Raw genomic sequence first — 115,343 nt, 5'->3', positions numbered from 1 at the left:
TGGCTGTTGGCGGCAATTTTAACCAACGAGGGTTGGATGCGATGAAAACCAAATTGCAGAAGTACCACGATAGTTACGTATCCCGCCGCCAGTCGGCGGTGGTGGCCACATCGCTTGATGCGTTGAAGTTTGAAGAGCGTGCTCGCGAACTGGAGGACGAAGGGAAGTATCGCCTTGCCGCTTTCCAGTGGTTGAAAGTTTTCGACGCTGCCACTGGCGACGTTGAGCGGGCGCGGATTGCCATGCGTCGTGAGCAGTGCATTACGCGGAGTAATACCCGCAGGAATATGGAGAACATCGGTGAAATGGCCGGTCGTTTCGTGGGGTAGAAAGTGAATAAATACAAACTGATTTACGCTGATCCACCATGGTCCTATGGGAACACCAGTAGCAATGGTGCTGCGGAAGATCATTACAACACGATGAAGCTGATCGATATCAAACGCTTACCTGTCTGGGATATTGCCGACGAAAATTCAGTTCTCGCAATGTGGTACACCGGAACGCATAACCAGGAGGCTATCGAACTGGCTGAGGCCTGGGGTTTTAATGTTCGTACGATGAAGGGTTTTACTTGGGTGAAATTGTTAGCGCTGGCAGAGCAGCATATTAACAAGGCTCTGGAATCAGGCGAAGTGCAGAACTTCTATGACTTACTGGATCTTCTAAACACACAAACCCGGATGAACGGAGGGAACTACACCAGGGCGAATACAGAGGATGTGCTGATAGCAGTGCGTGGAACGGGCCTTGAGAGACTATGCGCTGGTATCAAGCAGGTGGTTTATAGTCCTCTTGGTGAACACAGTGCTAAACCGTGGGAGGTCCGTCACCGACTTGAATTACTGTATGGCGATGTGCCACGCATTGAATTGTTCAGCCGCAGCGCGGCTCCAGGTTGGGATCATTGGGGAAATCAATGCCCATCGTCTGCCGTACAGTTATTACCAGGTTGTGCTGTAGATGCTGTAAAATCGGAGGCCGCATGAAGAATGAGGCAACAGCCGTAAAGGTTGATCAGAGCCGCAGTGAGTTTGAGGCTTGGTTTCATGCGAGATATGACCAGATATCAATGCCACCACAAGAACGCAGCATGCTTTTCACCAATCAATGGGCATCATGGCAAGCGTGTCGATCGGCATTGGCAAATCTTCCAGTAGTTGCGTACCTGGCCAACGGAGACGCGATAAGCGCCAATGATTTTGCAGATGGTGAAGAAGAAATGCACTTCGCAGCCAAGCAAGAAGGTTGGGAACCGCTAGTCCGCGCAGCTGGGATAACGGGCCTGTACCAGATTCTGTGTAAATGCCCGGGCCTGTACCAGATTCTGTGTAAATGCCCGTTTATCAGTACCCGGCCATTCGCTCCGGGTACTCAATCATAAAATGGTTTAAAGCCTGTCGCCAGTTTGCCAACGGCATTGTCCATTTCTCTGACGCTGACTCTATCGCAAGGCAAATGACTTTTAGCGCCGACTGGTCGTGTGGGAAGATCTTCCGTTTCTTTATCGATTTACGGATAACGCTGTTCAGCGATTCTATCGCATTTGTCGTATAAATAACCTTACGGATCTCTGCCGGATAACCAAAAAATGACGAGATATCGACCCAGTTACGCCGCCAGATTGCCGCCACGCTCGGGTATTTTTCTGACCAGCGGCTCTCAAAGCTATCCAGCTCACGCAGGGCATCCTCCTCTGTCGCTGAGCGGTAAATGAGTTTCAGGTCGGCACACAGCGCCTTCTGGTCTTTCCAACTGACGTATTTCAACGAGTTGCGCACCATGTGCACGATGCACAACTGGATCTTCGTTTGCGGATACACCGTATTGACCGCTTCCGGAAAGCCCTTAAGCCCATCCATACAGGCAATTAAAATATCATTCAGACCGCGATTTTTTAACTCAGTCAGTATCGACAACCACGTTCGTGCGCCTTCGGTATCGGCGATCCACAGCCCCAGGCATTCCTTTTGACCTTCCAGGTTAACGCCCAGTGCAATGTACACCGACTTATTGATAACTCGTTTATCCTGATGCACTTTGATAACAATACAGTCCAGATAAACAATAGGATAGAGATTATCCAGCGGCCTGCTACGCCAGGCCGTCACCCGGTCAATGACCGCGTCGGTGACTTTCGATATCAGCGTCGGCGACACATCGGCATCATAGAGTTTTTTAAAGGTGTCGGTGATTTCCCGCGTGGTCATTCCCTGCGCGTAGAAGGCTAAAATCTGGTCATCAAAGCCGGTAAGGCGGGTTTGCCCCTTCTGAACAATAACCGGCTCAAATTCGCCGTTGCGGTCGCGCGGCGTCTCGATGGGGAGTTCGCCGTATTGAGACGTGAGAGTTTTTGGTGAGAACCCGTTGCGGCTGTTGCCGCTACCGCGGCCTTCCGTCGCGCTTTTGGCATAACCGAGGTGATGTTCCATCTCGGCACCGAGCGCGGCTTCAACGGTCATTTTAACGAACTGATTGAGTACGTTATTGAGGTCAGCCTCAGTTTTAATATCTTTGGCCAACTCGGCGGCAATTTGTCGCAACTGAGCTTGCTGAGGGGTATCAGGAACACGAATTTTTTTAGCCATCGTCCATATCCTTTTTGATTTAACACGTTATCGGAGTATGGGCATTTACACAATTTTCAGTACAGGCTCGGGATAACCGTTAAATGAGGGCAAGATTATCGCCCTGTTTCATCCAACCACTTCTCATATCTAACCGGGGAAAATGGCACCAGGCTCGTTAACTCCCCGGTGATCCAACCATCTACCATATCGGACCACTGCTGCAACATGTACCGACGCTGTTGTGCATACTCCGCTTTGTTGTATACCGCTCTCACATCTTGTTGTGAATGTGCCAGACACTTCTCTATCCAGTCAGATGGATACCCTGATTCATGCAGTATGGTACTAGCCGTGCGCCGCATATCGTGCACAGAAAAATGCTCTAACGCATTGCCGCGCTCATTAGTCAGATCGATAGCCTTATCCATTGCGTTATTAAGCGCGCTATTTGATATAGATTTTTTCTGGCTATGCCTTCCAGGAAGAACGAATTCACTGGAGCCAGAACACATCCGCAAACTTTCAAAAAGTATTACCGCCTGATCGGATAGATAAACATTATGGGGGCGACGTGCCTTGGTTCGCTCAGCCGGTATTTCCCATAGCTGCTTATCAAGATTTATCTCTTTCCACTGTGCCAGGCGCAGCTCATCTTTTCTCGAAAGATTTAGCAGAGCCAACTTTATCGCCATCTTTATGGTGGGTAGAGTCGCTACATCATCCAGGGTTCTGAAAAACAGTTTTATCTCTTCGGGTCTTAGCGCCCTTTCACGGGGTTTGAATGTCGCAATTGAGGATGATTTGATATCACGTCCAGGGTTGTGAAAGTTATGGCCACGGTCGATTGCCCACCCATATACACCGCTGATGATGTCCCTGATCCTGACTGCTGTGGCTCTCCCTCCGCGCTCTTTGACTTTGTCGCACAGAGCACGAACAGTAACGACTGTTATCTCAGTCATTAATTTGTTCCCAAGAACCGGAAGAATATCGCCGGATATTATCCGTTCTTTCATCTCCCTGGTGCGTGGAGCAAACTGCGCTTCTTCCATGTATTTAGCGCAGAAGATACCAAAGGTATCCGCATCACGAATTTTATTCTTACTGTCGCGTTTTTGAGCAGCAGGTGATATACCTTGATTTAGTAGTCTTTTTGCCTCATTCAGAGCTTCGCGAGCAGCAGCCAGAGAAATACCGTCATACCCATATTTGCCTATTGTCAGTGTTTCGCGTCTACCATTAATGCGGTAATCATAACGGAAAGAGACATTGCCACTTGGAAGCACTGCGACATACAAGCCGTCACGGTCTGCGACCTTGTACAGTCTGGGTTGAGGTTTAAGATTTTTTAGTTTGGTATCAGTGAGCATGTATGCGCCATAGCAGTGGGTTACGGTATCAGTTGACCAGGTGACGGTATCAGACAGCGATTTGAGTATACCCCAAAGGTAATACCGTCGCGAATACCGTCACTGAATGGTTGATATAGTAAATAGATATGGTGAGATACAATAAGCAAGAGGTTGATTTAAAGCAGCATGTAGCAGCTCTATCAATAGGAGTGAATAGTTATGACAAACCTGTTGATAGTCATAAGCTAATGATCTACCAGAAAACCTGGGGAGAAGCATCATGTGGCAAGCCATTAGTCGTCTGTTAAGTGAACAACTCGGTGAAGCAGAAATAGAACAACGCGCAGAATTACCCGGCGGAGAAATTCATGCCGCCTGGCGAATTAACTATGCCGGCCATGAGATTTTTGTCAAAAGCGACGATCGAGAGATGTTGCCTATCTTCACTGCCGAAGCCGATCAACTGGAGTTACTTTCACGCAGCAATACCGTGCGAGTCCCGAAAGTCTGGGCGTTAGGTTCCGATCGCGATTACAGTTTCCTGTTACTCGAATACATGCCAGCGAAACCGCTTGATGCGCACAATGCCTTTTTGCTCGGGCAACAATTGGCGCGTTTGCATGCATGGAGCGATCAACCACAATTTGGCCTTGATTTTGATAATGATCTTTCTACCACCCCTCAACCAAATGCCTGGCAACGGCGTTGGTCAACATTCTTTGCGGAACAGCGCATTGGCTGGCAGCTTGAACTAGCTGCCGAGAAAGGGATTCAGTTTGGTGATATAGACCTTATTGTCGAATTTGTGCATCAGGCCCTTGCCTCTCACCAGCCGCAGCCTTCACTACTGCATGGGGATTTGTGGTCGGGAAATTGCGCGATGGGGCCAGATGGGCCGTTTATCTACGATCCAGCTTGTTACTGGGGGGATCGGGAATGCGACCTTGCGATGCTGCCATTGCACCCGAACCAGCCACCGCAAATCTACGACGGTTACCAGTCAGTCTCCCCACTTCCCCATGATTTCCTCTTACGCCAACCCATATACCAACTCTACACCCTGCTCAACCGGGCGATTCTATTTGGCGGCCAGCATTTAGTGGTCGCGCAAAAGGCACTGGACAGAGTTCTGGCGGCCTAAAGACTTCGCCACTCCCCTTTCAGGAGTGGCGTTTTTCTAGATGAATCCCAATAGAGAAAAGAAGAAGTAACCGATAACAATAATGATGATGGGTAAAATATAGAGCGGGAATATTTGCAGAAAAATGGTGTGCCGCGGCACCACGATTTTTGCGTCGATCTGCTCTTTGGTTAATCCATCCGGGCCTTTTGCCTGCTCCAGAATCAGTTGATCCTGCACACCTTCACGCAGGAACTTCGCCTGGCGGCTCATTCGAGCTCCTGATGCCTGCAACGCAAGGCCAATAAATATCAGCGCGTAAATCACCCAAAACAGCACATTTGCCTGCTGATGAAAGTCCGGTTGCGGCGAGTTGTACCAAAAGAAATTTAAAAAAGGCGTATTGAAACGCATCATTTCTATCATGACATGAGCAAAATCCAGCATCACCGCATTAATACCTGCCTGTTTCTCGCTATGTTCATACATAAACTTCAAAATTGAAATCAATGTCGAAATTACCGCCGGGATGAAAATTACCCAGCCAGCCACACGTTTGAGTACGGCAATGCGTCCAGCTTGTTGATACGTCATTCGTTCCCCTTGATTAAGACGCAACTTACACGCACAAAGTTTACCTCGTCCGGTGTGATTTCGCCTGAGCTTTACAGGCGATTTGTCACAAAGCGGTAGCATCATGCCGTAATTCCAGCTATTGATAAGAGATCTTATCTTTAATGCACAATGACAGGAGTCGATAAATGGCTGTTACTCGCCAGATTTTAGCTGCGATTTTTGATATGGACGGTTTATTGATTGATTCTGAACCGTTATGGGACCAGGCCGAACTGGATGTACTGGCAAGCATTGGCGTGGATATTTCTCGTCGAGCCGAACTACCCGACACACTTGGTTTGCGTATCGATCTGGTCGTGGAACTGTGGTTTGCCCAACAACCGTGGAATGGCCCAACGCGTGAAGAAGTGACGGACCGTATCATTACACGAGCCATTTCATTAGTTGAAGAGAAACGCCCAATACTGCCGGGTGTACGTGAAGCTGTGGCTTTGTGCAAAGCGCAAGGGCTGAAAGTAGGTTTAGCTTCTGCGTCACCTTTGCATATGCTCGAGCGCGTACTGGAAATGTTCGACCTTCGCGCTGAATTTGATGCAATTGCCTCAGCAGAGCACCTCCCTTACAGCAAACCCCATCCGCAGGTTTACCTGGATGCTGCAGCTAAACTGGGCGTTGACCCGCTATGCTGTGTCACACTTGAAGACTCAGTAAATGGGATGATTGCCACCAAAGCTGCGCGCATGCGTTCCATTGTGGTTCCTGCCGAGGAAAATCATGGCGACGAACGCTGGTGTCTGGCGAATGCCAAACTTCCATCACTTGTTGAATTACGCGCAGAACACCTGATTGGCTAACGTATTTTAGATGCGGGATTCCCCGCATCTTTCTCAAAACCATACCTGCGTCAAAATTATTAAAACATCATTTCATATTAATTTGAATTTCTACTCCCCCGTATCTACTCTTTATTCACACGCGCAATCGCGCTTTTCCGAATATCGGGGTAACTATGATTCTCAATGCTTTTAATCTGCAAGGCAAAGTCGCAATCGTCACAGGTTGTGATACCGGACTGGGCCAGGGAATGGCGATTGGCCTTGCCGAGGCTGGTTGTGACATCGTCAGCGTGAATCGAAAAACCCCGCACGAAACGGCGCAAAAAGTACAGGGTCTCGGTCGCCGCTTTTTCGCAATTCAGGCAGATTTAAGTCAACAAGGCGCCATTCCCGATATCATTTCTCAAGCCGTCGCCGCTATGGGAAAAATAGATATTCTGGTGAATAACGCCGGAACTATTCGCCGTGAAGATGCCCTGGAATTTAGCGAAAAAAACTGGGATGACGTGATGAATCTGAATAGTAAGTCAGTATTTTTTCTCTCGCAGGCAGTGGCAAAACAATTCATTAAGCAAGGCAACGGCGGCAAAATTATCAATATTGCGTCCATGCTTTCATTCCAGGGCGGTATCCGCGTCCCTTCCTATACCGCATCGAAAAGTGCCGTGCTCGGTATCACGCGGTTGCTGGCGAACGAATGGGCGCAACACAATATTAATGTGAATGCCATCGCACCGGGATATATGGCGACCAACAATACTCAGCAACTACGTGATGACGAAACGCGTAGTCAGGAAATTCTCGACCGCATCCCTGCTGGCCGATGGGGGCTTCCAGCCGATCTGCAAGGCCCAGTAGTTTTTCTCGCATCAAGTGCTTCCGATTACGTCAACGGATACACGATTGCAGTTGATGGAGGTTGGCTAGCCCGCTAATCACGCTGCCGTCGGGACAACCGACGGTAGCAAAATGTTACGCCGTCACCTCTTCCGTCTACTGTATAAAATCCCTATACTGTATGAATCGACAGTTTTCATCCAGGTAGTATCATGACGGCGGAAGGCCACCTTCTTTTTTCCATAGCCTGTGCAGTATTCGCTAAAAACGCCGAACTCACGCCTGTCCTTGCGCAAGGAGACTGGTGGCATATTGTGCCGTCTGCAATCCTGACCTGCCTGCTGCCTGATATTGACCATCCAAAGTCATTTCTTGGTCAGCGCTTACCATGGATTTCAAAACCTATCGCCCGAGCCTGCGGCCATCGCGGGTTTACACACAGTTTATTTGCCGTGTTCGCAAGCCTTGCGCTGTTTTATCTCAAAGTCCCTGAAACCTGGGTGATCCCCGCCGATGCCTTGCAGGGAATGGTCCTTGGTTATTTAAGCCATATTTTGGCGGATATGCTCACGCCTGCAGGTGTTCCACTGCTTTGGCCATGCCGCTGGCGCTTTCGTTTCCCGATAATCAGACCACAAAAAGGGAACCAACTTGAGCGAGCGTTGTGCATGGCACTGTTCGGCCTGGCTGTATGGATGCCGCAAAGTTTGCCCGATAACAGTGCAGTGCGTTGGTCATCTCAGGTGATAATTTCGATGCAAATGACCTTCAACAGCTTTTTAAGTAACCATCTGGAACAATAATTAGACGAAATAGCTCAAATTGGAATAATCAATTCCTTTTGAATATAAGTGTCCTTTCCTGGTTCTGATACGATTTACACAATAAAGGTGGCAACCAGTCCATCTGTTTACAATACATTCAGGAGATATGGGGATGAATTTTCCACTTGTAGCGAACGTTATCGTGTTCGTTATTTTACTGCTGTTGCTGGCGCAAACTCGCCACAAACAGTGGAGTCTGGCGAAAAAAGTACTGCTTGGTTTAGCGATTGGTGTGGTATTCGGTCTTGCGCTGCACACCATTTATGGCGAAGACAGCCCGGTTCTGAAGCAATCTATCCAGTGGTTTAACATTGTCGGTAACGGTTATGTTCAACTGTTGCAAATGATCGTTATGCCATTAGTCTTCGCGTCTATTTTAAGCGCGGTTGCACGCCTGCATAACGCATCTTCCTTGGGTAAAATCAGCTTCCTGACCATCGGGACGTTGCTGTTTACTACTTTGATTTCTGCGCTTGTCGGCGTACTGGTAACCAACCTATTTGGTCTTACTGCCGAAGGACTGGTTCAGGGTACGGCAGAAACAGCACGTCTGAGCACCATCGAAACCACCTATGTAGGCAAAGTGGCTGATCTGAACGTGCCTCAGCTGATTCTCTCGTTCGTACCGAAGAATCCGTTTGCTGACCTGACGGGTGCAAATCCAACTTCCATCATCAGTATCGTGATTTTCGCCGCATTTTTGGGTGTCGCCGCACTGAAATTGCTGAAAGACGATGCACCGAAAGGTGAACGCGTTCTGGTTGCGATTGATACGCTGCAAAGCTGGGTAATGAAGCTGGTGCGTCTGGTAATGCAACTGACTCCATACGGCGTGCTCGCACTGATGACCAAAGTGGTTGCTGGTTCTAACCTACAAGACATCATCAAGCTTGGTAGCTTCGTGGTTGCCTCTTACCTCGGCCTGGCCATCATGTTCGGCGTGCATGCGATACTGCTTGCCGTTAACGGCGTTAGCCCGCTGAAATACTTCCGCAAAGTTTGGCCGGTGCTGACGTTTGCCTTCACCAGCCGCTCCAGCGCTGCCAGTATTCCATTAAACGTTGAAGCGCAAACTCGTCGCCTGGGTGTACCAGAGTCTATCGCAAGCTTTGCGGCCTCATTTGGGGCAACTATTGGCCAGAACGGTTGTGCAGGCTTGTACCCAGCAATGCTTGCTGTGATGGTCGCTCCAACCGTTGGTATTAACCCACTGGACCCAATTTGGATTGCGACTTTGGTCGGGATTGTTACCGTAAGCTCCGCAGGCGTTGCTGGTGTGGGTGGCGGTGCAACCTTCGCCGCCCTGATTGTTCTGCCAGCCATGGGCTTGCCAGTCACACTGGTAGCACTGCTGATTTCTGTTGAACCACTTATCGATATGGGCCGTACCGCGCTGAACGTAAATGGTTCAATGACTGCTGGCACAATCACCAGCCAGTTGATGAAACAGACTGATAAAGAGTTATTAAATAGCGACGATGAAGCTCAATTGGCTCATCGCTAATCCATAACCATCAGTAGCAAAACTACCGAATAATCTGCGACAATATAACGGCTCCTGTAACAGGGAGCCGTTTTTTCATTGATAACAACTTAGAGCCCCCTTACAGGGTGCCATAATACAATCGCCATCTACGGATCCCTTCCCTCTATGAAACGACTCTGTATCCTGTTCTTCTTTTGCGTATCTACGGCCTGGGCCGAAATGCCCGATAACCCTTATCTAAAACACGCACAGGCCGGTGACAGCCGCGCCCAGTTTTATCTTGCCGATACCTTATTTAGTGCCGGCGAATATCAGCAGGCAGAAAATTGGGCGGCAAAATCAGCGGCTCAGGGTGATGCCGATGCACTGGCGTTACTGGCACAGCTAAAAATTCATGACCCCACCAATGCGGATTATCAGCAAGCTAAATCCTTAGCTGAGCAGGCTGTAGAGCGCGGTAGCCAGACAGGAAAAGTGACTCTGGCGCGTATTCTCGTTAATACTCAAGCGGGCAATCCTGATTACCCTGCCGCCATTAAGTTACTGGAAAGTGCCTCGCAAGATATAGAAAGTGACTCAGCAGTCGATGCACAAATGTTCCTGGGCTTGCTCTACGCTAATGGCGCCGGTGTTTCGCAAGATGACGAAAAAGCGACATTCTGGTTTAAGCGTAGCTCGGCGCTATCTCGCTCTGGTTATGCTGAGTACTGGGCTGGAATGCTGTTTTTAAACGGAGAGAAAGGTTTTATCGCCACCAATAAGCAAAGAGCGTTGCAGTGGTTGAACCTAAGCTGTACTGAAGGCAATGATACGGGTTGCGAAGTGTTTGAACAGATCAGTAACGGCGGGTAAATCCGCCGTCATCAAATCATCTCTCAGGAAATCTCATTTTCCTGTCTAATCTGCGTTGCCCAACGCTGTGCCGCCTCCGGTAACGTAAACGGAGGTGACTGGCTGAACGCATTTCCGACCAGCACAAAGGCCACATAGCGATTGCGCAGCATCCACACATCCTTAAATCCTTCTACACGCCATGCATGGGCTGGGGGAGCGGGTTCAACACGCGGTCGGTACGTCATGACAGGGCGATTATTTTGTTGGCGTAAAGGTTTCATAGGCAATGGAGTCAAAACTAAATTGATGAACAACTTCACTATGATAGCGGAGAACAGCCCTCCTCGTCTCGCGTTGAGATGACCTTGTTCTATAGTTAAAGATGTTTTTGACCCCACACGACCCGTTCGAACAGGGCTATCCCCAAAATAATTCGAGAAGGAGATGTGTTCAATGTCGACGAACGATAAACACCCTTTAACCCACAGTGCACCTGTGCATGACGCTAATGAATCAAAACCTGGTATGGATTCACTGGCTCCCGAAGATGGATCGCATCGCCCTTCCGCTGAACCCAGCCCCCCGGGTGCGCAACCCACCGCCGCTGGGAGCTATAAAAGTCCGGATACCTCCAACGAAAAACTGAAATCGCTCGATGTACATCGCAAAGATGGTGAAAATTTCCCTCTCACCACGAATCAGGGTGTGCGCATTGCCGATGACCAAAACTCACTGCGTGCCGGTACGCGTGGGCCTACGCTTCTGGAAGATTTTATCCTGCGGGAAAAAATCACCCATTTTGACCATGAGCGTATCCCCGAGCGTATCGTCCATGCCCGTGGTTCTGCGGCACATGGTTATTTCCAGCCTTACAAAAATATGGCGGAAGTGACCAAAGCAGACTTCCTCTCTGACCCCGACAAAATCACACCGGTGTACGTGCGTTTTTCTACCGTTCAAGGTGGTGCGGGCTCAGCCGATACCGTGCGAGATATCCGTGGATTTGCCACTAAGTTCTATACGGAAGAAGGCATTTTCGATTTAGTCGGCAATAATACCCCGGTCTTTTTCATTCAGGATGCGCATAAATTTCCGGATTTCGTTCACGCGGTAAAACCCGAACCACACTGGGCTATCCCGCAAGGTGGCAGCGCCCATGACACCTTCTGGGATTACGTGTCACTACAACCTGAAACGCTGCACAACGTTATCTGGGCAATGTCTGACCGTGGTCTCCCGCGCAGCTATCGCACCATGGAAGGTTTTGGTATTCATACTTTCCGCATGATAAATGCCGCGGGCAAAGCCACCTTCGTGCGTTTCCACTGGAAACCAACCGCCGGTAAAGCCTCGCTGGTTTGGGATGAATCGCAAAAACTTACGGGCCGAGATCCTGACTTCCACCGTCGCGATCTATGGGAATCTATTGAAGCAGGCGACTTCCCGGAATACGAATTGGGCCTGCAATTAATCCCTGAAGAAGATGAATTTAAATACGACTTCGACCTGCTCGACCCCACTAAATTGATTCCGGAAGAACTGGTTCCCGTTCATCTGGTAGGTAAAATGACGCTCAATCGTAACCCAGATAATTTCTTTGCTGAAAATGAACAAGCGGCATTCCATCCAGGGCACATCGTTCCAGGACTAGATTTCAGTAACGACCCGCTGTTGCAGGGGCGTTTATTCTCTTACACCGATACGCAAATTAGCCGTCTTGGTGGGCCAAACTTCCATGAGATCCCGATAAACCGTCCGGTCTGCCCGTATCACAACTTCCAGCGTGACGGCATGCATCGCATGGATATAGACAGCAACCCAGCCAATTATGAGCCAAATTCCATAAACGATAACTGGCCTCGCGAAACGCCTCCGGGGCCAAAACGCGGTGGTTTTGAAAGCTACCAGGCACGTGTTGAAGGCCATAAAATCCGTGAGCGTAGCCCATCGTTTGGCGAGTATTACTCTCAGCCTCGCCTGTTCTGGCAAAGCCAGACACCGGTCGAACAGCAACACATCATCAGTGCATTTAGCTTTGAACTATCCAAAGTAGCCAGGCCGTATATTCGCGAAAGAGTGCTGGATCATCTGACACATATTGATATTTCTCTCGCGCATCCGGTGGCAGAGAATCTTGGTATTGAACTGTCGGACGAGCAAATGCACGTTGCTCCGCCGAAAGATGTGAATGGCCTGAAGAAAGATCCCAGTCTGAGTCTGTATGCCGTACCGAGCGGTTCAGTGAAAGGGCGAGTCGTGGCGATTTTGCTCAGTGAAAAAGCCAATGCTGCGGATGTCTTAGCCGTGATGCAAGCACTCAAGGCTCAGGGGGTGCATAGCAAGCTGCTGTTTTCACGAATGGGTGAGGTTAACGCTGACGACGGTTCCCTGCTGCCCGTGGGAGCCACATTTGCAGGTTCGCCTTCGGTCAGTGTCGATGCCGTGATTGTGCCAGGAGGCGACCTCAACTCGATTCTGAATAATGGGGATGCGGCTTACTACTTACTGGAAGCTTATAAGCACTTGAAAGTAATTGGTCTTGTCGGTGACGCCCGTAAGTTTAAATCCAAACTAGGCATTGATAATCAAGGTGAAGATGGCGTCGTTGAAGGTGACACCGTCACAAGTGCATTTACCGATGATTTCCTTAAGCTATTAGCCGCGCACCGCGTCTGGTCGCGGCATAATAAAGTGGGGCACATTCCTGCGTAACCTTATGTAATAAATAAAAAAGCCGCCACGTAAGTGACGGCTTTTGTATTGAAGACAAATTTACTTCTGTTTAGTCTGCGGGTCGGTATCATATTCCGCACAAGACTGGTAACCCGAGTTTATAACATGCCCGGTATCATCAAGGGCAACGAAGTAAGTTTCGGTTTTACCGTCACGCTGGCCAAGAATATAAGTCTGGCAAGTACCACGCGCGTGAATCATTGTTACTTCGGAAGACGGTTTACCGGCAATCTGCTGAACCTGTTCACGGCTCATGCCTTTTTTAACATCTTTCACGACCGGAGTTGCAACCTGATCTTTGGTGCGGTCATAAGCGGTACAACCTGCAAGCATCGTCATAACCGCTGCAGCACTTAACATTCCCACTAATTTCTTGTTCATATTATATCCTCATTTTTCAGGGTATTGCTTATGCGTGTTTGTTAAGCCTGGAATATAAAAATGCATTTTTCAACTATTCAGACTAAATGAAGTCATTTTAGGATTATTAAACAAAACACCAAGTTAGCTCTAAAACGCTCTAAATCACACCAAATGGTTCCCCAGTCTCAGGTTGCGTCTTGTCGTTTTACCTACAAACGGGTAGTTTTAACAGATCTGACTTTTGCTGCCTGCACATGCAGGTACACCGTAACCGGAGGGTTAAATGGCTCTGCAACAAGAGATTATTCAGGCATTAGGGGTTAAACCACAGATCGACCCACAACACGAAATCCGTGTCAGCATCGATTTTCTGAAGTCGTATCTGAAAACGTATTCGTTTCTTAAGTCTCTGGTACTGGGTATCAGCGGCGGCCAGGACTCAACGCTTGCCGGCAAACTTTGCCAACTCGCCATCAGTGAATTGCGTGAAGAAATCGGGGACGAAAGCTATCAGTTTATCGCGGTACGCTTACCCTTTGGCGTGCAGGCCGATGAACAAGACTGCCAGGACGCAATTGCCTTTATCCAACCCGACCGCGTGCTGACGGTGAACATTAAAGGTGCAGTGCTTGCGAGTGAACAAGCGCTGCGTGAAGCAGGTATCGAGCTGAGCGATTTTATTCGCGGCAACGAAAAAGCCCGCGAACGCATGAAGGCACAGTACAGCATCGCGGGTATGACCCAAGGGGTGGTAGTGGGTACTGACCACGGCGCGGAAGCCGTAACAGGTTTCTTCACTAAATACGGCGATGGTGGCACCGATATCAACCCAATTTTCCGTCTGAATAAGCGCCAGGGAAAAGCGTTGCTAAAAGCCCTGGGTTGCCCGGAACATCTATATCAGAAAGCCCCAACCGCTGACCTCGAAGATGATCGCCCTTCTCTGCCAGATGAAGCCGCACTTGGCGTCACTTACGAGCAGATTGATGACTATCTGGAAGGTAAAAAACTGGATGAAGCCACCAGTAAAATTATCGAAGGCTGGTATCTGAAAACCGAACACAAACGTCGCATGCCGATAACAGTGTTTGATGATTTCTGGAAGAAGTAATATTCGCTCCGGCGGATGACAACAGCTCATCCGCCTCTCACCTGGAAACACATGGACAGCTCTGCAAAACGCGCTACGGCCTTCGGCCTGCTGGCGATCCTCCTCTGGAGCACTTCGGTTGGTTTATTACGCAGCATTAGCGAGCACTTTGGTCCCGTTGGCGGCGCTGCTCTAATTTATACCGTTAGCGCGGTGTGCTTGTGTCTGGCCCGTGGTTTGCCCAAAGTCCGCGAAATACCAACCCACTATTTATGGATTGGCGGCGCATTATTTGTCACTTATGAAATAAGTCTCGCGCTGGCTATTGGCCTTGCACACAGCCGCAGCCAGTCGCTTGAATTGGGGATGATTAACTATTTATGGCCCAGTCTGACTATTCTGATGGCCCTGTTTATCAATCAACAACGCAGTAATTTGTGGCTCTGGCCAGGGCTTGCTCTTTCTCTTGCTGGCATCGTTCAAGTGATGAAGGGGGATGGTGACTGGTCGCCGTTGCAGATGTGGCACAACATTCTTGATAACCCGCTGGCCTACGGATTAGCCTTTGCCGCCGCGTTAATTTGGGCGCTGTATTGCAATGTTACGCGCCGTTGGAGTGACGGAAAAAATGGCGTCTCGCTATTTTTCTGCGTCACCGCCATTGTGCTGTGGGTTAAATTCGCGTTCGTGGGCGAAGCCCCAATTCACTTTACATGGCCTTCGTCGTTGCAATTGCTGTTCATGGGCGTTTCCACGGCAGTAGCCTACTCAGCATGGAACCACGGCATTCAGCGCGGAAATATGACGTTGCTTGCCACAGCATCGTATTTTACTCCGGTGCTTTCCGCGTTAATCGCAAGTTTGTGGCTAGGGTTACATCCCGGTTGGGCATTCTGGCAGGGGGTAATCATGGTGGTCGGCGGGTCGCTGTTGTGTTGGTTAGCAACCCGCCGTTACGGCTAACGCGTTATTTCACCATCGGAAGTTTCAAATCATGCTGATGGGCGCATTCAACCGCGCTTTCATAACCCGCATCAGCATGGCGCATCACGCCCGTTGCTGGGTCATTCCACAACACACGCTCTAAGCGCACAGCGGCTTCTGGCGTACCGTCTGCAACAATCACCACGCCTGCATGTTGTGAGAAGCCCATCCCCACACCGCCGCCGTGATGCAGACTCACCCACGTCGCACCGCCAGCAGTATTTAGCAGTGCATTCAATAATGGCCAGTCGGAAACTGCATCTGAGCCATCTTTCATCGACTCTGTTTCACGGTTTGGTGAAGCCACTGAACCGCAATCAAGATGATCGCGACCAATTACAACCGGCGCTTTCAGCTCGCCATTGCGCACCATTTCGTTAAACGCCAGCCCGGCGAGATGTCGCTCACCCAGGCCGAGCCAGCAAATACGTGCTGGTAAGCCCTGGAATGCGATGCGTTCTTGTGCCATATCCAGCCAACGATGCAGGTTCCGGTTATCCGGGAATAATTCTTTGAGCTTCGCATCCGTTTTAGCAATATCTTCCGGGTCGCCAGAAAGGGCAACCCAGCGGAATGGTCCTTTGCCTTCACAAAATAGCGGGCGAATATACGCCGGAACAAAGCCCGGGAAATCAAAGGCATTTTTCACACCTTCATCAAATGCCACCTGGCGGATATTGTTGCCGTAATCCACCGTAGGCACGCCCATTTCCCAGAAGTCGAGCATCGCCTGAACGTGTACCGCCATTGAAGCACGAGCCGCTTTTTCTACCGCTTTAGGCTGTGAGATACGCTCATTTTGCCAGCGTTCTACCGTCCAACACTTCGGTAAATAACCGTTTATCGGATCATGTGCGGAGGTTTGGTCGGTTACGATATCAGGCTTAATACCACCTGTTTTCGCCCGTTTTACCAATTCTGGCAGCAATTCAGCCGCGTTACCCAACAGACCAACGGAAATAGCCTTTTTCTCTGCGTTTGCTTTCTCGATAATCGCCAACGCTTCATCAAGATTAGTCGCTTTATAATCCAGATAACGCGTGCGCAGACGGAAATCAATGCGCGACTCCTGGCACTCAATGGCTAATACCGAAGCGCCTGCCAATACGCCAGCCAGCGGCTGTGCACCGCCCATGCCACCCAAACCTGCGGTGAGGATCCACTTGCCACGCAGATCGCCACCGTAATGTTGACGCCCTGCTTCGGCAAAGGTTTCAAACGTACCCTGCACGATGCCTTGCGCACCGATGTAAATCCATGAACCTGCCGTCATTTGGCCGTACATCATCAGGCCGGCTTTATCTAACTCGTGGAAATGATCCCAATTAGCCCAGTGTGGAACGAGGTTGGAGTTGGCAATTAATACACGTGGTGCGTCGGCATGGGTGCGGAAAATACCGACCGGTTTACCCGATTGCACCAGCAGCGTTTCATCAGCTTTAAGGCTACGCAACGATGTAAGGATCTGCTCAAAACAATCCCAGTTACGCGCCGCTTTACCGATCCCTCCGTACACCACCAGATCCTCCGGGCGCTCTGCGACATCTGGATCGAGGTTGTTCTGGATCATGCGATATGCGGCTTCGATCAACCAGTTTTCGCAGTGCAATGTAGTGCCGTGTGGAGCGCGTACCGTGCGGGCTACCGCCTTTTTTACAGATTCAGTCATTGTGGTGGCTCCTGGCATCAGGCCGACGTAGAAGGAAAGAGTTGAGTGACAACATCAGGTAATTCACCGCTGGCACCCCACTGGCGCATACTTTCGATATCGGGAGCCAGTAGGCGGTCTTTATCAAGGAAAGCAACGCGTTGGCGCACACCGTTAAAGACCTGTTCCATCAACGGTGAGCTGCGCAGAGGGCGAGAAAACTCAATGCCTTGTGCGGCGGCCATCGCTTCAATACCCACTACCGCAGATGTGTTGAAACACATGTCACCCAAACGACGTGCGGCATAAGTTGCCATTGACACGTGATCTTCCTGGTTTGCCGAAGTTGGCAAACTGTCCACACTACCGGGATGTGCCAACGATTTGTTTTCGGATGCCAGCGCAGCAGCAGTCACCTGCGCAATCATAAAGCCGGAGTTAATACCGCCTTCTTTGACCAGGAATGGCGGTAAGCCGGAAAGCCCGGTATCCAGTAGTAATGCAAGGCGGCGCTCTGAAATCGCGCCAATTTCAGCTACCGCCAGTGCGATAATATCGGCGGCGAAGGCCACAGGTTCGGCATGGAAATTACCACCGGAAATTACTTCACCGGTTTCGCTAAATACCAGCGGATTATCAGATGCGGCATTGGCTTCAATTTGCAGCACACGAGCTGCGTGGCGCAGGTTATCCAGACACGCACCCATCACCTGCGGTACGCAGCGAATAGAATACGGGTCTTGTACGCGCCCACAATGCTGATGAGAATCGACAATTTCGCTATCTGCCAGCAACGCTCTGACTGCCGCCGCAACGTCAATTTGCCCGGTTTGCCCACGCGCTTCATGGATGCGCGCATCGAACGGTTTCACCGAGCCTTTAATCGCCTCAAGTGATAAAGCCCCCGCCACAAGGCCTGCACCAAATACTTTTTCGCCTTCAAACAAACCACGCAGCGCCAGTGCGGTAGAAACCTGCGTACCGTTTAGCAGTGCCAGGCCCTCTTTTGGCCCAAGTACTAACGGCTCAACACCCGCAATTTTTAGCCCTGCAATGGCAGGCAATTCTTCACCGTTAATTCGCACATTCCCTTCACCCAGCAGCATCAGTGAAAGATGTGCTAACGGTGCGAGGTCACCCGATGCGCCAACGGAACCTTTTTCAGGAATAACTGGCATCACACCAGCATTAAACAGGCGTAACAAACTGTCGATAACGTCCATACGCACACCAGAATGACCGCGTGCGAGGCTGATAATTTTGCTCGCCATAACCACACGCACTACGTCGTCAGGCAGGGGTTGTCCAAGACCCACGCTGTGCGAAAGCACCAGATTGCGCTGTAATTCAGCCAGATGGTCTTTAGCTATGGTGGTTTGCGCTAGTTTACCAAACCCAGTATTGATGCCGTAAACCACGTCGCCATGATTCACGATGGCTTCAACGGTTTGTTGTGACTTAACCACAGCATCAACGGCCTGTGGGTCAAGACTCAGAGTCACGGTTCCGTGATAAATTTCACGCAGTGTGGCGAGCGTTACGCGCCCCGGTGTAAGACAGCAAAGCTTTTTTTGCAGCGACATATTTACATCCTGATGGCATCAATTCATATGAACGTATAGAGTTGTATATACAACCTAACTAATAAACCCAAATGACCGCCAGTACGTCATAGGTAATTTTTATAAAATAGTGAGCGGGATCGCGCTTAACCCATAAAAATATTAAGGACAAATATGTCTGATTTAGAACCTCTGGAGCAGTTACGTTCAGCGATTAGCGATCTCCCCGCCCCTATTTATTTACGGGTCAAGCAGGGAATTATCAGCCAGATACGTAGCGGTAACTGGCTTGCCCACCAGCGCGTGCCTTCGGAAACAGAACTGGTGAATGCGTTGAATGTCAGCAGAATGACGATTAACCGTGCACTTCGGGAATTGACTGCAGAAGGCTGGCTGGTGCGCATGCAGGGTGTCGGTACATTTGTTGCGGAACAAAAAGGCCATACCGCAATGCTTGAAGTGGGAAGTATTGCGGAAGAGATAACTGCACGCGGCCACCATTATCGCAATCAAGTGGTGGCACTTGAGCAAGTTAAGGCAGATGCAACGCTTGCCCATGCCTTTTCGGTGAACGTTGGCGAGCCGCTGTTTTACTCGCAATTGGTTCATTACGATAACGATATGGCGGTGCAACTGGAAACACGCTATGTGAATCCGGCGCTGGTCGCTGACTACCTGCAACAAGATTTTAAACTGTTCACTCCGCACCATTACCTGAGCAAAATAGCTCCGCTAACCTCGGGTGAGCATATCGTTGAAGCTGTATTGGCTAATGAAACCCAGCAAGGGTTGCTTGAGGTGACCGCCAGCCAGCCCTGTTTGTTGATTCAGCGCCGCACCTGGCATCATTCGCAGGTTGTCACAGTCGCCCGGCTGTTATATCCGGGCTCGCGTTATCAGTTGGTGGGGAGTTTTACCGGTAAGTAATCAGAGGTAAGTGATTTCGCTAAACAGCAGCTTCCCTTCCGATTTCAGCAGGCGCAAGGTGTGACGACCCTCTTGCCACCATGCGCCTTGCTCTGGTGTCAGCAGTTTGTCACCCAATTGCCACTCGCCGCTTAACACATACACAATGCCACCTCTGGGAGCGAACGTCGTAAAGGTGCGGTCAGCAACACGCACTTTGGCACGGCAGCGGTCACGGTGCGTCATGATATTAAAATCCATCGACATACCCTGTTTCAGCTCTGCTTTAACCGTGTAATCTCCGGCAAACGCGAAAGGCTGAAAGTGTTTTAGGGTATGACGAAACGCCTTTCCGGCATCCAGAACGACTTCCCCCCCTGCAAGCAACGTGATGACACGGTCTACCTGGGGAAATGCTGAAAACTCGCCGCTACTGGCGATTGACGCGATGCTGGCACGCCAGTTGAAATCACGCGTCGCGGGCGGGAAACAGCAAATCTCGCGAGTTTCTCCGGCCCCGTTACGCCACAAGCTGACGGGCACTTTTCGTATATCAAAGAATTCCATCACCACTCCTGAAGAGTACGCATTACTTGCGCAAACTGTGCATTACTTTGTTCATCGAGCGGATGCTGCCTGTCAGATATCACCTGCTTTCCTGCAACCCACACGTCTCTAATTTGCTCGCTCTTGCCAGCGAATAACCAACGGTTAAGCACCGCATAATCTTCTACATGCGCCAGCCATGAATCACGCTCGAGCACCAGCCAGTCAGCACGTTGACCAGGGGCAATCATCCCCATTGCCACACCACAAGCTTGCGCTCCACCTACTGCTGCCTGGCGCCATAACACTTCACCAACCTGCGGGAGTTCGGGGAGCACAATACGATTACGGCGACGGTCACGCAGGCGCTGCGCATACTCAAGCCAACGTAATTCTTCCAGCGCATTGACCGAAACATGGCTGTCAGAACCGATTCCCCAGTGCCCGCCCTGGGCGATGAAATTAGTCGCTGGGAATATACCATCCCCCAAATTCGCTTCGGTCGTTGGGCACAAACCAGCCACCGCACGGCTTTCCACAATTTGAGTTAACTCTTCGGCGGACAAATGCGTGGCATGAACCAGGCACCAGCGGTCGTCCACCGCAAAACGGTTATACAACCATTCAACCGGGCGTTCACCGCTCCAGGCAAGGCAGTCATTCACTTCTTTTTCTTGCTCAGCAATGTGAATATGCACCGGTAAGCGGTAATCGCTCGCTTCCAGAACATCTTCCATTTGCTCCTGCGTTACCGCCCGCAGTGAGTGGAAACACAGGCCATGATTAATCAACGGATAGCGACGAAGTGCGTTGCCCAACGCTTGCTGTTGGCGCAGATAACGGTCGACATTCTGAATAAATCTTTTTTGCCCGGGCTGCGGTGGTTGCGCACCAAAACCTGCATGGCTGTAAAGCACCGGCAACAACGTTTGCCCTATTCCGCTGTTATCGGCAGCAAGCAGCAATTGCTGTAGCATCAAATCACCTGACGCATACGGTTTTCCGTTAACGTCATGATGTAGATAGTGAAACTCAGCAACCTGGGTGTAACCGCCCTTGAGCATATCAATGTATAACCGGGTGGCAATGGCGCCGACTTGTTCCGGCGACAATTTTTGCACCATGCGGTACATCGTGTCGCGCCACGTCCAGAAGCTGTCTTGCGGATCACCGGCGACTTCCGTCAGCCCCGCCATCACCCGCTGAAATGCATGCGAATGTAGATTGGAGATAGAAGGAATCACGGTTCCGGCAAGCAATGTCGCATTCTCCCCAGAAGCGCCAGCATCGACATGAGTGATAATGCCTTGTTCATTGACGGTAATACGCACGTTGTGCCCCCAACCTTGTGGGAGCATCACTGCTGGAGCAAAAAATGCTGGCATAGATTTGATTCCTTCTTTTGCGATGCCAATGATTTAGCGATTAATTGCGGCTAACGCAAACCAAATTTGAAACTTGTTTATCGCCGTCATAATTCAAGTGACTGAAGTTGCCGAAAAGCACTGGCTGCGCTAGCTTGTAGTCAATTGTCTATACAACCTGATGTGGAGAGTATCATGCCTTATCCTCGCAACATTGACAGCCTGTGGAGCGGTGCAACGCTTGTCACAATGAAAGATGGGCAATACCAACTGGTTGAAGATGGAGTCATAGCGGTACATCAGGGGAAAATAGTCTGGGTTGGCAAGCGCGAAGCGCTCCCCGACATTACCGCGCAAGCTCACCATCATTTTGAAGGCGGAATAATCACACCGGGATTTATCGATTGCCATACCCACCTGGTGTTTGGTGGCGATCGCAGCGCCGAATTTGAAATGCGTTTAAACGGTATGAGCTACGCAGAAATTGCAGCCCAGGGTGGTGGGATTATTTCCACCGTTCGCAGTACGCGTGAAGCTCATGAAGATGAACTGCTCAACTCTGCTCGCCAGCGGCTACATCACTTGATGAAAGAAGGCGTGACTACAGTCGAAATTAAGTCGGGTTATGGGCTGGATATCGACAACGAAATTAAAATGCTGCGCGTTATTCGCAGGCTCGGAGAAACACTGCCAGTAGAAGTTTATGCTACCTGCCTTGCGGCTCATGCTATTCCACCGGAGTTCAGCGGCAATGGCGACAAATGGGTTGAAGTGGTGTGCGAACAACTACTCCCACGTATTGCTACAGAAAAACTTGCCGATGCCGTCGATGCGTTTTGTGAGCATCTGGCTTTCAGCCTCGCTCAAACCGAAACAGTTTTTGCCGCCGCGCGTGCTTTAGGCCTGCCCGTTAAACTGCATGCCGAGCAACTTTCTTCGCTGGCGGGCAGCAGCCTTGCGGCACGGTATCAAGCGTTGTCAGCCGACCATCTTGAATATGCCACCGACGCCGACGCACAAGCGATGGCTGCTGCAAACACGGTTGCCGTTATGCTGCCGGGCGCATTCTATCTACTGCGCGAAAAGCAACAGCCGCCTGTGGCGGCGTTTCGCAAACACGGCGTGCCGATGGCCGTTGCAAGCGATGCAAACCCTGGAACCTCACCTGCTCTATCGCTACGTTTAATGTTAAATATGGCATGTACCCTGTTTGGTTTAACACCCGAAGAGGCACTAGCGGGTGTCACTCTGCACGCTGCGCAAGCACTGGGTATTCGCGCCAGTCATGGCAGCCTTGAATGTGGGAAAGTTGCAAACTTTGTGCACTGGCCTGTGGCACGTCCCGCAGAACTGGTCTATTGGTTAGGTGGGCAATTGCCCTGCACCGTTATTTATCAGGGAGAGAAACGTGACAGCACCCTTTAACTTCAGCCGTGGGAAACTGCCTTTGCTGGTTAGCATTCCGCACGCAGGCACAGCGCTGACACCAGAAGTTGAGTCAGCGTTAAGTGATGCCGCAAAACCACTGCCTGATACCGACTGGCATATCCCAAAATTATATGATTTTGTTCAGGCGTTGGGCGCAAGCGTGATTGTCGGCAACTATTCGCGCATGGTTATCGATTTAAACCGCCCGGCAGATGATAAACCGCTCTACACCACTGCGACCACCGGTCTGTATCCCGAAACGTTATTCGATGGTTCGGCGGTATTTGTGCCGGGTAAAGAACCCAGCGCTGAACAACGCAAATTCGCACTGAAAAATATCTGGCAGCCCTATCACCTGCAATTGCAAAGTGAACTCGAAAGAATGAAAGCGGAGCATGGTTACGCCCTGCTTTTTGATGCGCATTCCATTGCCAGTCATATTCCGCGGCTGTTCGATGGGAAACTACCCGATATTAATTTCGGCACTAACAGTGGCAAAAGCTGTGATGAGTTGATTGAAGAACATCTGGTGGCTTGCGTGGCATCGCAACAGCGATTTAGTTGGGTAGCGAATGGGCGTTTCAAAGGTGGCTACATCACCCGCGCTTACGGCCAACCTATGCAAGGTATTCACGCAGTGCAGTTAGAACTGGCGCAATGCAATTACATGGATGAGCAACCACCGTTTACCTGGCGTGCAGACCGCGCAGAACAGTTGCAACCGCTGCTCGAACAGATTATTCGTTCGATGCTGGCGAGCGCGCAGCAAATTGTTTAACCCTGAATGTAAAATTTGCCCTAAATAATTCGAGTTGCAGCCAACATCCTGCAGCTCGAAGAATATCAGACAAAAGAAAACCGCCGGTCCTGTCCACTGCAATATGCTTTGTGGACAGGACCGGCGGTCTTAAGTCATACGATCAGTTATTCCTGATCTGTAGGCATTTTACCTTCAAGTTGAGGGCGTTCTGTCAGACGCTTCTCAAAATTGGCATTAAATTGTTTTTTCTGTTCCGGCGTCAGAATGTTGTAGATCTTATTCTGCGTTTCCATATGAGCCATCATACGGGCTTTGTTTTGCTCGGCCATTTTATCTACTTGAGCCTGAGCTTTGGCTTTATCGAAGCTATCGCTAGCAATGATGCTGTGTGCCGCACGACGTTCTTCTACAGAAGGGCGCTCCATTTTACCGCGCTGTTCTTTCATGATGTCACGCACTTGCTGTTTCTGTGCGTCAGTCAAATTCAAGTTTTTAAACATCATGTCGTGAAGGCCGCCACGCATGCCTTTATGGTGCATCATCGGCGCATCGGTTTTTGCAGCAGTGGTCGTAGTGGTGTCAGCTGCATGAGCCAGGTTTGCCGCGCCCAGAGCCAGAGTTGAAGCAACAAAGAGAGCTGTTAATTTACGCATATCGTTTATTCCTATTCTGATTTCTATTACGACAGGGTCTGTCGCGTTGACGAGATTGAGTTTACGGAGCTTTGCGTCAATTAGTCAGAGCATCGGTAAAGCATTGAAAGGGTAAACAACAAATTTGCATCAATTATGGAGATAATAAGGATAAAGGCGGGAGGAATTGCAACAAAATATAACAAGAAGATGATTTTAAACGAATTATGTAGGAAGTGTATAATAGTTTGAATGCTGAAAAAAGCATCTTCTAAGATTTATCTGTATATTGCTGTCAGCCATTTGAATATTTATTGGCCCCAACTTCTGAGGCCAGAAAATAATTATATTTCACGCAGCATCAAGCCTGCTCGTAAACCCGTTGCCACATTGGGATTAGGAAATAAAACAAACTCGATATTTTCTTTCACCACATAACGCGTATCGCCATCTTCTGCCAGCAAGGTGCCTTTCGGGAATGCGGTAAAGTTTTGTGTTTGTGCCGACATGTGCAACACAAAGGCGTCACTGTGGCGCGTAATCTGCTGCGTAACTGTATAACGCAATGGCGGCCCTTCAGCATCCGGTGATTGTTCACCGCTCAGTAACGCCTGTAAAGCCTGCAATGTGACCGCAAACTGGCTGAGATCGTTTTCACCAAACGGCTGTGCTTTACCTAATTCCAGCGTGCAGCTCAACGCGTTGAAATGCTCACTAGTAAAGTGCGTAAAAGTACCTGCGGGGGATTGATGGAAGACCAACGCCTGTAAACCTGCACATCCTAACCACGACAGAAACGCCTCATCGTAAGGCAAAGAGCGTGCGGGTAAGACACCAAATCGCGGATGGTATGAACTGCGAATTGCAGTGTGCATATCAAGGTGCCAGCAAACTGTCTCTTCACATTGGGCCAAAAACAGTTCAAGTGCATTTTCAAGACGACCGGCTCGTTGGGTTTCAATGCTTTCCGGGAACTGTTGCCAGCGACCACCAAACATACGGTTCATATCACTGTGCTGGAAACGTTGGTTACTGCGTAATGCAGCCGGGTTCCCCAGCACGACCAGCACACGCCACTGCAACGCCAGCTCACCTGCCAGCAGGCTATCCACCAGCTGTGCGAGTATTTCCACGGGTGCAGTTTCATTACCGTGAACGCCAGCAGAGAGCACTAGCGTTTTTTTCACAGCCTGATGTGGAGTCAGTGTCAGAATCCCTTCATCCCACCATTGCCAATGAAGATGGGCATTGTTCTCCTCGCCCTGTATTGGCGCTTTGCCCGCCAGGGTTTGCGCCAGAAAATCCAACATTGTGCCTCCAGTTAGTGCTGAAACGGATAAACAGATCCTAAGTCTAGTATACGCGTCAGTTCATCGAGCGCCTCACGTCCTTCACGCAGCAACTGCGGATCGGCTAAATCCGCCTGTGTTAATTGGTCGCGATACCAGCGATCTACCCAATTATTGAGCGTAATAAACAGCGTGTCGTTCATCATTACCGCTGGGTTTAATGCTTTTTGTTCAGCCCCGTTTAATACCACACGCAGACGCAAACAAGCTGGGCCGCCGCCGTTTGCCATACTTTCACGCAGATCAAACACTTTCAGCTCAATGATTGGGTTATCCGCCGCCAGCACTTCATTGAGATAACGCCAGACACCAGCATGCTGACGGGATTCTTCCGGCAGTATTAACGTCATGCAGCCATCGTCACGGCTGAGCAGTTGGCTGTTAAACAAATAGGTTGCAACCGCATCCGCAACCGAAACTTTATCTGTTGGCACTTCAATGGCGGTAAAACCAGGCACTCTTTCACGCAACTGCTTATAGAGTGCTTGTTGATGTAAGAACGCCTGTTCGTGGCAGAACAGTACCTGGCGATTGGATACCGCAATCACATCGTTGTGGAAAACGCCCTGGTCGATAACCGCTGGGTTTTGTTGTGCAAAAACCTGCAAGTCAGGGTTAACCTGGTTAAGCCTTGCGACAGCCTGGCTTGCTTCTAATGTCTGACGCGCAGGATATCGCGCGGGCACCTGCCCGCTTTTAGCGTCTTCACGCCCGTAAATAAACAGCTGTGTTGATGGGTCGCCAAAAGCACCACCGAGGCGGTTATGGTTTGCCGCACCTTCATCACCAAACATGGCAACCTGCGGCAATGCACTATGAACAGAAAAATACTGCTCATTACGGAAGATAGCTCGCAACAGGTTTTCGGTGGTTGGCGCTTCGCTGGCACGGTGGAATTTGTTGTTCAGGTTCGCCACAGTAAAATGGACTTTGCCGTCCAGACTATCTGCCGACGGGCAAACTGTCGCGGCATTTGCCACCCACATAGAAGAAGCCGAACTCACAGCCGAAAGCAATTGTGGCGCCTGTTTTGCCACGCGTTCAATAATCTGCGCATCTGTTCCGTTAAACCCCAATTGACGCAGCAGCGGAATATTAGGCCTTTCTTGCGGCGGGATGACCCCTTGCGCAAAACCCGCATCTGCCAGGGCTTTCATCTTCAGCAAGCCTTGTTTAGCCGCAAGCTTAGGATTGGACACGCGGAACTGGTGTTTAGTTGAGGCTTCATTACCGAAAGAAAGCCCGGCGTAATGGTGGGTAAGGCCCACCAGACCATCGAAATTCACTTCACGCGCAGTCATAATTATTCCTTACTGCTGAAATCAAGCCCTGGGCTCAGGGTTGCAGGCAGCGGGAAGGTCGGACTTTCTAGCGTCGCCATCGGCCACGCACAATAATCTGCTGCATACCAGGCACTGGCACGATGGTTACCCGACGCACCCACGCCACCAAACGGTGCCGCACTGGAAGCCCCGGTTAACGGTTTATTCCAGTTCACAATCCCGGCACGCGCTTCCAGCAATAGTTGGTCAAACTGCTTACGATGCGGGGAAATCAGCCCGCTTGCCAGGCCATAGCGCGTATCATTCGCCATGCGGATAGCATCATCGAAATCGGTATAACGGTAGACCGTTAACAGTGGCCCAAAAACTTCTTCATCTGGCACATTTGCCACACCCGTTAATTCAACGATTCCCGGCGTCAGTAGCGATGTTCCTGCTTTTATCAGTTTAGGCTCCAGCAGTGCAATGCCTCCGCGAGCGATATGTTCCTGCCAGCCGGTCAACACACGTTCTGCAGCCTGCACCGAAATAAGCCCACCAATAAACGGCTGCGGCACCGCGTCCCACGCATCAGGCTTGATACGCCCCGCCACTTCCACCAGACGATTTAAAAACGCATCGCCCTGCACGCCTTTTTTAACCAACAAACGACGTGCACAGGTACAACGCTGCCCGGCGGTAACAAATGCTGACTGAATTACCAAGTGAACAGCGCCGTCGATATCTTCAGGGTCTTCAACGATCAGTGGGTTGTTGCCTCCCATTTCGAGGGCGAGAATTTTCTCCGGCTGCCCGGCAAACTGGCGATGAAGCTGGTAGCCGGTGTTTGCGCTGCCAGTGAACAATAAACCATCCAGCCCGGGTTGCTGTGCTAATGCCTGTCCGGTTTCACGGCCACCCTGAACCAGATTCAACACACCATCAGGAATGCCAGCCTGCTGCCACAGTTTCATGACTTGCTCGCCAATCAGAGGCGTCAGTTCACTGGGCTTGAATACCAGTGTATTACCCGCCAAAAGGCCTGGCACAATGTGCCCGTTTGGTAAATGCCCGGGGAAGTTGTATGGGCCAAATACCGCTAAGACGCCGTGTGGACGGTGGCGCAACGTAGCGGCACCGTCTGGCATCTCAGTGTGGGTTTCGCCTGTACGCGTGTGGTATGCCTTAATAGAGATGGCGATTTTGTTAACCATCGCCGTGATTTCAGTGGCGGCTTCCCAACGAGGTTTACCTGTCTCCTTGGAAATGGTGACGGTCAGAGACTCTTTATTAGCCTCAAGCAAGGTCGCGAATTTCTCAACGATGGCCTGGCGTTCAGCAAACGGGCGTTTTGCCCATGCCGGGAACGCCGCACGTGCTACCAGACAAGCTTGTTCAACTTGCTTTGCATCCGCAGCAACGCCTTCCCACAGCAAATCCCCGTTCACCGGATTATGCTTTTGCAGTGATTCGCCCTGACCGGCAATCCATTGTCCATTAATCCACTGAGTCATACTTTTTTCTCCTCGGGGCATAAACGCACCAGACGCACTTTATCGCCAGTGCTGCATTTCAGGGCATCAGCAGTGACAGCATCGATAATCAACCGGTCACCTTTAGGGTTCGCCTTAACCAACATGGCGCGGAAATTATTATATTTTTCATTAGCAACCAGGCATATCGGCAATTCTTCCGTTGCCGGCTGCCCGATGGCTACCTCAACGAGACGGCTTTTACGAATGGCGCGGACCCGGTCGATATCGCACTCAAGCGTTGGGCCACCATCAAAAATATCCACGTAATTGCGATAGCGGAAACCTTCGGCTTCAAGAACCGCCCGTGCAGGTGCGGTTTGCGGATGCACTTTACCAATCACTTCCCGCGCTTCTGGCGACAGGAAGTCGGTATAAATTGGGTGTTTTGGCATGAGTTCGGCAATAAACGCTTTCTGCCCAGTGCCACACAGGTAATCTGCACGGCTAAATTCCATGGAAAAGAAGCGGTTGCCAAGGCTTTCCCAGAACGGGGAATGGCCGTGTTCATCTATCACGCCGCGCATTTCAGCCACTACTTTTTCGTTAAAGCGATCGCGGAATGCTGCCATAAACAGGAAGCGTGATTTGGAAAGCAGGTAACCGTTGCCCTCTTTGCGCCAGTCAGCATCCAGGAACAACGTGCAAAGCTCGCTGCTGCCCGTGTGATCGTGGCTCAAGAACAGCGTCGGCAACGCGTTATAAATATTCAGCTCTTTGGAAGCGTGAACATGCGTGCCAACGTGGTAGTTGTACCAGGGGTCGTTTAATCCGACGGCCACTTCAATGGCGCAAATCCCCACTACCCGCTCAGATGCAGTATCTTCCAGCACAAAAACGTAACCCTGGTCACCTTCTGGCAGGCCGCCCTGCCAGGTATTAATTGAGCGTTCGATGCGTGCCGACAGCGTTTTTTCATCCGCAGGCAGCGAGGTCAACCCACCACCTGTTTTACCCGCCAATGCCAGCAGCCCGGATAAATCACCGCGCTCAACCGGACGGATAATCATCATGATTGCTCTCCCGCTAAGAAGCGTTCACAGGCGCGCTCAAAACGATCCAACCCTTTTTGCACTTCGGCTTCGCTGACAATTAGCGCTGGCGCAAAACGAATCACGTTCGCTCCGGCAATAAGCATCATCAAGCCCTCAAGTGCTGCAGCCTGTAGAATAAGTTTAGCTTTTCCGCTGTATTCTGGTTGCAATACACAGCCAATTAACAGCCCCAAACCGCGTACTTCGCTGAACAGTTGGTGCTTCTGATTAATCTTGTTTAAACGCTCAACAAACCAGGCGTGGCGCTGTTTAACACCTTCGAGCACTTCAGGTGTGTTGATAATTTCCATCACCCGGCCTGCCACTGCACCTGCCAGCGGGTTGCCGCCGTATGTCGTGCCGTGAGTACCCACCACCATCACTTTTGAGAATTTATCGGTCGTCAGCATCGCGCCAATCGGGAAGCCGCCGCCCAACGCTTTTGCGGTAGAAAGCACATCTGGCGTGATGCCGTAATGCATGTAGGCATACAACTCACCAGTACGGCCGACGCCGGTTTGCACTTCGTCAAAAATCAGCACCGCATTGTGGCGGTCGCACAACTCGCGCAAGCCTTGCAGGAACGTTGGATCAGCGGGAACAACACCGCCTTCTCCTTGTATCGGTTCAACAATCACCGCGCAGGTGTTTTCGTTAATTAGTTCGCTTGCCGATTGCAGGTCGTTATAAATTGCGTGGCTGATTTGCGGTGGCAAAGGTGCAAAATCTTGTGAGTAAGCCGGTTGCCCACCAGCTGAAACAGTAAACAACGTGCGGCCATGGAACGCATTTTTGAAAGCGACAATACCGCTTTTCTGCGGGCCAAAGTTATCGTGCGCGTATTTGCGTGCCAGTTTCAATGCAGCTTCGTTGGCTTCTGCCCCGGAGTTGCAAAAGAACACTTTGTCCGCAAATGTGGCGTCAATCAGCTGTTTTGCCAGGCGCAAAATCGGCTCGTTAGTGTAGCCATTGCCGGTGTGCCAGAATTTTGCAGCCTGCTCTTCGAGAGCCTTACGCAATTCAGGGTTGGCATGTCCGAGGGCGTTAACCGCTATCCCACCAGCAAAATCGATATAATCTTTGCCTTGCTGATCCCACAACGTCGACCCTTCACCACGTACCGGAATAAAAGAGGCTGGGGCATAAACGGGCATCATCCATTCGTCGAAATTTTGGCGGGTAATTGACTGCGACATAGCGACCTCTTCGGGTAAATAAAAAGTTATTTATATGTTAAATAATTGGGTGTTTGCGCTGTAAATGTAGATTGCACGGTTTATGCCAGCCAGCGATAAAAATGCATATCAGAGGGATGAGATTGGTAAATCAATAGGTTACAAATGAGCTTCATTCACATAAAGTGAATATTTAGTGCATAGTTTTACGGTGCCACCTGAATTGCCGCATAAAAACAAGAAAGATTATGCAGTAGTAAAATTTAATACTGGATTTGTGATCGATGATGGGGTTTGCACAACGTTTACGCCTCAACGTGGTGCAACCAGTGCTGTTTTGGTGCAGTTTTTGCTCTGCAACATTCATTGATGCTGTCTATGGCAGCGTATTCAGCACGCTGGCTTATTTTCTGCTAACATCCTGCAACATTGAACAGCAACCACGGCAGCGACTTATGAAATTCGTCTCTTTTAATATCAACGGCCTGCGCGCCCGTCCGCATCAACTTCAAGCGATTGTTGAACAGCATCAGCCTGATGTTATCGGCTTGCAGGAAACCAAAGTCCACGATGACATGTTCCCGCTCGAAGATGTCGCAAAGCTTGGCTACAACGTCTTTTATCATGGTCAGAAAGGCCATTACGGTGTGGCGCTATTAACCAAAGAGACGCCAATTTCGGTACGTCGTGGCTTCCCTGGCGACGATGAAGAAGCGCAACGCCGCATTATCATGGCAGAAATTCCCTCGCCACTGGGTAACCTGACGGTGATCAATGGTTACTTCCCCCAAGGTGAAAGCCGCGATCATCCAACCAAATTCCCGGCAAAAGCGAAGTTCTACCAGGATCTGCAAAACTACCTGGATAACGAACTGAACAAAGACAGCCCGGTGCTGATTATGGGTGATGTGAACATCAGCCCATCCGACCTGGATATCGGCATTGGTGAAGAGAACCGCAAGCGCTGGTTGCGCACCGGAAAATGCTCCTTCCTGCCGGAAGAACGTGAGTGGATGGACCGCCTGATTAACTGGGGCCTGGTTGACACTTTCCGCCACGCCAATCCGGAAGCACAAGACAAGTTCTCGTGGTTTGATTATCGTTCAAAAGGTTTTGACGATAACCGCGGGCTGCGTATCGATCTGCTGCTGGCAAGCCAACCGCTGGCTGAACGTTGCGTGGCAACCGGCATTGATTACGAAATTCGCAGCATGGAAAAACCATCGGACCATGCGCCCGTGTGGGCTGAATTTAAGCTCTAAGCTTTGCGCTAAGGACACACTATGAACACCACGAGTCGCAGAGGTTTCTTACCCAATGCGTAAGTTATTCTTTGCCGCTCTGGTCGTTATTTTTGTCCTGTTCATTATCTTCCTGCCGCCGGGCAGCCTGGCGGCACTGCAACATTATCAAGCGCAACTCTCCGCCTGGCACCATCAACATCCGCTGCAAACGGCGGTAGCGTTCTTTGTGATTTATGTAGTGGTCACGACACTTTCTATACCCGGTGCCACGCTGTTAACACTGTTAGCCGGGTCGCAACTCGGCCTGGTTCAGGGAACGGTGCTGGTTGCACTGGCGGCGACATGTGGCGCAACACTTGCGATGCTCATCAGCCGTTATTTACTGCGCGATTGGGTACAACAACGGTTTGCCGCACCCATGTCTGCCATTAATCACGGGATGGAAAAAGAAGGTTTGTACTATCTTTTTGCTTTGCGCCTGATGCCCATATTCCCGTTCTTTTTGGTCAATTTGCTGATGGGCCTGACGCCAGTTAAAACGCTGCGTTATTTTGCCGTTAGCCTTATCGGGATGCTGCCTGCAATTGTTGTCTACCTTAATGCAGGACGTGAATTGAGCAAGCTTCGCCAGCTTAGCGATATTCTCTCGCCCGGTATGATAGTGATGTTTATTTTGTTGGGGTTATTGCCGCTGGTTTCACGCCGTATTGTTACCCGGTTTCGCCCACATTAATTTTAAGGAATCCACTTTGCGCGGTTTCACTTACCGGGTTTATACCCTTCTCTTTTCGCTGTTACTGAGCACCTTTTCCTTCGCTAGCGCCCCTTCTGACTGGCAAACATTGCGTCAGCAAGCAAAAGGCCAGACTGTGTATTTCAACGCCTGGGGCGGTGATCCGGCAGTAAACAGCTACCTCGATTGGGTTACGGGCGAAATGAAACAGCACTACGGCATAACGGTAAAAATCGTACGCCTTGCTGATGCCGCCGATGCAGTAAAACGCATTCAGAGTGAAGCGACTGCCGGGCGTAAAGATAACGGTTCAGTCGATTTGCTGTGGGTAAACGGTGAGAATTTCCATACCCTGAAGCAGGCTGGATTACTCAAAGAAGGTTGGGCGTGGGATTTACCAAACTGGCGTTATGTAGATCAGAAAAAACCGGTACGCGAGGATTTCTCGCAACCCACCGACGGTGCCGAAGCTCCGTGGGGTGCAGCGCAGCTTATGTTAATCGGCAATGTACCGCCGAACGTCACTCTCCCGCGCAGCGCATCTGAACTGCTGGAATTTGCCAAAACGTACCCCGGAAAACTGAGCTATCCTCGCCCGCCGGATTTCACCGGCACTGCGTTTATTGAACAGCTTTTGATTGTATTGACGCACTCCCCGCAAGCATTACGTCTTCCACCTGACCCCGCAACGTTTAGCCAGGTAACTGCACCACTGTGGAGCTATCTGGATAAGCTGCATCCGCTTTTATGGCGCGAGGGTAAAACCTTCCCACCAACGCCTGCACGCATGGACCGAATGCTGGCTGACGGCGAGTTACTGCTTTCGGTGACCTTTAACCCCGCGCATGTCGATAATCTTATAGACCGCAAACAACTGCCGAAAAGTGCACAGGCATTTGGCTTTACGCAAGGCATGTTGGGTAACGTCCATTTTGTCACTATCCCTGCCAATACCAGCGCCCAGGCTGGTGCACAGGTGCTGGCCAATTTCCTGATGTCGCCTGAAGCGCAAATCCGCAAGGCCACTCCGGCAATTTGGGGCGACGCCACGGTTCTGGATAGCGAAACTCTACCAACACCTCTGAACGAACAACTTAATGCCCAAAAACCTGCCCACCAGCAAACAGTGCCATATCTGGCTGAGCCACATGCTGCCTGGGTTAATGCGCTGGAAAAAGAGTGGTTACAGCGTTACGGGGCAATGTGAGCTATCGAGTCTTACAACGCGGGTTAGCCTGGCTTGCGGTGGGGGGTGTTTTCGCCCCGCTGATACCGGGTTTAGTCATGATGCTCAAACCCGTACTGATGGCTGATGTCTGGCAGGCGCTGTGGGCTGATAACCAGTGGCCTGGCGCGCTGCGCGCAACGCTGAACTCAACCCTGATTAGCGTCGCCGGTTCACTTGCGCTATGTCTTGTTCTGCTTTGCGGTCTGTGGCCGGGTGTGCGCTGGCAGCGTTACACCTCACAATTACCACTGCTGTTGGCGTTACCACATGTCGCTTTTGCCAGCGGTTTCTTGTTCCTGTTTGCCGATAACGGCTGGCTGGCGCGACTGTGTGGCGTGTCATTTCATCTTGATGAAAATGGCACTGGGCTGGGTATTTTGCTGGCGATCAAAGAGAGCTGGTTTTTGCTGTGGATTGCCAACACCCAGCTTAATTGGCAGTCACTTTCCCAACAACTCACCGTCGCGCAAAGTCTGGGTTATGGCCCACTACAAAGCCGCGTGCGGGTGTTGCTTGCCCAGTTATTACCACGCCTGAAATGGGCATTGTTGGCTGTAGTCGCGTATAGCCTTTCGGTTGTGGATGTCGCCATTATTCTTGGCCCGGCAAACCCGCCTACGCTTGCGGTTCTGGCCTGGCAGTGGCTCAACGATGTAGAGCCGCAACAGGTCGCGATGGGAATGTTAACGTCGCTATTATTGGTCGTTATTCTGGGGGCGTTTATCGCACTGGGCTATGGATTATGGGTCATGTTGCACCAGGCTTTAGGGCAGTTTTCTGGCCGGCGTCATCAACTAAGCATCCAGCCGTTGGCATCTGTTTTGGGTTCTATAATGACAGTAATAGGCATTGCGGCGATTGTAATACTGCTGCTTTGGTCATTTTCCGACGGATGGTTTTACCCGACACTTTTGCCCGAGGCTTTCGCGTTTCAAGCCTGGCAAACAGCTGAACTTTCGCCATTAATCACCACATTGCTGCTGGCGTTGGCAAGCAGTCTTATTGGTTTGCTGGTGGTTATTCTATGGCTTGAAGGCGGCAATCCACGGTTTGATCTCTGGCTTGTGCTGCCGCTATTTTTGCCTGCTTTACCGCTGGTCGCCGGGCAATACCAAATGTTGCTGATACTTGAGCAAGATGGCTGCTGGTTAGGGGTTATCTGGAGCCACCTGTTGTGGGTAGTGCCTTATATGCTTCTGGTGGTGCGGCCTGCGTGGCAGCAATTTGATTCCCGCTTGACTATCACCGCTCGTACCCTTGGCTGGTCAGCCTGGAAAATTCTGTTTGGGGTTCAGTTACCGTTGCTTATTCGCCCGATACTTGCCGCAGTAGCCGTCGGTTTTTCGGTGAGCATCGCACAATATTTACCAACGCTGTACGCCGGTGCCGGGCGTTTTGCTACCGTTACCACAGAAACCTTGGCGCTCAGCAGTGGTGGCGACCCGCAGCAACAGGCGATTCAGGCATTATTGCAAATGCTCCTCCCGGCAATGATGTTTATCGCCACGCGCAGGGTTCACCGCCTGATAAGCCATTATCGACAAGGATTACGCTAATGCTGTGTGTTCAGGATTGCTCTATTTATAATGCTTCCCGCTCGCTGATTCAGAACATAAATTTCACGGTTTCTGCCGGTGAAGTACTGACGTTAATGGGGCCATCTGGCGCGGGTAAATCGACATTTTTAAGCTGGATGATCGGATCACTACCCGCAGAGTTTAGCGTGAAGGGCGAGCTATGGCTTAACCAACAACGCCGCGATACGTTGCCCACTGAGCGGCGTAAAATCGGCATTTTATTTCAAGATTCGCTGTTATTCGCCCATCTCAATGTCGGACAGAATCTGGCGATGGCTCTTCCCGCCGAGCTCAAAGGACGTGAACAACGGCGTCATTGCGTTGAAGAAGCGCTGGCGAACGCGCAGTTAGCCAACTTTTCGCGGCGCGACCCGGCCACTCTTTCGGGTGGTGAACGCGCACGTATCAGCGTGTTGCGGGCATTATTGGCAAAACCGGAAGCATTATTGCTTGATGAACCTTTCTCACGCCTCGATCAGACATTACGTGAGCAATTCCGCCAGTTTGTCTGGCAGCAAGTTGAACAACTAGCCATCCCAGTGGTGCTGGTGACTCACGATCCGCAAGATATTCCGACAAACGGGCGCGTGATTACGATTTGATTCGAATAATGCCGGGTATATGCGTTACCGCAAAGAATAGCCGCTGATATTTGGCAAGAATAGCGGCTCTTTTTCTCTCCTTTCTCAGGTTATAAGATGAAACGTGTTTCTCAACTAACCGCCACCTTGATGTTATCTGGGTTGGCGCACATGGCAATCGCTGCAGACCAGCCTTCTCAGATGACTTTTTCCAGCATTCAAGCGCAGCACGGCGTGGTTATTGATACACGTCCAAGTGCCTTTTATAACGGTTGGCCGCAAACCGTTCACGGTGTGGGTGGGCATGAACCTGCCGCACTCAATTTATCTGCCAGTTGGCTGGGTATGATGAATGACGAACAACTGAAACTGTGGGCACAGCAGCACAACATTGCCCCAGATAGCCTGATTGCGCTGTACGGTCAAAGTGATGAAACAAAAGCGGTGAAAGCACGCCTGGTGAAACTTGGCTATCCGCATATCGCAGTGTTGTCCGATGCTTTGCAACAACCTGCCCGCCTGCAAAAAATGGCGCATTTTGAACAGCTTGTTTACCCGCAATGGCTACATAACCTGATGCAGAATAAACCTGTCGTAGCAAAACCTGTGGGCGAAGTAAAAATCATCGAAGCCGCCTGGGGTGCGCCAAAACAGTATTTGCTGAGCCATATTCCAGGTGCTGATTACATCGACACCAATGACATCGAAAGCGAACCGCTGTGGAATAAAGTCTCTGATGACAAGCTTAAAGCGTTGTTGGCAAAACACGGTATTCGTCATGACACCACGGTGATTATGTACGGGCGTGATGTCTACGCTGCGGCGCGCGTCGCACAAATTCTGTTGTATGCGGGCGTGAAAGATGTGCGCATGCTGGATGGCGGCTGGCAGAGTTGGTCTGATGCAAAATTGCCTGTAGAGCGGGGTTTACCAAATGACGTTAAACCGGCTCCAGATTTTGGTGCAACCATTCCGGGGCAGCCACAGTTGATGCTCGACACCGAGCAAGCTCGTGGGCTGTTAGGTCGTAAAGATGCCTCTCTGGTCAGCATTCGTTCGTGGCCTGAGTTTATCGGCACCACCAGCGGCTATAACTACATTAAACCAAAAGGTGAGATTGCCGGTGCGCGTTGGGGACATGCAGGTTCTGATTCCACGCATATGGAAGACTTCCATAATCCAGACGGCACCATGCGTTCAGCTGATGACATTGCAGCGATGTGGAAAAGCTGGAACATTACCCCTGACCAGCATGTTGCGTTCTATTGCGGCACCGGCTGGCGCGCGTCTGAAACCTTCATGTATGCTCGCGCAATGGGCTGGCAGAATGTTGGCGTGTACGACGGTGGCTGGTATGAATGGAGCAGTAATCCGCAGAACTCAGTTGTGACGGGCGAGCGTAAACCGGACTAAACCTTTTGTCACTGGTGGATGTCGCTAACGCTAATCCACCCTACAACTTCTTGTTTTCGTAGGTCGGATTAGCGTTAGCGACATCCGACATTAAATGCGTTTTAACGTCTGATAACCACTCCATATCCGCGTAAAAGTCGTCATCCAACACAACGCACCAAACACCCATGCGAACCAGATAAACAAATGCGGAAACAGGCAGCTCAAGACAAATAGCGCGATGGTTTCCGTTCCTTCCGTTAATCCACCCAGATAGTAAAACGATTTGTGTGCATACCCGGGGTTATCAAGCTGATGTTTTTGCACGACAGCGGCAAAGGCAAGAAAACTGCTGCCTGTGCCGATAAACGCAAACAAAAGCCATCCGCCAGCCAGTGCGTTTTGCGCAGAGTCGGCAAGGATAAAACCAAACGGCACCAGGGCGTAAAACAAAAAATCCAGGGCGATATCCAGAAAACCACCAGCATCGGTCAAACCACGCCGCCGCGCCAGCGCACCGTCTAAACCATCGAACAGACGGTTTAGCGCAATAGCCACTAGCGCTGCGCCATACCATTGCAGCGCCAGAAACGGCAAAGCGAGCACACCGATAGCAAAACCTAACAATGTCAGCCCATCGGGTGTAATGCCGGGTTTATCCAGTGCACTTGCCACACGCTCAAGCGTTGGTTTAATGCGAGGATGAAGATAGCTATCAAACATTGGGCGGTTTCCCCGTTGTGCTGACACACAACCCTTGAGCCGGTATATCCAACGCGGCATTAAAACGTGCAGAGAGGTTCTGAAAAGCAATTAACGCGGTTAATTCGGTAATGGCTTTCTCATCAAAATGCGTTTTCAATTCTTCTTTCAGCGCGTCGCTAATTTGCGGTGGCGTTGCGGTCATCGCATCAGCATAGGCCAACGCGGTTTGTTCTTTAGCGGTGAACAATGTTTCCTCACTCCAGTTGGCAACCGCCAGTACTTTTTCCATCGAACCACTGCGTTCTGCCAGCCGCAAACTGTTGGCATCAATGCAGAATTCGCAACAACATTGCTGGGAGACACGCGTCATCACCAATGAACGCACCACCGCATCAATACCCGAGCGTCGCCGCTCAAGAAAACCGACAAACAAAGCAACCAGCCAGAATAAATAGGGAAAACGCCCCCACCAGCGTGTGGGGTTGAGCACCGCACCGAAATGCTTTTGTTGCATCGTCACAATGGGCCACAAACTGGCAGGCAATTTTTCAAGCGGTTTCACCCACGGGGAGCTCTTTTTAGTCATCATTCGGGAAGGTCTTCAGATAAGCATTGATGGCGGGTATTATGCCACGCCCACGAACGAAGTTTGGAAAGGTACGATGAAAAGCATTGATGTGGTTGCGGCCATTATTGAGCAACACGGTAAAATTTTGCTCGCACGTCGCCCTGAAAGCGGTGACCAGGCGGGTTTGTGGGAATTTCCTGGCGGCAAAGTTGACGGGAAAGAGTCGCAGCCTGCTGCACTTACGCGGGAGCTTGAAGAAGAATTAGCGATTAAAGCGGTGGTGGGGAATTATGTCGCCAGCCATCAGCGTGAAGTGTCCGGGCGGATTATTCATCTTCATGCCTGGCATGTGCCTGAGTTTACCGGTGAAATGACAGCGCTTTGCCACAGTGAACTGGTCTGGTGTTTACCTGCCGAGGCGTTTAATTACACGCTTGCCCCGGCAGATATTCCCTTACTTGAAGCGTTTATGTCTTTACGCGACGCCACACTAAAGGATTCGTGCTGAGGGTCTTCTCGTCACGCTGGCACTGTAGCAATACACCACCATCAGCTTTCACCACTGCTCCTTCAGAATAATTCTGATCCTGATAAATACAACACTGGCTACACGGCGCAGCGCGCTGCCCTTGAGAGCTAAACACTTCCGCCGGCACGTTGATATCGACCTGCGGATCAAGGCGTTGTGCCATCCCCGGCAGGCTGGTCATTATCAGTGCTGCGCCGACGACGAGCAGGTTTTTTAGTCGCATCATCACTTCCCTCTTTTTTCGCCCATTGCTTGCGTGGTTTTTTCTGATCGTCCGGGGCTTTAACCCCTTTGAAAGCGTGATGAACCGGCTTGGTACGCGCTTGATGAATCAATTCATACAGGGTTTGCACCAGCGGCTGCATAAAGTCCTGATAACGACACTGCTTTTCGCTGATTTGCGTCAGTGTCGATTCCCACTGTGCTGTCATATCCGGCCTTGCTGCCAGTTCTGGGAGCGAATGAATCAACGCACGACCTGCATCAGACGAATGAATATAGCGTCCTTTTTTCACCAGGAAAGTACGCTTAAATAACAGTTCTATGATCCCGGCCCGGGTTGCTTCAGTACCCAACCCGTCCGTTGCTCGCAGGATCTTTTTCAGATCTTTATCCTGCACAAAACGAGCAATCCCGGTCATTGCAGAGAGCAACGTCGCATCGGTGAAATGGCGTGGCGGCTGAGTTTGACGCTCAATCACTTCACCTTTTTCACACAACAGTTCGTCACCTTTAGCCACCACCGGCAACGGCGTGCCATCGTTCTCTTCGTCGCGTTCTTTACTTCCCAACAGCGTACGCCAGCCCGCCTCGGCCAGGAAACGCGCTTTGGCGTTAAACTTACCGCCAGCAATATCGAGATCGATGGTGCATTTACGGAACACCGCATCGGCACAGAACTGCATTAGGTATTGTCGGGCGACGAGGTTGTAAACTTTAGCTTCATTTTCAGAAAGCGAGATCTTAGAGCTACGCGCCGTAGGAATTATCGCATGGTGGGCATCAACTTTTTTATCATCCCAACAGCGGTTACGCAGATCGGTATTAACCGCAGGCTGCGGCAACAAGTCAGGCTGATGAATGCTGATTGCGTTCAGTACCGCGTGGCGACCAGCAAAATGTTCTTCCGGTAAGTAACGACAATCAGAGCGAGGATAAGTGATCAGCTTGTGTGTTTCATACAACTTCTGGCAGATATCCAGTACGTTCTGCGCACTTAAACCAAAGCGCCTTGCCGCTTCAATTTGCAAACTGGAAAGCGAGAATGGCAATGGAGCCACTTCTGATTCCCGTTTATCATTATATGCGGTGACGATTGCCGGTTGCCCGCCAATACGGTTCACCACATGCTCTGCCAGCGGGCGGTGCAATAAGCGCCCTTCTTCGTCCTGATAAGGCTCGCAAGATTCGCTTGGCTGCCAGGTCGCCACAAAGCGTTCATCCGCAGGCGTGACAATATGCGCTTTCACTTCAAAGAAATCTTTCGCAATGAAGTTCTCAATTTCTTCATCACGACGTACAACAAGACCCAGTACAGGCGTTTGCACACGCCCGACAGAAAGCACGCCCTGGTAACCCGCATTACGCCCAAGAATGGTGTAAGCGCGGGTCATGTTGATACCGTAAAGCCAGTCTGCACGGGCACGGGCAAGTGCTGAAACACACAGTGGGATGAATTCACTGTTCGCACGCAGACGGGTAATAGCACGTTCAACAGCTTGCGGGTTAAGATCGTTAATCAAACAGCGTTGCACTTGCTGGCGCTTTTCGGGTGCGAGTTCAAGATAGTCCAGCACTTCGTCTACCAGCAGTTGCCCTTCGCGATCCGGGTCACCTGCGTGAACCACTTCGTCAGCCTGCACGAGCAGTTTTTTGATGGCATTGAGCTGTTTGGTGACCGACGGGCGCGGCTGTAACTGCCATTTTTCCGGCACAATCGGTAAGTCGGCAAGATTCCAGCGCGCGTAACGGCCATCGTAAGCATCCGGCTGAGCCTGTTCCAGCAAGTGACCGATACACCAGGTCACAACTTGCCCATTACCACACTCAATAAACCCATCACCCCGACGATGGGGTTTGGGTAGCACATCAGCAATAGCGCGAGCGAGGCTGGGTTTTTCGGCAATAAACAGACGCATCAGATTAACGAATCTCAATCATCGGGCGACCGGCACGCGCTTCTTTTAGCTCGCCAATCGCCGTCAGTTTGATACCATTTTTTTCGGCAACAGCGGCAACAGCGGCTTCTGCATCGGCTTCAACGGCTAATAACAAGCCACCGGAAGTCTGTGGGTCACAGAGTAAATCACGCTGCGCCTGGGTCATTTCGCCCATAACCGAACCGTAGCTTGCGAAGTTACGCGCGGTTCCGCCTGGCACACAACCTTGCGCGATATAGTCTTCGACATCCGGCAGTTTAGGAACTTTATCGAACCAGACTTCAGCCTGAACCCCTGCGCCCTGGCACATTTCGCTAAGGTGCCCCAACAGGCCAAAACCGGTAACATCGGTCATCGAGGTAACACCTTCGATGTCGGCAAATTCCGCACCCGGTTTATTCAATTGGCACATGACTTCTGCCGCAAGGCCGTAGTGTTCAGGTTTTAGCAGCGATTTTTTCTCAGCAGTGGTCAACACGCCAATACCGAGCGGCTTGGTGAGGAACAGTTTGCAACCTGCGGTGGCCGAGCTGTTTTTCTTAACGCGATCAGTTGGCACAATGCCGGTCACTGCGAGCCCAAAAATAGGCTCTGGTGCGTCGATGGAATGACCACCAGCCAGGGAAATGCCCGCTTGCTGGCAAACGAATCGCCCGCCTTCAATCACTTTACGCGCGATTTCTGGGGCCAGCGTGTTAATAGGCCAACCGAGAATAGCGATAGCCATAATCGGTTTTCCGCCCATCGCGTAGATATCACTGATAGCGTTAGTGGCAGCAATACGCCCAAAGTCGAACGGATCGTCAACAATTGGCATAAAGAAATCGGTGGTGCTGATGACGCAAGTACCGTTGCCCAGATCGTAAACCGCCGCATCATCACTGGTCTCGTTCCCTACCAGCAAATTGGGATCAACAAATTTTGCCTGTTCAGAGTGCAGAATAGTTTGCAGGACTTTCGGGGAAATTTTGCAGCCGCAACCAGCTCCGTGGCTGTACTGGGTCAAACGAACGGTTTGCTCACTCATGGACTACTCCTGTCATTGGCAATCGCTCTATGGTAGCGCTCAAATGACAAGGAGGTAAGACCGCGTGTCTGAATTGCGCCGTTCTTGCTCACAATCCAGACAGCTTTTGCGTGTTTGCTTAGAATCTGCGCACAAACGGGGCGATGTCGGACACACTCACCGTGGTAGAGGCTTTCAGTTGTGGCGTTCCCAGATACAGGAAACCAACGACTTCGTCTTGTTCACGACAGTGAAGCGCTTCACGCACGGCTTCGCTTTCCGTCCAGATACCAGTACGCCAGATGCCGTTATAGCCCTGAGCGACCGCCGCCATCTGCATTGCCATTACCGCACAGCCAGCAGACACAACCTGTTCCCAGACCGGGACTTTATGATTGTCATCGCAATGAGCGACAACCGCGATAATTTGAGGAGCACGGAACGGCGCAGTGCGCGCTTTTTCGATACCCTTTTCGTCTTGCTCTTCAGCAATAGCGGCTTGTTCCATGACTTTACTGAAGCGTTCACGGCCTTCACCTTCAATCACAATAAAGCGCCACGGTTGCAGTGTTCCGTGATCAGGCGCGCGCATACCGGCACGAATAATATTTTCAAGCGCCTCACCTGTTGGGGCGGGTTCAGCCAGACGGGAAGCGCTGCGGCGGTTAAGAAGTAATTCAAGTGCATCCATTTGATAACCCCTGTAATGAATTTAATCGGCAAAATTAACACAGCAGGTGATTTTGTTACAGCGCAGGGCAGATTTCCTACTGACTTTTGCCCTGGGGATATTTAGGATAGCAGTCACTTTAGCTGCTATATAGTGAGATGCGGCAGCTTGTTGAACGTTACGGAGAGTACATGCGTACCATTGGGCGATTTGTTGCCGGTTTTTTTAAGTGGACCTGGCGTCTGCTTAACTTTATTCGAGAGTTTATTCTCAACCTCTTTTTAGTTCTTCTGGTACTGGTTGGTGTTGGGATCTGGATGCAGATCAACAGCGCACCAGCAGAACCTGCACGTGGCGCATTGTTGCTTGATATCACTGGTGTGGTAGTCGATAAGCCATCGGTGAGCAATAAATTGGGTGTGATTGGCCGTCAGTTGCTGGGTGCCAGTTCCGACCGATTGCAGGAAAACTCCCTGTTTGATGTGGTCGATACTATTCGCCAGGCCAAAGACGACCGCAATATCACCGGTATCGTGCTGGATTTAAAAGAGTTTGCCGGTGGTGATCAACCATCTATGCAATATATCGGCAAAGCGCTGCGTGAATTCCGCGATAGCGGCAAGCCAGTGTATGCGGTGGGTGATAGCTATAACCAAGGGCAATATTATCTGGCGAGTTTCGCCAATAAAATCTGGCTCTCTCCGCAAGGCATGGTGGATTTACACGGTTTCGCCACTAACTCGCTGTATTACAAAACGCTGCTCGATAAGCTGAAAGTGTCCACGCATATCTTCCGCGTGGGGACTTATAAGTCCGCCGTTGAACCATTTATTCGCGATGACATGTCTCCTGCGGCAAAAGAAGCGGACAGCCGCTGGATTGGTGAGCTGTGGCAAAACTATCTTGGGACTATTGCGGCTAACCGCCAGATAACCGCTCAACAAGTGTTCCCTGGTGCGCAAGGTCTGCTTGATAACTTGCAAAAACTCGGTGGTGACACCGCGAAATACGCACTGGATAACAAACTGGTTGATGAGCTCGCCAGCAGCGCAACCGTTGATAAAGCGATGATCAAACAGTTTGGCTGGAACAAAGAAAACAAAGATTTCAGCTACACCAGTATGTATGACTACGTAGTGAAAAAACCTGCCGACAAAGGTGATGCGATTGCGGTGATCCTCGTAAATGGCGCAATTATGGACGGCGAGGAAACTCCAGGCCAGGTTGGTGGTGATACCACTGCCATACAAATTCGTGAAGCACGCCTTGATCCTAAAGTGAAAGCGATTGTGCTGCGAGTTAACAGCCCAGGTGGCAGTGTTAGTGCATCAGAAGTTATCCGTGATGAACTGGCGGCTGCGAAAGCTGCGGGCAAGCCAATTGTGGTTTCCATGGGCGGTATGGCGGCATCGGGTGGTTACTGGGTTTCCACCCCGGCCGATTACATCGTCGCAAGCCCGAATACATTGACCGGTTCAATTGGTATTTTTGGCGTCATCAATACAGTTGAAAACACCCTGGATTCAATTGGTGTTCATACTGATGGCGTGGCAACTTCGCCATTAGCGGACGTTGCAGTGACAAAGTCATTACCACCTGAAGTTCAGCAGATGATGCAGCTGACCATTGAAAATGGTTATAAACGCTTTATCAATCTGGTTGCTGAGTCCCGCAAAAAAACGCCGGAAGAAATTGATACAATCGCACAGGGCCATGTCTGGACCGGCCAGGATGCGAAAGCCAATGGTTTGGTGGACAGCCTCGGTGACTTCGACGATGCCGTTGCCAAAGCAGCTGAATTGGCGAAGCTGAAAACCTGGCATCTGGATTTCTGGCAGGATGATCCAAGCTTCGTTGATATGGTATTCAATAGCGTGAGCGGCTCGGTACGCGCCATGTTGCCACAAGTGGTGCAGGCGTATTTGCCAGCACCACTTGCAGATGCCGCCCTTGCGGTAAAAGCGCAAAACGATAAGTTTGGCACCATGAATGACCCGCAAAACCGATATGCCTTCTGTCTGACATGCGGTGATGTGCGTTAAAACCATTTCAGCCCGGTATTTACCGGGCTGATTTTTTTGCCCCATCCATCTATACTGCGCCGCATAACGTCAACTCCCTGAGTTTACTCATGCAAAAGAAATCCATCTACGTTGCCTATACCGGCGGTACTATCGGTATGCAGCGCTCAGAACACGGTTACATTCCCGTATCCGGTCATCTACAACGCCAGTTGGCTTTGATGCCAGAATTCCATCGTCAGGAAATGCCTGATTTCACTATTCATGAGTATCAGCCATTGATGGACTCCTCTGATATGACGCCCGAGGATTGGCAGCACATCGCCGATGACATTAAGGCGCATTACGATGAGTACGACGGTTTTGTTATCCTTCATGGCACTGACACCATGGCATTCACTGCCTCGGCGCTGTCGTTCATGCTGGAAAACCTCAGCAAACCGGTTATCGTGACTGGCTCGCAGATTCCTCTGGCTGAACTGCGCTCTGATGGGCAAATTAATTTGCTGAACTCTTTGTATATCGCGGCCAATTTCCCGATTAACGAAGTCAGCTTGTTCTTCAACAATCGTTTATATCGCGGTAATCGCACCACTAAAGCACATGCCGATGGTTTCGATGCCTTCGCCTCACCGAATCTTGCCCCGTTACTCGAAGCCGGGATCCACATTCGTCGCCTGAACACGCCTGCTGCGCCGCACGGAGAAGGTGAATTGATCGTTCACCCAATTACTCCGCAGCCGATTGGCGTGGTGACGATTTACCCTGGAATTTCTGCTGATGTTGTCGGTAACTTTTTACGCCAGCCGGTAAAAGCATTGATCCTGCGTTCTTACGGCGTGGGTAATGCGCCGCAGCACGGCGCGTTTCTCAAGGAGTTACAAGAAGCCTGTTCACGCGGAATTGTGGTGATGAACCTCACTCAATGTATGTCCGGCAAAGTGAATATGGGCGGTTACGCAACCGGCAATGCGTTGGCACAAGCAGGCGTTGTTAGTGGCTATGATATGACGGTAGAAGCGACACTGACTAAGCTTCACTATTTGCTCAGCCAAAATCTGGACGTGCAGTCCATTCGCGAAGCGATGTCGCAAAACTTGCGCGGCGAACTCACCCCAGACGAGTAAGGAGAAACCATGAAGCGTGCTTTGTTAATGGTCGATATACAGAACGATTTTTGTGCTGGTGGTGCGCTTGCTGTGCCTGATGGTGATAGTACAGTTGATGTGGCGAATGCATTAATTCGCTACTTCAAAGCGCGTGATGAAGCTGTTGTTGCCACACAAGACTGGCATCCGGCAAACCACGGAAGCTTTGCCAGTGCGCAAAAAACGGAACCTTACACCCAGGGGAAACTCGACGGGCTGAGACAAACCTGGTGGCCGGATCACTGCGTACAACATAGCGAAGGTGCAAAACTCCATCCTCTGCTCAGCAGCAACGAAATTGATGCTGTTTTTCAGAAAGGTGAAAACCCGCTGATTGATAGCTACAGCGGGTTCTTCGACAACGGCCACCGCCAGAAAACACAGCTCGACGATTGGTTATTTCGCCATGAAATTAAACAACTTGTCGTGCTTGGCCTGGCGACTGATTATTGCGTGAAGTTCACCGTACTTGATGCGCTGACATTGGGTTACGACGTGACGGTGATAACTGATGGCTGCCGTGGAGTGAATCTGCACCCACAAGACAGCCTGCGGGCATTTCAGACGATGTCTGCGGCAGGTGCAACATTGATGACGTTTGCTGATTTTACTTACTAAATCTTTTCAGGGCGTGAACGCGCCCTTTCCCCTTTCTCGATTCCGCTCTCATTCCTGGCTTTTTTTGCTCGCTCATTTTTGAGAGCGCTCTCATAATAACTTTGCTTATTAATGCAGCATGTTAGCTGTGTTTTTTACCTTCCGTCCTCCGGGTTACGGCAGGTCTTTATCGATATTGCTCGTCAAAGAGGAACTACCCCATGGTTTTCACGCGTAAACTGCTGCCGTTACTGGCGGTAATACAAATCGCCTGTGCCGGTGTGGCTCAGGCAAGCTCTTACATTTCGGTAGGTTATTTCAACGGTGGTGGCGATGTCACAGCCGGGCCAGGTGGCGATATAAATAAGCTCGATGTACGCCAGATAACCCACCTCAACTATTCGTTTGGCTTGATTTATAACGATGAGAAAGACGAAACCAATACTGCACTGAAAGACGCATCAAAACTGCATCAAATTTGGCTATCGCCAAAAGTCATCTCTGACCTTGAAAAGATCCCTGCGCTGCGTAAACAAAATCCACAGCTGAAAGTTTTACTGTCGGTTGGTGGTTGGGGCGCACGGGGTTTTTCAGGCGCTGCCGCAACACCTGAAAACCGCGCTGTATTTATTCGTTCAGTGCAGGACGTGATTGCACGCTACGGGCTTGATGGTATCGATCTGGACTGGGAATACCCGGTTAATGGTGCATGGGGACTGGTTGCCAGCATGCCTGAAGATCGAGCCAACTTCACCGCGTTGCTCAATGAGTTGCGTGCCGCGCTGGGCAAGCAGAAATTGCTTACCATTGCAGTTGCCGCTAACGTGAAAGGCCCATCAGAATGGGTCGATATGAAAGCCATCGCACCGACGCTTGATTATATCAACCTGATGGCATACGACATGGCGTATGGAACTCAATATTTCAACTCGAATCTTTATGACTCGAAAACATGGCCAACGGTTGCGAAAGCGGATAAGTACAGCGCTGACTATGTAGTGAATAATTATATTGCTGCGGGCATGAAGCCTGCGCAACTTAACCTCGGAATTGGTTTCTATGGTCGAGTGCCTAAGCGCGCAGTGGAGCCAGGCATTGACTGGGATAAACCAGATGCTGCCAAAAACCCGGTCACCCAGCCCTATTTTGGCGCACCGGAAAAAGCGGTGTTTATGTCATTTGGGCTAGATCTATCGAAGGACACCTATCTTAAATACAACGATATTGTGAGCAAAATGCTCAATGATCCGCAAAAACGATTTGCCGAACATTGGGATAACGACGCGCAAGTACCTTATCTGACAATGAAATATTCCGATGGCAAAGATCTGTTTGCTATCTCGTACGAGAACCCACGCTCAGTAGCTGCCAAAGCGGACTACATCAAAGCTAAAGGATTGGGTGGTGCGATGTTCTGGGAGTATGGCGCGGATGACAATAACCAGTTGGCAAAAGAGTTAGCGAAAGATTTGGGTATTAAGACAGAGCATTAATTTCAATCATACCCTAAATAATTGAGGTTACATCAAGGTGGTAAGAGAGTGAATCCTCTGGAGCTTACTCAGGTAAGTGACTGGGTTGAGTGATGTAGCCAACGCAGATGCAGCTTCAGGTATGACAGGTATATCAGGACGGGTGGCATTGCGTCACCCGCCTTTCAATTTACAGCTTCACCTTCACAATTGGTGCGGACCCAATCCCAAACTCTGCTTTGAGTTGCTGCTTACTCTTCATCACGATATTGCCATCCGTACCAATGGTCATATGCTGCGGGTCAGTGTTATGGCGAGTTTGCCACATCATCACCAATTGCAGACTGTTCTCTTTTTGATCGGGTGTGAGTGCGACACCGTCAGGCCATTTTCCCAACTCAACAGCTGTCACCAGACGTTGATAAACTTCCGGTGTCATTGAGGCCAACATCTCATCCAGGTTCATCATGCGGCAAGTTCCTGTGGAATAATTTGCTGAATCGATTTTTCAACCTTCGATTTGTTCACCGTTTTTATCGTCGGTAAAGTTCAACGAAGCTGAGTTTACGCAGTAGCGCTCGCCGGTTGGCTGCGGGCCATCCGGGAAAACATGACCTAAATGGGCTTCACAATTGCTGCAACGGATCTCAATCCGCTCCATGCCATGTGACAAATCCTTAATGTAGCGGATGGCGCTGTCGCTTACCGGCTCATAGAAGCTCGGCCAGCCGCAGCCGGAGTCAAACTTAGACTCCGACATAAACAAAGGCGCATCACACACCAGGCAGTGATAAACGCCGTCACGCTTGTTATGCAGCAGACGCCCGGAAAACGGTGGCTCAGTGCCATGTTTTTGGGTGACGTAAAACTGCATCTCAGACAGATTTTTTTTAGACGAATCAGGAGGTAATTGGTTAGCCATATGCGTACATCTCGTGCAGTGAATACTGTAACTGATAACAGCATGATTCTAACAAAAAATTAACAACGCCGTGCTACTTTTTGTTCTAAACTTACCCCTGAATTTCTGGCGTAACGCCAATTGTGATCTTTGTCACATTCCTGACGGAATTGTCCTTTAAAATTCCTCGCATCGTCCCCATTTGGATAAAGAGCCAAAAGGGAAGCGCGAGGCAGTTCAGTCGTTCAAATGATGTCCATAGGATTGATTTGTCGCAATGATTGACACGATTCCGCTTGACGCTGCGTAAGGTTTTTGTAATTTTACAGGCAACCTTTTATTCACTAACAAATAGCTGGTGGAATATATGACTATCAAAGTAGGTATCAACGGTTTTGGCCGTATCGGCCGTATTGTTTTCCGTGCTGCTCAGGAACGTTCTGACATCGAGATCGTTGCAATCAACGACCTGTTAGACGCAGAGTACATGGCTTACATGCTGAAATACGACTCAACTCATGGTCGTTTTAACGGCACTGTAGAAGTCAAAGACGGCCACCTGGTTGTTAACGGCAAAACTATCCGTGTTACCGCAGAGCGTGACCCGGCTAACCTGAAGTGGAACGAAGTCAACGTTGACGTAGTTGCTGAAGCAACTGGTCTGTTCTTGACTGACGAAACTGCTCGTAAGCACATCACTGCTGGCGCTAAAAAGGTTGTTCTGACTGGTCCTTCTAAAGACAGCACTCCAATGTTCGTTCGTGGTGCTAACTTCGAGAAATATGCTGGCCAGGATATCGTTTCTAACGCATCTTGCACCACCAACTGCCTGGCTCCACTGGCTAAAGTTCTTAACGACAACTTCGGTATCGTTGAAGGTCTGATGACCACTGTTCACGCAACTACTGCTACTCAGAAAACTGTTGATGGCCCGTCTCACAAAGACTGGCGCGGCGGCCGCGGCGCAGCTCAGAACATCATCCCTTCTTCTACCGGTGCTGCTAAAGCTGTAGGCGTTGTACTGCCAGAGCTGAACGGTAAAATCACTGGTATGGCGTTCCGCGTTCCAACTCCAAACGTGTCTGTAGTTGACCTGACCGTTCGTCTGGAAAAAGCAGCGACCTACGAAGAAATCAAGAATGCAATGAAAGCGGCTTCTCAAGGCGCAATGAAAGGCGTTCTGGGTTACACCGAAGACGACGTTGTTTCTACTGACTTCAACGGCGAAATCTGTACTTCTGTGTTCGATGCTAAAGCGGGTATCGCACTGAACGACAAATTTGTGAAAGTAGTTTCCTGGTACGACAACGAAACTGGCTACTCTCATAAAGTACTGGACCTGATTGCTCACATCTCCAAATAAGTTGAGATGAGTGATTAATCCTGAAGGGCGACTGTGGTCGCCCTTTTTTTTCGCCTTTGATCGATAGGTTGAACAAATGATTAATAAAATTTTTGCCCTTCCGGTTATTGAACAAATCACCCCTTCCCTGTCTCGCCGTCAGATTGATGAGCTGGACGTAATCGTTGTTGACCACCCACAAACGCGCGGCTCTTTTGCTCTGCAGGGTGCACATCTGCTGTCATGGAAGCCAACCGGTGAAGAAGAAGTACTGTGGCTCAGCGACAACACGCCATTCCAGAACGGTAAAGCCATTCGTGGCGGCGTGCCAATCTGTTGGCCATGGTTTGGCCCAGCAGCACAATCAGACCTACCAGCACACGGCTTTGCCCGTAACCTGGCATGGGCACTGACTGCGCACAACGAAGATGAAAGCGGCGTCTCATTGACCTTCGAATTGCAAAGTAACGAGACAACTCGTCAGTACTGGCCACATGATTTCACCCTTTATGCTCGTTACAAATTGGGTAACACCTGTGAGATGGAACTGGAAGCGCACGGTGAATTCGAAGTTAACTCAGCGCTGCACACGTACTTCAATGTTGGCAATATCGCTGATGTGAAAGTAAGCGGGCTCGGTAACAGATATATCGATAAAGTTCTGAATGCGACTGAAGGGCGTCTAACTGACGGTGTGCAAACTTTCCCTGATCGCACAGACCGTGTGTATCTGGAACCAGAAGAATGCAGCGTTATCCACGATGCGAGCCTGAATCGCACTATTGATGTGGTGCACCATCATCACTGCAATGTGGTTGGCTGGAACCCAGGTCCTGCACTTTCTGCATCTATGGCTGATATGCCAGACAATGGTTATAAGACATTTGTGTGTGTAGAAACCGCATGTGCAAGTACTACGCAGAAAGCAACGGCTGACAAGCCTGCACGTTTAGCTGCAACATTGCGTGTAGCGAAAAAAGCTTAAATCATATCTAGAGGCGTTTTGCGGCCTGGTGCTGGGAACGCCTTTTTTATGTGTATCAATAACCCAGTGTTACTTCCATGCAATTTTGAGTTCCCCATCACTTTAGTTTTCTCTTTCTCATCCCCACGCGTTTTACCAGAATCATTTGTTACTGTATTTTTCCTGTTTGGGGATCAGTATTATTGTACCCAGAAAAATAACCCTGCTGATTTTAGATTTATATTATCCAGGGGTGCAGTTAGCTGGGGTAGTGCTCCCGGTTGCCGGCAACAACTTGTTTAATCACTTCAAGTTTGAATACTAGCGAAAAATTGTATTCTCATCATGAGAAATTTTAGTTAGCAACTATCAAATTGATTTTCTAATCGCACGCTCACACAAATAAACCATACGATATTTATGTGACCCGCCTCGCAAATACATTCACGGAACGATCAATTGCTTTTATGGCATGTTTTTTGCTTACCAATTAACAACACAGACAAGGTTGATACGCCTATTAACCCTTGTTTTACAAAATCATTTTTAAAGGTTAATTTTATTATGAGCAGAAATAATGCCGTACTCGCAAGAAACACCGACAATGCGCCAAAAAGTATTGGCCACTATTCGCAAACTGTCGCATTCTCACATTATAATAACATTTCAGCTCAATTGCCTATCAACCCGAAAGTTGGGAAAATAGTCTCCGGCGGAGTAAAAGAGCAGACTAAACAGTGTTTAGAAAATATTCAGGCTATTTTAGAGAGTATTGATCATGTTATGAGCGATATTGTTAAGATCACAATATTCCTCAAAAACATTGCTGATCTTGATACTGTAAATGACGTTTATGCCACATTCTTCCCTGACTATGTACCCACGTTAACCATTGCCGCAGTCGCAGCGTTACCTCTGGATGCACTGATACAAGTTGAAGCTATTGTTTCAAACGGAGAAGGTACCATTCCGGAAGCACCACAAGCGGGTGACCTCATAAAAATCGCCAGAAATACCGAAAATGCCCCACTAAATCCATTGGCTACACAAACTGTCGCTTTTTCTCATTACAATAATCTCTCGGCTCAATTACCTATTATCCCCCATACAGGAAAATTAATAACAGGAGGCGTAGAAAAACAGACCGAGCAGTGTTTAAAGAATATCAAGGAAATTCTAGAAAATATTGATGTTCCTTTTGATGACATTGTAAAAATAAACATCTTCCTTAAAAACCTCTCAGATATAAAATCTGTTGACGAAGTTTATACAACCTTCTTCCCGGACTCGGCTATTGCCAGAACCGTAGCCTATGTCCCTGCAAGGACAGTTATTGCAGCAGAAGCACTGCCTATGGATGCGTTAGTACAAATCGAAGCCGTTGTGTCGCACGGAGATGGCACTCCTCCACAAGCTATTGTGGACAGACATGGGCTTATTATAAAATTTAATAACACACCAAATGCCCCAACAAATACGCTATCGGCACAAACGGTTTCTTTTTCTCACTACAATCATCTTTCAGCTCAATTACCTTTAGATCCAAAAACAGGACAAATCATAGCTGGAGATATAGATAAGCAAACTGAACAGTGTCTAAAAAATATAAAAGCAATTTTAGATAGCATTAATCACTGTATGAATGATGTGGTTAAAGTCAATATCTTCCTTAAGGATATAAAAAACATTGGTTCTGTGGACAACGTTTGCGCAACGTTTTTCTCAAATACCGGCCCTGCTCGGCGGGTAATTGGCGTGTCAGAATTGCCGCAAAATGCTTTAGTCCAAATTGAAGTCATTGTGTCAAATGCTGAAGGTACGCCCCCAATAGTTTGACATGCTTACTCACGTTGCGAGAAAGCTATGTAGTCAGCACAGCTGTAATTTGAATCGTGACGGGTGCAAATTAATGAATGAAAGGGGCGCAAGTGCCCCTTCTCAGTGCATAAATTGCACTATATTGCACCATTAGAAACTATAGGTAACGCCAGTCATAAATACCCCAGACCACTCTTTATCAACCATCGGGCTATCGGTGACTTCATTTGCCAGACGAACATAACGCCCCAGACCGAATACTCTCCAGTCCTGAGTCAATTTGTAGTTAACTGACAACTCAACATACGGCGACCAGCTACTTTCGGCTTCGTAAGAGCTAAGGCCACTACGGCTGGATTCACTCTTACTTATGCCATAGTAGTAATCATTTTGATTATCGCTGCTCCACTGCACACCGATCCCTGGTGTCAAAGTCAATCTATCGCTGTTGTAGCGATACAACCATGCGGTATCCCAGATGGCGCCATTGCTATTACCCAAAGTGTCACCCGCAAGTACAGTTCGCAGGAAACCATAATTGGTGTAATGCATATAAGAAAGCCCTGCCATTAGCGTCGCTTTGCGGTTATCTAGCTTACGCATGCTGTCAGAGTCGCTGTCTTTCGCCTGGAAGAATAACGGCGCATAGTAAGCGGTGACAGAGAGCTTATCGGTCTTGTCGTTCCACAGGTAGTAGCCCGCGTTTATACCACGCAGGTAAAAACTGTCCCCTTCATAACCCACCATAGGAACCGGATACACCCGGTCCTGATGGCCTTTGTAAGGATTCGGGGTGACCAATGCAGCAGCCCCTAAAGACCATGGGCCATCTGCTGCCTGTACAGCAGAAAAAGATGAGACAATCAATGCCCCTAATGCAAGAATTTTGAATTTGCTCACAATCCATTCAGTCCTTTAATCAAATAATCAGCGCCGAGAGTGTAACCTCTCTCGCTTTACCTCCCAAATTTTTTACTTATTCGAAATTTCAAACCAACTGATCAACATTGCACATACAAATTTCACCTTTTTTTCACTTTTATGAAAATCGTGTGATGCAAGCCCCACCCCTTTACAACAAAAGGAGAAATAAATGGATGAGTTATTGATATGTCATTGAAATTGGCTTGTGGCCGTATGCAAGTTTTGCAAATGCCATCTACGCTTTATTTTAGGAAGATGAAATACGCTGAACGCGGCAATTAAAGTGCCACGATACAAGTTGGCATAAGGGTTGCTCAAGATTCAGGGGACGTCTTCCGGGAGCCTCCATTACTCATACGAACGGCTCTCTAACCTGTGCTAAAAACGAAAGGACGGCATGCCATGAATATATTCGATCACTATCGCCAGCGTTATGAAGCTGCCAAGGACGAAGAGTTCACACTGCAGGAATTTCTTGCCATCTGTAAGCAAGATCGCAGTGCCTATGCTAATGCGGCAGAAAGGCTATTGATGGCCATTGGTGAGCCAGTAATGGTAGATACTGCCACAGAGCCACGGCTGTCCCGTCTCTTTTCTAACCGGGTGATCTCCCGTTATCCGGCGTTTGAAGAGTTCTATGGCATGGAAGAAGCCATTGAGCAGATTGTTGCTTATCTCAAACACGCAGCCCAAGGTTTGGAAGAGAAGAAACAGATCCTTTATTTACTGGGGCCGGTGGGTGGCGGTAAATCTTCACTCGCTGAACGTCTGAAAGCGCTGATGCAGCGCGTACCTATTTACACGCTTAGCGCCAATGGTGAGCGCAGCCCGGTGAATGATCATCCGCTGTGCCTGTTTAACCCACAAGAAGATGCTTCAATTCTTGAAAAAGAGTACGGAGTCCCAACCCGCTACCTCGGCACAATAATGTCACCATGGGCGGCAAAGCGTCTGCATGAGTTTGGCGGTGACATCACCAAATTTCGCGTAGTTAAAGTGTGGCCATCGATTCTGGCGCAAATTGCGATTGCCAAAACTGAACCGGGTGATGAGAACAACCAGGATATCTCAGCGCTGGTCGGTAAAGTGGATATTCGTAAACTGGAAAACCACGCGCAAAACGATCCTGATGCATATGGCTATTCAGGTGCATTGTGTCGCGCAAACCAAGGGATTATGGAATTTGTAGAAATGTTCAAGGCCCCAATCAAAGTGCTCCACCCGTTGCTGACCGCAACTCAGGAGGGGAACTATAACGGGACTGAAGGTATATCTGCCCTACCGTTTAATGGCATTATTCTGGCGCACTCCAACGAATCTGAGTGGGTAACGTTCCGTAATAATAAAAACAATGAGGCGTTTCTTGACCGTGTTTACATCGTCAAAGTGCCTTACTGCCTGCGAATTTCCGAAGAGATCAAAATCTACGAGAAATTACTTACGCACAGTGAATTACTGCATGCACCTTGTGCCCCTGGCACTCTGGAAACACTGTCTCGCTTCTCAATTCTGTCGCGTTTGAAAGAGCCGGAAAACTCCAGCATCTACTCCAAAATGCGTGTATATGATGGCGAAAGTCTGAAAGACACCGATCCGAAGGCGAAATCCTACCAGGAGTATCGTGATTACGCGGGTGTAGACGAAGGCATGAATGGGCTGTCGACACGTTTTGCGTTCAAAATCCTCTCCCGCGTGTTCAACTTTGACCACGTAGAAGTGGCCGCAAACCCTGTCCATTTGTTCTATGTACTCGAACAGCAAATTGAACGCGAACAGTTCCCACAGGATGTTGCAGAGAAGTATCTTGAACACCTGAAAGGCTACCTGATCCCGAAATACGCTGAATTTATCGGTAAAGAGATTCAGACTGCGTACCTCGAATCCTACTCAGAGTATGGGCAGAACATCTTCGACCGTTATGTCACCTACGCTGACTTCTGGATTCAGGATCAAGAATATCGCGACCCGGATACCGGCCAACTGTTTGACCGCGAATCTCTGAATGCGGAACTGGAAAAAATTGAAAAACCAGCCGGCATCAGCAACCCGAAAGATTTCCGCAACGAAATCGTCAACTTCGTGCTGCGTGCTCGCGCCCACAATAATGGTCGTAATCCTAACTGGACCAGTTACGAGAAGTTGCGCACGGTTATCGAGAAGAAAATGTTCTCGAATACCGAGGAGCTGCTGCCCGTTATCTCGTTCAATGCCAAAACCTCGACCGACGAGCAGAAGAAACACGATGACTTTGTCGATCGTATGATGGAGAAAGGCTACACCCGTAAACAAGTTCGCTTGTTGTGCGAATGGTATCTGCGGGTACGCAAATCTTCATAACGTCTGAGTCAAAGATGGGGCTACACAGTGTGGCCCCCTGCGTAGTTGGCAAAGAAGTTTGGGGGAACTATGGCCTATTTTATTGACAGGCGACTGAACGGCAAAAATAAGAGCGCGGTAAATCGCCAGCGCTTTTTACGCCGTTATAAAGCACAGATTAAACAGTCGATTTCCGAGGCCATCAACAAGCGTTCGGTAACCGATGTGGACAGCGGCGAATCCGTCTCTATCCCAAGTGAAGATATCAGCGAACCGATGTTTCATCAGGGGCGCGGTGGCTTGCGCCATCGTGTTCACCCGGGTAACGATCACTTCGTACAGAATGACCGAATTGAGCGTCCTCAGGGCGGCGGCGGTGGTTCAGGTAGCGGACAAGGCCAGGCAAGTCAGGATGGCGAAGGCCAGGACGAATTCGTCTTTCAAATATCCAAAGACGAATATCTCGACTTACTGTTTGAAGACCTGGCGTTACCGAATCTGAAAAAGAATCAGCATCGCCAAATTACCGAATTTAAATCGCATCGTGCGGGTTACACCTCAAATGGTGTACCGGCGAATATCAGTGTTGTGCGTTCATTGCAAAACTCACTGGCGCGACGAACGGCAATGACAGCAGGTAAACGCCGTCAGTTACATGAGCTGGAAGACAGCCTTGAAACAGTGAGCAACAGCGAGCCTGCTCAGCTGCTTGAAGAAGAACGCTTGCGCAAAGAAATTGCAGAATTGCGTGAGAAAATTGCCCGCGTACCGTTTATCGACACCTTCGATTTACGCTACAAAAACTACGAAAAACGCCCTGAACCTTCAAGCCAGGCGGTTATGTTCTGCCTGATGGACGTTTCCGGTTCCATGGACCAGGTCACTAAAGACATGGCTAAACGCTTTTATATCTTGCTCTATCTGTTCCTGAGCCGAACCTATAAAAACGTGGAAGTGGTGTATATCCGTCACCATACACAAGCCAAAGAAGTGGACGAGCATGAGTTCTTTTACTCACAAGAAACTGGCGGCACGATTGTATCCAGCGCCCTGAAACTGATGGATGAAGTGGTTAAAGAGCGCTACGACCCAGGGTTGTGGAACATTTACGCCGCACAGGCTTCAGATGGTGATAACTGGGCAGACGATTCACCACTGTGTCATGAATTGCTGGCAAAAAAATTGTTGCCGATGGTGCGTTATTACAGTTATATCGAAATTACACGCCGCGCCCACCAGACTCTGTGGCGTGAATATGAGGATTTGCAGTCGACATTTGATAACTTTGCGATGCAGCATATTCGCGACCAGGATGATATCTACCCTGTATTCCGGGAACTGTTCCAAAAGCAGACCAGTAGCTCTCACAATTAATCTATAAAAAAAAACAGCCAGTTAAATTCATTTTCCTGGCTGTTTTCCCTCTTAACTAAATCCTCAATAATTTCTTTTATTTACGGCGAATTGCAATTTATCCACATTACCGACTGCTCTCAGGATTTTCTCTTTTGCTTCCTGACTTAGCCGTTCGCCCTTCACGACCTCTTTACCATTTTCAACTTTGACATCGACTTTATCGGCATCCGTAATACCGCTTTCCTTCAGGTGTTCTTTAATGAGTTCGTTCTGATCTGCTGCATGTGCCGTTCCGGTAACCGCGTGAAGTATTTTCTCACCGGCTTCTTGCACGAAACTGACTAACCCCATATGTCCTCCAGCTGAAGATAAATTACAGAGTAATGAATGCTAACGACGCTAAGGCTTAGCAGAGGAACAAGCAGGCTGTTTTTCAACCGATATTATGCGATTGCACAAAAGTCACTGGCAGGTGTTAAAAACACAGGCGAAGCGCTATGTCTGCGCGTAAAGTGTTTCAGGATAATAAAAACAATCTCTTCTCTTTGTTTTGCAAGGAAACACCATGATCTTCGACTCAACATTGCTTATTCTGCTGGCCCTTGCGGGCTTGGGGTTTGTCAGCCATAACACCACCGTAGCGGTGTCGATTCTGGTGCTTATCATTGTACGTGTAACACCGCTCAGCACCTTCTTCCCCTGGATCGAAAAACAGGGACTGACGGTGGGTATCATTATTCTGACAATTGGCGTAATGGCCCCTATCGCCAGCGGCACGCTTCCCGCCAGTACACTTCTGCATTCGTTTACCAACTGGAAATCACTGGTCGCCATTGCCGTAGGCGTGTTCGTCTCGTGGTTGGGCGGACGGGGGGTTACGCTAATGAGCAGCCAGCCAAGTCTGGTTGCGGGTTTATTGGTGGGAACCGTGCTAGGTGTGGCCCTGTTCCGTGGCGTACCGGTAGGACCATTGATTGCTGCCGGGCTGGTGTCGTTGGTTATTGGTAAGCAATAACACCGCGACCATGCTGCCTGCGTGACACCAGCCAGCCCCGGCACGTTTACATTACGATCCCATTTCAGATGGCTCATCGGTCAATGCTTAAAAATCCTTAGCATATGTAGGAAATATCTTAGTTATTAAGCGACGCCAGATAACGCCCAGGCGTCGTTCCCAGAGATTTTTTGAACATGGTAATAAACGCATTGGTAGACTCGTATCCCAACGCATCCGCCACCTGTTGAACCGTTGTACCATCTATCAATAGTTGCAAAGCAATGATCAGCTGGAGTTGCTGACGCCAACGGCGGAAATTAAGCCCCGTCTCCTTCACCACCAGCCGAGCCAGATTTCGCTCGCTCATAGCAAGCAGTGACGCCCACTGCGCCAGCGTTCGCCGCTCCTGCGGATCTTGCGCCAGTTGCTCGGCAATCTGACGGATCTTCGGATGACGGGACATTGGCAAACGCAGTTGTTCCACCGGCTGATGTGGAAGTTCATCAAACAGTACTTGCACTAAGCGCTGTCGTGCGTGGGTGTCATCATCGCCATGTTTATGCTGGGCGAGATGCAAAATTAACTCTCGTACCAGTGGGGAGATCTTTAGCGTACAGCACTGGTCCGGCATCCCAACGGCACCGGGTTCAATAAACAAAAAGCAAATACGCGCATTGGTGGTCGCACGGTTGCTATGGGGCATAGAGCCGGGGATCCATACCGCATACTGCGTCGGTACCATCCACATCGCCTGCTCCACTTCACAGGTAATCCCACCGTGTAGAGCGACAATCAGCTGGCCTTTGCGATGCTGGTGAAAAGGAATTTCTTTGACGCTTTCTGCCACGCGTATCCGAAATGCCTGCGCTGGTTGCGTGCTGCTGTCTGGATCAAATCCCTCTAAGGCTAAACCGCGTTCCATTATTCTGTCCGAATTTAGGGATAAACTGGCATTTTACGTTGATTTCATCACTGGCAGAAGCGTGTATCTTTAGGCCTCGATTTTAATGGATAAAAAAAATGAAGACTTCCCCCTCAGCGAGCGTAAAAAAGCAGGCCCTATTACTGCTCGGTATTCTGATGCTTGCCACCACGTTGCGTGTCACTTTCACAGGCGCAGCCCCACTTCTGGACATGGTGCGCGAAACCTTCGGCTTAACCACGGCACAGACTGGCATCCTAACCACACTTCCCCTGCTGGCTTTTGCCGTGGTCTCTCCGATGGCCGCGGGTATCGCCCGTCGCTTCGGTATGGAACGCAGTTTATTTGGTGCGATGATCATCATCTGTGCGGGTATTGCACTACGTTCTTCCGGCAGCACCACCCTGCTGTATATTGGCACCGCGATAATCGGTTGCGGTATTGCGATGGGTAATGTTCTGCTGCCAGGTCTGATTAAAAGAGATTTTCCCGGCCAGGTGGCGCGCCTGACGGGTGCCTATTCACTGACAATGGGCGTTGCCGCCGCCATCGGCTCGGTCATGGTTGTACCCATTGCGCTACATGGCTACGGCTGGCAAGGTGCATTGTTGGCGTTGATGGTCTTCCCTGTTGTGGCGCTACTGCTGTGGTTACCGCAGCTTGCAAACCATACTCCGGCGAATCTGAGCACCAGCGGTGCGCTGCATAACCGCGGAATTTGGTCCTCCCCATTAGCCTGGCAAGTAACGATGTATCTGGGGATTAACTCTTTCATTTACTACGTTATTATCGGCTGGCTACCTTCCATTCTCATCAGTCATGGTTACAGCGAAGCTCAGGCAGGTTCATTACATGGCCTGTTACAGCTGGCCACCGCGATCCCTGGTTTGTTTATTGGTTTGATGCTAAGCCGCCTGAAAGATCAGCGTGGCATTGCAGTTCTAATGGCGATGCTGTGGGGTCTGAGCGCACTTGGTCTGTGGCTGTTACCTGACTACGCCAGTTTGTGGGTGTGCATTGGAGGATTTGGTTCCGGTGCCGCAATGATCCTTGGCCTGTCATTCATCGGCCTGCGCACCGGCTCCGCGCACCAGGCGGCGGCGCTTTCCGGCATGGCGCAATGCGTGGGCTACCTGCTTGCTGCCTTCGGCCCGCCAGTGATGGGTAAAATTCATGATGTTTCAGGTAACTGGAGCTTGCCGCTGCTGGGATGCGCGTTGCTTTCTATCGTCATGGCGATATTTGGGACTCGGGCAGGACGCAACGCTGAAATTAGCACACCTGTGAAAAAGTGACTTAAGTTACCCTCTGGCCTTTTGGCAAGCGGGTAGTTATTTACTGTTGTGCAGCGCGCAGAAAAGCTTCAACCAAAGGAGCTGCATGGTCTTTTAATGCATTACGTTCGTGCTGGAACAGTGTACCGACAAAGAATGGATGTTCGGTCAGTTCAACGGCTCGTATTTCACCCTGAACATCCCAACCCGTTGCCTGTAGTCGCGATCGACTTAACTGCTCAGCAAAAATTTCGGCAATTCCATAATTACAGTGGTAACCCTCTTCAATTCTCAGCCGCCCATAAGCAGTCGCAATTAATGAACCTGGTTTTAGTTCTATGATGTCGGATTTCTCCACCAGCGAACAGCTCAGTGCTCCAATAACCAACCGGCCTTCACGGTCAGTTTCAGCATGTCCCGCATCGTCCCAGCCCAACACATTGCGGGCGTATTCAATAACCATATGCTGAAAACCACCACAGGTTCCAAGAAACGGAATATGATTTTCGCGGGCAAAGCGAATAGCCAGCAAGGCACCATCTTCATTTTTATACGGGCTGGCCGGAACACACCAGATAGCGTCATACCCCACCAAATCTTCCAGACTTGTCACCTCAGGCGTGGCTAACCAGTCGTAGTCTGCAGTGACATCAATATTTTCAGCGGCATTATCCAGCGCCCGAGGAATGGCCTGATGTGCAATCACGGTTGGGTTATAGTCGCCGACCAACGCAATTCGAAGAGTTTGTTTAAGAGGTAATGGAGGCATTTAATTGATTATCCTTATGTTTAATAATTTTTGATGCATAAGGAATGATAGAGTATGCCGTTAATTTCTGCCTTGCAACGCCCAAAATTAGCAGGGTGGCGTGAAAGAGACAGACTGTAGTAACGTACTTACCCCTTCACCTTTGAGTGATGTAATGAAAACGAAAATACTGGTCAGTGCCTGCCTGATGGGTTTTAAAGTGCGCTATAACGGACAGGATAAATCTCTGATTACAGAGGTTTTAGAACACTGGCAACGGGAACATCGACTGGTTATTCATTGCCCGGAACTGGCGGCAGGGCTTGCTACTCCTCGCCTGCCCGCAGAACTCGTCGGCGGCGGTGGAATCGCTGCATTACAGGGTGAGGCCAGGATTCTGGACAGTGATGGTAAAGACGTGAGTCAAACTTATCTGTTAGCTGCATGGCTTGCGTTAAAAACAGCACAAGACTCAGGATGTCGACTGGCACTTATGACCGATGGCAGCCCAACTTGTGGTAGCAAGAAGATTTATAACGGGGCCTTTCAGGGGATTACGCAGTCCGGAATGGGAGTTGCCGCAGCACTGCTGCGACACAATGGTATTGAAGTATACGCGGAAGATGAACTCCCCGCGTTGATTGCTCGTATCGAGGAGTTAGAAACTTAAGCGCCAGTTGCCATCAAGTAAATCAATGCACAGCCTGTACGTCTTCAAGCTCTGGCAATAAAGTCTTATCGAGTGGCATCAGATATTCAGCGCGGACAAACGTGTAACCTTCGCGGCCATCGAACGCCACGACATTGCCAGTAACCAACCACAGCGGATGATTCGCATCATGCGGAAGTTGTGTTACTACGCCAGTAATAGGGTTAACAAAGCTTTCACCCGGTTCACACAACCCAAAAAGCTCGACCGATTTTCCCACATTCACACGCCCTGCTGCGGTACGGGAACCAATAATCATTGCCAGCATTCCCGGTTTTAACTGAAACATAAAACGACTCTGTTACTCATCAAAATAATGCATATATAAGAACATTCTTAGGCGGGAATGTAAACAGAGGGGGAAAATGCCTTGTGCACAGTTACCCGCGTTAAGGCATCATGCCAGTTACGCGCACCACAATTTTATGATTACGTAACGCGCCTTAAACCAGTCAGTCAGTTTTATTTTATTAATCGCGAGTTTGCACCCAAAACGCATGAATTAATCCAGGAATATAACCCAACAACGTCAGTACAATATTCAGAATAAATGCCCAACCGAAGCCCTTACCCAGTAAGACACCCAGCGGTGGTAAAATAATCGTTAAAACGATACGCCAAAAACCCATAAAAAAACTCCAGTTATTAATGCTATATACGCTGAAATAAGCATATTTCACTGCAAGCATAGTCTACCCAGCGTAAACCAAGCGAGGGTGCATCGTTATTTAATGTAAAGAATAGATATAACCACAAATAATACATGTGATTAATATTAGAGGTGAAAAGGCAGGATTAGGTGGATTTTAGATAACAAAAAACCCGCATATAGCGGGTTTCTTCACTTTGACTTACGGCTCAGGTTATTCACCGTCTTCGCATGCGTCAGTCTTAGTATGCGTTAGCAGTCTTACAGAGCAACAACGTTAGTTGCTGATGGACCTTTAGCGCCGTTCTCAACTGAGAACTCAACTTTCTGGCCTTCGTCCAGAGTTTTGAAATCATTGCTCTGAATAGCAGAGAAGTGAACGAACACATCTTTGCTACCATTGTCAGGAGTGATGAAACCGAAACCTTTTTCTGGGTTAAACCATTTTACTAAACCAGTCATTTTAGACATAGATACTTCCTCAATATTTTATTGCCATTTAATATGGCGAACGTGGTCTGTATTGCAGAACGTTTCTTATTTAGGCACTTAGGAGGAGACTCACGAAGAAGGGTATCTGATGACTTGATAGCGCTTGAACTGAGGACTGCTTTACTAAAACTGCTTTCATAAGGTCTGTCTTCCAAACCGATGACGCATTTACTCATAGCTACACTTTGGAAGCAAGAATTATTTTCAAATAATAATTTTCTCATCCAGACGGCAAATCTCCCACCCTCTTTTTCACTCGCACCAATAGTGCATTTTTTAACCAAAAAACATTCACGCGAACTATAGTTAAACAGTCACTGGCTGGAATGTTTAGATGGTGTAACGATGGCCCGCTTGCTGTTAGTCCTGATGTTTATCTCTACGTTTTTGCCGATGACGCATGCAGCCACCGATGAACCCCCTTTGAAATTCGAAACCAAAGTTAATGCTGTCTTGGGTGATTACGACGTGATGAAGAATCGACGTGTCGTTCGCGTGTTAATCCCTTACAGCAAAACCTTTTATTTTATCGATAACACTGGCACCCAGCGCGGCATTATGGTCGAGTTGATGCAACAGTTTGATAAACAAATCAATAAAGGCCTTAAACCATCGCAAAAAACACATCTTCTGTTCATTCCGACTGCCCGAGACCAACTTATCCCGCAACTTATCGCCGGACGTGGCGATATCATCGCGGCTAATTTGACGATAACAGCCGAACGAGAAAAACTGGTTGATTTTAGCGCACCGTTGGCAAAAAACGTCCACGAAGTTGTTATTGCCAGCAGAGAGGCACCTGAACTGACCTCGGTCGATTCCCTATCGGGTAAGTCCCTGTTTGTGAACCCATCAACCAGCTACATTTCCAGTATTAATAAACTGAATAAAAAACTGGCAGAAAAAAACCTCCCTCCAGCACAAGTAATAAAAGCGCCTGGCAATTTTGAACCAGAAGATATTCTGGAAATGGTGAACGCTAACCTCGCGGATTACACTGTCGTCGACAAATACCTCGCGCTGTTATGGAAACAGATTTACCCAAACTTAGTAGTTTATGAAAACATCACTCTGCGTGACGATGGTTCTATCGCTTTGGCTATGCGCAAAAACTCCCCTCTTCTGCGTGCGCAACTCGATAAATTCACTGTGTCCCATAAAATCGGCACGTCATTTGGAAATCAACAAGTTTATAAATATTTGCGTAACACAAAGTGGGTGAAAGACTCACGCTCAGAAGAAGAGTTGAAGAAGTTTAATCAAGTTACTGAAATATTCCGCAAATATGGCGCGCAATATAATGTCGATTGGCTGCTAATGGCGGCACAAGGATATCAGGAATCACGGCTTGATCAGACGGTACGCAGCAACAGCGGTGCGATTGGCGTGATGCAAGTGCTCCCCACCACGGGCAAAGAGTTAAAAGTCGGCGACATCAGATTAGTCGACCCTAATATTAATGCCGGGGTGAAATACATCCGCTTCATGCGCGACCGCTATTATGCTGACGAACCAATGAATGAAATGAACAAAATGCTCTTCACCTTCGCGTCTTATAACGCAGGACCGGCGAAAATTGCACGGTTGCGTAAAGAAGCGATGGCCAAAGGCCTGGATCCCAACATCTGGTTTAACAATGTTGAACGCATTGCACAAATGCGTATCGGCAACGAAACCGTACAATACGTGAGCAATATTTTTATGTATTACGTTGCCTACCAGTTAATCATGGAACAGATAAAAGCCCGCAAAGTAGAATCACCGCTCGTAGCCAGTAAATCTGAATAAAAGACCGCCTCTTATTGTCCCGTTCAGGCTTCCTTTTTCAACGACTTTACTTGCCTTGAATGTTGAGATTTATTACTGTATATAAACACAGCCTTAAATGGGACGTACTAATGTTCGTTGAACTGGTTTACGACAAACGAAATGTAGCGGGCCTTCCCGGTGCCAATGAAAAGATTCTTGCGGAGTTAACCCGACGGGTACAGGGTATTTTCCCGGATGCCGATGTCAGGGTAAAACCGATGCAAACCAATGCAGTAAACAGCGATTGCACAAAGAATGAAAAAGAAAAGATCAACCGCCTGGTTGAAGAAATGTTTGACGAAGCAGATTTCTGGCTGGTTTCCGAGGAATAGCAATGAGAAAAACAACCATTGTATTAATTGTGGTAGCCATTCTGGTTTGGCTTGCTAGCCAACAGGGCTGGATCTGACAAGTAATAAAGGAAGCGCTGTCAGCACTTAGCCTTCCTTCACCCGCAGCTCCGTTGCATAAACCAACCACAGACATAGCGGCTTGCCCTGTATATTCATCGTTATTTCAAATACCGAGCAAGGTACGCAAAATTGGAAGGGTATGACCGGGTCAAAAACAACAAGACCCAGCTTAATCACCGACATTACCTGTCCTGAACCTGTGGCTAGAGATTTCGGTGGTGAAAGCCAGAGATCCCTATAGTCTGTGGGTAACAGGCAAAAAAAAGCCACCCAATGGGTGGCTTGATTTTTTAAATAATGGTGCCGACTACCGGAATCGAACTGGTGACCTACTGATTACAAGTCAGTTGCTCTACCTACTGAGCTAAGTCGGCGTGAGATGCATCCTACACAAAGGTGATTCGCGATGCAAACCCTTGCGAATCGTTCGCTCAAAAATTCAACTTATTGATATTAAATCAACCAGTCACGAAGAAATAATCACAATATTGCTTAAAATTTGACTCGCACGTTACCCCGCCACACCTCTAACTTTCTTACTTAACTAAATGTTGATGCAACTGTTCCGTTATCGTTTCGATGCGCTCGGTCAACTGCTTCGTCACGTTAGTCAGCTCTGTATTCATTTCTATTAGTTTGATCATTTGTTCAGTTTGTTCGGCTGCAAATTTTAAGCGTTTCTCATTAGCTTGAGCTAAATCCTCTCGGTGCATAGCATCAGCTTCTGCATGCGCTTTATCCCTTTCCGCTTGGCGTGTCTGTGCCAGTAGTATGAGTGGTGCCGCATAGGCAGCCTGGAGACTAAAGGCCAGGTTCAATAAGATAAACGGATAGAGGTCAAAATGACTCACTCCCGTAATATTGACGACGACCCACACCAGGACTATCAGTGTTTGAGCGCCGAGAAAAAATGGTGTGCCAAAAAAACGCGCAAACGCTTCAGCTTTTAATGCGAACCAACTTTCGCCGAAGGTAGGTGATAAATGCTGATGAAGATGATGGAAACGTAAGTGGTCCCGCCCCGTTATTTTACTCACGGAGTCATTAGATGATATCGCCATTTTTGTTACTCCTCAGCCATAACAAATAGTAATAAAACCAAAGTGTAGCAGAGGAATTGGCGGCCAACTCCCGCAAATCCACTTAGGATATGAGAGCCCATACGAGCAGCACAAATGAGCCAGGGTCTTTGTTAGGCATACACGTATCTCTCACCTCGCTATGAAAGCAGGTGCTAGCTGTGTAGTTGGGGAATCGCCATATCCAATGCGATTAGAGATTAATGGCTAGCTGATTGGATAAGCGCAAATGACGGCAATAAAATACAACATTTATGATTCATTATGAATCTTATTTGTTACTATGATCACATAATCAACGAACATGGCGGTTCAGTGAAGCACAATGAGTTCCTTTGCTGGTTAAAGTCCCAAGGAGTCATGTTTGAAAATGCAAAAGGCGGTGATAGTCACTGGAAAGCAACAATCTACTGAAGGAGGTCAATATTCCCTTTCCAAAGCTCAAAGGAGATACCCGAAGGAACAAAAAACCGATAATCAAGGATATGAGGCTTTAAGGCCCCAACCTTTTCGACACTGAATCTGGTCATTGAGACCGAAACTGGAAAGAGGTAGGTAATGTTTAAATATCCAGCAACAGTATCTTTCGATAAAGATACCGAACAGTACGAAATTAGCTTTCGCGACTTCAATAATCTGCACTCAGTCGCTTTTACTGAGGACGATATCGAGCTTGAAGCAAGAGATGCATTGACAGTTATGATTGGCGACCTGGTTGATTCAAGGGTTCCAGTACCTGAACCGTCAGTTGCCATGGCAGATGATATTGTTATTCACCTACCTGTGCTGACATGCCTGAAAGCGGCCTTGCATAATGCCATGATTAACACCGGTACTCGCAAAGCTGACCTGGCACGCAAGCTCAATCAGAAAGGGCCGCAGATTGACCGCCTTCTTGATGTTAATCATGCGTCAAAAGTCGAAACACTTGAGCAAGCCTTGTATCTCTTGGGATACGAAGTTTCCGTATCTATTTCTCGAACTGCTTAAACGCAAAAAGTCACCGGCTATTATCCGACGGGAGAAGTTTTACAGGTTACTGGTAATGGCCCGGGACGTTCCTGGTGACTCTTTGAGAATTATTGTGATTTGAATAATTACAATGCCGTACCCCCCTAACTGCAGGTTCAAGTATACATTCGATAGAATAAAGAAACGGGGGAACATTTTTTGAATGCAAGTTATTTTAAGTTTGTTCCAATATCAAAATATGAAATTAAATAAAAATTATAACTCTCTTTCGCATCTCTACTTATCGCCGTGAGATAATAGCCTAGTGGTTCGTTTTCATCACTGGATAAGATGTATTTGAAACTTCGTTTGCTATTTTTGCATCACATGTAACTTCCCACTCAGAATTTTTATTCTTTGCGTTCACACATCGCGAAGGCCCGTATGAATAAAAAACATGAGACCCGAACTTTTTCTAAGCTTTGGTTACCCACAAAGGCATAGGGTATATACTGATACAAAATATAAAACCAACTATGACCGCAATCGCAAAACACCCGAAGGTGATTACCTTCACTTTGTTCATTATCTTCCGCCTTCAAATGGAAAAATAGATTCACATGTTATTTAATCAAACTTTACTGATTAAATAATGAAATCATCAGCCCAGGGAAATATTCAAGAATTTTCTCTGCCAAAAAACAATATACATCCGGAAGAACGCTGGAGGTTTCCGGACGACAGATTCGAAAGTGCTATTCTGTGAATCCACCGGTATATGTGCGACTGCGCTTTTAGTCGCTGTGGGTAATCCCGTCTTGCAGATTGAAAAGCATTTTTCTGGAGCGATCGGCGGGAATCGAACTTGCATCATCAGCCTGGACGGCTGAGATAATTGCAAATTGGTGGCCCTTGCTGAACTTGAACCCGCGACCGGGCGATTAAGTGCTACGCACTCTAACCAACAGAACTAAAAGGCAAAAAAAAACCGCCTTCCATTAGGGGGCGGAATATCTGTACACAGGACACAGGTACAGACAAAAACCATACTGATATTATTATATGCCTCAGCTGGTAGAGAGAATACTAACTGGCAGTTTGCATAATGCCCATAGTAAATTTTCACATATCATTATTTAATAAAACTTAATATGTATTGGCAGCGTGAAACAGCACAACTTAACGAAGGCTATCAACATTTCTGGGTAAGATCATGGGCTGGGAACGGCCAATATCTGGACTTCAAGGGCTGATAAGCACCTACCTTCTGGCCATATGGGCATTAACTCAATTCGGCCAACCCTTCGATTAACCACCAATGTTTGATACCACATTGATAAATTGAGCAATGTTCGGATTAGTGCCCAGATAAGACAAAACCCACTCAATGACAGGTTGATGCTTCCTGGTTCGTATGTTTGCAGGTTGTCATCCTGGGGTTGCACACCAATACCGCCTAAAAGGAGTCTACCAGAGGCTGGTCGGGCAGAAAGGAAGGATAATCGTCCATGCTTTATCAAGAAGATGATCACGAACCAAAGCCTTATACGTACTGGAAACGGATGGTTACCATAGCTTAAGTGATTAAGAAATACAGCCAAGTATAATCACGCCGCCATGATGGCTCATTTATGTTTTCTGAGGATTTACTATGAAGAAGTTTGCATTGACGTTGCTGGCCGCCACCACCTTGATGACCCTTGTTCCTGCACATGCGGCAACCAACCAAGGTGAGGAACGCCAGGATGCCCGTGACGTCAGACAAGAATGTCGTGACGGGCTTGTCGGTAATGCAGATTGCCGTCAGGACGCTCGCGACGTTAAGCGCTAACCGCAACCCTGCAGAACAGTGAGATTAAGCAAGGAAGCTAAGGCGCCCTTGCTTATCTTTGGGGTAGGAAATCGGGCGTTATCCAGTGGCCACACTCTGCCACGTGTTCGGGGTTCATAGCAGTAGCTATAAATATTGGAAAAGCCGTCCTGACAAACCAGACGGTAGGAGGACAGTATTACATAGCCAGGTTTTCAGTAACTGCACAACATCAGCCATGGTTCTGCCGGGACAAAAAGTATCTCCACAATGGCAATATTGGGAAGCTTCCGGATGGGTCGCTGGTTTGCCGGCAGACTCATGAAAGAACAGGGGTTGGTAAGCTGTCAGCAGCCCTCTCACCGATATAAACGCGGTCGTCAGTAGCATGTAGCCATCCCGAATCACCTCCAGCGCCAGTTCGCAGTGACAACGCCAAACCCGGTGTGGTGTGGAGATGTGACTTATATCTGGATGGGAAGACGCTGGGCATACCTTGCTGTTGTTCTCGATCTGTTTGCAAGGAAACCGGTGGGCTGGGTAATGTCGTTCTCCCCTGATAGTAGGCTTACTATCAAAGCGCTGGAAATGGGCTGGAAATGGGCTGGGGAATAGCGTAGCAGAAACCATCGAACCAGGTGACCTCATATGTGTTGATATATCTGTTACTCAATTCGATGGTGATGGTATTTATGTATTTGGATACGATAACAAAATTTATCTGAAACGATTGCATATAGTACCAGACCAGCTACTGGTGATTTCTGATAATCCAAAATACAGAGAATGGGAACCAGACAAGTCTAATGAGCATAGATTTTATGTTTATGGGAAGGTGATGATTAGCCAATCCCAATCTTTCAAACAACACGTGTGATCCCCCATCTTAAAATCAACCACCGTAATGGCGGTTTTTTTCGCCCTGAATATTGCGCTACGTGAATTTTAATACCTGTGTAATTCGCAATTTCATTTTATCTTTTGTACATCGAAAGCGAACAGGCAGGGCACCCACGAAGTAGCCACCTCAAGCGTATGAAGATGGGGTGGTTTTCAAGATGAGTAGATATATCCAAGGTAGAAATAAAAAAACAACCTATTATTTTTATTATAAATTTTTAAGATTTTGACAGTATTATGAAGTGAGCTGCCCGCTCGTAACGTTCAGCCCACTACGAATAATATTCTGGGTATGGATTTAATTAGTAAATCACTGCCAGAAGATGAAGTTCTATTCCTTTAGCTTCTCGTCAAAAAATTCTTCATAGCGAGAATAGAATTCGTCAATCATCTTCGTTGGATTGGTTGCTACTGTGAATGCTTGACTTGTGGTTATTTGAGCAGACCTATAGGCGTTATGTGTCTCAACCGCTAACCGCATTAAAAACATCACTTTTTCTTCTTTGGTCATTTTTATTTTCTTCCTGGTGTTGTGATGAATGTCAGGATACCACCAAGAATGTAGTTCTGAAAAGATAGGTAACAGAATGTATTCAGTGTAACCACCCGCTTTTTCAAACTACTGATTCTGACCATCTAAACAAAGGTGTGAAATGTTCGCTTTTGACACGTAGCAGCCAAGCTTAAGACACAACAAGTCTGCTATGAGCGAGATGCGGAAGTTAACCTCGCATAGATATAGTCAGTTTGTCGGAAGATCTCTAAAAGTGAATGGTTCGAATTACAGGGACACTTCGATTTCAAGTGCAGCAAGGATTACGGCTTCCATTTTCTCCGGGGTGGAGATCGGTGCAAAACGCTTGAGCGGTTTGCCGTCGCGTCCGATCAGGAACTTAGTGAAGTTCCACTTGATCCGCCCACCCAGCACGCCGGGCAATTCGTCTTTCAGATAATGAAACACCGGGTGCGTTGCAGCGCCGTTGACCTCCACTTTTTCGAACATCGGGAAGCTCACACCGTAGTTGATGTGACAGGTTCGCGCGATTTCATCGGCGCTGCCGGGTTCCTGCTTACCGAACTGGTTGCAGGGGAAACCAAGCACCACCAGCCCCTGGGCGGCGTACTTCTTGTAGAGCGTTTCAAGGCCTGCGTATTGAGGCGTGAAGCTACAATGGCTGGCGGTATTAACCACCAAAACTAGCTTGCCAGCGTAGTCGGCCATCGAGATGAGCTGGCCACGCAGGCTGGTTGCAGCAAGTTGATGAAAGGTGGTCATGTCGGAATCCTCAGAGCAGAACCAGTTCGACGACGGCATTGCCATGCAGCCCGTTGCTGCAGGGGCACACGGTGTGGGTTGTGGCGAGTAAATCCTGCTCCTGATTGCCTGGCAGGAAGAACATTTTCCATTTAACCGTTTCTGATTTTCCCATCTATATAAGGCTGAGGTTTACCAAACAGATAGCCTTGTGTGAAATCGCAGCCCAGCACCTGAAGGCTTTCCAGTTGCTCCTCCGTTTCAACACCTTCCGCAACGGCCTTCATATTGAGGGATTTCGCCATGCCGGTGATGAGCCTGATGATATTAAGGGCGTCTTCCTGTGTCGATATCGAATGCACAAAGGACTTGTCTATTTTGATTTTATCGAAGGTAAGCCTGCTGAGGCGCGAAAGAGAAGAATAACCGGTACCAAAATCATCGATGGAGATTTTCACCCCCAGAGCCCGCAGCCTGTTAAGCGTATTCATCGGCGTATTGCTCTCAGTAAAGAGAGAGGATTCAGTCACTTCCAGTTCAAGACGCTCAGCGGGAAGTCCCGTCTCGTTCAGAATGGACAGCACTATTCCGGCAAAGGCTTTGCTGCTTAGCTGGACAGGAGAGACATTGACTGAAATTTTAGCCGGAATCACCCAGGAAGCGGCTTCCTGGCAGGCAATTTCAAGCACCGATTTCCCCATCTCGTTAATCATTCCTGTTTTTTCAGCCACAGGAATAAAGCTGTCCGGCGACAGGAGGCCCTTCAGAGGATGTATCCAACGAATAAGGGCTTCATAGCTGTAAATCTCCCGGCTGAAAGAATCGACAATAGGCTGATAGTAAACCACGAATTCTTTATTCACTAACGCCAGTGCCATATCATGCTCAAGGGTTCGACTTTCTTGCAGCTTATCTAACATCCATTGCCGGAAGACTTTTATCTTACCAGCGCCTTCATTTTTGGCTTCATAAAGGGCCAGATCGGCAAATTTATAGAGATAATCAGAGCGGCGTTCAGTGTCTGAGATGACAATGCCGACACTGCTGGTTATATTGATGATCGTGTTATAAATAGTGTAGGGCTGGTTGATAGCATCGCATATATTTTGGGCTCGTGAAACGGCACTACTCTCCGTCAGGCCACTCGAGAGAAACGCAAACTCATCCCCGCCTAAACGATAAAGCGTATCGGAAGTCAGGCCCATCGAAATTAGACGGTGTGATATCTGGCGTAATAACATATCACCGACATCATGACCATACGTATCATTGACCTCCTTGAATCGATCTAAATCAAACAACATCAAAGTCACAGAATTATTGCTTTTTACTGCGATCTCGATGGTTTCATTTAAATTCCCCCAGAAAAAATGGCGGTTATTCATCTCTGTCAGAGAGTCATGGTAGACGTCATACTCCAACTTTGCATTCTGGACTTGCAGTTTTTCTTTAGATTCCTGCAGTGCTTCAGCAAGACTCTTTACCTGAAGATGTGCCTTCAGAATATTTCTGTTTTGATAAAATATCAGCACACCAAGTATCGCACTCATTATTATCAGCAATACAGACGTCACTGAGTAAATATAGTACAGAGTTTTAATTTTGAGGTTGGCGTCATTAATCGAGTTGATATCCTTGTCTAAAGTGCCGGACGACAGACGACCCAGTTGTGCATCAAGCGTGTGCATTCTTTTCAGGTATGCCTGGAGTTCTGAGCGGTTCATTTTCTCAAGATGAATATCCAGATACTCAAGTGTTTTTTCAAACTGTAGAGCCAGTGCATGATGGGCTTTATTACTTTCTATGTAATTACTCAGATCACCTTCTTTCATTAAATCACTCTGGCTGAGCATAATATCGAGACGCATGCGCACATCATCCAGCGTCATCGTCTCATCGATAGTGTAAAGACCAAGCAACGATTCGAACCGGTAATATTCTGATACCACCTGTGCAGCAGACCACGAAGCGGCGTAGTGAGTCAGTTTCTGTAGCTCTTGTTGTCTTTCATTCACAAGGAAAGACATATACCCGGTAGATATAAAAAGGAAAAAAATGATGCCAGTCAGAATTCTATTCATGTTGGTCTTCTGACCCCTTACTCAATATTCATTCTGCTGACCTGCCAGGCTGACCTTGAATAATAAATCTGATTATTCAGCTCAGGTATGCTGTCGTAGGGGTAAACAACAAACAACGGGCCTTTATCACGGATACGCATATATTCTCCGTTAATTTTTAAAGCAAGGATAACGTTGTATTTCTTAAAATCACTGAGGGGGATTTCGGTGGTATAGTCATTGAGCGCAGTGACCTTAACAACAGAACCTTTCGCCCCGACATAATCCATGAGTTTTTGCAGTGGAATACCCGCAAAGGTAGTGCGGCCATCATACCAGGGAGAAGTGGTCTGGAAGCTGACCATACCTAGTTTCTCAAGGCTGGTGAGATCAAAAACGGCGTTTCCACCTTCATTCGTATTTTCGATATTACCAGACAGCGTTAAAAGGATTTTACCGGCAGGTCTGGAAAGTTCACCCGCCCATACCTGTGTGGAGAGCGCAAAGCTTAACAGCATGACAATTAACCGCATTCTGACCTCGTATATCAACCGGATGTTAAAGAATTATAATTTAGTTACAGTGCTATTTATATATGCTCCAGGGCTATTGTTGATGCAATCATTCCACCAATATTTTAATCCATTAAAATCAACCAGTTAAAATATCCTTTCTTTTTATATTGATTAAGCAAGGTCGATGCCGTTATTTGATATACACAAAACAGCGTTGCATCTGTGCAAAAAACAAACCACCTATTTACTCAGCGTAAATAAACACACAGCATTATAAAGGTTTATTTGTTTGTGAGCCGGCAGGGATTTCACGCAAGCAATGTCCGCTCCTGGCACGGAGCCATCAGTGAACGATCTTAGGGCAAATTTGAGCGAGAAGCAGATATTCTACGACATTTTATTGATTGGAAAATAACAGTAGATTGAACATTCTACTTTTATTATCTGATATATTAAATATTTTAAACCCCCTTCCCTCCTGTATAAAGATGCGCTATTCTCGAAAATGCGTTCGCTGCCAAAATGGTTTGGATCCTATATGTTTTCTTAATTCAAAAAACTTAGACTAACATCTGATATATAATTTATAATCAAAGGTTAAAAAATGAAAAAAACAACCCTAGAATATACACCTGTTGACTTACTTCGTTGGGCAAGGAAGGAGCATTTTGAGGTATTTCAGTCATTTGCTCAATGTACATTTAACCAAACTGTCCAATTAGATATTACCGCACTGCTAAAAAATATAAAGGAAGTTGGCTGGAAATTTTATCCTACTATAATTTTTCTCCTTTCTAAAATCGTAAATAGTCATGCGGAGTTTCGCATGGCCATAAAGAACAATGAGCTCGTCATATGGAATAACATTCATCCAAGCTATACAATTTTCCATAATGAAACGGAGACCTTTTCATCATTATGGAGTCACTACGATGGTAATATTCATCACTTCCAGGACGTTTATTCAGAAGACGTTGCACGTTATTGTAATAACCTTTCTTATTGGCCTAAGGAGGAGTCTCGGGAAAATGTATTTTTCGTATCGGCTATTCCTTGGGTAAGTTTTACCAGTTTTAATATCAACATTGCTAACATGCAGAACTTTTTTGCCCCCATGTTCACGCTTGGAAAATACTACACACAAGATGGAAAAGTATTATTGCCTCTCGCCGTTCAGGTACATCATTCCGTGTGCGATGGTTTCCATGTGGCAAGACTGATCAATGAGTTACAAGAGATGAGTGATGACATACTGCACCTTTCAGAGGAACGCAATGCTTAATGCGCCAGAAGTCTTGAAGACCTCCTTTTATATATATGGGCAGCAAAGATAGCAGTCATGCTGTAGTGATTTACTGAATTTGGCCACGGCATGAGTGCTTTTAGAACCACTAAAAGTCCGCTCCTGGCACTTAGCTGCCGGTACGGCACATTCAGTCCGCTTAGAGCGAGAAGCAGCAGTTGGTACATATCACACAAATCAGGGTCAAGCATCCAATGGGCGCTGTTCCAGAACCGTATTGGTAACAAGATTTATACTTAATTCCAGATGTTCCGGGTTTAGGGGCTTACCATGGAGAGCAACCCGTTTTTCTCACTGCTTCGTTCTTTTGTTCATCTTGATCCGATACAACTTGAGCGTGCTCAGTGGTGGATGGACAAACCAAAGTGACGATACATCTGTTTTTTCCGGATGCGGAAGCACGCAAGATGGCGTTGGAGAAAATTGGGGCGATTGAAGGCGGGAACCAAACCCTGGCACGCCTCGCAGGCTATGTAATCAAAACTTAATCAAAGAGAAAATCATGAGAAAAATAGTTTCGTTTGTCCATGTGTCGCTGGATGGTTTTGTCGCTTCTACCGCTGAGGGCCCGGCGAGTCTGGCCTGGATAAGCATAAGCCCCGACTTGTTTGAATACGTGGAGCAGCGGATTCAGCAGACCGACACCGCCTTATATGGGCGCATCACCTACCAGATGATGGAGTCGTACTGGCCAACTGCTGCCGATAAGCCTGACGCCAGCCCGCATGACCATGCGCATTCGCGTTGGTATAAATCTGCCCACAAAGTGGTGTTGTCGAAAACCCTGTTGGAAAAAAATCACCCTAATACGCAAATTATCAGCAGCAATTTAAGCGACGAAATCAGCAAGCTCAAGCATAACGCGGGCAGCGAAATCCTAATGTTTGGCAGTCCCTCAGCTACTCACGCGCTAATGGCGGAAAACCTTATCGATGAGTATTGGCTATTCGTCAATCCGATTCTGCTGGGGCAAGGCATTCCCTTGTTCAAAAACATAAAAGACAGAACCTCACTCATGCTGGCGAATAGTAACGTTTTCCCGTCGGGCGTAGTGTGCCTGCGATACGAGGTGAAACGAAATCAATAATGCAAGGTTCTGATAGTTCTGCAGAGGAAAAAACCTCCGAACGGCTGCATTTCTGCGAAAGTGTAGCCAATCGATGTTTTGCGGTATGTGAGCTACCCTAATTGACAATAGCACCTAAGGGTCAGCAACGTCCGCTTCTGGCACTGAACTGACTGTCAAATATGAATGAACCTAGTGCACAAAGAGTGCCGAATTAGGTATGAAATAAAACAGTTTAGGAATTTTTTGGAAGGGATTTTGATAACTTATTTTGATAACCATTAGCAAGCTAACAAAAAATAACGGGAGCGTTAAGCTCCCGTTAATAGATTTAACAAACTACCGAATTACATATGCTTGATCATTGCGTCGCCAAACTCTGAACATTTCAGCAGCTTAGCTTCAGGCATCAGACGCTCAAAATCGTAAGTTACGGTTTTAGCATTGATAGCGCCTTCCATACCTTTAACGATAAGGTCAGCCGCTTCGAACCACTCCATGTGACGCAGCATCATCTCAGCGGACAGGATGATGGAACCTGGGTTCACTTTATCCTGGCCTGCATATTTTGGTGCCGTACCGTGGGTTGCTTCGAACAGTGCACATTCGTCACCGATGTTAGCACCTGGTGCGATACCGATACCGCCAACCTGAGCTGCCAATGCATCGGAAATATAGTCACCGTTCAGGTTCATACACGCGATAACGTCGTATTCAGCCGGACGCAGCAGGATCTGTTGCAGGAATGCATCGGCGATTACGTCTTTAACAATGATTTCTTTGCCAGTGTTAGGGTTTTTCAGTTTCACCCATGGACCGCCATCAATCAGTTCACCACCGAACTCTTCACGCGCCAGTTGGTAGCCCCAGTCTTTGAAAGCACCTTCGGTGAATTTCATGATGTTACCTTTGTGAACCAAAGTTACGGAATCACGGTCGTTGGTGATTGCGTATTCGATAGCTGCACGAACCAGGCGTTTTGTGCCTTCTTCAGAGCACGGCTTGATGCCGATACCGCAATGCTCTGGGAAACGAATTTTCGTTACGCCCATTTCATCACGCAGGAATTTGATGACTTTTTCAGCTTCAGCGCTGTCAGCCTTCCACTCGATGCCCGCATAAATATCTTCTGAGTTTTCACGGAAGATAACCATGTTGGTCAGCTCTGGGTGTTTCACCGGGCTTGGTGTGCCCTGGTAGTAACGTACCGGACGCAGGCAAACGTACAGATCAAGTTGCTGACGCAGAGCAACGTTCAGGGAACGAATACCGCCGCCAACTGGCGTTGTCAGTGGCCCTTTAATTGCCACGCGATAGTCACGAATCAGGTCCAGAGTTTCTTCTGGCAGCCAGACATCCTGGCCATAAAGTTGGGTAGATTTTTCGCCGGTATAGATTTCCATCCAGGAAATTTTCCGCTCGCCCTTATAGGCTTTCTGCACGGCGGCATCAACCACTTTGATCATGGCTGGCGTCACGTCCACACCGATACCATCACCTTCAATGAAAGGAATGATTGGGTTGTGAGGAACATTCAGTTTGCCATCTTGCAGGGTGATCTTTTTACCTTCCGCCGGAACAACTACTTTGCTTTCCATCAACCTCTCCTTCGAGCGCTTCTTTTTGTTAATGATTTGTAATGTGCGTGTCAATACTACTTGAATATCAGGCCCGCGCCAATCACTGGTGATTTCCGTTATAATGCGTTAATACCTAACGTCTGAAAACACTATGAATAAAACTTCTTTTAGAAATCACCAAGTTGAACGATTCAGCACACGACGCCCTGCCAATAAAAAGCGCACTGACGGACCGAAGCGGCTGGTTATCTTCAATAAACCCTATGATGTGCTACCACAATTCACCGACGAAGCAGGGCGCAGTACGCTAAAAGATTACATACCGTTATTAGGTATTTACGCAGCAGGTCGTCTTGATAGAGACAGCGAAGGCTTGCTGGTGTTAACCAACGACGGTGCGTTACAAGCCAGATTAACCCAACCCGGCAAACGTACCGGTAAGGTTTACTTCGTGCAGGTTGAAGGCGCGCCTACGGAAGAAGCACTGGAAGCACTGCGAAATGGCATTACGCTTAATGATGGCTCTACCCTACCCGCAGGCGTTGAGTTGGTTGACGAACCTGAGTGGCTGTGGGTACGCAATCCACCGATTCGTGAACGTAAAGCGATTCCTACCAGTTGGCTGAAAATCACATTGTATGAAGGGCGCAACCGTCAAGTGCGGCGTATGACGGCGCATGTTGGTTACCCAACTCTACGCCTGATTCGCTATGCAATGGGGGCACTGGAACTGGCCGATTTGGCTCCTGGCGAATGGCGCGAAATCCCGATAGACACGTTATAAAAGATGCTGAGTATTGACGCCATTTTGTGTGACGTGAGAAACGCGACTGCTGAGGAAAGCATCGCCATCGGGAACGGTGATTTCCAGCGCTTGCTCAAATAGCGACGAGTTAATCAAGAAATTGGCGCTACAGGCGTTGCTGGCAATAGGGATGTTCCATGCTGTTGCCAGCCGCATCAGGGCTTTTACATCAGAGTGATGTGGCACCGCACTGAGTGGATCCCAAAAGAAAATCAGCACATCTATCTGACCTGATGCAATCAAATATCCTAACTGTTGATCGCCCCCTATCGAACCACTCATCAATGCCAAAACGGATAAACGGGTGTGAGCCTGCAAGAGGTTTCCAGTGGTGCCGGTTGCGTAAATAATATGGTTGCTGAGTGTCGTCTGGTTATCAACGGCCCAGTTCAGCAGGTTGGGTTTACAAGGATCGTGAGCCACTAAAGCGATACGTTTCTGTTGCGGCATAATACGCGTGGTAAGCTGCATGATGGTACCCTCGTGGTGATTTTTGAAATCCAACAGAGTATAGGTCACGAAAAAAAATGTGATCCAGATCATTTTTTAATGATCTCGCGAGTGATTTTCAAGCAAGAAGGAAAACCCATGTTTAAACCGCACGTTACTGTCGCCTGCGTGGTTCAGGCACAAGGAAAATTTTTAGTCGTTGAAGAGACGATCAATGGCAAAGCCTTGTGGAATCAGCCTGCCGGGCATCTGGAAGCCGATGAAACGCTGGTTGAGGCCGCAAGCCGCGAATTGTACGAAGAAACAGGGATTTACGCGCAACCGCAAACCTTTATCCGTATGCACCAATGGATAGCTCCAGATAACACCCCTTTCCTGCGTTTCCTTTTTGCTATTGATTTGGACGAACAACTTCCAACAGCGCCTCATGATAGCGATATTGATCAGTGTTTATGGCTGGATGCGCAACAAATTGTTAACGCAAGGAATTTGCGTTCGCCGCTCGTTGCAGAAAGCATTCGCTGTTACCAACGTGCTGAACGTTATCCGCTCAGCATGCTGGGTGCATTCAATTGGCCGTTTAGTTAGGGGTGATAGCTGGGGGGATGCGTGATAGAATACGCCGCCTTTAAGTTCAATGTCGTGAGTAACTCCATGTCTGATAACAGCCAGAAAAAAGTGATCGTCGGGATGTCCGGCGGTGTCGATTCCTCCGTTTCCGCTTACCTGTTGCAACAACAAGGTTACAAGGTGGAAGGCCTGTTCATGAAGAACTGGGAAGAGGACGATGGCGAGGAGTACTGCACAGCGGCCGCTGATTTAGCGGATGCACAAGCCGTTTGCGATAAGCTCGGCATTGAACTGCACACCGTAAACTTTGCCGCAGAATACTGGGATAACGTTTTTGAACATTTCCTGGAAGAGTACAAAGCCGGGCGCACGCCAAATCCGGATATTCTGTGCAACAAAGAAATCAAATTTAAAGCCTTCCTCGAATTTGCCGCCGAAGATTTAGGTGCCGATTATATCGCCACTGGTCACTACGTACGTCGCGATGACGTGGACGGTAAAAGCCGCTTGTTACGCGGCTTAGACAGCAACAAAGATCAAAGCTACTTCCTCTACACGCTGGGCCATGAGCAAATTGCACAAAGTCTGTTCCCGGTTGGTGAACTCGAAAAACCGGAAGTGCGCCGCATTGCCGAAGAATTAGATTTGATCACCGCGAAGAAAAAAGACTCAACCGGTATCTGTTTTATCGGCGAGCGCAAATTCCGCGAATTCCTTGGCCGCTATCTGCCTGCTCAGCCGGGTAAAATTCTCACGGTTGACGGTGAACACATTGGCGAGCACCAGGGTTTGATGTACCACACGCTGGGTCAACGTAAAGGCCTGGGCATCGGCGGTACCAAAGAAGGTAGCGAAGATCCGTGGTACGTGGTCGATAAAGATGTTGAAAACAACATTTTGGTTGTTGCACAAGGCCATGACCACCCACGTCTGATGTCCGTTGGTTTGATTGCGCAGCAGCTACATTGGGTTGACCGCGAAACGCTGACCGAACCGCTGAAATGCACCGTGAAAACCCGTTATCGCCAGGTCGACCTTCCTTGTATCATCACGCCGCTGGATGCAGACAGGATTGAAGTGCGTTTTGATGAACCTGTTGCCGCCGTCACGCCAGGCCAGTCTGCCGTGTTCTATCTCGGTGAAATGTGTCTCGGTGGTGGTGTTATTGAGCAGCGTCTGCCGCTCGTCGCTGAATAAAATAAAGTTTAATCGCAAACAAGGACGAATACCTTCGTGGCCAAAAATTACTATGACATCACTATCGCACTGGCGGGGATCTGCCAGTCTGCTCGTCTGGTTCAGCAATTGGCTCACCAGGGACATTGCGATAACGATGCGCTGCATGTTTCTTTGAATAGCGTCATCGATCAAAACCCCGGCTCCACGCTTGATGTTTTTGGTGGCAATGAAGCAAACCTAAAACTTGGCCTGGAAACGTTGCTGGGAGTGCTGAACGCCAGTAACCGTCAGGGTTTGAATGCTGAATTGACGCGTTACACCCTAAGCTTGATGGTGCTGGAGCGTAAGCTTTACGGTAGTAAAGGCGCGATGGATAAACTCGGCTCAAGTATCGCTGGGTTACAGCGTCAGCTAGAACATTTTGACCTCGAATCCGACACCTTGCTCAGTGCCATGGCGGGGATTTATGTTGATGTCATCAGCCCACTTGGCCCACGTATTCAGGTCACTGGCTCCCCTGCTGTGCTGCAAAGCCCGCAGGTGCAAAGCAAAGTTCGCGCTTCATTACTGGCCGGTATTCGTGCCGCAGTGTTGTGGCATCAAGTTGGCGGTGGCCGCTTGCAGTTAATGTTTTCTCGTAGTCGCCTGTGTGCTCAGGCCAAACAAATTCTTGCTCATTGTTAACCTCTCTCGGAGTTGTAACTTATGGAATTATCCTCACTGACCGCCGTTTCCCCCGTTGATGGACGTTACGGCGACAAAGTCAGCGCTCTGCGCACTATTTTCAGCGAATTTGGTCTGCTGAAATTTCGCGTACAAGTCGAAGTACGCTGGCTACAAAAACTGGCCACGCACACAGCGATCAAGGAAGTTCCTGCTTTTGACGCAGACGCAATCGGTTACCTGGATAAAATTGTTGCTGAGTTCAGTGAAGAAGATGCCGCACGCATCAAAACCATTGAACGCACCACTAACCATGACGTTAAAGCGGTTGAGTACTTCCTGAAAGAAAAAGTGGCAGCCGTCCCTGCCCTGCACGCGGTGTCTGAATTTATTCACTTCGCCTGCACTTCCGAAGATATCAATAACTTGTCTCATGCGCTGATGCTGCAAACTGCACGTAAAGATGTGGTTCTGCCGTACTGGCGTAAAGTTATCGATGCGGTGAAAGACTTGTCGGTTCAGTATCGTGATATTCCACTGCTTTCCCGTACCCACGGCCAGCCTGCTACCCCATCCACCATGGGTAAAGAAATGGCGAATGTGGCATACCGTATGGAGCGCCAGTTCCGTCAGTTAGAGAAAGTGGACATACTGGGCAAAATCAACGGCGCGGTAGGCAACTATAACGCGCACATTGTGGCGTACCCGGAAGTTGACTGGCACAAGTTCAGTGAAGAGTTTGTCACTTCGCTGGGTATCCAGTGGAACCCGTACACCACGCAAATCGAACCACACGATTACATCGCTGAACTGTTCGATTGTATCGCTCGCTTTAACACTATCCTTATCGACTTCGATCGTGACGTTTGGGGTTACATCGCGCTTAACCACTTCAAGCAAAGAACTATCGCGGGCGAAATCGGTTCTTCAACCATGCCGCACAAAGTAAACCCAATCGACTTCGAAAACTCCGAAGGCAACCTGGGCTTGTCTAACGCGATGCTGCAACACCTGGCGAGCAAACTGCCGGTATCCCGCTGGCAGCGCGACCTGACTGACTCTACCGTGCTACGTAACCTGGGCGTCGGTATTGGCTACGCGTTGATTGCTTATCAGTCCACCCTGAAAGGTGTTAGCAAACTGGAAGTGAACCGTGATCGCTTGCTGGCTGAACTGGATCTCAACTGGGAAGTGCTGGCGGAGCCAATTCAAACCGTGATGCGCCGCTACGGTATTGAGAAACCATACGAGAAGCTGAAAGAACTGACGCGTGGCAAACGCGTGGATGCCGAAGGTATGAAACAGTTTATCGACAGCCTTGAGCTTCCAGAAGACGAAAAAACGCGTCTGAAAGAAATGACTCCGGCTAACTATATTGGTCGCGCCATCACTATGGTTGATGAGTTAAAATAGCACTTCTAACGCCACCCTCTGCGGTGGCGTTTTTTTATCCTCGCGCCACCCTCATGATTGTTTATTCAAGGTTTACCCCCTCTGCACCATAATTAGCGTTAAACTATCAAAGCTATTTATCTATTGGGGAAATGCGATGCGTGTTCTGGTTGTGGAAGATAATGCACTGTTACGCCACCATCTTCAGGTTCAATTGAGGGAAGCGGGCCATCAGGTTGATGCTGCTGAAGATGCCAAAGAAGCGGACTATTTCCTGAGTGAACACACCCCTGATATTGCCATTGTGGATTTGGGGTTGCCTGACGAAGACGGCATGAGTCTGATTCGTCGCTGGCGCAGTCACGATGTCAGTGTTCCTATTTTGGTACTTACCGCGCGTGAAGGCTGGCAGAACAAAGTCGAAGTGCTGGGTGCCGGTGCCGATGATTACGTGACCAAGCCGTTTCATCTTGAAGAAGTCATCGCACGTATGCAGGTTTTAATGCGCCGTAATAGCGGCCTGGCTTCACAGGTGATTTCGCTTCCTCCCTTTCAGGTGGATTTATCACGCCGTGAATTGCTGATAAATGACAATCTGGTCAAACTGACCGCCTTTGAATACACCATTATGGAAACGCTTATCCGCAACAATGGCAAAGTGGTAAGCAAAGATTCATTAATGCTTCAGCTTTACCCGGATGCAGAACTACGAGAAAGCCATACCATTGATGTATTAATGGGACGATTGCGTAAAAAAATCCTGGCCGAATATCCGCATGAAGCTATTACCACGGTGCGTGGTCAAGGCTATCGTTTCGACCTGCGTTAACCATGAATTTCATCCAGCACTTTTTGCCGTTATCCCTACGAGTCCGTTTTTTACTGGCGACCGCTGCCGTGGTTATGGTGCTGTCGCTGGCCTATGGCATGGTAGCGCTGGTGGGTTATAGCGTCAGTTTTGATAAAACCACTTTTCGTTTGCTGCGCGGCGAGAGCAACCTGTTTTACACCCTCGCAAATTTCGACAATGGACACATTCGGGTCGACCTTCCGGAAAACCTGAATTTGCAAAGCCCGACAATGGCATTAATCTACGATGAGCATGGCAATCTGTTGTGGACACAACGCGATGTGCCCCACGTAGTGCAGCAAATTAAAAAAGAGTGGCTAACGACCAACGGCTTTCACGAACTGGAAGCGAATTTTGATACCAGCCGCGCCCTGCTCGCGAATGACGTAAAGCTTCAAACCCAGCTAAAAAACTTTCATGACGATGATGATAGTTATGAAATGACCCACTCGGTTGCGGTAAACCAATACCCGTCCATGGGAAAAATGCCTGCCTTAACGGTTGTTGTCGTCGATACCATTCCTATCGAATTAAAACGTTCATACATGGTATGGAACTGGTTTATTTATGTTGTGCTGGCAAACCTGTTATTGGTTGTGCCGCTGCTTTGGCTTGCAGCCCGCTGGAGCTTGCGCCCTATCGAAGCGTTAGCGAAAGAAGTACGCGAGCTAGAAAAACATGATCGAGATAGCCTGAACCCCGACACCACACGTGAACTGACAAGCCTTGTGCGCAATCTTAATCGCCTGCTGCGTACCGAGCGCGAACGTTACGATAAATATCGCACCACGCTAACCGATTTAACACACAGCCTGAAAACACCACTGGCAGTATTACAAACGACGCTGCGCTCATTGCGCACTGATAAGTTGAATATTGAATCTGCGGAGCCGGTGATGCTGGAACAAATCAGCCGTATCTCCCAGCAAATTGGTTACTATCTGCATCGCGCCAGCATTCGAGGTGACAGCATATTAATCAGCCGCGAGCTTCACCCTATCGCTCCGTTGCTCGACAGCCTCTGTTCGGCACTGAACAAGGTTTATCAACGCAAAGACGTCAATATCACCCTGGACATCTCCCCGGAAATCACCTTTGTGGGTGAGAAAAATGACTTTATGGAAGTCATGGGTAACGTGCTGGATAACGCCTGCAAGTACTGTCTTGAATTTGTTGAAATATCGGGCATGCAGCTCGATGATACGCTGCATTTAATCGTTGATGACGATGGGCCAGGGATACCCGAAAGCAAACGAAGCATGGTGTTTGACCGGGGGCAGCGCGCGGACACTTTACGCCCAGGACAAGGTATGGGTTTATCCATCGCCCGTGAAATCGTGGAGCAGTACGACGGTGAGATTAAGACCTCAACCTCAGAGTTAGGTGGCGCACGCATGGAAGTGATTTTTGCGCGTCAGCGTCCAGACCGCGAAGAAGATTAAAAATACTCTCTTAAGTCCGTTATAATCCGGGCAGGCTCCTTCACCTGCCGGATAATAATATGGACTATCAACTCGACCTAAATTGGCCCGATTTTATTGCTAACTACTGGCAAAAACGCCCGGTAGTGTTAAAACGCGGCTTCAAAAACTTCATCGACCCAATCTCTCCGGATGAACTGGCTGGCCTTGCTATGGAAAACGAGGTGGACAGCCGCCTGGTAAGCCACAACAACGGCAAATGGCAGGTTAGCCATGGCCCCTTCCAGAGCTACGATCATCTGGGAGAAAACAACTGGTCTTTACTGGTTCAGGCTGTTAACCACTGGCATGAGCAGAGTGCGCGATTAATGCGGCCATTCCGTGCCCTACCCGACTGGAGAATTGACGATCTGATGATCTCTTTCTCCGTTCCTGGCGGTGGCGTTGGCCCACATTATGACCAATACGATGTGTTTATCATTCAAGGTGTTGGTCGCCGTCGCTGGCGTGTAGGGGAAAAAGTCGCCCTGAAACAACACTGTCCACACCCTGATCTACTGCAAGTTGAGCCGTTCGACGCCATCATCGACGAAGAGCTGGAACCAGGTGACATTCTCTATATTCCGCCAGGTTTCCCGCACGAGGGTTACTCGCTGGAAAACTCGATGAACTTCTCAGTTGGTTTCCGTGCGCCTAGTGGCCGTGAATTGATCAGCGGCTTTGCCGATTACGTGCTGCAACGTGAATTGGGTAGCCAACGTTATACCGATCCTGATGTGCCTGCACGTCAGCACCCTGCTGATGTTCTGCCGCAGGAGATGGATAAGCTACGCGACATGATGCTGGAGCTTATCAATCAGCCTGAGCACTTTAAAACCTGGTTTGGTGAGTTTGTTTCCCAATCCCGCCATGAACTGGATGTGGCACCACCAGAACCGCCATATCAGCCCGATGAGATTTATGACGCCCTGAAACAAGGTGATGGCATTACTCGTTTGGGTGGTTTGCGTGTGCTGCGTATTGCCGATGAGGTGTACGTAAACGGCGAAAAAATTGACAGCCCACATCGCCCAGCACTTGAAGCATTGGCCAGCAATATCACGCTGAAAGCTGAAATGTTTGGTGATGCGTTAGAAGATCCGTCGTTCCTGGCAATGCTTGCTGCGCTGGTAAACAGCGGGTATTGGTATTTCGAGGATTAACACATCTCCCGCCTTCTCAGAGAAAATTGACTGACTGAGAAGGCGGGAAAATCGGGTATTTAATGAATACCCGACATAGCACCACTCTCTATCAATACCCGCATCTCACACAACAATTCGGTGATGAACTTCTGCTAATCCGGCAAGACCTGTTGATTCAATACACCAATTGAGCACTCATGTTTTGTTCGGCGAAACCATTTCGAGTATCGGTATCTATTCTGGTAAAAATCATCGTCTGAATTCGAGTTAAAACCTCATACAAAGAGATGATTATTGAGGCTGCAAAGTCTGGTAAGGAGCTTTATAGAAAACCTAAAAGTTTATTAGCCAATATCTTGAATTAGCTGTCCGCCCGGAGCGACAAAATCTGACTGCGTGCGTTAAGCGATGAGCAGACATAGCTGCTCCAGCTATTATGAAATAAATCGGAGATTAGGTAGTGTATTGCTTTCGCTCTAGCTGCTCAGCCCAATATGCTAATTGGTCTTCAATTGTAAATATGCTGGATAGTGGTTAAAACACTTTGTTTAGCTGATCACCTTCAGTTTCTTCCTGAGCATCTGAAATTTATAGAATTTTGACTTAGCTCAAAACATTTTTACCGATTAAGAGCTATTTATCTGCCGTTAAATTATCTCGTCTCGATACAATAAAAAAGGAGGAATGATGATGTTGACCTATGATTGCTACCGTAACGCTATCTCAACTGGCAGCCGTGTTATGGTGTTCAATAAGGGTCTGACTGGTGTTATTAAGACCATTCACGGCGAAGGTAAATCAGCCGAACAAATTCGTCGTTCTGAATGTGTTGAAATCGAAGGTTGTGAAGGTGTGTTCTGCCCGATGGAGTTGGTTAGACTTGAACTTCACTAATAGGGCATATCTCGTTGGCACATTGTTTTTACAAATGAGATAACCCTGAAAACAAATTATTTAAGGCCACCGAATTGGTGGCCTTTTTTGATGAATAATTTAGCCACGCTGACCTGCGCCCCAATAATTAATACAGTGCGGACTTAGCAAAGCCAGCTGTTGGCACTAAGCTGTCGCACGCGGTTATGAGCGTAGAGCAAACATTGTAGATAACATTGCTACTCCAGATGAGATGAAGTCTATATCCATCACAAACTCAAAATTGGTGCTGACTGGCAAGTGCATGGTCAATAAACCCGTGTCGTTACTGCGCCTAACGGTTAGCATCCGCAGTATGTGTAGCGTGTCAGCTACATACTGTTGTTAGGCGCAATACATGGTCTTATACCGGTTTGATGTTCTGATTCATCCGGAAGAGGTTCGACGGGTCGTACTTATTCTTGAGCTCCACTAGTCGATTGTAGGTTGCACCGTAAGCGAAGGCGATGCGGTCGGTCTCCTCCTGGGTGAGGAAGTTGATGTATGCACCGCTGCTGGCAAATGGTTGTGATTTAGCAAAGAATTCACGCGCCCAGGCGATACAGTGTTCATCCTCGGCGGCTGACTCCCAGCGACCGTGCACATTCATCACGTAATTGGCATCCCGGCTTGAGTAAGCCATTGCCTCAGGCGCGACGCTGGCCGTCTGGCCTCCAATTGTCCCGATGAATATCTCACACTGAGGTGACGGTAATTTGGCGGCGTATTCAATGATGGCATCAATAACACCGTCACTGAGTTGCGAGAAGTTGTGCGACTTCCAGTAGTTACGCGCCCCTTTTGATAATAGGGGATCGAATGCCTGCTGCCAGGCGATATAGGGTTGCACTCCGATGTGCTCACCGAGCACCGTACCGAACCCACGCAGAGGCTCAATAAGCTTCTCGCCCTCATGAGGGTCGCCCACATAGCACAGAGCGAGCGCGACCATCTCTTTCCCATAAACGTCCTCGGGCAGGAAAGGCAGCGGAGGCGCTTTGCGCGTGACCATCCAAACATTCAGCTCTTCCGGCATCGTCTCGGTGAATCTGGCGAACTGCGTGATCACGAGCTTTGCCTGATCAAACGGAAAAACAATGAGCCCACTCAGCACGTTCGGCCCGACGGGATGGAGTTGGAATTCGAAGCGAGTAACAACACCGAAGTTGCCACCCCCTCCCCGCAGCCCCCAAAACAGATCTGAGTTTTCTGATTCGCTGGTGTGCAGCTGACTGCCATCTGCCGTGACTACCTCCGCGGAGAGCAGATTATCTATAGTCATACCGTACTTGCGACTCAGCCAGCCGAACCCGCCGCCGAGTGTCAGGCCGGCCACACCTGTGGTCGAGTTGATGCCCAAAGGCGTGGCAAGGCCATAAGCCTGTACCACTGCATCAAAATCGCCAAGGGTGCAGCCAGGCTCAACGCTGGCCCTACAGGTTGCCAGGTCCACTTCTACTCTTTTCATCAGCGAGAGGTCGATCATCAAACCGTCCTCGCACACGGCATTACCTGCGATGTTGTGTCCACCCCCGCGGATCGAAATGAGGAGATTTTGCGTTCGTCCAAATTCGATGGCCTGGACGACATCCTCAGACGACGCGCAGCGGGCGATCAGAGCGGGTTTGCGGTCGATCATGGCGTTCCAGATCTGGCGTACCTCGTCATAGCCTGCCTCGTCAGGAAGAATCACCGCCCCCTGGAAGTGTGTTTTGAACTCATCGATATTAACCTTTAGTAACTCCCTCATGATTGTCTCCTACTGTTGAATACCCCTACTAATTATGATGGATTTCACAAATTCTGATGGCTTGAGGGGCATTTAATGGGAAGTTTGTTGACTGTGGGCACAATACCTGCCTTCGCATAGGCCAGATCCGCATAGCGTGCCCTTTTGCCTGATCCAGCAGAGCCTGATACTGGCTCGTATCTAATCGAACTAAGGTATTCCCCTGCTTGACTACCTGGTTTTCCTGTACCAATACCTGTGCCACATAGCCACCCACCCGTATTGCCACCTCTGGGAAACGCACATACGGCCCCGAATTTTCTTTTTCAGGGGCGCTGTACGCACCTGACGTACTGTAGAAGACATTTTCATCTCACAATTATATCAATTGGTATAATTGTCTCGTTTGAGATAAAATTGACCAAATAGCATAGTTTTTAGTGGGGGATGATATGACACTAAATTCAGAAACCGGACGCCTGCGCCACCGGGCCGATAGCAGTTATTCTTGTGGTGAAGAGACCCGTAACCGTTTAATTGAGGTTGCCATTCGCCTTTTTGGTGAGCGTGGCTATGAAGGAACATCCACCCGCGACATCGCTCGTCAGGCCGGCGTTAACACGCCTGCAGTGCAATACTACTTCGACAACAAAGAAGGATTGTACCGTGCCTGTAGAGAGCATCTGGGCGCGACAGCTGATGCCTATTTCGGCCCAATGTTGGATGAGGCTGAGGCAATACTGCAAAACGAGCAAGCCTCACGGGAAGATATGATCGAGGTGTTTTCGCGCATGCAGGAGACAATTGCCGACTATCTGCTGCGTGATGACAAGGCTCAGCAACGTGGTCTGTTTCGCGCACAGGAACAGGCTGGACGTGGGGGCATTGCCGAAGACCAGCAAAACTTGGGCACTCGGCGCCTAACCCGGGTAGGTGCGGCACTGGTCGCTCGCCTGAGTGGTCTTTCCGCAGAGGACCCTCTCACACTGCTGCGACTCATCACTGCTAACGGCCAACTGATGGTCTTTCACATCGTGCCGCGTGCAACCCTGGGGGCCATCGGCTGGCAGGGAATGGATGAGGATAATCTGTCGTTACTCAAAAAAGTTGTTCGGGAACAAACGAGGGCACTGATCGACAGCTGGCATTCGCAAGGATTCCGCGCACAGCCCCCAGACATGAGTAAGACAGGTGAAGGAGAAACCAGGTAAATACTACGTTTCCAGCGAGTTAAAATTCAAAGTTTTATTCTGCTCTGAACTATTTAGTTCAGAGCGTTTTTTTATTTAAATTTCTATACCTACTATGCTGCTGGCATAGAGGTACAAATTACATTAAATGTCCCGGATAATTTTCATGATCTCTATGCATAAAAAACTGCTTTCTTTTTCACTTATCTGCGGTGGATTCCTTCCGGCCATGCTCATGGCACAGACGGGGGGCGTAAAAGCAAATAAAGATAAATCAGATGATGATCCAACCAAAATAACCACCAAACTCGGCGTAGCCTGGTCGGATAGTTACGATATGAATGACAGCAATGTGGCCTTTTCTGGTTCACTGGCACTGGATGAAGCACGCCAGATGACTGCGAGCATCAACAGCGATGCAAGTGAATGGCGTGTCGGGGGCTCCTGGCTTTTCCCCGTTGGTATCGTCAACTTCAACTTTGGGAAGAATGATTATCCCAATGGGGCATCACAGACTAACTATTCAGTCGGCACCTTTTTGCCGTTAAGTTACTTCGGTTTTGAACCCGCCGGGTTCCAGATTTTCCCGATGGCGGGTTATTCCTACAATACCGGGGATACGGTGGTTTGTGATGGAAACAAACACAGCTCGTGCGCACAACCAGGATTTGGCGGTGAACCCTCAGCAGAAAACGGTTTCAACTTACAGGAAACCGCCGGAAGCAGCGGCTACATTGGTGCCTTCGCACTTAAACCACTGACTGAAGAGCTGCGCTTGCTGAATTTCTTCGGGGCTTCTTACGGTTCAAAAAATGACGAAGGAGAAAACTATAAGGGTTACTTCTTCGGTCTTGGCCTGGGTTACACTTTTGACAAGCACAACTCGATAAGTGGCTTTACCTATATTCAGGACAACAACACTTACCTTGATGAGGCAGAAACACGCTTTCAGCTTTCATACAAATACCAGTTCTGATATTTCAATCTAATACAAAACGCTAACCATTATCGTGTTAGCGTTTTGTTTACTTGAATTTCACCAGGTCATTCAAACACTTTCCGGCTGTTGATGGACACCCCAAGTTAGGATTTTCCTGAATAGTAAAACGTCCGCTTTCGGCATCAAGCCGACTGCCGGAACTGTACCGGTCGCGATGAGCGACGAGCGACGAGCGACGAGCGACGAGCGGACATCCTGCGCCCCTTTAAACCAGATCCGCACCACTTCAACTTAACAAATTGATTACAAAGATATTTTACAATTACATGAACTATAAAAAGGTATGCATACATTTGTAAAATATGAATTATTACCTCCCACCTCATGTCTGAGTGACCCTTTAGATTTTTCGATTGCATGTGAGTGTTTTTTGATTTAGCATTTACTAAATTTAGAAAATGCTAAAATAAAGAAATGAAAGATACTCAGTTGTTCCAATTGCAGGAAAGCGCCTCGCTGGCAACAAAGCTGCTCAAGTCGATGAGTAACAGTAATCGACTTTTGATCCTCTGTATTCTCATTGATAAACCCGGTACCTCGTCAGGTGATTTGGGGCAACTGACAGGCCTGACGCCTTCGGCAACCTCTCAGCACCTGGCGAAAATGAAAGAAGATGGTTTGATTGAGTCTGCAAGGGTGGCGCAAAGAGTGAACTATTTCATCAAAAACGACGCGGTTAAAAAAGTCGTGTCCACGTTAAAAGACATTTACTGTCCGGAGGATTTAAAATGACGCCAGAAACTGTGTCACCGCTAGAAGCCAGAAAGCTTCTTGACCAAGGGGCTGTGCTCGTCGATATTCGAGACCGCGCTGAATACCTACGTGAGCACATACCGAACGCTCGCTCGCTTCCTCTCACCGATATCGCGGCAGGTAAAACAGTAGAAAGTACAGAGCGACAGCCCGTCATTTTTCATTGTATGGCAGGGACGCGCACGGTCCAAAATGCCAACGCGCTCATGAAAGCAGCAAACCCTGCGCCGGCTTTCCTGATGGCAGGCGGCATTAACGCGTGGAAGAGCGCCCACCTCCCGACTATCGAAGACAAAAAACAACCGCTGCCTATCATGAGGCAAGTTCAGATTGTTGCGGGCACACTTATTCTTGTCGGCGTTGTATTGGGATACACCACGGATAGCCGATTATTTTTACTGTCAGGCTTTGTAGGCGCAGGTTTACTCTTCGCAGGTGTGAGTGGTTTTTGTGGGATGGCGAGTTTACTGTTAAAAATGCCATGGAACAGAGCTGAGAAGTAGAAGTTAATTCTCTTTGATAAATCTAAGTAAAGATCTGCAATGCACGCTACTGGCACTAAACAGACTGTAAGATCTAGTATCACAACATTCAGACTAAACATAATCCAATAAAAAAAGGGGCATTCAGCCCCCTATTTTAATCTAATGAACCAAAATCCCGGCCTAAAACCCACTATATTCAGTTAGCTTTGCTTCACTGTTAACTCTGCAATACGCACAATCACCGCTACCGCCTTTTCCATCCCTTCCAGCGTCACAAACTCATGTTTGCCGTGGTAGTTATAGCCGCCAGTGAACAGGTTTGGGCAAGGTAAACCTTTAAACGACAACTGTGCACCGTCAGTGCCACCACGAATCGGCTTCATTACCGGTACAATGTCACAATCACGCATCGCCTGTTGGGCCACTTCCACAATGTAAGGATGTTCCGCCACTTTCTCACGCATGTTGTAATAGCTGTCATCAATAACCAGTTCGATATAGCAATCTGGATGCAGACCTTTACCGACTTTTTTCGCGATATCCATCATTTTGCGTTTACGCGCTTCAAACTGATCACGATCAAAATCGCGAATAATGTAGTGCATCTCAGCGCGGTCAACCGAACCTTTAATCCCGTGTAGATGGTAAAAACCTTCGTAGCCTTCGGTGCATTCCGGGCTCTCGTTGGCAGGCACCTCAGCATGTATGCGCGCAGCTATTGAAAGCGCATTCACCATCACCCCTTTTGCAGAACCAGGGTGAACATTGTTGCCGACGATTTTAATAGTGACCGAAGCCGCATTGAAGTTTTCACATTCCAGTTCGCCAACACCCCCGCCATCAACGGTATAGGCCCAGCGTGCATCGAATGCTTCGACATCAAAAAACTTCGCGCCTTTGCCGACTTCTTCATCCGGTGTGAACGCAACACGAATGTCACCATGCGGGATCTTTTTCTCTTTCAGAACCGCTAACGCTGTCATGATTTCCGCGATACCGGCTTTGTCATCTGCCCCGAGTAATGTCTTACCGTCTGTGGTAATCAGTGTCTGCCCGAGCAGTTGATGCAAAACCGGGAACATCACTGGAGACAGCACTTCATCGCCAATGCCCAGCGCAATGTCGCCGCCGCGATAGTTTTCGACAATCTGCGGATTAACGTTTTTACCCGTAAAGTCAGGGGCAGTATCCACATGAGCGATAAAGCCGATGGCCGGGATTTTTTTATCGACGGTAGACGGAAGTGTTCCCATGACGGTGCCATGCTCACCCAGAGTCACGTTCACCAAACCCATTTCTTCAATTTGCTCTTTAAGCAAGCGCAACAATTTCCACTGCCCTTCAGTGCTGGGAACTTGTTTTACGCCAGGCTTGGACTGTGTATCAAAAGAGACATAATGTAAGAAACGCTCAAGTAATTTATCCATGTCGTTACCCTCAATTTTTGTGACTTCATTATCAGTAAGCCACAAATGCAAATATTGCGTCAGGTCACTTTTAGCCCGGTAGAGATGAAAATAGTCACGAATGGGATGCATGGCGAGTGAATTTGGTATTTGTGGCCTCGATCGTTGCCGAAATCAGGTCACACAAAAGCATCAAGGATTGGCGATTTCAATGCTTTGCCGTAGAATGTGTGCCCTTACTTAACGTGCAGAAGCCGCAAGGTGGTTAATCACAAACCCCGCATCAGCCCGCAATTTGATGCGTCTTTTATGGGACAGCGTAAAAAATTGAATAAACAGCTTCGTACGCTCTCACCGCTGGTAGAACTAGCCGGTGTCGGTAAGAGCTTTGATGGCAAAACCGTTATTTCTGATTTATCCCTCACCATTAATCATGGTGAATTTCTGACACTTCTTGGCCCATCCGGCTGCGGCAAAACAACTGTGCTGCGCTTAATCGCCGGACTGGAAAGTGTTGATGCAGGTACTATCTCCCTTGATAGCCAGGACATCACGCGTGTTCCAGCCGAGCATCGCCACGTCAATACCGTATTCCAGAGCTACGCTCTGTTTCCTCACATGACCGTTTTTGAAAACGTTGCGTTCGGCTTAAGAATGCAAAAAACGCCTGAGGCTGAGATTTCTCCTCGCGTGAACGAAGCGTTAAAAATGGTGCAGTTAGAGGACTTTGCTCATCGTAAACCGCACCAACTTTCTGGTGGCCAACAGCAACGTGTCGCGATTGCGCGCGCGGTGGTCAATAAACCACGCTTGTTACTGCTTGATGAGTCGCTCTCCGCGCTCGATTACAAATTGCGCAAGCAGATGCAAAACGAATTAAAAGCACTCCAGCGGAAACTGGGTATCACTTTCGTCTTCGTAACTCACGATCAAGAAGAAGCCTTGACCATGTCCGACAGGATTGTGGTAATGCGCGAGGGTCGTATTGAGCAAGATGGTACGCCGCGTGAGATTTACGAAGAACCGAAAAACCTGTTTGTAGCGAGCTTTATCGGTGAAATCAACATCTTTGATGCGACTGTAATTGAACGCATTGATAAGCAACGTGTGCTAGCCAATGTCGAAGGCCGTGAATGCCATATTTACGTGACGATGCCTGTTACCGTCGGGCAACGGTTGAAAGTGTTGTTGCGCCCTGAAGATCTGCGCGTCGAAGAAATTAATGATACTCACGTTGCCGATGGCTTGATTGGTTATGTCCGTGAACGAAACTATAAGGGCATGACGCTGGAATCTAACGTCGAATTGGAAAATGGCAAAATGGTGATGGTCAGCGAATTCTTCAATGAAGATGATCCTGATTTTGACCACACATTAGACCAAAAAATGGCAGTTACCTGGGTTGAAAGCTGGGAGGTAGTGCTGGCAGATGAAGAGCTCACGTAAATTCCAGAATCTGGTGATCACCACCATCGTCGGTTGGTTGGTGCTATTTGTCTTCTTACCCAACCTGATGATCATCGGGACAAGTTTCCTTACACGTGATGATGCCAATTTTGTCAGCATGGTTTTCACGCTAGAAAACTACACACGACTGGCTGATCCACTCTATGCGCAGGTGCTGTTGCACTCGCTGAATATGGCGGCGATAGCGACCCTCGCCTGCCTGGTGCTCGGCTACCCGTTTGCCTGGTTCCTTGCTCGCCTGCCGGAACGTGTGCGTCCATTACTGCTATTTTTGCTGATTGTTCCATTCTGGACTAACTCATTAATTCGTATCTATGGGTTGAAAATTTTCCTCAGCACCAAAGGTTATTTGAATGAGTTTTTGCTGTGGCTAGGGGTGATTGATACGCCGATTCGCATTATGTACACCGAAAGTGCGGTCATCTTAGGCCTGGTTTATATCCTGCTGCCATTTATGGTGATGCCGCTGTATTCCAGCATTGAAAAGCTGGATAAACCGCTGCTGGAAGCGGCGCGTGATTTAGGTGCCAGCAAGCTACAAACCTTTATGCGCATTATTATTCCGCTCACCATGCCAGGAATTATCGCCGGTTGTCTGTTGGTCATGCTACCTGCAATGGGGCTATTTTACGTTTCAGACTTAATGGGTGGAGCGAAAAACCTGCTGATTGGTAACGTGATTAAAAGCCAGTTCCTGAATATCCGCGACTGGCCGTTTGGTGCGGCTACCAGCATTACACTGACTCTGGTGATGGGACTGATGCTTCTGGTTTACTGGCGTGCCACAAGTTTGCTGAACAAGAAGGTGGAATTAGAATGATGGGTCGCCTGCTCCGCGGCGGCTTTATGACCGCCATCTATGCGTATCTGTACGTCCCGATAATCATTTTGATCGTCAACTCGTTTAACAGTTCGCGTTTCGGTATTAACTGGCAAGGCTTTACCGGCAAGTGGTACAGCCTGCTGATGAATAACGATAGCCTGCTGCAAGCGGCACAACACTCGCTGACGATGGCGGTGTTTTCCGCCACCGCTGCGACGTTGATTGGCTCGTTAACGGCAGTGGCACTGTATCGTTATCGTTTTCGCGGTAAACCGTTCGTCAGCGGCATGTTATTCGTAGTGATGATGTCACCCGACATCGTGATGGCTATTTCGCTACTGGTGCTATTTATGCTGCTGGGCGTATCGCTCGGTTTCTGGTCGCTACTGTTCTCTCACATCACCTTCTGCCTGCCTTTTGTGGTGGTCACGGTGTATTCCCGGCTCAAAGGGTTTGATGTGCGAATGCTGGAAGCGGCGAAAGATCTGGGCGCCAGCGAGTTAACCATTTTGCGCAAGATCCTGCTGCCACTCGCCATGCCTGCGGTTGCGGCGGGTTGGTTACTCAGTTTTACTCTGTCGATGGACGATGTGGTGGTTTCCTCATTTGTCACCGGACCGAGTTATGAAATTTTACCGTTGAAAATTTACTCAATGGTGAAGGTGGGTGTCTCACCTGAGGTGAACGCACTTGCCACCATTCTGTTGGCTCTCTCGCTGGTCCTGGTTGTTGCCAGTCAGCTTATTCTTCGTGATAAAACTAAAATTCAGGGGACGTTAAAATGAAACAATGGCCACGCCACCTGCTAGCTGCGGGCGCTTTGGCACTGGGTATGGGCGCTGCACATGCCGATGATAGCAAAACGCTCTACTTCTATAACTGGACCGAATATGTGCCGCCTGGCCTGCTTGAGCAGTTCACCAAAGAAACCGGCATTAAAGTGATTTATTCGACTTACGAGTCGAATGAAACCATGTATGCCAAGCTGAAAACCTATAAACAGGGTGCGTACGATTTGGTCGTGCCATCAACCTACTTTGTGGCGAAAATGCGCAAAGAAGGCATGATCCAGAAGATCGATAAAAGCAAGCTGAGCAACTTCAAAAATCTCGATCCAGAAGTGCTCAACAAGCCGTTTGATCCAAATAACGACTACTCCATACCCTATATCTGGGGTGCCACGGCGATTGGTGTAAACAGTGATGCCATCGACCCGAAAACCATTACCAGTTGGGCGGATTTGTGGAAACCAGAATACAAGCAAAGCCTGCTGCTGACCGATGACGCACGCGAAGTGTTTCAGATGGCATTGCTGAAACTGGGCTATTCCGGCAACACCACCGATCCCAAAGAGATTGAAGCGGCGTATCACGAGCTGCAAAAACTGATGCCAAATGTGGCTGCATTCAACTCTGATAATCCGGCCAACCCGTACATGGAAGGGGAAGTGAATCTCGGTATGGTGTGGAATGGTTCGGCTTACGTCGCACGCCAGGCTGGCACTCCGCTGGAAATCGTCTGGCCGAAAGAAGGCGGGATTTTCTGGATGGATAACCTCTCCATTCCGGCTAATGCCAAGAACGTAGACGGTGCGCTGAAACTTATTAACTTCCTGCTGCGTCCGGACGTTGCAATGCAAGTTGCGGAAACCATCGGTTACCCGACACCAAATCTTGAAGCACGTAAGCTGCTGCCAAAAGAAGTTTCTGGGGATAAAACTCTGTATCCAGATGAAGCCGTCTTAAAAAATGGTGAGTGGCAAAACGATGTCGGCGATGCCAGCGCAATTTATGAGTCTTACTATCAGAAGCTGAAAGCAGGTCGTTAAATTTTATACCTGGCGGGGCCATCGTCCCGCCTTTTTAATTCATCCTTTCGCCTTATGGCATCACTTCCCTCTCTTTCTACGCTTGAATGAACGCCTGACCGTTGCCGTCATCTCACTACACCCGCTCGTTGCAGACTGAGTGAAAATCGTGATGAATACATTCTTTATACTGGCCCAACTGCTCAACCTTGGTATTTTCACCGTGTTTATTCTCGAGAGGAAAGAGAAGCCCGAGGCTAAACCACTGATAGATATCAGAGCGATACAACTCTTACGGCTGACTTATTTGCTACCAATAATCGCCTTCGCCTGGAGCCTTTTCCTTGTGGAATACGTTACGCCGCTGGATTGGATTTGTTTGCTGATAGCAATTGCAGGAACCGTTCTGGTGGTGAAAGGAAAAATCGATTTAGGGGCACATCATACGTGGGCGGGATACTACCTTCCGCATGCACCGCGTATACACAGCGGGATTTTTTCGTGGATAGCTCACCCGATGTACGCGGGAATCATTATGGTGATTCTCTCTTGCAGCGCAGTGTATGTGACCCGATTTCCGTGGTATATCAGTGTATTGGCATTACTTTGCTGCGCGTATATTTCGCTATTTTTGATTGTCGTGGCTTTGCGGGAAGATAAATTATTTGTCGCGGCAAGAACGTAATTTTTGATATTAATAGGCGGGCAGCATCGACTACCCGCTATTTGTTATAGACCTTTCAACAAGCGGTCGACATACTCCGGCACAACTTCACTGGCTAAACCATAGAATTTCTCCTCAAACTCACTGCCAACCTGGCTCGGCTCAAGGTTCAACTCAACGGTATGTGCGCCTTGTAAGCGGGCTTCATGGACAAATCCGGCTGCCGGATAGACATGGCCTGATGTACCGATAGCAATAAAGTAATCTGCCGTCGCAAGCGCTTGATAAATCTCATCCATACCGAGCGGCATTTCGCCAAACCAAACTACATGCGGGCGCAAGGGTGCAGAAAGCTGGCAGCAATGGCAGCGGTCTTCGCGGGTAATATCTCCTTTCCACTCCAGCACTTGCCCACTGCGAGCACAGCGTACTTTCAGCAGTTCACCATGCATGTGGATAACGTTTTTATTGCCCGCGCGCTCATGAAGATTATCAATATTTTGCGTCACCAACAGGAAGTGTTCCCCAAGCTCTTCTTCAAGCCTTGCCAATGCCAGATGTGCTGCGTTGGGCTGAATCTCTGCCTGCTGAAGTTGCTGACGACGGGCGTTGTAAAACGCCTGTACGAGTTCAGGGTCACGTGCAAAACCTTCCGGTGTTGCGACGTCTTCCACCCGGTGTTCTTCCCATAAGCCGTCAGTGGCGCGGAAAGTACGAATACCTGACTCAGCGGAAATTCCCGCCCCGGTAAGTACCACTACTCTGGGTTTTTCCATCGCTTCGGGCCCAGGAATATCTCTGAAAAAAGCACGCTGACGCAAGCGCTGTCTCAGCAAGCGTTTAGTTTTGCGAAACCGGCTTAGCCGATGTTGACGACGCGATAACATAATTTACTCCGTGAGATGGAGGAATGCCGCACCACGCATCCCGCCGGCGTCACCATGTCGCGCGGGTTCGATACGCGGTACTTTTGCTACTGGCAAAAGGTACTTCGGTAGACGCTCAGGCAGTTGCTGATACATCTCAGTAAAGTTAGATAACCCACCGCCAATCACCACCAGATGCGCATCAATTGCTGTGAGCAAACTACCAAGACAGCAGGCTAATAGCTCAACAAAGCGGTCAACGTGCGCAATCGCTTTATCATCACCGGCACGGAAACGCGCGACGATCTCTTTGGAATCCAGTGGTTCAGAGTAGAAGTGTTGGTAGACCCATGCAAATCCACGTCCGGAAAGATAGTTTTCGATACAGCCATGTTGGCCGCAACCGCAGCGCGTTAACGGAATATCACGGCCCAGTACGTTAAGCGCATCCACCGGCAGACGAGTATGTCCGAATTCGCCGGTAATGTAGTTTCGCCCGGTAATCGATTTACCGTTGACAATAATTCCGCCACCAACACCGGTGCCGAGGATCAGGCCCATCACGACGGGATAATCACGGAATTCATCATCCCAGGCTTCGGATAGTGCAAAACAGTTTGCGTCGTTATCCATGCGCACTTCACGCCCGAGCATCGCGCTCAAATCGGTCTGCACAGGTTTACCACTGGCGGCAGGCACATTTGCCGCGTACAGCGTACCGTCGTCCGTCACCGGCATGCCAGGAATACCAATGCCCACCGACCCCTTAATACCAAAACGGCTATCAGCTTCCTGTACCATGGAAGCGATAGCCGCTAAGAAATTCTCATAACTGTCATGCGGGGTGGGAAGACGTTTTTCCCATTGCAGACGACGCTCACTGTCGTAGACCCCAAGAGCCATCTTGCTGCCGCCAATGTCAAATCCGTAATACATTGTACCCCCTTATTCCCGTCATAATTCAAGTTGCAGTGGTGTTGGCCGCACTCCGTCGCCCCAGTTACTGACTAAAGTAAACTCCGGGGATCCACTCCCTTGCCGCCTACCTGCAACCCAAATTATTTAGGGTATATAAATAAATTATTGTCCGCTAAGAACTCGCGCTGGATCGATATTACTTGCACGACGTGCCGGATACCAACTGGCGAGCAAACTCAGTAACAACGCTGTGATCAGGACATAAAATACGTCCAGCCAATGAAGTTCAGATGGCAGGAAGTCAATAAAGTAGATATCGCCGGACAAGAATTGATGGCCAATGAGTTTTTCAATCACGCGGATAATGTTGGTTAATTGCCAGGAGGCAAGAACTCCGACAATCACACCGCTAACGCTGCCCAATAGCCCCGCTAACAGCCCGTACCAAACGAAAATGGCGCGAATCAAACCATCTTTTGCCCCGAGGGTACGCAACACGGCAATATCACTGCTCTTGTCTTTAACTGCCATCACCAGCGTAGAAACGATATTAAAACAGGCGACACCGATAACCAGTACCATCGCCAGGTACATAATGGCGCGGATCATTTGGATATCACGGTACATGTAGCCGTATGTGCCAATCCAGCTTTTGATGTAGACATAAGCGTTAGTCACTTCACCCGCATCGCGTACCAGTTGGTTAGCATTGAAGACATCATTCACTTTAATAGCGATACCTGTGACACTGTCACCCATATCCAAATAGCTCTGTGCATCAGCCATTGGGACCATCGCAAAGCTATGATCAAGTTGGCCACTCAGAGCCAGAATTCCTTCAACTTGCAGGCGAACACGCTTGGGTTGCAGCAGTTTCGTGCCACCATCGCTGTTCGGGATCATGATGGAAATCCAGTCGCCCTGCTTCACTTTCAGGGCGTCGGCAACACCTTTACCAATAATGATTTGTTGTTGACCGGCTTTAAAATTCTGCCACGCATTATTCTGCACATATTGCGGTAATGCGCTCAGATGAACTTCTTGTGCAGGATTGACACCTTTAACCTGGATGGCCCGCAGGTTAGGCCCACTTTCCACCAAACCGGTAAAGTTAATATACGGTGCCGCAGCAGCGATGCCTTTGACTTTCTCAACGCGCTGTAAAACGCCGCTCCAGTCGTGGAATGGCTGGTTAACCGGCTCAATTTCACCGTGCGGTACAACGGCCAGAATGCGGTTGTTTAGCTCGCGTTCGAATCCGTTCATTGCACTCAGACCGACAATCAATACCGCCACACCCAACGCGATACCTAAAGTTGAAATGATTGAAATCAGTGACACCATGCCGCTGCGACGACGCCCGCGGCTAAAACGTAAACCAATAAGCAGTGACAGTGGCGAAGCCATTAATCGGCTCCCATCAAAGTCAGTTCGCTGGTCAGGCGGCCATCACGCATTTCTAGCTGACGGGACATCCGACGCGCCAGTTGCAGGTCGTGAGTCACCACCAGGAATGCAGTTCCCTGACGCACATTCAGCTCACCAAGAAGCTCGAAAATGCTGTCTGCATTACGCGCATCCAGGTTGCCGGTTGGTTCATCGGCCAGCACCAGGCGCGGGTTATTGACCAATGCACGCGCAATCGCCACACGCTGACGCTCACCACCGGAAAGCTCAGAAGGACGGTGATTACTGCGGTGGTCAAGCCCTACGGCTTTAAGCATTTCCAGCGCACGCTGTTTGGTTTCATCGGGGTTCTTTTTGCCAATTAACAGCGGCATTGCGACGTTTTCCATCGCGGTAAAATCAGGTAACAAATGGTGAAACTGGTAGATAAAGCCCAGTTCGCGGTTACGCAATTCGGCCTTCGCGGAAGACGACATCGAGCTCATCGGTTTACCGTTGAAAATCACATCACCGGAAGTGGGTGTATCCAGCCCGCCCAACAAATGCAGCAGTGTACTTTTGCCGGAGCCGGAGCTACCTACAATTGCCATCAACTCGCCGGTATTAATGCTGAAGCTGACATCATGCAACACGTCGGTTTGCACTTTGCCTTCCTGATAGCGTTTGCACAGCTTGTCACACTGCAACAGGACAGAATTACTCATAACGTAAAGCCTCAGCGGGAAGAGTCGCGGCAGCACGCCACGATGGGTAAAGCGTGGATAACAACGCAACTGCCATAGCAATAATCGCAATGACAGTAACTTGTACAGGGTCGATGGCAACCGGCAGCGCTGCGCCATCCAGCAATGCGCCGATAATCGGCATCAGGTTATTTAACTGGCTGGCAAGTAACGCGCCTAACAACGCGCCAAGCAGTGCACCAATGACACCAGCACTTGCCCCTTGCACCATAAACACCGCCATGATTTGGCGACGTGTCAGACCTTGGGTCTGGAGAATGGCGACTTCGCCTTGTTTTTCCATCACCAGCAGGCCAAGAGACGTAATGATGTTAAATGCGGCAACAGCCACAATCAGGCTTAACAGCAGCCCCATCATATTTTTTTCCATGCGTACGGCCTGGAATAGTTCACCTTTGCGTTCGCGCCAGTCTTTCCATTCTGTGCCCTGTGGCAGCTTTTGTTGGCTCAACACATCGACTTTCAGCGGTTCAGCCAGCCACAGGCGCCAGCCGGTAATATTGCCCACCGGATAGCGCATCAGACGGGACGCATCCTGCTGATTCACCAGCATTTGATAACCGTCGACTTCGCTGCTGGCGGCAAACGTACCAATTACCGTAAACAGGCGCTGGCTAGGCAAACGGCCCATCGGTGTGAACTGGCTGGCAGACGGCACCATCACACGGATACTGTCACCACGTTTAATGCCCAATTGCCCGGCAAGTTGTTCACCCAGAATAATGTTGTATTGCCCGGCGACCAGATCGGTTTGCTTCACATTCACCAGGAACGGCGAAAGTGGGTCTTTTTCTTCCGGTTTCACACCCAACATCACACCCACAGCGACACTGCGCGCACTTTGCAGCACCACATCACCCGTTGTGATTGGGGCCACGCGCGTGACGCCTTCGAGTTTGAGATCTTTCGCAGGAAGTGTTTCGGGATTAATAGAGCCACCAGGCGAGGTGATTATCGCTTGTGGCATCAACCCAAGAATGTTGTTTTGCAGCTCTCGTTCGAAACCATTCATCACGGAAAGCACCGTGACCAATGCCATTACGCCAAGCGTAATACCGATAGTCGACAGCCAGGAGACGAAGCGACCGAAGCGGTCAGCTGCTCGCCCGCGCATGTAGCGCAGGCCTATAAATAACGCGACAGGTTGATACATGTATTCCGTCTTGTGGCAGTTGCGGATGCAAAGTTGGCGAGAAGTATATAAGCGATACCCTATCAAGTAAATGAAACGTAACGTTTTTTTGATTTTTAAGAACAAGTGAAATACTAATTAAATCAAACTCATAACATCTTGTTTTCGAAGTCAAAGCTATTCCAGAACGGTGATTAATTGTTCCTACGGAATATCTGAAAACTTCCGAATTCTTACAAAAACAGACAAATCAGGTAAAAAAATGCCCGCCAATCTTCCACCCTGAAGGTAAATACAAGCCAACAGAAGATATTCCTATCGCATGAAAAACAAACAATTGTGGATAAACCATATCAAGGGATTGTGCATCTGCCTCGTCGTTATCTATCACTCCGTGATTACTTTTTATCCGCATCTGACCCAGTTATCAGCCGGATTACCAGAATACCTCGCCAAAAGCTGGATTTACCTGAATCTCTATCTGGCACCGTTTCGGATGCCAGTGTTTTTCTTTATCTCGGGTTTTTTAATAACTCGCTACATTGAGTCGGTAAAATGGCGTGACTGCATTGATAAACGCATCTGGAATATCTTTTATGTCTTGCTGTTGTGGGGCATTTTGCAGTGGCTGGGTATCTCGTTAATTAACCAGTGGCTGGCACCAGAACTGGTGCGTAACCCAACGTCTAATGCCGCGTATTCGGAAACCCTGCTGCAATTTTCCACCAGCATGGCGAAGGCCAGCACCAGCCTTTGGTATCTCTATGCGTTAGTGCTTTATTTCCTGGTTTTCAAAAGCCTGCGCCAATACAAAGTGCCGGTTATCGTGATGTTGCTGGCGGTAAATGTGGTCATCAGCTTTATGCCGTTGCCATGGTGGGGCATGAACAGCGTGGTACGTAATATGTGTTATTACGGGCTTGGCGCGTGGTTTGGCCCGCAACTAATGAGCAGCATGAAATCGTTTGATGTCCGTAAGCATCCGCTAATTTGTGCGGGCACCGCCCTGCTCTCTGTGGCGTTATATCTGGTAAACGTCCCGGTCTTGATTTCCGTGGTGTCGATTTTTGTCATCATGAAACTGTTTTATCTTCTCGATAGCTGGCGTGAAAGCCGTAGCGACGCCTTCCTGAATATTGTGGGCTCCAACACCATTGCGATTTACACCACCCACCGCATCATCATTGAAGCGCTGAGTTTGTTTATGATTGGGCAAATCAATCACGGCCAACTTTCTGACGAGTTACTTCTGGTGGTGTTGATGGTTTATCCATTTGCCAGCCTGGCGATTTGTACGCTATTCGGTTTAGGGTTCAGAAAATTATCCCGTGCGTTGTGCGGTGATATGTTCTTCTCGCCGCCCGCCAGGATGGTTACAGCGACGGACGCTCGATAAACGGTGTTGCCGATTCTGTTGCTAATACAAAACGATCGCGGATAATAAACAACATCGTTTGTGAAGCAGCCAACACCCCTGCAGCTTGAAAGATAAGGGGTATAAACGGCGCAACCTGAGAGATTCTGACAGCCGCTATGCCTGAAAATTATCGCTATTCCTTACCTGTAAAAGCTGGTGATCAGCGCCAGCTTGGGGAACTTACCGGTTCTGCCTGCGCAACTGAGGTTGCCGAAATCGTCGAACGCCATAATGGCCCGGTGGTGCTGATTGCCCCAGATATGCAAAATGCTCTGCGTCTGCATGACGAAATTAGCCAGTTTACGGAAAGCCTTGTGGTGAACCTCGCCGACTGGGAAACACTGCCCTACGACAGTTTCTCGCCGCATCAGGAAATTATCTCCTCGCGCTTGTCTACGCTTTATCAACTGCCAACCATGCAGCGCGGTGTGCTGATCCTGCCGGTCAATACTCTGATGCAGCGCGTTTGCCCGCACAGCTATTTACACGGCCACGCGCTGGTGATGAAAAAAGGCCAACGTTTGTCGCGCGATAATCTGCGCAGCCAGTTAGAACAGGCCGGTTATCGCAGTGTCGATCAGGTAATGGAGCACGGTGAATTTGCGACCCGTGGCGCATTGCTCGATTTGTATCCGATGGGCAGCGACCAACCTTATCGTATCGACTTTTTCGATGATGAAATCGACAGCCTGCGCGTGTTTGACGTTGACACTCAGCGCACGCTTGAAGAAGTTGATGCCATCAACTTGTTACCAGCTCATGAATTCCCGACCGATAAAACCGCCATTGAACTGTTCCGCAGCCAGTGGCGCGACAAGTTTGATGTAAAACGCGAACCCGAGCACATCTATCAACAAGTCAGTAAAGGCATGCTCCCTGCCGGGATTGAATATTGGCAGCCGCTGTTTTTCAGCGAGCCGTTGCCCGCGCTGTTTAGTTATTTCCCGAAAAACACCTTGCTGGTGAATACCGGCGACATCGAATCCAGCGCCGAACGCTTCTGGCAGGATACATTTGCCCGTTTCGAAAATCGTGGCGTTGACCCAATGCGCCCACTACTGCCGCCGGAAAGCCTGTGGCTGCGCGTAGACGAGCTGTTCAGCGAACTCAAAACCTGGCCGCGTATTCAGCTCAAAACTGAAACGCTGGCCGACAAAGCCGCATTCACCAATCTGGGTTATCGCCCGTTGCCAGATCTTGCAGTCCAGGCACAACAAAAAGCACCGCTCGATAGCTTGCGGAAATTCCTCGAATCTTTCGCAGGCCCAGTGGTGTTTTCTGTAGAGAGTGAAGGCCGCCGTGAAGCGCTTGGTGAGTTGCTGGCACGAATCAAAGTCGCACCGAAGCGTATCTATCGTCTTGATGAAGCGGTGGATAATGGCCGCTATCTGATGCTGGGTTCAAGCGAGCACGGTTTCATCGATACCCTGCGCAACCGGGCGCTAATCTGCGAAAGCGACCTGCTGGGTGAGCGCGTTAGCCGTCGCCGCCAGGATAGCCGCCGCACGATTAACCCGGACACGCTGATTCGCAACCTGGCCGAGCTGCATACCGGGCAACCGGTAGTACATCTCGAACATGGCGTTGGTCGTTATGCGGGTTTAACCACCCTTGAAGCCGGTGGCATTACCGCTGAATACCTGATGCTGACGTACGCTGGCGACGCCAAACTGTACGTGCCCGTTTCATCACTGCATTTAATTAGCCGTTATGCGGGCGGTGCCGAAGAAAATGCGCCACTGCATAAACTCGGTAGTGATGCCTGGTCGCGCGCACGCCAGAAAGCAGCGGAGAAAGTGCGCGATGTCGCCGCAGAATTACTGGATATTTACGCGCAACGTGCCGCTAAAACAGGTTTCGCGTTTAAACAAGATCGCGAACAATATCAAATGTTCTGCGACACCTTCCCGTTTGAAACCACGCCAGATCAGGCTCAGGCCATTAACGCCGTATTAAGCGACATGTGCCAGCCGTTGGCGATGGACCGCCTGGTCTGTGGCGACGTGGGCTTTGGTAAAACCGAAGTTGCGATGCGTGCTGCATTCCTTGCTGTGGAAAACAATAAGCAGGTGGCGGTTCTGGTGCCAACCACCCTGCTTGCCCAACAGCATCTGGATAACTTCCGCGATCGATTCGCCAACTGGCCGGTGCGCATCGAAATGCTGTCACGTTTTCGCACCGCCAAAGAACAAGCACAAATTCTTGAAGAAGCGCGGGAAGGGAAAGTCGACATTCTTATCGGCACCCATAAGCTGCTGCAAGATGATGTAAAGATGAAAGATCTCGGCCTACTGATTGTCGATGAAGAACATCGCTTTGGCGTGCGCCATAAAGAACGCATCAAGGCAATGCGCGCCGATGTCGATATTCTGACGCTTACTGCAACACCAATCCCACGTACGCTGAATATGGCCATGAGCGGGATGCGCGATTTGTCGATTATCGCCACACCTCCGGCACGCCGTTTGGCGGTAAAAACCTTTGTACGTGAATACGACAGCTTAGTGGTTCGCGAAGCGATTCTTCGTGAAGTGTTGCGTGGTGGACAGGTTTACTATCTTTTCAACGATGTAGAAAATATTCAGAAAGCGGCTGACCGTCTTGCTGAACTCGTGCCAGAAGCACGCATCGCCATAGGCCATGGTCAAATGCGTGAGCGCGAATTAGAACGGGTGATGAATGATTTCCACCACCAGCGTTTTAACGTGCTGGTGTGCACAACGATTATCGAAACCGGTATCGATATTCCAACAGCCAATACCATTATCATCGAACGTGCAGACCATTTTGGCCTCGCGCAGTTACACCAGTTGCGTGGGCGCGTTGGACGTTCGCACCATCAGGCGTATGCGTGGCTATTAACGCCGCATCCAAAAGCAATGACTACGGATGCGCAAAAACGCCTGGAAGCTATCGCGTCTCTTGAAGATTTGGGCGCAGGCTTTGCTCTGGCGACGCACGACCTGGAAATTCGAGGTGCTGGTGAGTTACTCGGTGAAGGCCAGAGCGGCTCAATGGAAACCATTGGCTTCTCGTTGTATATGGAGTTGCTGGAAAACGCCGTTGATGCACTCAAAGAAGGCCGTGAGCCGTCGCTTGAAGATTTGACCAGCAGCCAGACCGAAGTCGAACTGCGTATGCCTGCCCTGCTGCCGGATGATTACATTCCAGACGTGAACACTCGCCTGTCATTCTATAAGCGCATCGCCAGTGCAAAAACCGCTCATGAGCTTGATGAGCTGAAAGTAGAATTGATCGACCGCTTCGGTTTGCTGCCGGATGCCGCACGTAATCTGCTAGATATTGCTGCATTGCGTCAGCAAGCTCAGAAACTCGGCGTGCGTAAAATTGAAGGTAACGATAAAGGCGGAGTCATTGAGTTTGCTGAGAAGAACCATGTCAATCCGGTTTGGCTGATTGGTTTATTGCAAAAACAACCCCAGCATTACCGCCTTGATGGGCCGACACGACTCAAATTCATTGAAGATCTCGCCGACCGCAAAGTCCGTATGGAATGGGTGCGTAACTTTATGCACCAGCTAGCACAGAACGCCGCGGCTTAATCAACTCATCGTGCCTTAGTCCATCGCTTGGGCACGATTTTCTAAACCTTTACACATCATTTCATTTCACCAGGGTTTCCCGACACCCTCGCCTGCCATAATCATGGATTAACTTTTTTATAACATTAATTATTATAGGGTTTACCGTGGTTACCTCTTTGAGCGTTTTATCATCTCACAAGGCTCGCGCCGTACGCTGGCTGGCGTCGATTATGCTGGTTAGCGCAACACTCACCTCTTTTGCCGCGAACGCCAATTCATATCCTCTGCCAGCTGAAGGCAGCCGTCTGATCGGCCAGAATTTTTTCCATGTGGTACAAAATGACGGAGGCTCACTTGAGGCTATTGCCAAAAAATATAATGTCGGCTTCCTCGCTTTGTTACAGGCAAACCCAGGTGTTGATCCTTATGTTCCACGTGCGGGGAGTGTGCTGACGATTCCGCGCCAAATGTTGCTGCCGGATGCGCCACGCGAAGGTCTGGTACTGAATCTTGCCGAACTGCGCGTGTATTACTATCCCAAAGGACAGAACAGTGTAACGGTCTACCCAATTGGCATTGGTCAACTCGGTGGCGATACGGTGACGCCAACAATGGTGACCACTGTTTCAGATAAACGCGCCAACCCGACATGGACACCAACAGCCAATATTCGTGCTCGTTACCTGGCTAATGGCGTCAAACTTCCTGTCGTTGTCCCGGCAGGACCAGATAACCCTATGGGCCACCATGCGATTCGTCTTGCAGCCTTTGGCGGCGTTTACTTGCTTCACGGTACCAATGCGGACTTTGGCATTGGCATGCGCGTGAGCTCTGGTTGTATTCGCCTGCGCGATGACGACATCAAAGCTTTGTATAAAGATATGCCAGTGGGCACACCTGTGCGCATCATCAACACCGCCATTAAAACCTCGGTGGAGCCAGACGGCACGCGCTTAGTTGAAGTACATCAGCCACTGTCTAAAGATATTAATGACGACCCGAAAGTGCTGCCAATTGTGCTCACCGAACAAATGAAGCAGTTCCAGGCCGCACCGGAAACGGATGCATCCATAATGGAGCAAGCCATGAAACATCGTTCCGGAATGCCAGTTGACGTGAACGCACATATCGCAGCAACCAACGAAATCTAATTTCTCGGAACCCTTCAGAAATGCAAAAGGCCTCGTTTTTCAACGAGGCCTTTTTCTTGGCAAGTTTTATAAATCAGCGCAATGAGGGAGTAACGCTTATTTATAAATTACAGCAGTACCATGCAGAGTGTTCGGGCCAGTTACAGAAGTGATGCGGAATGAACTTGCACCCATTTGTTCAGCTTTCTCAGCCAATTGTGCTTCCAGAGAACCCAGGTTAGTCCCGGCAGTTGCGCTCACGGTACCGATTTTCTGTTGGCCTGCTGGTGTTGCCTGAACTTCCACAGCGGCGAAGCTTGCAAAAGAGATTGAGCTAAGAACAACAGCAGCGATAAGAGTTTTTACGTTTTTCATGTTATTTACCTTGAGCAGATGATTTGTAAGGTCGTTAAGTCATTTACTTAACGATCGATAAGTAAATCATAGATGTGATCTGCATCACACGTCAAACTATTTTTATAACGGTCGTTAACTATTTTATAAAAGTACTATTTTTCATAAGCATAGGAATAAATTATTTTTAATCATTAGCCTCTGGCTAGTGCGTGTTATTATTTTTATAATGATCGCTCACTAAACAGACAAAGGTTAAACGGCACATATGTCATCTGATATCAGTTGCATCAAAAAAAGCCGTGGCCGACCGAAGGTGTTTGACAGGGAAGCAGCACTCGACAAGGCCATGGCTTTGTTCTGGCAACACGGTTACGAAGCTACCTCTATGGCGCATTTGGTTGAAGCTACGGGCGCGAAAGCACCGACGCTGTATGCAGAGTTCACCAATAAAGAGGGGTTATTCCGAGCGGTGTTGGATCGTTATATCGACCGCTTTGCACAAAAACACGAAGCGTGTTTGTTCTGCGAAGAACGGACACTCGAAGAAGCACTGGAAGATTATCTTTCTGTTGTCGCTAAGCTGTTTACGGATAAAGACACACCGTCGGGTTGCTTTATCATCTGTACTTCGTCAGTACTGGCTACTTCTTCGGAAGATATTTCCGCAGTGATAAAAGCGCGCCACGCGATGCAGGAAAAAACATTGGTGCATTTTTTGGTAAAACGCCAGGAAAAAGGCGAAATACCAGCCACCAGCTGTATGCACAAACTGGCTAAATACTTGTGTTGTATTATTCAGGGAATGTCGGTCAGCGCGCGTGAAAACGCCAGTTATGAGGAACTGATGCAGATAGTGAATACTACGATGCGATTGTTGCCTGAACTGAAAAAAATCTAATCTGACAGGGCGGCGTTTGCCGCCCTTTTGTGCTAACGCACGCGCCCTTTACTCCAGTACGCCATAAAATTGATGGCGTCATGGTTTACACCGCATTCACCAATCAAATGCCGCCGCAGCATTTTCACCACTGACGATTCCGCCGCCACCCAACCGTAAAACGCATTGCTGTCAGTCGTCGCTTTATCCCACAACAATTCACCTTCAGCTTCTTCATTTACGGTTTCTGTTACGCCCGCAGTCTTTGGGACTCGCACATCGTTCCTGACCGCACTGAGTAAACATTCCCCATGCGTGGCATTAGCCGGTTTGCGTGGTAACCAATGAATACTCGCAAAACTAAACTCGCTTAAATCCACGCAATCCCCCTGCTCTGGCACTTCAAAGAACGCCTGAATTCGCGGGGGATTTTGTTGCGTTGCCAACAGCTCAAGAATTCCACGCGCCGCAGGTAATGCTGTCTCATCCGCGATAATTAATCCCTGGCGCAATCCCGCCGGGGGAGTCCATTCATAACCGCCACTGTCTTCTGGATAATCAGCATTAGGGGCGACAATTTGTATTGAGTCACCAGGTTGTGAGGCTATGGCCCACGCGGAAGCAGGGCCTTCAGTGCCGTGGCTGACGAATTCAACCGTCACTTCCTGACGCTCACGGTCTATGTGGCGCAATGTGTAAGTGCGCACAATCGGCCTCTTTTCTTTCGGCAATTCTTGCAGCAACTGATACCACTGCCCTTGCTCTGGAAGAGACGGGAGCGAACCATCGTCAGACGGGAACAACATTTTGATCCGCTGATCGGGCGAATTGCATTTCATATTTGCTATGTCAGGGCCGCCAAAAACCAGACTAAGCAGTGAAGGTGAAACTTGCGATTTATGCACTAACTGCACATTGAACAATCGATAGCCTTGCACGCCTGCCATGTTGACTCCTTAGTCGTAACAAACCTTCATCTGAAAAAAGTAAACCACGTAAATAGTGTGATTATTCATGAAATTAATTTGAGAAATATTATCAATTGATATTGATAATGAGAACTGTTATCGGCAAAATTCAACGAATTCTTATTTCAAAACATTTTCAAATGTTAATTTTTCCCCATCCAAGGAATGATGATGATGATGCATAAAAAAGCGTGCTGGGTGCTTAACCCATTGCTTCTGGCAATGATAACTCCGGCCTTTGCGCAGGAAACTACCGAAGAAAACATTCTGGTTTCTGCAAACCGTATGCACCGCACTGTTGCAGAAATGGCGCAAACCACCTGGGTTATTGAAGGTGCTGAACTTGAACAGCAGATTCAAGGTGGCAAAGAGCTAAAAGACGCCCTTGCGCAATTAATTCCTGGTCTGGATGTCAGCAGCCAGAGCCGCACCAACTACGGCATGAATATGCGTGGCCGTTCTATCGTGGTGCTAGTGGATGGAGTGCGTCTAAACTCTTCCCGTACCGATAGCCGCCAGCTAGATTCCATCGACCCGTTCAATATCGAACATATAGAAGTGATCTCTGGTGCCACATCGATGTATGGCGGCGGCAGTACCGGTGGGCTGATTAATATTGTCACTAAAAAGGGGCAACCTGAGACGCAGGTCGAATTTGAAACGGGAATTAAATCGGGCTTCAACAGCAGTAAAGATCACGATGAGCGCGTCGCCAGTGCGATTTCCGGCGGTAACGATCATGCTTCCGGGCGCTTGTCGGTGGCTTATCAGAAGTTTGGCGGTTGGTTTGATGGTAATGGCGACCAAACCCTACTCGATAACACCCAAACCGGATTACAGTATTCTGACCGTCTGGATGTGATGGGTACCGGCACGTTAAATATTGATGAAACCCAGCAATTGCAAGTGGTGACTCAGTATTACAAGAGCCAGGGTGATGATGACTACGGATTGAATCTGGGTAAGAATTTCTCCGCTGTAACCGGCAATGGCGATGCATTTGTTAGCAACCAACTCAATTCAGATCGTATTCCGGGCACCGAGCGCCATCTGATTAGCCTGCAATATTCCAATAGCGATTTCCTTGGCCAGGAGGTCGTCGGGCAAATTTACTATCGCGATGAATCGCTGACTTTCTATCCGTTCCCGACACTTACGCGCAGTACCGTCACCAGTTTCTCGGCCTCCCAGCAAGACACCGACCAGTATGGCGCAAAGCTTGCGATTACCAGTAAACCACTTGATGGTTGGCAGCTAACCTATGGTGTGGATGCCGACCACGAGAGCTTTACCTCGAACCAAATGTTCTTTGATTTGGCAAAAGCCAATGCCTCAGGCGGCCTGAATAACCAAAGCATTTACTCCACCGGACGTTACCCAGGTTACACCATTACCAACCTCGCACCGTTCCTGCAAACCAGCTACGACATCAACGATCTGTTTACCGTGAGCGGCGGTGTGCGCTATCAGTGGACAGAAAATAAAGTTGATGATTTTGTTGGGTTTACTCAACAACAAGGTATTGCAAATGGTATCGCAAGCTCTGCGGATGCAATCCCTGGCGGCAGCACTGATTACGACAACGCGTTGTTCAATGCGGGTGTGTTAATGCACATTACCGAACGCCAGCAAGCCTGGCTTAACTTCTCGCAAGGTGTAGAGCTACCAGACCCAGGCAAATACTACGGTAACGGCACTTATCGCCTGGCAAACGGCCATTATCAACTGGTCAACAGTGTTAACGTCGGGCAATCGAAACTTCAGGGGATCAAGGTCGATTCTTATGAGTTGGGCTGGCGCTATACCGGGGATAGTTTGCGTAGCCAGATTGCGGCCTACTACTCATTGTCCGACAAGTCTATCTCCATCAACCGTGCAGATATGACTATCAATGTTCAGGATGATAATCGTCGTATTTACGGTGTTGAAGGCGCAGTAGATTACTACATCCCGGAAACCGTCTGGAGCACGGGTGTTAACTTCAATGTGCTGAAATCAGAAACAAAAGTAGACGGTAAATGGCAGAAATGGGATGTGATATATGCCAGCCCCTCGAAAGCCACCGCGTACGTTGGTTGGGCGCCAGATCCATGGAGCCTGCGCGTACAAAGCCAACAGACATTTGATTTGACCGATGCAAGCGGCAATAAAATCAATGGTTACAATACCCTCGACTTTATCGGCAGTTATGCTCTGCCTCTGGGAAAACTCAGCTTTAGCGTCGAAAACTTGTTGGATAAAGACTACACAACAGTATGGGGCCAACGCGCACCATTGCTCTACAGCCCAACCTACGGCAGCCCATCGCTGTACGAATATAAAGGGCGTGGACGGACTTACGGTGTGAATTACTCCTTCTTGTTCTAAATTGTAATTTCAGCAGGCTGATTAAAAATAAGCCTGCTTTTTACGCTCGTACACATATTCTCACTCGACCACAGCGCAATAGTTATCTAAAACATAAGGACTCTAATAATAGATACGACTTATATTTCGTAGGATCTTAATTATGTTGGCAGGTTTTATTGGTTTAGGTTCGGTCATCGAAACAGCATATCTTCCAGCTTTACGCCGCATGTCTTTTCCGGCTCTTAAATGTTATGGCTATGACGCCAATCCGACACGCCAAATTGATGAAATCTCGCGC

Annotated in this window: 111 protein-coding genes, 1 tRNA gene and 2 pseudogenes (2 of these 114 cut by a window edge); 66 read left to right on the top strand and 48 right to left on the bottom strand. The window is 48.8% G+C overall.

What is annotated here, in order from left to right; translation table 11 throughout:
* The 3 genes in view from FH968_RS24155 to FH968_RS04255 are tightly spaced (at most 3 nt apart) and all read left to right on the top strand, a layout consistent with a single transcriptional unit that may run on beyond the window.
* Window positions 1-329, top strand: the 3' portion of a protein-coding gene (locus FH968_RS24155; protein WP_370451469.1) for a PerC family transcriptional regulator. Its footprint begins 148 nt before the window's first position; the window shows 329 of its 477 coding nt (coding positions 149-477); its start codon lies off the left edge, out of view; its stop codon occupies window positions 327-329.
* Between the two features lie 3 nt (window positions 330-332).
* Window positions 333-989, top strand: coding sequence for an MT-A70 family methyltransferase (locus FH968_RS04260; RefSeq protein ID WP_139877754.1), 657 nt, complete (start codon window positions 333-335; stop codon window positions 987-989).
* Window positions 986-1,384 carry a hypothetical protein gene (locus FH968_RS04255; RefSeq protein ID WP_139877751.1) on the top strand — a complete coding sequence of 133 codons (399 nt, stop codon included), beginning with the start codon at window positions 986-988 and terminating at the stop codon, window positions 1,382-1,384. The genes FH968_RS04260 and FH968_RS04255 overlap by 4 nt, the downstream gene beginning before the upstream one ends.
* Here FH968_RS04255 and FH968_RS04250 read toward each other — a convergent pair.
* Together FH968_RS04250 and FH968_RS04245 are read right to left on the bottom strand one after the other, a co-directional pair.
* Entirely contained in the window at window positions 1,347-2,588 is a 1,242-nt protein-coding gene (locus FH968_RS04250; protein WP_139877747.1) for an IS256 family transposase, read from the bottom strand. The genes FH968_RS04255 and FH968_RS04250 overlap by 38 nt on opposite strands.
* Before the next feature lie 95 nt (window positions 2,589-2,683).
* On the bottom strand, window positions 2,684-3,940 hold the full coding sequence (locus FH968_RS04245) for an integrase arm-type DNA-binding domain-containing protein (RefSeq protein ID WP_139877744.1): 1,257 nt from the start codon (window positions 3,938-3,940) through the stop codon (window positions 2,684-2,686).
* 262 nt (window positions 3,941-4,202) lie between these two features.
* Between FH968_RS04245 and FH968_RS04240 the strand changes: the two genes are divergently transcribed.
* Window positions 4,203-5,063 carry a fructosamine kinase family protein gene (locus tag FH968_RS04240; protein WP_139877741.1) on the top strand — a complete coding sequence of 287 codons (861 nt, stop codon included), beginning with the start codon at window positions 4,203-4,205 and terminating at the stop codon, window positions 5,061-5,063.
* A gap of 36 nt (window positions 5,064-5,099) precedes the next feature.
* On the opposite strand, the gene FH968_RS04235 is transcribed toward FH968_RS04240, so the two are convergent.
* Window positions 5,100-5,636, bottom strand: coding sequence for a YniB family protein (locus FH968_RS04235; RefSeq protein WP_139877738.1), 537 nt, complete (start codon window positions 5,634-5,636; stop codon window positions 5,100-5,102).
* 167 nt (window positions 5,637-5,803) lie between these two features.
* On the opposite strand from FH968_RS04235, the gene hxpB reads away from it, so the two are divergent.
* From hxpB to FH968_RS04210, 5 genes are all read left to right on the top strand, one after another.
* Window positions 5,804-6,472: a hexitol phosphatase HxpB gene (gene hxpB / locus FH968_RS04230; RefSeq protein ID WP_139877735.1), complete on the top strand. Its 669-nt coding sequence runs from the start codon at window positions 5,804-5,806 to the stop codon at window positions 6,470-6,472.
* Between the two features lie 155 nt (window positions 6,473-6,627).
* Window positions 6,628-7,389 carry a 2-dehydro-3-deoxy-D-gluconate 5-dehydrogenase KduD gene (kduD, locus tag FH968_RS04225; protein WP_139877730.1) on the top strand — a complete coding sequence of 254 codons (762 nt, stop codon included), beginning with the start codon at window positions 6,628-6,630 and terminating at the stop codon, window positions 7,387-7,389.
* A 114-nt stretch (window positions 7,390-7,503) separates the two neighbouring features.
* Window positions 7,504-8,094, top strand: coding sequence for a metal-dependent hydrolase (locus FH968_RS04220; protein ID WP_139877728.1), 591 nt, complete (start codon window positions 7,504-7,506; stop codon window positions 8,092-8,094).
* Window positions 8,095-8,227: 133 nt separating this feature from the next.
* On the top strand, window positions 8,228-9,619 hold the full coding sequence (locus FH968_RS04215) for an L-cystine transporter (RefSeq protein WP_139877726.1): 1,392 nt from the start codon (window positions 8,228-8,230) through the stop codon (window positions 9,617-9,619).
* 147 nt (window positions 9,620-9,766) lie between these two features.
* Window positions 9,767-10,453, top strand: coding sequence for a tetratricopeptide repeat protein (locus FH968_RS04210; RefSeq protein ID WP_139877724.1), 687 nt, complete (start codon window positions 9,767-9,769; stop codon window positions 10,451-10,453).
* A 23-nt stretch (window positions 10,454-10,476) separates the two neighbouring features.
* Here the strand turns inward: FH968_RS04210 and cedA are convergent, their stop codons facing one another.
* On the bottom strand, window positions 10,477-10,731 hold the full coding sequence (gene cedA / locus FH968_RS04205; protein WP_255431471.1) for a cell division activator CedA: 255 nt from the start codon (window positions 10,729-10,731) through the stop codon (window positions 10,477-10,479).
* A gap of 157 nt (window positions 10,732-10,888) precedes the next feature.
* Between cedA and katE the strand changes: the two genes are divergently transcribed.
* Entirely contained in the window at window positions 10,889-13,147 is a 2,259-nt protein-coding gene (katE, locus tag FH968_RS04200) for a catalase HPII (protein WP_139877719.1), read from the top strand.
* Window positions 13,148-13,207: 60 nt separating this feature from the next.
* On the opposite strand, the gene osmE is transcribed toward katE, so the two are convergent.
* Entirely contained in the window at window positions 13,208-13,549 is a 342-nt protein-coding gene (osmE, locus tag FH968_RS04195) for an osmotically-inducible lipoprotein OsmE (RefSeq protein ID WP_139877717.1), read from the bottom strand.
* A 265-nt stretch (window positions 13,550-13,814) separates the two neighbouring features.
* On the opposite strand from osmE, the gene nadE reads away from it, so the two are divergent.
* The gene (nadE, locus tag FH968_RS04190; RefSeq protein WP_139877715.1) at window positions 13,815-14,642 is read left to right on the top strand and encodes an ammonia-dependent NAD(+) synthetase; all 828 of its coding nucleotides are present in this window, start codon (window positions 13,815-13,817) and stop codon (window positions 14,640-14,642) included.
* 51 nt (window positions 14,643-14,693) lie between these two features.
* Window positions 14,694-15,584: an aromatic amino acid DMT transporter YddG gene (gene yddG, locus FH968_RS04185; RefSeq protein WP_139877712.1), complete on the top strand. Its 891-nt coding sequence runs from the start codon at window positions 14,694-14,696 to the stop codon at window positions 15,582-15,584.
* Window positions 15,585-15,588: 4 nt separating this feature from the next.
* On the opposite strand, the gene hutU is transcribed toward yddG, so the two are convergent.
* Both hutU and hutH read right to left on the bottom strand, forming a co-directional pair.
* Window positions 15,589-17,274 carry a urocanate hydratase gene (gene hutU, locus FH968_RS04180; RefSeq protein ID WP_139877710.1) on the bottom strand — a complete coding sequence of 562 codons (1,686 nt, stop codon included), beginning with the start codon at window positions 17,272-17,274 and terminating at the stop codon, window positions 15,589-15,591.
* Window positions 17,275-17,291: 17 nt separating this feature from the next.
* A complete protein-coding gene (hutH, locus tag FH968_RS04175; RefSeq protein ID WP_139877708.1) occupies window positions 17,292-18,836 on the bottom strand; it encodes a histidine ammonia-lyase in 1,545 nt (514 codons plus the stop codon).
* A 153-nt stretch (window positions 18,837-18,989) separates the two neighbouring features.
* Between hutH and hutC the strand changes: the two genes are divergently transcribed.
* The gene (gene hutC, locus FH968_RS04170; protein ID WP_139877705.1) at window positions 18,990-19,742 is read left to right on the top strand and encodes a histidine utilization repressor; all 753 of its coding nucleotides are present in this window, start codon (window positions 18,990-18,992) and stop codon (window positions 19,740-19,742) included.
* Here hutC and ves read toward each other — a convergent pair whose 3' ends face one another.
* Window positions 19,743-20,288, bottom strand: coding sequence for an environmental stress-induced protein Ves (gene ves, locus FH968_RS04165; protein WP_139877703.1), 546 nt, complete (start codon window positions 20,286-20,288; stop codon window positions 19,743-19,745).
* Complete coding sequence (locus tag FH968_RS04160; RefSeq protein WP_139877701.1) at window positions 20,288-21,652, bottom strand: formimidoylglutamate deiminase; 1,365 nt, start codon at window positions 21,650-21,652, stop codon at window positions 20,288-20,290. The genes ves and FH968_RS04160 overlap by 1 nt, the downstream gene beginning before the upstream one ends.
* Before the next feature lie 174 nt (window positions 21,653-21,826).
* On the opposite strand from FH968_RS04160, the gene hutI reads away from it, so the two are divergent.
* On the top strand, window positions 21,827-23,056 hold the full coding sequence (gene hutI, locus FH968_RS04155; RefSeq protein ID WP_139877699.1) for an imidazolonepropionase: 1,230 nt from the start codon (window positions 21,827-21,829) through the stop codon (window positions 23,054-23,056).
* Window positions 23,040-23,837: an N-formylglutamate deformylase gene (hutG, locus tag FH968_RS04150; RefSeq protein ID WP_139877696.1), complete on the top strand. Its 798-nt coding sequence runs from the start codon at window positions 23,040-23,042 to the stop codon at window positions 23,835-23,837. The genes hutI and hutG overlap by 17 nt, the downstream gene beginning before the upstream one ends.
* A gap of 146 nt (window positions 23,838-23,983) precedes the next feature.
* Here the strand turns inward: hutG and spy are convergent, their stop codons facing one another.
* From spy to FH968_RS04120, 6 genes are all read right to left on the bottom strand, one after another.
* Window positions 23,984-24,472: an ATP-independent periplasmic protein-refolding chaperone Spy gene (gene spy, locus FH968_RS04145; RefSeq protein WP_139877694.1), complete on the bottom strand. Its 489-nt coding sequence runs from the start codon at window positions 24,470-24,472 to the stop codon at window positions 23,984-23,986.
* 323 nt (window positions 24,473-24,795) lie between these two features.
* Window positions 24,796-25,761, bottom strand: coding sequence for a succinylglutamate desuccinylase (gene astE / locus FH968_RS04140; protein ID WP_139877692.1), 966 nt, complete (start codon window positions 25,759-25,761; stop codon window positions 24,796-24,798).
* 11 nt (window positions 25,762-25,772) lie between these two features.
* Window positions 25,773-27,101: an N-succinylarginine dihydrolase gene (gene astB / locus FH968_RS04135; protein WP_139877690.1), complete on the bottom strand. Its 1,329-nt coding sequence runs from the start codon at window positions 27,099-27,101 to the stop codon at window positions 25,773-25,775.
* Window positions 27,102-27,103: 2 nt separating this feature from the next.
* Window positions 27,104-28,576: a succinylglutamate-semialdehyde dehydrogenase gene (gene astD / locus FH968_RS04130; RefSeq protein ID WP_139877688.1), complete on the bottom strand. Its 1,473-nt coding sequence runs from the start codon at window positions 28,574-28,576 to the stop codon at window positions 27,104-27,106.
* On the bottom strand, window positions 28,573-29,607 hold the full coding sequence (astA, locus tag FH968_RS04125) for an arginine N-succinyltransferase (protein ID WP_139877685.1): 1,035 nt from the start codon (window positions 29,605-29,607) through the stop codon (window positions 28,573-28,575). Before astA ends, astD begins: the two co-directional genes overlap by 4 nt.
* Window positions 29,604-30,824: an aspartate aminotransferase family protein gene (locus FH968_RS04120; RefSeq protein WP_139877683.1), complete on the bottom strand. Its 1,221-nt coding sequence runs from the start codon at window positions 30,822-30,824 to the stop codon at window positions 29,604-29,606. Before FH968_RS04120 ends, astA begins: the two co-directional genes overlap by 4 nt.
* Window positions 30,825-31,258: 434 nt before the next feature.
* On the opposite strand from FH968_RS04120, the gene xthA reads away from it, so the two are divergent.
* The 6 genes from xthA (at window position 31,259) to FH968_RS04090 (ending at window position 37,579) form a co-directional block, all read left to right on the top strand.
* Window positions 31,259-32,065 (top strand): exodeoxyribonuclease III, encoded by an 807-nt coding sequence (xthA, locus tag FH968_RS04115; RefSeq protein WP_139878038.1) that lies wholly within the window; start codon window positions 31,259-31,261, stop codon window positions 32,063-32,065.
* A gap of 55 nt (window positions 32,066-32,120) precedes the next feature.
* Window positions 32,121-32,780, top strand: a complete 660-nt coding sequence (locus FH968_RS04110; protein WP_139877681.1) for a TVP38/TMEM64 family protein — start codon at window positions 32,121-32,123, stop codon at window positions 32,778-32,780.
* Between the two features lie 58 nt (window positions 32,781-32,838).
* Window positions 32,839-33,987: an ABC transporter substrate-binding protein gene (locus FH968_RS04105; RefSeq protein WP_305038334.1), complete on the top strand. Its 1,149-nt coding sequence runs from the start codon at window positions 32,839-32,841 to the stop codon at window positions 33,985-33,987.
* Window positions 33,984-35,564: an ABC transporter permease gene (locus tag FH968_RS04100; RefSeq protein WP_223271283.1), complete on the top strand. Its 1,581-nt coding sequence runs from the start codon at window positions 33,984-33,986 to the stop codon at window positions 35,562-35,564. Before FH968_RS04105 ends, FH968_RS04100 begins: the two co-directional genes overlap by 4 nt.
* Complete coding sequence (locus FH968_RS04095; protein WP_139877677.1) at window positions 35,564-36,187, top strand: ATP-binding cassette domain-containing protein; 624 nt, start codon at window positions 35,564-35,566, stop codon at window positions 36,185-36,187. Before FH968_RS04100 ends, FH968_RS04095 begins: the two co-directional genes overlap by 1 nt.
* A 96-nt stretch (window positions 36,188-36,283) precedes the next feature.
* A complete protein-coding gene (locus tag FH968_RS04090) occupies window positions 36,284-37,579 on the top strand; it encodes a rhodanese-like domain-containing protein (RefSeq protein WP_139877675.1) in 1,296 nt (431 codons plus the stop codon).
* 90 nt (window positions 37,580-37,669) lie between these two features.
* Here the strand turns inward: FH968_RS04090 and FH968_RS04085 are convergent, their stop codons facing one another.
* A complete protein-coding gene (locus FH968_RS04085) occupies window positions 37,670-38,281 on the bottom strand; it encodes a CDP-alcohol phosphatidyltransferase family protein (RefSeq protein WP_139877673.1) in 612 nt (203 codons plus the stop codon).
* A complete protein-coding gene (locus FH968_RS04080; protein WP_139877671.1) occupies window positions 38,274-38,852 on the bottom strand; it encodes a carboxymuconolactone decarboxylase family protein in 579 nt (192 codons plus the stop codon). The genes FH968_RS04085 and FH968_RS04080 overlap by 8 nt, the downstream gene beginning before the upstream one ends.
* Window positions 38,853-38,925: 73 nt before the next feature.
* Between FH968_RS04080 and FH968_RS04075 the strand changes: the two genes are divergently transcribed.
* A complete protein-coding gene (locus tag FH968_RS04075) occupies window positions 38,926-39,339 on the top strand; it encodes a pyrimidine (deoxy)nucleoside triphosphate diphosphatase (RefSeq protein ID WP_139877669.1) in 414 nt (137 codons plus the stop codon).
* On the opposite strand, the gene FH968_RS04070 is transcribed toward FH968_RS04075, so the two are convergent.
* The 4 genes from FH968_RS04070 to FH968_RS04055 form a co-directional block, all read right to left on the bottom strand.
* Window positions 39,299-39,541 (bottom strand): DUF1496 domain-containing protein, encoded by a 243-nt coding sequence (locus tag FH968_RS04070; protein ID WP_139877667.1) that lies wholly within the window; start codon window positions 39,539-39,541, stop codon window positions 39,299-39,301. The genes FH968_RS04075 and FH968_RS04070 overlap by 41 nt on opposite strands.
* The gene (locus tag FH968_RS04065; RefSeq protein ID WP_139878036.1) at window positions 39,507-41,498 is read right to left on the bottom strand and encodes a DNA topoisomerase III; all 1,992 of its coding nucleotides are present in this window, start codon (window positions 41,496-41,498) and stop codon (window positions 39,507-39,509) included. The genes FH968_RS04070 and FH968_RS04065 overlap by 35 nt, the downstream gene beginning before the upstream one ends.
* Before the next feature lie 4 nt (window positions 41,499-41,502).
* Window positions 41,503-42,546 carry a selenide, water dikinase SelD gene (gene selD / locus FH968_RS04060; protein WP_139877665.1) on the bottom strand — a complete coding sequence of 348 codons (1,044 nt, stop codon included), beginning with the start codon at window positions 42,544-42,546 and terminating at the stop codon, window positions 41,503-41,505.
* A 118-nt stretch (window positions 42,547-42,664) separates the two neighbouring features.
* Window positions 42,665-43,216, bottom strand: a complete 552-nt coding sequence (locus FH968_RS04055) for an NAD(P)H nitroreductase (protein WP_139877663.1) — start codon at window positions 43,214-43,216, stop codon at window positions 42,665-42,667.
* Window positions 43,217-43,386: 170 nt separating this feature from the next.
* Between FH968_RS04055 and sppA the strand changes: the two genes are divergently transcribed.
* The 4 genes from sppA to FH968_RS04035 all read left to right on the top strand — a co-directional run bounded on the left by sppA (window position 43,387) and on the right by FH968_RS04035 (window position 48,454).
* Complete coding sequence (sppA, locus tag FH968_RS04050; protein ID WP_139877661.1) at window positions 43,387-45,237, top strand: signal peptide peptidase SppA; 1,851 nt, start codon at window positions 43,387-43,389, stop codon at window positions 45,235-45,237.
* A gap of 89 nt (window positions 45,238-45,326) precedes the next feature.
* Window positions 45,327-46,343, top strand: a complete 1,017-nt coding sequence (gene ansA, locus FH968_RS04045; protein ID WP_139877659.1) for an asparaginase — start codon at window positions 45,327-45,329, stop codon at window positions 46,341-46,343.
* 9 nt (window positions 46,344-46,352) lie between these two features.
* Window positions 46,353-46,982 (top strand): bifunctional nicotinamidase/pyrazinamidase, encoded by a 630-nt coding sequence (pncA, locus tag FH968_RS04040; protein ID WP_139877656.1) that lies wholly within the window; start codon window positions 46,353-46,355, stop codon window positions 46,980-46,982.
* Between the two features lie 200 nt (window positions 46,983-47,182).
* The gene (locus FH968_RS04035; protein ID WP_139877654.1) at window positions 47,183-48,454 is read left to right on the top strand and encodes a glycoside hydrolase family 18 protein; all 1,272 of its coding nucleotides are present in this window, start codon (window positions 47,183-47,185) and stop codon (window positions 48,452-48,454) included.
* A gap of 169 nt (window positions 48,455-48,623) precedes the next feature.
* On the opposite strand, the gene FH968_RS04030 is transcribed toward FH968_RS04035, so the two are convergent.
* Complete coding sequence (locus tag FH968_RS04030) at window positions 48,624-48,899, bottom strand: YeaC family protein (protein WP_139878035.1); 276 nt, start codon at window positions 48,897-48,899, stop codon at window positions 48,624-48,626.
* 42 nt (window positions 48,900-48,941) lie between these two features.
* On the bottom strand, window positions 48,942-49,355 hold the full coding sequence (msrB, locus tag FH968_RS04025) for a peptide-methionine (R)-S-oxide reductase MsrB (RefSeq protein WP_139877652.1): 414 nt from the start codon (window positions 49,353-49,355) through the stop codon (window positions 48,942-48,944).
* Between the two features lie 346 nt (window positions 49,356-49,701).
* Between msrB and gapA the strand changes: the two genes are divergently transcribed.
* From gapA to FH968_RS04010, 3 genes are all read left to right on the top strand, one after another.
* Window positions 49,702-50,697 carry a glyceraldehyde-3-phosphate dehydrogenase gene (gene gapA, locus FH968_RS04020; RefSeq protein ID WP_139877650.1) on the top strand — a complete coding sequence of 332 codons (996 nt, stop codon included), beginning with the start codon at window positions 49,702-49,704 and terminating at the stop codon, window positions 50,695-50,697.
* 76 nt (window positions 50,698-50,773) lie between these two features.
* Window positions 50,774-51,661 carry a D-hexose-6-phosphate mutarotase gene (locus FH968_RS04015; RefSeq protein WP_139877648.1) on the top strand — a complete coding sequence of 296 codons (888 nt, stop codon included), beginning with the start codon at window positions 50,774-50,776 and terminating at the stop codon, window positions 51,659-51,661.
* Window positions 51,662-52,099: 438 nt separating this feature from the next.
* Window positions 52,100-53,476: a RidA family protein gene (locus FH968_RS04010; RefSeq protein ID WP_223271282.1), complete on the top strand. Its 1,377-nt coding sequence runs from the start codon at window positions 52,100-52,102 to the stop codon at window positions 53,474-53,476.
* 132 nt (window positions 53,477-53,608) lie between these two features.
* Here the strand turns inward: FH968_RS04010 and FH968_RS04005 are convergent, their stop codons facing one another.
* Window positions 53,609-54,358, bottom strand: coding sequence for a MipA/OmpV family protein (locus FH968_RS04005; protein ID WP_139877646.1), 750 nt, complete (start codon window positions 54,356-54,358; stop codon window positions 53,609-53,611).
* 426 nt (window positions 54,359-54,784) lie between these two features.
* Here FH968_RS04005 and yeaG point away from each other — a divergent pair, with 426 nt between their 5' ends.
* Together yeaG and FH968_RS03995 are read left to right on the top strand one after the other, a co-directional pair.
* A complete protein-coding gene (gene yeaG, locus FH968_RS04000) occupies window positions 54,785-56,719 on the top strand; it encodes a protein kinase YeaG (protein WP_139877643.1) in 1,935 nt (644 codons plus the stop codon).
* A 69-nt stretch (window positions 56,720-56,788) separates the two neighbouring features.
* A complete protein-coding gene (locus FH968_RS03995; protein ID WP_139877641.1) occupies window positions 56,789-58,072 on the top strand; it encodes a YeaH/YhbH family protein in 1,284 nt (427 codons plus the stop codon).
* 63 nt (window positions 58,073-58,135) lie between these two features.
* Here the strand turns inward: FH968_RS03995 and FH968_RS03990 are convergent, their stop codons facing one another.
* Window positions 58,136-58,405 (bottom strand): BON domain-containing protein, encoded by a 270-nt coding sequence (locus tag FH968_RS03990; RefSeq protein WP_139877639.1) that lies wholly within the window; start codon window positions 58,403-58,405, stop codon window positions 58,136-58,138.
* Between the two features lie 217 nt (window positions 58,406-58,622).
* Here FH968_RS03990 and FH968_RS03985 point away from each other — a divergent pair, with 217 nt between their 5' ends.
* Window positions 58,623-59,069 carry a DUF441 domain-containing protein gene (locus FH968_RS03985; RefSeq protein WP_139878033.1) on the top strand — a complete coding sequence of 149 codons (447 nt, stop codon included), beginning with the start codon at window positions 58,623-58,625 and terminating at the stop codon, window positions 59,067-59,069.
* A 118-nt stretch (window positions 59,070-59,187) separates the two neighbouring features.
* Here the strand turns inward: FH968_RS03985 and FH968_RS03980 are convergent, their stop codons facing one another.
* A complete protein-coding gene (locus tag FH968_RS03980; protein ID WP_139877637.1) occupies window positions 59,188-59,973 on the bottom strand; it encodes a helix-turn-helix domain-containing protein in 786 nt (261 codons plus the stop codon).
* Between the two features lie 98 nt (window positions 59,974-60,071).
* On the opposite strand from FH968_RS03980, the gene FH968_RS03975 reads away from it, so the two are divergent.
* Window positions 60,072-61,268, top strand: a complete 1,197-nt coding sequence (locus FH968_RS03975; protein ID WP_139877635.1) for a CynX/NimT family MFS transporter — start codon at window positions 60,072-60,074, stop codon at window positions 61,266-61,268.
* 40 nt (window positions 61,269-61,308) lie between these two features.
* On the opposite strand, the gene FH968_RS03970 is transcribed toward FH968_RS03975, so the two are convergent.
* On the bottom strand, window positions 61,309-62,016 hold the full coding sequence (locus FH968_RS03970) for a CTP synthase (RefSeq protein WP_139877633.1): 708 nt from the start codon (window positions 62,014-62,016) through the stop codon (window positions 61,309-61,311).
* A 154-nt stretch (window positions 62,017-62,170) separates the two neighbouring features.
* Between FH968_RS03970 and FH968_RS03965 the strand changes: the two genes are divergently transcribed.
* Window positions 62,171-62,665, top strand: coding sequence for a DUF523 domain-containing protein (locus FH968_RS03965; protein ID WP_139877631.1), 495 nt, complete (start codon window positions 62,171-62,173; stop codon window positions 62,663-62,665).
* Window positions 62,666-62,687: 22 nt separating this feature from the next.
* Here the strand turns inward: FH968_RS03965 and FH968_RS03960 are convergent, their stop codons facing one another.
* The 3 genes from FH968_RS03960 to cspA all read right to left on the bottom strand — a co-directional run bounded on the left by FH968_RS03960 (window position 62,688) and on the right by cspA (window position 63,824).
* The gene (locus FH968_RS03960; RefSeq protein ID WP_139877629.1) at window positions 62,688-62,993 is read right to left on the bottom strand and encodes a hypothetical protein; all 306 of its coding nucleotides are present in this window, start codon (window positions 62,991-62,993) and stop codon (window positions 62,688-62,690) included.
* Window positions 62,994-63,174: 181 nt separating this feature from the next.
* Window positions 63,175-63,333 (bottom strand): YqaE/Pmp3 family membrane protein, encoded by a 159-nt coding sequence (locus FH968_RS03955; protein ID WP_015585265.1) that lies wholly within the window; start codon window positions 63,331-63,333, stop codon window positions 63,175-63,177.
* A gap of 281 nt (window positions 63,334-63,614) precedes the next feature.
* Window positions 63,615-63,824: an RNA chaperone/antiterminator CspA gene (cspA, locus tag FH968_RS03950; protein ID WP_034456078.1), complete on the bottom strand. Its 210-nt coding sequence runs from the start codon at window positions 63,822-63,824 to the stop codon at window positions 63,615-63,617.
* A gap of 366 nt (window positions 63,825-64,190) precedes the next feature.
* Between cspA and FH968_RS03940 the strand changes: the two genes are divergently transcribed.
* Together FH968_RS03940 and FH968_RS03935 are read left to right on the top strand one after the other, a co-directional pair.
* A complete protein-coding gene (locus tag FH968_RS03940; RefSeq protein ID WP_139877625.1) occupies window positions 64,191-65,633 on the top strand; it encodes a lytic transglycosylase F in 1,443 nt (480 codons plus the stop codon).
* Window positions 65,634-65,743: 110 nt separating this feature from the next.
* Window positions 65,744-65,986 carry a DinI-like family protein gene (locus FH968_RS03935; protein ID WP_139877624.1) on the top strand — a complete coding sequence of 81 codons (243 nt, stop codon included), beginning with the start codon at window positions 65,744-65,746 and terminating at the stop codon, window positions 65,984-65,986.
* 379 nt (window positions 65,987-66,365) lie between these two features.
* On the opposite strand, the gene FH968_RS03930 is transcribed toward FH968_RS03935, so the two are convergent.
* Together FH968_RS03930 and FH968_RS03925 are read right to left on the bottom strand one after the other, a co-directional pair.
* Window positions 66,366-66,441: transfer RNA gene (locus FH968_RS03930), tRNA-Thr, on the bottom strand.
* A gap of 162 nt (window positions 66,442-66,603) precedes the next feature.
* Window positions 66,604-67,128 (bottom strand): DUF1003 domain-containing protein, encoded by a 525-nt coding sequence (locus tag FH968_RS03925; protein WP_139877622.1) that lies wholly within the window; start codon window positions 67,126-67,128, stop codon window positions 66,604-66,606.
* Window positions 67,129-67,704: 576 nt separating this feature from the next.
* Between FH968_RS03925 and FH968_RS03920 the strand changes: the two genes are divergently transcribed.
* From FH968_RS03920 to FH968_RS03905, 4 genes and pseudogenes are all read left to right on the top strand, one after another.
* A complete protein-coding gene (locus FH968_RS03920; protein ID WP_139877620.1) occupies window positions 67,705-68,136 on the top strand; it encodes a hypothetical protein in 432 nt (143 codons plus the stop codon).
* A gap of 1,612 nt (window positions 68,137-69,748) precedes the next feature.
* Window positions 69,749-69,928, top strand: coding sequence for a hypothetical protein (locus FH968_RS03915; RefSeq protein WP_139877618.1), 180 nt, complete (start codon window positions 69,749-69,751; stop codon window positions 69,926-69,928).
* Between the two features lie 76 nt (window positions 69,929-70,004).
* Window positions 70,005-70,519: pseudogene (locus FH968_RS03910) on the top strand (DDE-type integrase/transposase/recombinase); the annotation flags it as partial.
* A pseudogene (locus FH968_RS03905) lies at window positions 70,506-70,784 on the top strand (helix-turn-helix transcriptional regulator); the annotation flags it as partial. The pseudogenes FH968_RS03910 and FH968_RS03905, both read left to right, overlap by 14 nt.
* Window positions 70,785-71,138: 354 nt before the next feature.
* Here FH968_RS03905 and FH968_RS03900 read toward each other — a convergent pair.
* The 4 genes from FH968_RS03900 to FH968_RS03885 all read right to left on the bottom strand — a co-directional run bounded on the left by FH968_RS03900 (window position 71,139) and on the right by FH968_RS03885 (window position 74,655).
* The gene (locus tag FH968_RS03900) at window positions 71,139-71,318 is read right to left on the bottom strand and encodes a hypothetical protein (RefSeq protein WP_139877616.1); all 180 of its coding nucleotides are present in this window, start codon (window positions 71,316-71,318) and stop codon (window positions 71,139-71,141) included.
* Between the two features lie 270 nt (window positions 71,319-71,588).
* The gene (locus FH968_RS03895) at window positions 71,589-72,083 is read right to left on the bottom strand and encodes a glutathione peroxidase (protein ID WP_139877606.1); all 495 of its coding nucleotides are present in this window, start codon (window positions 72,081-72,083) and stop codon (window positions 71,589-71,591) included.
* Window positions 72,084-72,214: 131 nt separating this feature from the next.
* Window positions 72,215-74,143 carry a bifunctional diguanylate cyclase/phosphodiesterase gene (locus FH968_RS03890; RefSeq protein WP_139877604.1) on the bottom strand — a complete coding sequence of 643 codons (1,929 nt, stop codon included), beginning with the start codon at window positions 74,141-74,143 and terminating at the stop codon, window positions 72,215-72,217.
* A gap of 17 nt (window positions 74,144-74,160) precedes the next feature.
* Window positions 74,161-74,655 (bottom strand): molybdopterin-dependent oxidoreductase, encoded by a 495-nt coding sequence (locus FH968_RS03885; RefSeq protein WP_139877602.1) that lies wholly within the window; start codon window positions 74,653-74,655, stop codon window positions 74,161-74,163.
* 586 nt (window positions 74,656-75,241) lie between these two features.
* On the opposite strand from FH968_RS03885, the gene catA reads away from it, so the two are divergent.
* Entirely contained in the window at window positions 75,242-75,919 is a 678-nt protein-coding gene (gene catA / locus FH968_RS03880) for a type A chloramphenicol O-acetyltransferase (protein ID WP_139877599.1), read from the top strand.
* A gap of 523 nt (window positions 75,920-76,442) precedes the next feature.
* Window positions 76,443-77,027 carry a dihydrofolate reductase family protein gene (locus FH968_RS03875; protein WP_139877597.1) on the top strand — a complete coding sequence of 195 codons (585 nt, stop codon included), beginning with the start codon at window positions 76,443-76,445 and terminating at the stop codon, window positions 77,025-77,027.
* A gap of 326 nt (window positions 77,028-77,353) precedes the next feature.
* On the opposite strand, the gene icd is transcribed toward FH968_RS03875, so the two are convergent.
* Window positions 77,354-78,604: an NADP-dependent isocitrate dehydrogenase gene (icd, locus tag FH968_RS03870; protein ID WP_139877595.1), complete on the bottom strand. Its 1,251-nt coding sequence runs from the start codon at window positions 78,602-78,604 to the stop codon at window positions 77,354-77,356.
* 133 nt (window positions 78,605-78,737) lie between these two features.
* On the opposite strand from icd, the gene rluE reads away from it, so the two are divergent.
* A complete protein-coding gene (gene rluE, locus FH968_RS03865; RefSeq protein WP_139877593.1) occupies window positions 78,738-79,370 on the top strand; it encodes a 23S rRNA pseudouridine(2457) synthase RluE in 633 nt (210 codons plus the stop codon).
* On the opposite strand, the gene FH968_RS03860 is transcribed toward rluE, so the two are convergent.
* Window positions 79,365-79,862, bottom strand: a complete 498-nt coding sequence (locus tag FH968_RS03860) for a methylglyoxal synthase (protein ID WP_139877591.1) — start codon at window positions 79,860-79,862, stop codon at window positions 79,365-79,367. The genes rluE and FH968_RS03860 overlap by 6 nt on opposite strands.
* A gap of 117 nt (window positions 79,863-79,979) precedes the next feature.
* Between FH968_RS03860 and FH968_RS03855 the strand changes: the two genes are divergently transcribed.
* From FH968_RS03855 to ydfZ, 8 genes are all read left to right on the top strand, one after another.
* Window positions 79,980-80,429 carry an NUDIX hydrolase gene (locus FH968_RS03855; protein ID WP_139877589.1) on the top strand — a complete coding sequence of 150 codons (450 nt, stop codon included), beginning with the start codon at window positions 79,980-79,982 and terminating at the stop codon, window positions 80,427-80,429.
* A 54-nt stretch (window positions 80,430-80,483) separates the two neighbouring features.
* Entirely contained in the window at window positions 80,484-81,608 is a 1,125-nt protein-coding gene (mnmA, locus tag FH968_RS03850) for a tRNA 2-thiouridine(34) synthase MnmA (protein WP_255431476.1), read from the top strand.
* Between the two features lie 36 nt (window positions 81,609-81,644).
* The gene (gene hflD / locus FH968_RS03845; protein WP_139877587.1) at window positions 81,645-82,274 is read left to right on the top strand and encodes a high frequency lysogenization protein HflD; all 630 of its coding nucleotides are present in this window, start codon (window positions 81,645-81,647) and stop codon (window positions 82,272-82,274) included.
* A gap of 21 nt (window positions 82,275-82,295) precedes the next feature.
* Entirely contained in the window at window positions 82,296-83,666 is a 1,371-nt protein-coding gene (gene purB / locus FH968_RS03840; protein WP_139877585.1) for an adenylosuccinate lyase, read from the top strand.
* Window positions 83,667-83,802: 136 nt separating this feature from the next.
* A complete protein-coding gene (phoP, locus tag FH968_RS03835) occupies window positions 83,803-84,474 on the top strand; it encodes a two-component system response regulator PhoP (protein WP_139877583.1) in 672 nt (223 codons plus the stop codon).
* A gap of 2 nt (window positions 84,475-84,476) precedes the next feature.
* Window positions 84,477-85,937 (top strand): two-component system sensor histidine kinase PhoQ, encoded by a 1,461-nt coding sequence (gene phoQ / locus FH968_RS03830; protein ID WP_139877581.1) that lies wholly within the window; start codon window positions 84,477-84,479, stop codon window positions 85,935-85,937.
* A 59-nt stretch (window positions 85,938-85,996) separates the two neighbouring features.
* Window positions 85,997-87,118, top strand: a complete 1,122-nt coding sequence (locus tag FH968_RS03825; RefSeq protein ID WP_139877578.1) for a cupin domain-containing protein — start codon at window positions 85,997-85,999, stop codon at window positions 87,116-87,118.
* A gap of 672 nt (window positions 87,119-87,790) precedes the next feature.
* The gene (gene ydfZ, locus FH968_RS03820; protein ID WP_139878030.1) at window positions 87,791-87,994 is read left to right on the top strand and encodes a putative selenium delivery protein YdfZ; all 204 of its coding nucleotides are present in this window, start codon (window positions 87,791-87,793) and stop codon (window positions 87,992-87,994) included.
* 382 nt (window positions 87,995-88,376) lie between these two features.
* Here ydfZ and FH968_RS03815 read toward each other — a convergent pair whose 3' ends face one another.
* Together FH968_RS03815 and FH968_RS24150 are read right to left on the bottom strand one after the other, a co-directional pair.
* Entirely contained in the window at window positions 88,377-89,762 is a 1,386-nt protein-coding gene (locus FH968_RS03815) for an FAD-binding oxidoreductase (RefSeq protein ID WP_139877576.1), read from the bottom strand.
* Between the two features lie 28 nt (window positions 89,763-89,790).
* Window positions 89,791-90,018 carry a biotin/lipoyl-binding protein gene (locus tag FH968_RS24150; RefSeq protein WP_223271287.1) on the bottom strand — a complete coding sequence of 76 codons (228 nt, stop codon included), beginning with the start codon at window positions 90,016-90,018 and terminating at the stop codon, window positions 89,791-89,793.
* A gap of 175 nt (window positions 90,019-90,193) precedes the next feature.
* Between FH968_RS24150 and FH968_RS03805 the strand changes: the two genes are divergently transcribed.
* From FH968_RS03805 to FH968_RS03790, 4 genes are all read left to right on the top strand, one after another.
* A complete protein-coding gene (locus tag FH968_RS03805) occupies window positions 90,194-90,952 on the top strand; it encodes a CerR family C-terminal domain-containing protein (protein ID WP_139877572.1) in 759 nt (252 codons plus the stop codon).
* A 145-nt stretch (window positions 90,953-91,097) separates the two neighbouring features.
* Window positions 91,098-91,907: a hypothetical protein gene (locus tag FH968_RS03800; RefSeq protein WP_223271280.1), complete on the top strand. Its 810-nt coding sequence runs from the start codon at window positions 91,098-91,100 to the stop codon at window positions 91,905-91,907.
* Window positions 91,908-92,345: 438 nt separating this feature from the next.
* Window positions 92,346-92,663: a helix-turn-helix transcriptional regulator gene (locus tag FH968_RS03795; RefSeq protein ID WP_139877570.1), complete on the top strand. Its 318-nt coding sequence runs from the start codon at window positions 92,346-92,348 to the stop codon at window positions 92,661-92,663.
* On the top strand, window positions 92,660-93,187 hold the full coding sequence (locus FH968_RS03790) for a rhodanese family protein (protein ID WP_139877567.1): 528 nt from the start codon (window positions 92,660-92,662) through the stop codon (window positions 93,185-93,187). The genes FH968_RS03795 and FH968_RS03790 overlap by 4 nt, the downstream gene beginning before the upstream one ends.
* 182 nt (window positions 93,188-93,369) lie before the next feature.
* On the opposite strand, the gene pepT is transcribed toward FH968_RS03790, so the two are convergent.
* Window positions 93,370-94,596 carry a peptidase T gene (gene pepT, locus FH968_RS03785; protein WP_139877565.1) on the bottom strand — a complete coding sequence of 409 codons (1,227 nt, stop codon included), beginning with the start codon at window positions 94,594-94,596 and terminating at the stop codon, window positions 93,370-93,372.
* A 288-nt stretch (window positions 94,597-94,884) separates the two neighbouring features.
* On the opposite strand from pepT, the gene potA reads away from it, so the two are divergent.
* From potA to FH968_RS03760, 5 genes are all read left to right on the top strand, one after another.
* Entirely contained in the window at window positions 94,885-96,021 is a 1,137-nt protein-coding gene (gene potA, locus FH968_RS03780) for a spermidine/putrescine ABC transporter ATP-binding protein PotA (protein WP_139877563.1), read from the top strand.
* Entirely contained in the window at window positions 96,005-96,862 is an 858-nt protein-coding gene (gene potB, locus FH968_RS03775; RefSeq protein WP_139877560.1) for a spermidine/putrescine ABC transporter permease PotB, read from the top strand. Before potA ends, potB begins: the two co-directional genes overlap by 17 nt.
* Window positions 96,859-97,650: a spermidine/putrescine ABC transporter permease PotC gene (gene potC, locus FH968_RS03770; RefSeq protein ID WP_139877559.1), complete on the top strand. Its 792-nt coding sequence runs from the start codon at window positions 96,859-96,861 to the stop codon at window positions 97,648-97,650. The genes potB and potC overlap by 4 nt, the downstream gene beginning before the upstream one ends.
* Window positions 97,647-98,693 (top strand): spermidine/putrescine ABC transporter substrate-binding protein PotD, encoded by a 1,047-nt coding sequence (gene potD / locus FH968_RS03765; protein WP_139877557.1) that lies wholly within the window; start codon window positions 97,647-97,649, stop codon window positions 98,691-98,693. The genes potC and potD overlap by 4 nt, the downstream gene beginning before the upstream one ends.
* Window positions 98,694-98,844: 151 nt before the next feature.
* Window positions 98,845-99,357 carry a methyltransferase gene (locus FH968_RS03760; RefSeq protein WP_139877555.1) on the top strand — a complete coding sequence of 171 codons (513 nt, stop codon included), beginning with the start codon at window positions 98,845-98,847 and terminating at the stop codon, window positions 99,355-99,357.
* Between the two features lie 44 nt (window positions 99,358-99,401).
* Here FH968_RS03760 and cobB read toward each other — a convergent pair whose 3' ends face one another.
* The 5 genes from cobB to lolC all read right to left on the bottom strand — a co-directional run bounded on the left by cobB (window position 99,402) and on the right by lolC (window position 104,423).
* Complete coding sequence (gene cobB, locus FH968_RS03755) at window positions 99,402-100,223, bottom strand: Sir2 family NAD+-dependent deacetylase (protein ID WP_139877553.1); 822 nt, start codon at window positions 100,221-100,223, stop codon at window positions 99,402-99,404.
* Window positions 100,224-100,226: 3 nt separating this feature from the next.
* Entirely contained in the window at window positions 100,227-101,138 is a 912-nt protein-coding gene (gene nagK / locus FH968_RS03750; RefSeq protein WP_139877551.1) for an N-acetylglucosamine kinase, read from the bottom strand.
* 144 nt (window positions 101,139-101,282) lie between these two features.
* Window positions 101,283-102,527 carry a lipoprotein-releasing ABC transporter permease subunit LolE gene (lolE, locus tag FH968_RS03745; protein ID WP_139877549.1) on the bottom strand — a complete coding sequence of 415 codons (1,245 nt, stop codon included), beginning with the start codon at window positions 102,525-102,527 and terminating at the stop codon, window positions 101,283-101,285.
* Window positions 102,527-103,231 (bottom strand): lipoprotein-releasing ABC transporter ATP-binding protein LolD, encoded by a 705-nt coding sequence (lolD, locus tag FH968_RS03740; protein ID WP_139877546.1) that lies wholly within the window; start codon window positions 103,229-103,231, stop codon window positions 102,527-102,529. Before lolD ends, lolE begins: the two co-directional genes overlap by 1 nt.
* Window positions 103,224-104,423, bottom strand: a complete 1,200-nt coding sequence (lolC, locus tag FH968_RS03735; RefSeq protein ID WP_139877544.1) for a lipoprotein-releasing ABC transporter permease subunit LolC — start codon at window positions 104,421-104,423, stop codon at window positions 103,224-103,226. The genes lolD and lolC overlap by 8 nt, the downstream gene beginning before the upstream one ends.
* 301 nt (window positions 104,424-104,724) lie before the next feature.
* On the opposite strand from lolC, the gene FH968_RS03730 reads away from it, so the two are divergent.
* The 3 genes from FH968_RS03730 to FH968_RS03720 all read left to right on the top strand — a co-directional run bounded on the left by FH968_RS03730 (window position 104,725) and on the right by FH968_RS03720 (window position 110,515).
* Window positions 104,725-105,798 (top strand): acyltransferase family protein, encoded by a 1,074-nt coding sequence (locus tag FH968_RS03730; protein ID WP_139877541.1) that lies wholly within the window; start codon window positions 104,725-104,727, stop codon window positions 105,796-105,798.
* A gap of 137 nt (window positions 105,799-105,935) precedes the next feature.
* Window positions 105,936-109,382 (top strand): transcription-repair coupling factor, encoded by a 3,447-nt coding sequence (gene mfd / locus FH968_RS03725; RefSeq protein WP_139877538.1) that lies wholly within the window; start codon window positions 105,936-105,938, stop codon window positions 109,380-109,382.
* 212 nt (window positions 109,383-109,594) lie between these two features.
* Window positions 109,595-110,515, top strand: a complete 921-nt coding sequence (locus FH968_RS03720) for a L,D-transpeptidase family protein (RefSeq protein ID WP_139878028.1) — start codon at window positions 109,595-109,597, stop codon at window positions 110,513-110,515.
* Window positions 110,516-110,611: 96 nt separating this feature from the next.
* Here the strand turns inward: FH968_RS03720 and bhsA are convergent, their stop codons facing one another.
* Entirely contained in the window at window positions 110,612-110,869 is a 258-nt protein-coding gene (gene bhsA, locus FH968_RS03715; protein WP_139877536.1) for a multiple stress resistance protein BhsA, read from the bottom strand.
* Window positions 110,870-111,116: 247 nt separating this feature from the next.
* Between bhsA and FH968_RS03710 the strand changes: the two genes are divergently transcribed.
* Window positions 111,117-111,749 carry a TetR/AcrR family transcriptional regulator gene (locus FH968_RS03710; RefSeq protein ID WP_139877534.1) on the top strand — a complete coding sequence of 211 codons (633 nt, stop codon included), beginning with the start codon at window positions 111,117-111,119 and terminating at the stop codon, window positions 111,747-111,749.
* Window positions 111,750-111,781: 32 nt separating this feature from the next.
* On the opposite strand, the gene FH968_RS03705 is transcribed toward FH968_RS03710, so the two are convergent.
* The gene (locus FH968_RS03705; RefSeq protein WP_139877531.1) at window positions 111,782-112,675 is read right to left on the bottom strand and encodes a siderophore-interacting protein; all 894 of its coding nucleotides are present in this window, start codon (window positions 112,673-112,675) and stop codon (window positions 111,782-111,784) included.
* Between the two features lie 198 nt (window positions 112,676-112,873).
* Here FH968_RS03705 and FH968_RS03700 point away from each other — a divergent pair, with 198 nt between their 5' ends.
* Together FH968_RS03700 and FH968_RS03695 are read left to right on the top strand one after the other, a co-directional pair.
* Window positions 112,874-115,063, top strand: a complete 2,190-nt coding sequence (locus FH968_RS03700; RefSeq protein WP_139878027.1) for a TonB-dependent siderophore receptor — start codon at window positions 112,874-112,876, stop codon at window positions 115,061-115,063.
* 142 nt (window positions 115,064-115,205) lie between these two features.
* Window positions 115,206-115,343: the start of a Gfo/Idh/MocA family oxidoreductase gene (locus tag FH968_RS03695; RefSeq protein WP_139877529.1), read on the top strand. It continues 894 nt past the right edge of the window; the window shows 138 of its 1,032 coding nt (coding positions 1-138); its start codon is at window positions 115,206-115,208; its stop codon lies beyond the right edge, outside the window.

Source organism: Buttiauxella sp. B2 (assembly GCF_006376615.1).
GTDB lineage: Bacteria > Pseudomonadota > Gammaproteobacteria > Enterobacterales > Enterobacteriaceae > Buttiauxella.
This window is presented reverse-complemented; position numbering and strand designations above follow the sequence as displayed.

What these genes read in the sequence shown, in the direction of transcription:
- FH968_RS03800 (WP_223271280.1), top strand. Translation starts at nt 91,098, where the DNA reads ATGATCTCTATGCATAAAAAACTGCTTTCTTTTTCACTTATCTGCGGT.
- pncA (WP_139877656.1), top strand. Translation starts at nt 46,353, where the DNA reads ATGAAGCGTGCTTTGTTAATGGTCGATATACAGAACGATTTTTGTGCT.
- icd (WP_139877595.1), bottom strand. Translation starts at nt 78,604, where the DNA reads ATGGAAAGCAAAGTAGTTGTTCCGGCGGAAGGTAAAAAGATCACCCTG.
- FH968_RS03960 (WP_139877629.1), bottom strand. Translation starts at nt 62,993, where the DNA reads ATGTTTCAGTTAAAACCGGGAATGCTGGCAATGATTATTGGTTCCCGT.
- FH968_RS03700 (WP_139878027.1), top strand. Translation starts at nt 112,874, where the DNA reads ATGCATAAAAAAGCGTGCTGGGTGCTTAACCCATTGCTTCTGGCAATG.
- FH968_RS03935 (WP_139877624.1), top strand. Translation starts at nt 65,744, where the DNA reads ATGTTCGTTGAACTGGTTTACGACAAACGAAATGTAGCGGGCCTTCCC.
- FH968_RS04220 (WP_139877728.1), top strand. Translation starts at nt 7,504, where the DNA reads ATGACGGCGGAAGGCCACCTTCTTTTTTCCATAGCCTGTGCAGTATTC.
- FH968_RS03990 (WP_139877639.1), bottom strand. Translation starts at nt 58,405, where the DNA reads ATGGGGTTAGTCAGTTTCGTGCAAGAAGCCGGTGAGAAAATACTTCAC.
- astB (WP_139877690.1), bottom strand. Translation starts at nt 27,101, where the DNA reads ATGACTGCGCGTGAAGTGAATTTCGATGGTCTGGTGGGCCTTACCCAC.
- yeaG (WP_139877643.1), top strand. Translation starts at nt 54,785, where the DNA reads ATGAATATATTCGATCACTATCGCCAGCGTTATGAAGCTGCCAAGGAC.
- FH968_RS03995 (WP_139877641.1), top strand. Translation starts at nt 56,789, where the DNA reads ATGGCCTATTTTATTGACAGGCGACTGAACGGCAAAAATAAGAGCGCG.
- yddG (WP_139877712.1), top strand. Translation starts at nt 14,694, where the DNA reads ATGGACAGCTCTGCAAAACGCGCTACGGCCTTCGGCCTGCTGGCGATC.
- FH968_RS04210 (WP_139877724.1), top strand. Translation starts at nt 9,767, where the DNA reads ATGAAACGACTCTGTATCCTGTTCTTCTTTTGCGTATCTACGGCCTGG.
- FH968_RS04160 (WP_139877701.1), bottom strand. Translation starts at nt 21,652, where the DNA reads ATGCCAGCATTTTTTGCTCCAGCAGTGATGCTCCCACAAGGTTGGGGG.
- FH968_RS03720 (WP_139878028.1), top strand. Translation starts at nt 109,595, where the DNA reads ATGCTGGTTAGCGCAACACTCACCTCTTTTGCCGCGAACGCCAATTCA.
- FH968_RS03955 (WP_015585265.1), bottom strand. Translation starts at nt 63,333, where the DNA reads ATGGGTTTTTGGCGTATCGTTTTAACGATTATTTTACCACCGCTGGGT.
- FH968_RS03925 (WP_139877622.1), bottom strand. Translation starts at nt 67,128, where the DNA reads ATGGCGATATCATCTAATGACTCCGTGAGTAAAATAACGGGGCGGGAC.
- rluE (WP_139877593.1), top strand. Translation starts at nt 78,738, where the DNA reads ATGAATAAAACTTCTTTTAGAAATCACCAAGTTGAACGATTCAGCACA.
- FH968_RS03860 (WP_139877591.1), bottom strand. Translation starts at nt 79,862, where the DNA reads ATGCAGCTTACCACGCGTATTATGCCGCAACAGAAACGTATCGCTTTA.
- FH968_RS04120 (WP_139877683.1), bottom strand. Translation starts at nt 30,824, where the DNA reads ATGTCGCAGTCAATTACCCGCCAAAATTTCGACGAATGGATGATGCCC.
- hutH (WP_139877708.1), bottom strand. Translation starts at nt 18,836, where the DNA reads ATGTCGCTGCAAAAAAAGCTTTGCTGTCTTACACCGGGGCGCGTAACG.
- FH968_RS04070 (WP_139877667.1), bottom strand. Translation starts at nt 39,541, where the DNA reads ATGACCAGCCTGCCGGGGATGGCACAACGCCTTGATCCGCAGGTCGAT.
- FH968_RS03920 (WP_139877620.1), top strand. Translation starts at nt 67,705, where the DNA reads ATGTTTAAATATCCAGCAACAGTATCTTTCGATAAAGATACCGAACAG.
- potA (WP_139877563.1), top strand. Translation starts at nt 94,885, where the DNA reads ATGGGACAGCGTAAAAAATTGAATAAACAGCTTCGTACGCTCTCACCG.
- ydfZ (WP_139878030.1), top strand. Translation starts at nt 87,791, where the DNA reads ATGTTGACCTATGATTGCTACCGTAACGCTATCTCAACTGGCAGCCGT.
- bhsA (WP_139877536.1), bottom strand. Translation starts at nt 110,869, where the DNA reads ATGAAAAACGTAAAAACTCTTATCGCTGCTGTTGTTCTTAGCTCAATC.
- cspA (WP_034456078.1), bottom strand. Translation starts at nt 63,824, where the DNA reads ATGTCTAAAATGACTGGTTTAGTAAAATGGTTTAACCCAGAAAAAGGT.
- FH968_RS03825 (WP_139877578.1), top strand. Translation starts at nt 85,997, where the DNA reads ATGGACTATCAACTCGACCTAAATTGGCCCGATTTTATTGCTAACTAC.
- FH968_RS03705 (WP_139877531.1), bottom strand. Translation starts at nt 112,675, where the DNA reads ATGGCAGGCGTGCAAGGCTATCGATTGTTCAATGTGCAGTTAGTGCAT.
- mfd (WP_139877538.1), top strand. Translation starts at nt 105,936, where the DNA reads ATGCCTGAAAATTATCGCTATTCCTTACCTGTAAAAGCTGGTGATCAG.
- astA (WP_139877685.1), bottom strand. Translation starts at nt 29,607, where the DNA reads ATGATGATTATCCGTCCGGTTGAGCGCGGTGATTTATCCGGGCTGCTG.
- FH968_RS04095 (WP_139877677.1), top strand. Translation starts at nt 35,564, where the DNA reads ATGCTGTGTGTTCAGGATTGCTCTATTTATAATGCTTCCCGCTCGCTG.
- FH968_RS04250 (WP_139877747.1), bottom strand. Translation starts at nt 2,588, where the DNA reads ATGGCTAAAAAAATTCGTGTTCCTGATACCCCTCAGCAAGCTCAGTTG.
- katE (WP_139877719.1), top strand. Translation starts at nt 10,889, where the DNA reads ATGTCGACGAACGATAAACACCCTTTAACCCACAGTGCACCTGTGCAT.
- FH968_RS04030 (WP_139878035.1), bottom strand. Translation starts at nt 48,899, where the DNA reads ATGAACCTGGATGAGATGTTGGCCTCAATGACACCGGAAGTTTATCAA.
- FH968_RS04255 (WP_139877751.1), top strand. Translation starts at nt 986, where the DNA reads ATGAAGAATGAGGCAACAGCCGTAAAGGTTGATCAGAGCCGCAGTGAG.
- cobB (WP_139877553.1), bottom strand. Translation starts at nt 100,223, where the DNA reads ATGTTATCGCGTCGTCAACATCGGCTAAGCCGGTTTCGCAAAACTAAA.
- kduD (WP_139877730.1), top strand. Translation starts at nt 6,628, where the DNA reads ATGATTCTCAATGCTTTTAATCTGCAAGGCAAAGTCGCAATCGTCACA.
- osmE (WP_139877717.1), bottom strand. Translation starts at nt 13,549, where the DNA reads ATGAACAAGAAATTAGTGGGAATGTTAAGTGCTGCAGCGGTTATGACG.
- FH968_RS04235 (WP_139877738.1), bottom strand. Translation starts at nt 5,636, where the DNA reads ATGACGTATCAACAAGCTGGACGCATTGCCGTACTCAAACGTGTGGCT.
- FH968_RS03790 (WP_139877567.1), top strand. Translation starts at nt 92,660, where the DNA reads ATGACGCCAGAAACTGTGTCACCGCTAGAAGCCAGAAAGCTTCTTGAC.
- lolE (WP_139877549.1), bottom strand. Translation starts at nt 102,527, where the DNA reads ATGGCTTCGCCACTGTCACTGCTTATTGGTTTACGTTTTAGCCGCGGG.
- hutI (WP_139877699.1), top strand. Translation starts at nt 21,827, where the DNA reads ATGCCTTATCCTCGCAACATTGACAGCCTGTGGAGCGGTGCAACGCTT.
- ansA (WP_139877659.1), top strand. Translation starts at nt 45,327, where the DNA reads ATGCAAAAGAAATCCATCTACGTTGCCTATACCGGCGGTACTATCGGT.
- FH968_RS04085 (WP_139877673.1), bottom strand. Translation starts at nt 38,281, where the DNA reads ATGTTTGATAGCTATCTTCATCCTCGCATTAAACCAACGCTTGAGCGT.
- FH968_RS03815 (WP_139877576.1), bottom strand. Translation starts at nt 89,762, where the DNA reads ATGAGGGAGTTACTAAAGGTTAATATCGATGAGTTCAAAACACACTTC.
- xthA (WP_139878038.1), top strand. Translation starts at nt 31,259, where the DNA reads ATGAAATTCGTCTCTTTTAATATCAACGGCCTGCGCGCCCGTCCGCAT.
- potC (WP_139877559.1), top strand. Translation starts at nt 96,859, where the DNA reads ATGATGGGTCGCCTGCTCCGCGGCGGCTTTATGACCGCCATCTATGCG.
- lolD (WP_139877546.1), bottom strand. Translation starts at nt 103,231, where the DNA reads ATGAGTAATTCTGTCCTGTTGCAGTGTGACAAGCTGTGCAAACGCTAT.
- FH968_RS03940 (WP_139877625.1), top strand. Translation starts at nt 64,191, where the DNA reads ATGGCCCGCTTGCTGTTAGTCCTGATGTTTATCTCTACGTTTTTGCCG.
- FH968_RS03760 (WP_139877555.1), top strand. Translation starts at nt 98,845, where the DNA reads ATGAATACATTCTTTATACTGGCCCAACTGCTCAACCTTGGTATTTTC.
- potD (WP_139877557.1), top strand. Translation starts at nt 97,647, where the DNA reads ATGAAACAATGGCCACGCCACCTGCTAGCTGCGGGCGCTTTGGCACTG.
- potB (WP_139877560.1), top strand. Translation starts at nt 96,005, where the DNA reads ATGAAGAGCTCACGTAAATTCCAGAATCTGGTGATCACCACCATCGTC.
- FH968_RS03805 (WP_139877572.1), top strand. Translation starts at nt 90,194, where the DNA reads ATGACACTAAATTCAGAAACCGGACGCCTGCGCCACCGGGCCGATAGC.
- spy (WP_139877694.1), bottom strand. Translation starts at nt 24,472, where the DNA reads ATGCGTAAATTAACAGCTCTCTTTGTTGCTTCAACTCTGGCTCTGGGC.
- hutC (WP_139877705.1), top strand. Translation starts at nt 18,990, where the DNA reads ATGTCTGATTTAGAACCTCTGGAGCAGTTACGTTCAGCGATTAGCGAT.
- ves (WP_139877703.1), bottom strand. Translation starts at nt 20,288, where the DNA reads ATGGAATTCTTTGATATACGAAAAGTGCCCGTCAGCTTGTGGCGTAAC.
- FH968_RS03970 (WP_139877633.1), bottom strand. Translation starts at nt 62,016, where the DNA reads ATGCCTCCATTACCTCTTAAACAAACTCTTCGAATTGCGTTGGTCGGC.
- FH968_RS03900 (WP_139877616.1), bottom strand. Translation starts at nt 71,318, where the DNA reads ATGACCAAAGAAGAAAAAGTGATGTTTTTAATGCGGTTAGCGGTTGAG.
- FH968_RS04015 (WP_139877648.1), top strand. Translation starts at nt 50,774, where the DNA reads ATGATTAATAAAATTTTTGCCCTTCCGGTTATTGAACAAATCACCCCT.
- FH968_RS04245 (WP_139877744.1), bottom strand. Translation starts at nt 3,940, where the DNA reads ATGCTCACTGATACCAAACTAAAAAATCTTAAACCTCAACCCAGACTG.
- msrB (WP_139877652.1), bottom strand. Translation starts at nt 49,355, where the DNA reads ATGGCTAACCAATTACCTCCTGATTCGTCTAAAAAAAATCTGTCTGAG.
- FH968_RS04215 (WP_139877726.1), top strand. Translation starts at nt 8,228, where the DNA reads ATGAATTTTCCACTTGTAGCGAACGTTATCGTGTTCGTTATTTTACTG.
- FH968_RS04090 (WP_139877675.1), top strand. Translation starts at nt 36,284, where the DNA reads ATGAAACGTGTTTCTCAACTAACCGCCACCTTGATGTTATCTGGGTTG.
- sppA (WP_139877661.1), top strand. Translation starts at nt 43,387, where the DNA reads ATGCGTACCATTGGGCGATTTGTTGCCGGTTTTTTTAAGTGGACCTGG.
- phoP (WP_139877583.1), top strand. Translation starts at nt 83,803, where the DNA reads ATGCGTGTTCTGGTTGTGGAAGATAATGCACTGTTACGCCACCATCTT.
- FH968_RS04075 (WP_139877669.1), top strand. Translation starts at nt 38,926, where the DNA reads ATGAAAAGCATTGATGTGGTTGCGGCCATTATTGAGCAACACGGTAAA.
- FH968_RS03915 (WP_139877618.1), top strand. Translation starts at nt 69,749, where the DNA reads ATGAAGAAGTTTGCATTGACGTTGCTGGCCGCCACCACCTTGATGACC.
- FH968_RS04240 (WP_139877741.1), top strand. Translation starts at nt 4,203, where the DNA reads ATGTGGCAAGCCATTAGTCGTCTGTTAAGTGAACAACTCGGTGAAGCA.
- FH968_RS04080 (WP_139877671.1), bottom strand. Translation starts at nt 38,852, where the DNA reads ATGATGACTAAAAAGAGCTCCCCGTGGGTGAAACCGCTTGAAAAATTG.
- FH968_RS03855 (WP_139877589.1), top strand. Translation starts at nt 79,980, where the DNA reads ATGTTTAAACCGCACGTTACTGTCGCCTGCGTGGTTCAGGCACAAGGA.
- gapA (WP_139877650.1), top strand. Translation starts at nt 49,702, where the DNA reads ATGACTATCAAAGTAGGTATCAACGGTTTTGGCCGTATCGGCCGTATT.
- astE (WP_139877692.1), bottom strand. Translation starts at nt 25,761, where the DNA reads ATGTTGGATTTTCTGGCGCAAACCCTGGCGGGCAAAGCGCCAATACAG.
- catA (WP_139877599.1), top strand. Translation starts at nt 75,242, where the DNA reads ATGAAAAAAACAACCCTAGAATATACACCTGTTGACTTACTTCGTTGG.
- FH968_RS03730 (WP_139877541.1), top strand. Translation starts at nt 104,725, where the DNA reads ATGAAAAACAAACAATTGTGGATAAACCATATCAAGGGATTGTGCATC.
- FH968_RS03890 (WP_139877604.1), bottom strand. Translation starts at nt 74,143, where the DNA reads ATGAATAGAATTCTGACTGGCATCATTTTTTTCCTTTTTATATCTACC.
- nagK (WP_139877551.1), bottom strand. Translation starts at nt 101,138, where the DNA reads ATGTATTACGGATTTGACATTGGCGGCAGCAAGATGGCTCTTGGGGTC.
- lolC (WP_139877544.1), bottom strand. Translation starts at nt 104,423, where the DNA reads ATGTATCAACCTGTCGCGTTATTTATAGGCCTGCGCTACATGCGCGGG.
- selD (WP_139877665.1), bottom strand. Translation starts at nt 42,546, where the DNA reads ATGAGTGAGCAAACCGTTCGTTTGACCCAGTACAGCCACGGAGCTGGT.
- pepT (WP_139877565.1), bottom strand. Translation starts at nt 94,596, where the DNA reads ATGGATAAATTACTTGAGCGTTTCTTACATTATGTCTCTTTTGATACA.
- nadE (WP_139877715.1), top strand. Translation starts at nt 13,815, where the DNA reads ATGGCTCTGCAACAAGAGATTATTCAGGCATTAGGGGTTAAACCACAG.
- FH968_RS04035 (WP_139877654.1), top strand. Translation starts at nt 47,183, where the DNA reads ATGGTTTTCACGCGTAAACTGCTGCCGTTACTGGCGGTAATACAAATC.
- FH968_RS03875 (WP_139877597.1), top strand. Translation starts at nt 76,443, where the DNA reads ATGAGAAAAATAGTTTCGTTTGTCCATGTGTCGCTGGATGGTTTTGTC.
- FH968_RS04065 (WP_139878036.1), bottom strand. Translation starts at nt 41,498, where the DNA reads ATGCGTCTGTTTATTGCCGAAAAACCCAGCCTCGCTCGCGCTATTGCT.
- FH968_RS03710 (WP_139877534.1), top strand. Translation starts at nt 111,117, where the DNA reads ATGTCATCTGATATCAGTTGCATCAAAAAAAGCCGTGGCCGACCGAAG.
- FH968_RS04055 (WP_139877663.1), bottom strand. Translation starts at nt 43,216, where the DNA reads ATGGATGCACTTGAATTACTTCTTAACCGCCGCAGCGCTTCCCGTCTG.
- FH968_RS04110 (WP_139877681.1), top strand. Translation starts at nt 32,121, where the DNA reads ATGCGTAAGTTATTCTTTGCCGCTCTGGTCGTTATTTTTGTCCTGTTC.
- FH968_RS03965 (WP_139877631.1), top strand. Translation starts at nt 62,171, where the DNA reads ATGAAAACGAAAATACTGGTCAGTGCCTGCCTGATGGGTTTTAAAGTG.
- FH968_RS03895 (WP_139877606.1), bottom strand. Translation starts at nt 72,083, where the DNA reads ATGACCACCTTTCATCAACTTGCTGCAACCAGCCTGCGTGGCCAGCTC.
- astD (WP_139877688.1), bottom strand. Translation starts at nt 28,576, where the DNA reads ATGACTCAGTGGATTAATGGACAATGGATTGCCGGTCAGGGCGAATCA.
- hutU (WP_139877710.1), bottom strand. Translation starts at nt 17,274, where the DNA reads ATGACTGAATCTGTAAAAAAGGCGGTAGCCCGCACGGTACGCGCTCCA.
- FH968_RS03980 (WP_139877637.1), bottom strand. Translation starts at nt 59,973, where the DNA reads ATGGAACGCGGTTTAGCCTTAGAGGGATTTGATCCAGACAGCAGCACG.
- FH968_RS03795 (WP_139877570.1), top strand. Translation starts at nt 92,346, where the DNA reads ATGAAAGATACTCAGTTGTTCCAATTGCAGGAAAGCGCCTCGCTGGCA.
- phoQ (WP_139877581.1), top strand. Translation starts at nt 84,477, where the DNA reads ATGAATTTCATCCAGCACTTTTTGCCGTTATCCCTACGAGTCCGTTTT.
- hxpB (WP_139877735.1), top strand. Translation starts at nt 5,804, where the DNA reads ATGGCTGTTACTCGCCAGATTTTAGCTGCGATTTTTGATATGGACGGT.
- FH968_RS03885 (WP_139877602.1), bottom strand. Translation starts at nt 74,655, where the DNA reads ATGCGGTTAATTGTCATGCTGTTAAGCTTTGCGCTCTCCACACAGGTA.
- purB (WP_139877585.1), top strand. Translation starts at nt 82,296, where the DNA reads ATGGAATTATCCTCACTGACCGCCGTTTCCCCCGTTGATGGACGTTAC.
- FH968_RS03975 (WP_139877635.1), top strand. Translation starts at nt 60,072, where the DNA reads ATGAAGACTTCCCCCTCAGCGAGCGTAAAAAAGCAGGCCCTATTACTG.